Raw genomic sequence first — 91228 nt, forward strand, 5'->3', positions numbered from 1 at the left:
AGAACTGCGCCGCCCACATCTGGTGCTGGCCAACTTCGGTGGTGATGAAGGTCTCGCGCCCCTTCGATGCCTCGTAAAGACGCTGCAATGCATATTGCGGCATGATGACATCGTTGGAATTTTTGTAGGCAAAGGAGTTGCGGGCGCGCCAGCGCTCGATCTGCAGCCACCAGTCCGCGGTCTGCGCTTTTTCCGGCTTCTTAGGCAAAGCGCGCCACAGGCGAACCATATCTTCCAGAACATGGCTGACGTCGCCAATGATCGGAACGTCGACGCGCACGGTCTTGTTGATCGAAGACGGATCGATATCGACGTGAATCTTCTTGGAATTCGGCGAAAACGCATTCAGGCGCCCGGTAATACGGTCGTCGAAACGTGCGCCGATGCAGACCAGCACGTCGCAATCATGCATTGTCATATTGGCTTCGTATGAACCGTGCATGCCCAGCATGCCGAGCCAGTTCTTGCCGGAAGCCGGATAGGCGCCGAGACCCATCAGCGTCGAGGTGATCGGGAAACCGGTCAGCTCTACCAGTTCGCGCAGCAGCCGTGTCGCTTCCGGGCCGGAGTTGATGACGCCACCACCGGTGTAGAAAACCGGCTTCTTTGCCTTAGACATCAATTCGATGGCCGCGTGAATGGCGTTGAGATCGCCCTGAACCTTCGGCTTGTAGCTCTTCTGCTGAATGGCGGCGGAAGGCGGCGTATAGGTGCCGGTGGCGAACTGGATGTCCTTCGGAATATCGACGACGACGGGGCCGGGACGACCGGTCTGTGCGATGCGGAAGGCCTCATGGATGATGCCCGCCAGTTCGTTGACGTCCTTTACCAGCCAGTTGTGCTTGGTGCAGGGGCGCGTAATGCCGACGGTATCGCATTCCTGAAATGCGTCGGAGCCGATCAGCGATGTCGGAACCTGGCCAGAAAGGCAGACGAGCGGAATGGAATCCATCAGCGCATCCTGCAGCGGGGTGACCGCATTGGTGGCGCCGGGACCGGAGGTAACGAGCATGACACCGACCTTGCCGGTGGAGCGGGCATAACCTTCGGCAGCATGGCCGGCACCCTGCTCGTGACGTACGAGAATATGCTGAATGTCTTCCTGCTGGAAAATCTCGTCGTAGATCGGAAGCACGGCACCACCAGGATAACCGAAGATGTGCTCGACGCCGTTGTCCTTCAGCGCCTTCAGAACAATCTCCGCACCTGTCATGCTATTGCTGTTTTCCGTATTATCCTTATCCGTCATTGCCTGTTTCCATCCCGCTTTGGCTTTGGATATCGAGGAGCCCGAGGGCCTGTTTGAAGACATAAAAAAAGGCCCCTAGAGGAGCCTCGTTCAGCGCATGGGTGCTTTCGCCGGATGGTTACACCATCCTGCCCATGCGCCGTCCCACCACGATAAGTACGTTAAGATTTTTCATGGGCCGGAGTGTTAGCCAGAAAAGCGCCAGTCGTCAACGCATATTGCGGAAAAAATCGGCGTCGGCTTCTTTTATTACCCTTAAGGCGCCAGGGACGAAATTTTCGAACGCAACAGATACACAGGTTGTTAAATATAATCTTTTACAATCAAGGATGCAGATAATGCCCGAACCACCGCGATCATCCGCATGTACCGGGATAAGACGTGAATAGTGACGAGTTTCATAGAGCGTCCCGCATGGACGAAAACGAACGGCGATCCGGCCAGCAGCCGGCTAACCGCATGCTCGGCCGCGTCATCGCCTGTGATGGCGCCCATGCGACAATCGCCGCAGAAACGGAAATCGGCTCAACCGATGTCGCGCAGCTCTGGTCCGTCGGACGCCTGATCTCGATCGAAATGGGAACGAGCCGTGTCGCCGCACTGGTATATGCCATGCGCACGGGCGAAGAACACTGGTCGTCGGACAAGCCGAACCGGCTGCTGATCGACGTGGAACTCGTTGGCGAAGTCTACCGCACCGAAGATGGCAGCGAACGTTTTTCCACCGGCATTTCCCGTTACCCCTACCTGGGCGGGGTCGCGCATCGCATCCGCACGGGAGACCTTTCCAAGATCTATGACAGCGGCAAGCGAGACACATGCGTCATTGGTAAGCTGACGCAGGACGACACGATTGGCGCGGCCATCAACATCCAGCAGATGCTGGCGAAACATTTCGCCGTCGTCGGCTCGACGGGCGTGGGCAAAACCACCGCAGTCTCCCTTCTTCTGAACAAGGCGATCGAGACTGACCCGAAGCTGCGTGTCCTCATTCTCGATCCGCACAATGAATTTGCGGCCGCCTTTCCCGATCATTCTGTCGTCATCGACACCGACACGCTCGACCTTCCCTTCTGGCTGATGCGCCTCGAAGAATTCGCGGAAGTGATTTTCCGCGGACGCAAGCCCGTACCGGAAGAGATGGATGTCCTTCGCGACATCATTCCGGAAGCGAAAAAGGCATTTCGCGGCACAGATGGCTCCGCCGTTCGCCGCACGTCCGACAAGAGCGCGATCACGCCGGATACGCCGGTACCTTACCGCATGGCCGATATTCTCGCCCTCATCGACGAGCGCATCGGGCGGCTGGAAGGGCGCGGCGAAAAGCCGACCCTGCGATCCCTCAAGGGCCGCATCCTCTCGGCCATCAACGATACGCGCTATAACTTCATGTTCTCCAGCAATACGATCAGTGACACCATTCTGGAAACGGTGGCGCATATCTTCCGTATTCCAGGAGAAGGTAAGCCGATTTCGGTTTTCCAGCTGTCCGGTATCCCCTCGGAAGTGGTGAACTCGGTCGTCTCCGTCCTTTGCCGCATGTCCTTCGAACTCGCGGTGCTGGCGCGCGGCTCGCTGCATATGCTTGTCGTCTGCGAAGAAGCGCACCGTTATGTTCCGGCAGACCCTGAGCGCGGATTTTTCCCGACCCGGCAGGCGATCGCGCAGATCGCCAAGGAAGGCCGCAAATACGGTATTTCGCTTGGCGTCATCAGCCAGCGTCCGAGTGAGCTGGACCAGACCATCCTGTCGCAATGCTCGACCGTTTTTGCCATGCGGCTGACGAACGAGATCGACCAGAAGATCATTCTGTCCGCCGTACCGAACGCCTCAACCTCGACCACCAGTTTCCTCTCGTCCATCGGCAATGGCGAGGCAATCGCCTTTGGCGAGGCGGTGGGCGTACCGATGCGCATGCGCTTCGACCGCGTCTCCACGGCAAAATTGCCGAAGGCGAACGGCGCAGTCAGCCATACGCCCCACGAAACGCCTGATACAGTCGATCTGAACACCATCGTCAGCCGCATGCGCGCGGTAGCCAAGCCGGTCATCACCGGCTTCCAGCAAAGCGTCGAAGCGGCCTTCTCCGATATGCAGGAACCGATGTCCGCTCCCAGAGAGGCGGACGACGGCGATCGCTGGAAACGCGAACTGGGGACGGCGGCGACAGAGGGATACGAACCCTACCGCCCCGACATGCTGCCCGGACGCACAACCCTCGCGCCACAGTCGCCCGCAACGGCAACGGATACCAGCGCTGTCAACGAATTGCGCAAAGTCGGCTTCCAGATGCAGGCACAGAGTGGCCCGCCTCCATCAGAGACACGTCCTTCGCTGCGGGAGAGCCTGATGAAAAAGCCGCTAGGCAGCCTTTACCGCAAGGACTGAGCGCGGCCCCTACGGCTGGATACGTGCCCAGTCCGGCCCCATCTGGTTGCGGAACCAGGTCATCTGCCGCTTGGCATATTGGCGGGTCGCGGCCGCCGATTTTTCGATGACCTCTGCCTCACTCATACCGCCAGCCAGCATATCGGCGATCTGGGAAACGCCGATCGCCTTCATCGCTGTGGCATCAGGCGCAAGGTTCAGGGCGAGAAGAGCTTTCACCTCTTCCACAGCACCACTCTCCATCATGGTTTCGAACCGCCGATTGATGCGGTCGTGCAGCACGGGCCGTTCCGGCAGGACCACGAATTTCTCCGCTCGGTCCGGATCAACTATCATCGGACCACTGGCTTTTTGGAACTCCATGATCGACTTTCCGGTCGCCTCCATAACTTCCAGCGCCCGAACGATCCGCTGGCCGTCCCCCGGCTGAAGCCCCTGCGCCATCAAGGGATCGCACCGCGACAGTTCCGCGTGCAGGACCGTTGACCCCTCTTCGATCAGCCGGGCGCGCAGCCTCTCGCGTATGTCGTCAGGAATGGCGGGCATATCGGACAAGCCGCCCGTCAGTGCCTTGAAGTAAAGCCCCGTACCGCCAACGATGACCGGAAAACGCTGCTGCCTGCGCAAATCCACAAGCAGGGCGGAAATGTCCCGCAGCCATTCACCCGTTGAATAGGAACTGCTTGCCGGCACATGGCCGTATAGCAGATGTGGCACGCCTGCCATTTCTTCGTCGGATGGCCGGGCGGTCAGCACCCGCAGCGTGTCATAAACCTGCATGCTGTCGGCATTGATCACGACACCGTTCCGCTCCCGCGCCATACGAAGCGCAAGCGCGGACTTGCCGCTTGCCGTCGGGCCGGTTATCAGGATCGCATCAAAATTCTCATCAAGGTTTTTCATCATGGCTTTCGTTGCCACGCTTATCGCCAATCCGTCAAATCCTGTTCTGACACCGGCCCTCGGCGAAGCGGCCGCCAATGCCGTAAACGCATCCGGTCTCTACTGGCTGGCCGATGGCATCGCCTGCGATATTGCCCTGCCCTCTCGCACCGATGCCGAACAGGCACGTGACGCGATTGCCGGCGTGCTTTCGGGCCAGCCGATCGATATCGTCGTTCAGGAACAGGACAAGCGCCGCAAGAAGCTTCTGATCGCCGATATGGATTCGACCATGATCGGTCAGGAATGCATCGACGAGCTAGCCGCCGAAGTGGGATTGAAGGACAAGGTTTCCACGATTACCGCCCGCGCCATGAATGGCGAAATCGCTTTTGAGCCGGCGCTCCGCGAGCGCGTGGCGCTGCTGAAGGGCCTGCCGGTCTCCGTCATCGATGACGTCATCGAAAAGCGCATCACGCTGACATCAGGCGGCAAGGAGCTGATCGCCACCATGAAGGCGAAAGGCTACTATACCGCCCTCGTTTCCGGCGGTTTCACGGTCTTCACCGGCCGGGTGGCGGCGATGCTGGGGTTTGATGAGAACCGCGCCAATCTTCTCGGCGAGGCCGATGGCCAGTTGGATGGCACCGTTGCCGAACCGATCCTCGGCAAACAGGCCAAGGTGGATGCGCTGAACGATATCGCCGCAAAGCTCGGCATCTCGCCGGACGAGGCAATGGCGGTCGGCGATGGCGCCAACGATCTCGGCATGCTGCATCTGGCCGGCGCGGGCGTTGCCCTGCACGCCAAGCCCGCCGTCGCCGCCGAGGCGCAGATGCGCATCGACCATGGCGACCTGACCGCACTCCTTTACATTCAGGGTTACCGCAAGACGGATTTTGTCGTTCCATGATCATCCGCGAAACATCAAGGCTCATTCTGCGCGAGTGGAAGGAGAGCGACCGCAATCTGTTCCGCGAAATCAACGCCGACGAAAAGGTCATGGAATTTTTTCCCTTCCGCCGCAGCCATGCGGAAGCGGATGCGGTTCTCGAAACCATCAACGGCATGATCCGCGGCAGCGGTTACGGCTTCTACGCCATGGAACTGCGCGAAACCGGCGAGGTTATGGGATTTTGCGGCATATCGCCGGTCATGAACCTCGATCCGCCCTTTCCGCTCGGAACCATGGAAATCGGCTGGCGGCTCGCCACCCGTTTCTGGGGTCACGGCTATGTCACCGAGGCCGCGCAATCGCTGCTCGTCATGGCTTTTGACGAAAAGGAAACGCCGGAAATCGTCTCCTTTGCCGTCCATGACAACCAGCGTTCGACGCGGGTGATGGAACGTATCGGCCTCAAGCGTGACCCGTCACGAGACTTCGACCACCCGCGCGTCCCGGAAGACACCCATCCGCATCTGCGCCCGCATGTGACCTATGCGCTGACGCTTGCGGAGTGGCGGGAACGACGGGCACAGTAGCGCCCTCGCCCGCCAGTTCGGCAATTATTTCACAGCCGCATTTCCGCCGTCGGCAAACAGGGCCGATCCGGCAACGAAGCTCGACATCGGGCTGGAGAGGAAAAGGGCGGCCTGCGCCAGTTCCTCCGGTTCCGCAATGCGCTTCATCGCATGCAGCCCTGCAGCCCACTCCTTCTGGGCCGCATCTCCCGCCATCGGCGTATCGACTCCGCCGGGAAGCAGCGCATTGGCGCGAATTCCCTTGAAGGCGTAGTCGGCAGTAATGCCCTTCACCAGCCCCATCAGCGCCGCCTTGGCGGTGCCATAGGCTGCCATGCCGAGTATGCCGGCGCTGGTGCCGACGAAGCTGGAGATGAAGACGACCGAACCTCCTCCCCGCTTCAACATCGCAGGGATCTGGCTGCGCACGCCGAGAAATGCGGAAGTGAGGTTGGCGGTGATCACGTGATCCCATTCCTCTACCGAAATCTCCGCAAGCGGTTTTGTTGCCCCAACGGCACCGGCATTGTTGACGGCGATATCGAGACCGCCAAAGACGGTCGTGGCCGCATCCGTCAGACGGGCATGGGTTTCCGCAACTGTGACGTCACCCGCCACGGGGTGAACGCGACCGCCGGCCTGGCGAATGGCGGAAGCCACGTCCTCGAGTGCTTTGGCACCACGCGCGTTGATAATGACGGCCGCGCCCTGTTCGGCAAACAGCCTTGCCGTCGCCCGGCCGATGCCGGATGACGCGCCAGTGATGATCGCAACCTTGTTTTCCAATAATTTCATATCCTTGGCCTCCTTTGCCGGAGACCGAGGAATAGAGAGCAAGCCAAACTACAGCCACCCGATTCCTGCCGAACCGGGCGAAAGAAGCTTTACTCCAGCGGCAGCGCCACGACGCGTAGATTGCCCTGTGCATCGGCGACCATCATATGCGCATTCTTGCGACCCTCGGATTTCAGGCCGTTGACACGCACAAGCACGTCGCCCGGAACCTCCATGAAGTCCTGTCCGACCTCGACGATGACATCACCCGCCTTCATGCCCTTCTGTTCGGCCGGCGAACCCTGATCGACGCTGGCGACAAGCACGCCTTCGACGCTTTCGGCAATGCCCTTCTCCGTCCGCAACTCGTTGCTCAGCACTACGAGGTTCATGCCGAGCACGCGCTGCGGCGCTTCGCGCACCTCCGGCGTCTGGTCCTGCGCCTGATCGTCGGAACCGCCCTTGTCATCAGGCACGACCATGCCGCCGTCACCGTCCTCGGCCTGCGGATCGTCGGTTGCGGCCTTTTCATCGGGCGCATCCTGCAACTGGCCAAGCTTTACCTTGACGGTCTCTTCCTTTCCGTCACGGAAGACCACGACATCGACTTCCTTGCCGACCGGGCTTTCCGCCACGATCCTCAAGAGGTCACGCATCTCGTGAATATCCTTGCCGTCGAATTTCAGCACGATATCGCCGGCCTGGATCGGGCCGTTTTCCACCGGGCCACCCTTGGCCACGCCGGAAATCAAGGCACCCTTTGCCGCTTCCATGCCAAGGCTTGCGGCCACGTCGTCGGTAACCGGCTGGACGCGCACGCCGAGCCAGCCACGGCGGGTTTCGCCGAATTGGATGAGCTGCTCGACGATATTCTGGGCAAGTTCCGTCGGAACCGCGAAACCGATGCCGATCGAACCGCCACTCGGCGAAATGATCGCCGTATTGATGCCGATCACCTCACCCTTCATGTTGAAGAGCGGACCGCCGGAATTGCCCTTGTTGATTGCCGCATCCGTCTGGATGAAGTTGTCATAGGGGCCGGCATTGATGTTGCGCCCGCGCGCGGAAACGACACCGACAGTCAGCGATCCACCAAGGCCGAAGGGATTGCCAACGGCCATGACCCAGTCACCGATGCGCATGCTGCGCGAATCGCCGAACTTGACTGCCTTCAGCGGAGCCTTCGGCTCTACCTTCAAAACGGAAAGATCGGTCTTGGTATCAGTGCCGACCAGCGTTGCCTTCAGCTTCGAACCATTCGGGAAAATCACCTCGATGGCGTCTGCGCCCTCAATGACGTGATTGTTGGTGACGATGTAGCCAGCCGGATCGATAACGAAGCCGGATCCCAGCGAACTGACCTTGTCGCCGCCTTCCGGTTTCTGGTTGTCGAAATAATCCTTGAAGAACTCCTGGAAAGGCGAACCTTCCGGCAGTTTCGGCGGCACAGGCCCTTTGCCCTCGGTCTTGACGTTCTGCGACGTCGAAATATTCACCACCGCATCAAGAAGCGGTGCGGCAAGATCGGCGACCGATGCCGGCCCATGGCTCTGCGCCCATGCCGCAACCGGTGCCGAAAGGCTACCCGCCACAAGTGCGAAGCCCGCGACTGCGGCAATTCTGCTGCGAAAAGGCGAAAGAAGGGTCACGGCCATAAGCGTCCTCGCGTTTCAAATCGTCATTCCCTGCATATATCGTCAAAGCATAAGGCGGAATGATGAAGTGTAAAAATACCTTTTCGTGAACAGCACCGGCTGCCTTGCTCACTGCCTACAGCATCGGCGCGAAAACGGATATCCCTTTCCGGGCGCGAGACAACAGGATTTTGCCCCTTTCCGCTTTGCTGCCACCCAGCCATTCGCTCAAAAAGAAAGGGCCGGTTAAAACCGGCCCCTCCAAAATCATTCGATCCGTTATCAATTTGCCGGCGGTGCGGCAGGTGCGGCCGGAGCCGTGGATGGAGCACCGTTGATGTCGTTGAAATAACGGAAGAAGGTCGAGTCGGGAGACAGGACAAGCGTCGTGCCGGTTCCAGACAGCGCGCTGGAATAGGCCGCCATGGAACGATAGAACTCGAAGAAGCTCGGGTCGCGCTGGAAAGCTTCGCCGAAGACCCGGTTACGCTCCGCATCGCCTTCACCGCGCAGGACTTCGGACTGACGCTGGGCATCGGATTCGAATTCCACGACCTGACGGTCGGCAATAGCGCGACGACGCTGTGCCGCCTCGTTACCGCGGGCGCGGATCAGTTCGGCTTCGGCCAGACGTTCCGACTTCATACGCTCGAAGGTCTGCTGCGAGACTTCCTGCGTGAGATCGGTGCGGCGGATACGGACATCCACGATGCTGACGCCAAGCGATTCCGCATCGGGACGCAGATCGTCACGTACTTCCTGCATCATCGATGCGCGCGCATCCGAAAGCGCCGATTCGAAGCCGCGAAGACCGTAGACCCGGCGCAACGACGCGTCGAGACGAGTGCGTAGACGCGATTCCGCCGACATCTGGTCACCGGAGACCGTCTGCCGGAAGCGGCGGGCATCCGTGATGCGATAGACCACGAAGGCATCGACCTCGTAGAACTTGCCGCCGGAAACCTGAACACGGATGTTGTCGTGATCGAAGCGCAGCGCCCGGTTCTCGATATATTGCACCCGATCGGCATCCATGAAGGCGAAGGGCAGCTTGAAATAGAGGCCCGGCGCCGTTTTCACGTCCTGGATCTGACCGAAGCGCACAACGATGGCCTGCTGGCGCTCGGTGACGACGAAGATCGACGAATAGGCCAGGAAAAGCACGGCGGCGAGACCGACGAGAACGGCCGTAAGACGGTTGCTCATATCAGTTGCCTCCCTGCTGTGCCGCGCCCGGATTGCCGCGCATGATCTCGTTCAGAGGCAGATAAGGCACCACACCCTGTTTCTCGTCGATGATGACCTTGTTGGAACCCTTCAGGACCTGTTCCATCGTTTCCAGGAACATGCGCTGGCGGGTCACGTCAGGTGCCGTGCGATATTGATCGTAGATGGAAATGAAGCGCTGTGCCTCACCCTCTGCCTCGTTGACAACACGAGATTTGTAGGCGTTCGCCTCTTCGATGATCTGTGCTGCCTGACCACGTGCGGCACCCAGCTTCTGGTTGGCGTACTGGTTGGCTTCCTGCACGAAGCGGTCCTCGTCCTGCTCGGCACGCTGCACTTCGTCGAAGGCGTCGGCCACTTCGCGCGGCGGCGCCGCGTCTTCGATGGCGACAGCATTGATGGAGATGCCGGCCCCGTATCCGTCCATGGTGGACTGGATGATGGTGCGCACATCCGCCGCGATCGCCTGACGGTTATCACGGAAAATGTCCTGTGCGGGACGACGGCCGACGATTTCGCGCATCGCGCTTTCGGAAACCTGCTGCAAGGTCTCAGCCGGGCTGTCGACGTTGAAGAGGTAGGATTTCGGATCGGAAACCGTATAGAGCACCGAGAACTGCACGTTGACGATATTCTGGTCACCGGTCAGCATCACGCCGTTCGCGGAAGAAGACGAAGCGCGCGAACCGATATTCTGCTGCTGTTCGGTCACCTTGACGATTTCAACCGTCTCGATCGGCCACAGATGGAAATGCAGGCCGGGCATCGAAATCTCATCCTTCGGACGCCCGAAACGCAGCTCCACGCCGCGCTCGTCCGGCTGGACGGTGTAGATGGACTGAATGCCGAGGAAAACCAGAACGACGAGAGCGACGATCGCAATCGCGCCGCCATTAAACCCGCCCGGCAGGACATTCTTGAAGCGGTCCTGGCTGCGCCGGATGATCTCTTCCAGATCGGGCGGGCCGCCATTGCCGCCGCCACCGCCGCGAGGCCGGTTAGGTCCCTGCCCCCATGGGCCGCCACCGCCGCCCTGGTTGTTTCCGCCACCACCGCCGCCGCCCCAAGGGCCGCCGCCGCCATTCTGATTGCTCCAGGGCATCAATACCTCTTTATAAAAGCCTCTCCCGATCCCGTTCGAAAGCGATTGCTCGCGTGCGGCGGGAATATGGACCCGTTATAAGAAGGAGAAGCGTGCGTTTCAACGCAGAGGTGGTAACTAAATACCCAATCAGGGTAAATAGTTCACTTTGACGCGGCTCTGCGCAAATAAGTGGTGAACAGAACCGGATAATTGTCCTTTTCCCCGGCGGGAACGGCATTTTCCTCGATTTTTTCAAAGACGGCGGGATCGATTTCCGGAAAAAAAGTGTCGCCATCAAGCTTTACGGCCACATGGGTGACGGAAAGTTGATCGGCAAACGGCATGGCCTGACGGTAGATTTCCCCGCCACCGGCAACGAAAACCTCGTCCACACCCAGTTCCGCAGCCTTGCTTTTGCCAAGCGCGAGGGCGTCTTCAAGCGACGACACGACATCCACGCCATCAGGCCTGTAATCGGCATTGCGGCTGACGATGATGTGCGGCCGGCCCGGCAATGGACGCTCGCCCACCGAGAGAAATGTCTTCCTGCCCATGATGAGCGGTTTGCCCATCGTCATCGCCTTGAAGCGCTTTAGGTCAGTGGAAAGCTTCCAAGGCATATCGAGGTCGCGGCCGATAACGCCGTTTTCCGACACCGCGACGATGATGGTGATGCGCGGCTCGCTCATACCGCGATCGGTGCCTTGATGGTTGAATCCGCCTCGTAGTTCTCCAGCGTAAAGTCTTCGAACTTAAAGGAGAAGAGGTCTCGTACATCCGGGTTGAGGCGCATCGTCGGCAGGGCCTTGGGGGTCCGCGTCATCTGCAATTTCGCCTGCTCGAAATGGTTGGCGTAGATATGCGCGTCACCAAGCGTATGGACGAAATCGCCGGGCTTCAGCCCCGTGACCTGCGCCACCATCAGCGTCAGAAGTGCGTAGGAAGCAATATTGAAAGGCACGCCGAGGAAAATATCGGCCGAGCGCTGGTAAAGCTGGCAGGACAGCTTTCCATCCGAAACATAGAACTGGAACAGGCAATGGCAGGGCGGCAGCGCCATCTCGTCCACCAGCGCCGGGTTCCAGGCCGAAACGATGTGGCGGCGGGAATTGGGATTGGTTTTGAGGGCCTCGATCAAAAGCGCGATCTGGTCGATGTGGCGGCCGTCGGGCGCCGGCCAGGAGCGCCACTGTGCGCCATATACGGGACCCAGATCACCATTTTCATCGGCCCATTCGTCCCATATGGAAACGCCGTTTTCCTTGAGATAGGCGATATTGGTATCGCCCTTCAGGAACCACAGGAGTTCATGGATGATCGAGCGCAGATGCAGCTTCTTGGTAGTGAGAACCGGAAAACCTTCCGCAAGATCGAAACGCATCTGGTAACCGAAGACCGAACGCGTACCCGTGCCGGTGCGATCTCCGCGGTCGGAGCCGGTATCCATCACATGCCGGAGAAGATCGAGATATTGTTTCATGTGTTCTGCCGCCGATTCCCTGATATCAAGGGAATATAATAACACAGGGCGACAGAACCAATCACCAGCGGGTCGCTTATCCCCGCGAAAAAATCAGAGCGACTGGAGTTTGCCCAGTTCCTTGGCCACCAGATAATAAAACGTCACACGCGACTTGGAGCGGTCTGCGGCCATGGCCTTGGCGGTTGCATCGATCGCCTTGTCGGCGCTGTCATCGGTCACGCCAAGCTTCTTGCCGCACCAGTTCGCCTTCACACGTGCAAGCTCTTCCGGATCGGAAGCGGACACCAACGATGAATCCCGGTTGCGCAGGGCAATGCCGAGATGTTTGACGATCTTGCCGACAATCGCTTCGTCGGCTGCTGCGTCGTATTTCTTCACATCTGCGAGATAGTCAGTCATGTCCACTCCTTCGTGTGTCCCCGGCCCGGTGTTGCTTGTGGTGACCGGTTGTAGGGAGAATGTGTCAGCAATCCCTCGTCGTCAAGAATTGTCTAAATTGTGGGCGGCAAACACGAAATCTTTTCATGGAATTGTCATCGGCCCCTTTTCTCGGCCAAGGGAAACGCCTATATGAACCTTGCCGGGGCAACCCGGCTATGGCGATAAACGGTCGGTGTAATAAACCTATTGGACCCGGGGGCGGTACCCGGCGCCTCCACCAAAAACCGGCGGCTTTTGAAGATGAAGGCCGGCTTTTGATGGGGGCGAAATAGGATCGACAAGGGCGTAAAGATCGAACTTTTGCTCGGCATGATACCGCCGTTATCGGGTCACAAGTGTAGTTGCAAATGACAACAACGCTAAGGAATACGCTCTCGCTGCCTAATGGCGGTGCGGGAATTCCGCTCTAAAGTCCTCACGGTTAGCCCCGTGAGGCGGGGTTCGGAGGTACCTGGCAACAGAAACCTCCACCTTCTCCATTTTGCCTGAATTGGTTATATGATAGCTGACTTGCACACAGCATCGGCTTTTCCGTTGCTGCCGTTCAGGACATTGCGTATACTTGGGTAATGCGTAGCCGCCAGGATCGAAATTGATCCCGGCTTGCGGATTACGCAAAGATTCAAAGTGTTACAGCGTCCTTGGCGCACTTGGTGCGCAGCGCTTTAAAAGACGTTCGAATAAGGGAAAGACAGGACCGCATGGGGCAGGATCATATCCGTTACGACATTCTCGCACAGGATGCCCTTCGCGGCGTTATTCGCAAAGTTTTGGGTGAAGTGGCCGCAACCGGCCGCCTGCCCGGCGACCACCATTTCTTCATAACATTTCTGACCGGCGCGCCCGGTGTGCGGATTTCGCAGCACCTCAAGTCCAAATATGCCGAGCAGATGACCATCGTCATCCAGCATCAGTTCTGGGACCTGAAAGTGACGGAGATCGGCTTCGAAATCGGCCTGTCCTTCTCGGATACGCCGGAAAAGCTGGTTGTTCCCTATAACGCCATCAGAGGTTTCTACGATCCTTCGGTCAATTTCGAGCTTGAGTTCGATGTGCCCCTGGCAGACGAGGAAGAGCTGGAAGAGGCCGAAATCACCGCCTATCCCGTTTCCCATGAGGCAAAGCCGGCTACAACGTCCGAGACGCCCAAGTCCGGCGAGGAAAAGAAGGAAGGCTCTGTCGTTTCTCTGGATGCCTTCCGCAAGAAGCAATAACGGCTTTTTGCCCGACCGCGCGAAGCTCAAGGAGACATATCCGCATGGCCGCCGATATCGTCAATCTGCGTCAGTTCCGGAAGCAGAAAGCCCGTAGCGAAAAAGAAAAACAGGCGGATCAGAACCGCCTGTATTTCGGTCGCACCAAAGCGGAAAAAAACCTCACATCGGCCCTAAACGAAAAAGCCGAAAAGGCGCTCGATCAGGGGCGGCTTGAAAAGGACGACGACAGGACCGACAGGGATTGAAGAGCCGGCCTGCCCGGGCAAGCTTTCGGAAGACCGGAAAAAACACCGCTAAAAAGAGGCTTGCAGGCGCGACATGATTCAGATTCCCAACCGGACCAGCCGGAGAGATTGATCTGATGATCCGCAAGCACTCCACGACATTGCACGGCCACCGCACCAGCATTTCACTCGAGGATGCCTTTTGGGACGAGCTTAAAATCATCGCCGAAAAGCGCAAGATCAGTTTCGCCGCCCTGCTTGCGGAAATAGACGACAACCGGCCAGCCGACAGCAATCTGTCCTCATCCCTTCGGGTCCATGTACTGAATTGGCTGAAGAGCAGGTGAGCTTGCTGCAAGGTGGCATCGAAAGATGACACTGCAGCGGCGCGCATATGCGCCGGCTCATATCCAGCCATTCTCCGACTACAAACATTCTTGCCGAAAACTCATAATGTCGTGAAAGCATTCATTAAACATTAGCGCGCTAATTTGTACTGCAAGGCGCTTCAGTACTGCGTAGCCTTGCTTCCAGATTTTGTTTTTCAAGCTTTTCCTTTTCATCCGCACGCCACGAGGCGACCCATGGTTTCCGCCGCTTCGGGAACGAGCATCGCTGTTTCCGTCCTCTCCTCTTCATCCACCTCGTCTTCAAGCGTTGCCGAACTGAAATCGCAGATTGCCGAAAAGCAGTCAGAACTCGCCCAGACCTCCGAAGCGAAAGCACAGGAAGAACTGAAGAGTACTATTGTATCACTGCAAGCGCAGCTCGAGGCACTCGAAAACAGCTCCGACAAATCGGCTTCCTCAAGCAACAGCGCGGACAAGCCCAGCCTGTCGGGGGAAAGCAGCAGGATCGGTACCAAGAATTTTGATGCCGACACGCCCTTCGGCGAGCGTGAAGCCTGGATTTAACAGGCTAACGGATAATTTTGGCAAAGTGGTCGAAGCGGCAGCTGTCCGGACCGCGTCAAAATTCGCCCTGAGACACGGGCTCTAACCTCTCCCCAAAACGCGCCGTCGTCGCGGCAAACTTACGGATTGGCCGGAGCGTTTTCGGGCGCCAGTTGCCTGATCGCATCTTCAGTTGGAGGCACCGTCAGGGCCGGCGTTGATTGCCGCTCGGGAACAGGTTGCTGCTGCTGTTGCTGTTGCTGTTGCTGTTGCTGCTGCTGCTGCAACCGCTCCTGCTGTTCCTTTTCCTGCCGCAGACGCTCCTCTGCCGCCGCCTTAAGGCGCGCCTCCTCTTCGGCCTTGGCCTTGGCTTCCGCCTCCACCCGTTCCTTTTCAGCCTGACGTTCAGCCGCCTGAGAACGATAAAGCGCCGTTTCACGACGCAGGCGCTGCTTTTCAAGAACGCTGGCCTGCATGGCCTCGACGCGACGGCGTTCCTTTTCGAAAGCCCGGAGTGACAGATAATTGCCGAGCGCCGAAACGTCAGTCGTCAAAGCCGGTGCGGCGAGCGGACCGTTATAGTTGAGACGCAGCGACGGTTCGGCGCCGGCAACCACTTCGGTGCCGGGATTGAAGATAAGATCGAGATCGCCATTCACGGTCGATGCTGCAATATCGACCGTCGCATCTCCGGTAAGCGTCACTGGATCGATCCCGGCGCGCAAATTCTGGAAGTGCAGCGCGCCGCCATTCAGGGTGAATGGGAGGGCTACGTTGCCGAGCGGTATTTCGCCCTGCCACAGGCTCTGATCCACCAGCGGCCGAACCTTCGGCGCGTCGATCGGCTGCTGCAAGCCTTCCGCCGCCTGCAGGATCGGCGGAAAGGCACCAGGATTAAGCCCTTTGAGCACAAGCCCGCTGGCACGCACTTCCCCCGAGCCACCTGCCGATTTCAAAATTTCACCAACGCTTTTGCCCGTCGATTCGGCGGTCAGATCGATCGCCACCCGGCCCGTCGCGACCGGGCCGTTGGCGTTCGCCCACAATATCGACTCGGGATTGGCGTCGTTCACCGCAATCTTGGTGCGGAAAATGCCCGCTCCCTCGCCTGTGGACATGGCAAGCCGCCCGGTCAGCTTTCCGCCCATGAAGGTGCCGGCGATATCATCAAGCGCGAGATTGCCATCATCATGCGTGATCTTGGTCGACAAACCCGTGACCGTGCCGAAGGGACCGGTCTCGAAGCTCTCCGCTTTCAGCGACAGCGAGGCCTTGAGTTGCGGGAAAGCCGGCATGGCCAGGGGCTTGGCGTTGAGCGTGCCCGTCTCCGGGTCGATCACCGGTCCGTAGATCGCATCTCCGAGCCAGGCAAGATCGACGGTCCGAAGGGCAAGATCACCGGTGACGGAATGGGGGGCCGCGCGCTGGAACGCCAGACTGCCCGAGAAGGGGTTGCCGCCCGCCTGCCCGCCGAGGGCGGAAAACGCAATCTTCTGCGCATCCACCGCCATTTTTCCGTTCGCCTTCAGCGCCATGCCACCACCAAGCTGCGGCAGGCCAACGGCGTTCATGATGAGATAGGGCTCTATATCAGCGCTTTCGAGCGCCAGATCCGCACTACCCTCGCCGAAATTGGCGGCGGCAACGGCAAAGGATCCGATCATCGAGAAATGCGTGCGCTCCGTCGAGAAACGGATATCGGTCTGGACGGGAGAACCGAGCGTGCCGTTGAGCTTGACGGAAAGTAGCCCTTCCCCGTCGGCATCGAACGGCAGAGGATCAAGCCCTGCCTGCCCGAACAGGATCGCCGTCGACTGGTTTTTCAAAACCCCTTCCAGCGACATCGCCGTATCATCGGTGATGGACAGGAAATCCGGCATCTTGGCCACGGCCGACAGACGGCTGCCGTTGACTGTGCCGGAAACGGCGACATTGGCGCCGCCATTTTCGCTGTTGACCGAAACATCCATGGCAAGGTCGGAATTGGCGTACCACGGCGAACTCGCCGCCAGACGGCTGAGGAACGGATGACCAGGCAATTTCTGCTGCAGCATAGCGAAGAACGGCTGCATGTCCGTCGCATGCAGGTTCACCGTGCCCTTGCCCGCATATTTCAGCAACGACCCCTGCAACTGCCCTTTCGCCTTGACTTCGGCACCGGCGATATCGCCAGCCGTCATCTTTTCAAGCGAGAGAACGCCGCCCGCCATGGTGAAGGCGGTTTCCACATGATTTGCAGTCACACCGGCCATGTTGAACCGGTCGGCCTTGAACTTGGCGTCGATGCGATGGTCGAGAACAGAACTTCCGACCTGATCGCCGAGCGCCAGGCTGCCAAGCGCCTTCAGGGCGTCGAGATCGATCTCGTTACCGGCAAGATCGATCGAAAGATTGGAGGCCTTGCCGTCAGAGCGCCGTTCCAGCTTCCCCTTCAGAGAGGCATCGCCAATGGCAAGCTCGAGATTGTCGAAACGCTGGTTCAGCGTCGTCAACGAGACGTCGGCGGAAAAACCGGCGGCATTGAGCTGGCGGATCGCCGGATCGACAGAACCGGAAAGCCAGTTTGCCAGCCCGGATGGCTGGTTGGAGGCAACGAGCAGATTGCCGTTGAAAGCGGGACCATCCAGCAGCGTCAGGGAACCTTTGGCTTCCAGCTGCGTCCTGCCGGGCAGCGTTGCCACGGCGTTAACCACCTGCCAGCCGCTGCCATCAGGGCGCACGTCCAGCCGGATGTCACGAATGGTCGTGTCGTCGGAAACCAGCGCCGGTAGGCTGATGCTGGCCTTGCCCGGGACCGGCGGAACCGGAATGCGGGCGACCATGGCGGCAAATGCCTCGATGCGCTGGCGCACGGAGGCGGTGGGCTGGCGCGAGGTCTTGCCGGTCTGCACGACTGGCGGTGCGAAACGATTGACGTCGATCTGCTGGCCATCCGCCGTGAGCAGAAATTCCGGCTTGGCCCCGGTATCCAGCGTTGCCTCGCCGGTCACAACGTAAGGATTTTCGTTGCCGCCGAGCTCCATGCGGTAGCTCGGTATGCGCACGCTTTCATTCGTCAGTTCGAAGCTGCCGCGGGTGCGCGGCGACGAGAACAGCGATTGCCCGGCCTGCTGCTTCTGTTTTTGGTCTTCACGGAAACTGAAGGCGAAGGAACCGCTATAGGCGGGCTTTCCCGCAGTCGCGGCAATCGCACCGTCCAGATCGACCTCGACCGGATGTTCATCCGGCACCACGCGAATCCGCAGGCCCATGCGCCCATTGGCGTAATCCGGCTCGCTGCTCGACAGCGAGAACGAGCCTGGATGCCCGTCAACGGCGGCGCGCCCTTCCGCCTTCCATGGTCCGGCCAGCGAATTGGCGGACATGTCGGCGTTAAGACCCGTCACAACACGGTTGCGGCCGGATTGCTCATCGATGAATTCGATCTGCCCGCCTTCGATCTGCACACTTTCCAGAACCACGGTGCGGGCTGGAATTTCCGCCCGGCTGCCGCGCATCCAGTCCAGAGTGCCGTCCTTCAAAAGCCGGATCTTGGCCTTGGGTTCCTCGATGCGCATGTCGAAGATACGCGCTTCACCGGAAAGGAAAGGCGCCAGCTCGGCATCCATGGAAAAACGCGCCACCTGAATGAGCGGCGATCCGTCCGCATCCGTTCCGGCGCGCACGTCATGCAGCGTCACCGAAGGAAAAGGCAGAAGCCGGGCTTCGACGCGACCGTGCACCACCACCTTCTTGCCCAGAATGCGGCTTGCCTGATCTTCGAAATCGCGGCGGAAATCCGTCCAGTCAACGAAATAGGGAATGAGCAGCGCTGAAAACAGCACCACGGCCAGCAGTCCGCCCAGAAAAACCAGAATACGCCCGAGCACTGAACTGCTTCTCCCTTCGCGAACGCTGCAAACCTATTCTTATTTGCCTTAACGGCAAGCAGCCTTTTGTACCAATCAATTGTGAGAATGATCAGACAAGACGGAACAGTTTGCCTGGATTGAAGATGTTATCCGGGTCGAGCGACGTTTTGATGGCGCGCATCACATCCAGCGCATTTCCCGCTTCTTCGGCCAGAAAACTCATCTTGCCTTGGCCGATGCCGTGTTCTCCGGTGCAGGTGCCGTCCATGGCGATGGCCCGGCGATTGAGACGCGCAACGAAAGCTTCGGTTTTGGCGACACTTTCGGCGTCCTTGCCATCGAACAGGATGAGTACATGGAAATTGCCGTCGCCGGCATGACCGACGATCGGCGCCAGAAAGCCGTTTTCCTTGATATCCCGTTGCGTTTCCACCACGCAGTCCGCCAGCCGCGAAATCGGCACGCAGACATCGGTGGACAAACCGTCGAGATGCGGCGCGAGCGCCCGCGAGGCCCAATAAGCGTCATGCCGGGCCTTCCACAGCTTGTTGCGCTCGGCCGCATCGCTGGTCCAGCGGAAATCGACGCTGCCGCATTCCGCCGCGATCTCTGCAAATTGCTGCGATTGAAGGGCCGCCGTCTCTTCGGTGCCGTGGAACTCCACGAACAGCGTCGGTTTTTCCGCGTAGTTCAGGCCGGAATAGGCATTGCAGGCCCGCACCTGCACTTCATCAAGCAGTTCGATGCGCGCAACCGGAACACCCATCTGGATCGTCATGATAACGGCATCACAGGCCGCCTGAATACTGTCGAAGGTGCAGACGCCACCGGCGATCTTTTCCGGGATGCCCTGCAACCGCAGCGTAACCGAGGTCAGAACCCCAAGCGTGCCCTCGGCGCCGACGAAAAGCCGCGTCAGATCGTAACCGGCCGACGACTTGCGGGCACGGCGAGCAGTGCGGATTTCCTCACCATTGGCAACAACGGCGGTAACGGCCAGCACATTGTCCTTCATCGTGCCGTAACGCACGGCATTGGTGCCGGAGGCTCGCGTCGAGGCCATGCCGCCGATAGAGGCATTGGCACCCGGATCGATCGGAAAGAACAGGCCGGTATCACGCAGATAGACGTTAAGGTCCTCGCGCGTCACACCCGGCTCCACCGTCACGTCAAGATCTTCGGCGTTTACCTCAATGATGCGATTCATCCGGCTGAAATCGATGCATATTCCGCCATCAGGCGCATTGACCTGCCCTTCCAGCGACGACCCCGTACCGAAAGGAATGACCGGCACCTTATAGAGCGCGCAGGCTTTCACCACGGCCTTCACGTCATCGGCGCTCTCGGCAAAAACGACACCGTCGGGCGCCTGCAAGGTCAGATAGGTGGTGGTATGGCCGTGCTGCTCGCGAAACGCCTGCCCAGTCTGGAGCTTGTCACCCAGCTGCTGCTTCAGCGCCGCAAGCACCGACGCGATGCCTTCCTCGTTGCGTTTTCCCGCGACCACATCTTTCAGCGCCATCGTCCATCTCCACCGCAAGATACCGCCGTAACGGACTCGATCCGTTACGAAATTCCGGTGCGTGGTATGGGATAAGGTTGAGGCTTTGTCCAGCCGGTCAGCCGCCCGAACGGTAGGAACAACCTCCTCTCATACGGCCTTCCGCATGCACATACTGCCAGCCCTGAGCAAGCTCCAGCTCGTATACATCCTATACGTGAATTTCTTCATTAATGCTCATAAATGCATACAAATTACAACCGGAATGCGGAGCCGGGCTAGAAACGGGTCCGTATTCAAACATCAGGGTTTCAACATGACTACAATTATAAGTCAGCCCTTTGCAGGATCGAATTATTTTCGACTGCTGACCGAAAACATTCCCGAAAAAAACCGGGCAAGTAGCCCTTCCGGCGCCACGAATGGTGTTGACCCTCTGACCGCACTGCTTGCCTCCAGCGCGGACAACGAAACGGGCGACCTTACCTACGACATGAGAGGCAGGATCGACGGGAGGCCGGAGAAAGGTGCCGACGATGTTGACAAAGCAAAGAACAGCTCAGGCCCCGAGATGGCTATAGACTGGGCAGCAGAAGTTATTCGAACCACCAGCCTCAATGTTTCAGCGGCCTCCAGCACTCGGGATTTGTTGGGGGAGGAATTGCGGTTCGGCCGGGCCATGCATACCCTAGGTGTACGGCCTGAAGACATTGTTCGCAATTTCGTTCCCGAGGGCATGACGAAAGAAAGCGTGTATGACCTAACACCGGAGGCATATCAGGCTGAGCTAAGTAAAGCATACAACAACGCCTCACAGCGCGAACAGAAGGAGAGTTGGGCATACTTCGGCGTCGATTTCGATGCCTATATTGCCGCTGTGGACAACCAGGCCTATGCAGCCATGGGCGTTCCCGGAAGCATACAAACACTTCAAAATGCAATCGATTTTTATAACAGCACACACAAAGTGGAAACGAGTAGCATCGACCCGGAAACTTTAACGGAGAAACAGAAGGCGCTTCTGAAAATGCTCGAAGACACCAATAACTATTGGAAAAAGCGCGCTAAAGACCAACTCGACCAGACGATTTCCAGCCTGTTCAATAGTTATGGCAGAACAGGAAATCTGATCGAAACGGACACGACCGGCAGGGTAAGCGTCGGCACCTTTGAACTATCGTATAAAGGCGTCCAGATTTATCGCCCAAACAGGAGTTAATCAGCTGCCACAATCTGCTCAGCACGTCGCGCTCTCGGGCTTGCCCATAAATTTTTATTCCGCCGCAAGCAGCTGCTTGTCCTCCTCCAGCGCCTTCCGACGCGCAGCAAGTTCCAGTTCGCGGTGGAGGCGGATTTCCTCATCGGCTTGCGGTTTGGCGAAACGGGCAATCAGCAGGTAGGAGACCGGGGTGATGTAAAGCGTCACCAGCGTCGCAAAACCCAGACCGCCAACGATGACCCAGCCGAGCGCGATGCGTGCTTCCGCCCCTGCTCCCTGCGCCAGCACCAGCGGCACGCCGCCCAAAATGGTCGCGATCATTGTCATCATCACCGGGCGCAGGCGAATGCTGGTGGCTTTTTCGATGGCTTCGCGCACGGTGGCGCCCTGGTCACGCAGATGGTTGGCGAATTCCACGATGAGAATGCCGTTCTTCGCCATCACGCCGACCAGAAGCACAAGCCCGATCTGGCTATAGACATTGAGGCTCGATCCGGTGACGAGCAGCGCGATAACCGCGCAGGCAAGACCGAGCGGCACCGTCGACATGATGATGATCGAACTCAGGACACTTTCGAACTGCGCGGCCAGGACCAGGAAGATGATGGCGATGGCAAAACCGAAGGTCAGCAGCATGCCGCTCGAATTCTCCTCAAGCGTCGCCGCCTCGCCGAGCGGCAGAAGGCGGGCGCCGGGCGGCAGGAGGGATTGTGAGAGCTCGTTCACCTTTTCCAAAGCCTGACCGAGCGAAACGCCGTCCTTGAGATTGGCGGTAAAGCCGACGGAGGGAAGCTGCTGCTCGCGGTTCAGCTGCGGCGCCACCGCATTTTCCTTCAGGGTGGCAATGACCGACATCGGCACGATCTTGCCGTCACCTGTTTTCAGGAAGACGTTTTCGAGATCGGTCGGGTCGTTGATCGGCCGGGTGGAGGACAGCAGCCGGACCGGGATTGCATCCCCATCCACGAAGACGTCGACAACCGAACGTCCTTCCAGCAGCGATTGCATGGCGCGTGACAGGCCGGTGATATCAATGCCGAGATCGGAGGCGCGCTCACGGTCGATGGATACGGATAGCTGCGCCTGGTTGGGCTCGTTGTCCAAACGCGGCGTTTCGAACAGGCCGCTTTCCTCCATGGAAAGCAGTAGTTTCTGCGTTGCAGCTGTCAGTGCCTGATAATTGCTGCCGACCATTGCCATCTGCAGGCCGTTGCCCGCACCGCGAATGCGCAGGCTGTTCGGCTGCATGGCGTTGCCGCGCAGCGCCGGCACCTTGTTGGCCGCAGCGGTAACGTCGGCGGCAATCTGGTTCTGCGTGCGGTCGCGATCAGCCCACGGCGCCAGCGTCAGCACCAGAAAACCGGTGTTGGAGGAACCGTTCATGCCGGTGATGGAGTAAATATTGCGGATTTCGCCACTGTCGCGCAGCGGCTGGAGATTTTCCTCGATCCGCTGCAACTGGTCGCGCGTATAGTCGAGGCTGACACCCTGCGGCGCCGTCACACGCATCATCACCGAGGCGCGGTCCTCGCGCGGCGTCAGTTCGTTCTGGATCATGCCGAAGGCAATCCAAGACAGGCCCGAAAAGACGAGCGCAACGATGATGACGATGAGCGGGTTGTTGAGGCAGGCGGAAAGCGTCTTCTTGTAGGTGGAGGCAAAGACATTGCCGAACCACGCCAGCGGTCCCGTGGGTTCCTTCAATCCGTCTTTCAGCATCCGCGAAGCGAGCATCGGACAAAGCGTCAGGGCCACGATGGAGGAAAGACCGACAGCGAAGGCTAGAACGAAACCGAATTCACGGAAGAGGCCACCCAGCTGGCCCGGCAGGAAGGAGAGCGGAATGAACACTGCGGCAAGTGTCGCCGTCGTCGCAATCACCGCGAAGAACACTTCCTGCGTACCAAGAACAGCGGCAGCGCGCGGCCCCATGCCCTCCGCACGGCGGCGCACGATATTTTCCAGCACCACGATCGCATCATCGACCACCAGACCCGTCGCCAGAACGATGGCGAGCAGCGTAAGGATGTTGATCGAGAATCCGACCATGTAGATGGCGATGATCGTGCCGATCAAAGCCACCGGCATGGTGATCGCCGGAATGAGGGTTGCCCGCCAGTCACGCAGGAACAGGTAAAGCACCACAACCACGATGAGCGCGGAAAGACCAAGCGCCAGTTCCACCTCGTGCAACGCGCCTTCAATGAAGACGGCGTCGTCACTGGTCACCACGATGCGCGTACCCTGCGGCAGGTTGGCCGACATGGCATTGACGGCAGCCTTCACGCCGGTGGAGATATTGAGCGTATTGGACTGCGCCTGCCGGATGACGCCCAGACCCACGCCCTGCACACCATTGGACCGCAGCGAGGTGGATTCGTCATCCGCACCCAGCATCACGGTTGCCACATCGCGCAGGCGGATATTGTCCTTGATCAGAAGGTTGGAAAAATCCTCAGGCTTCGTGAGGCTCGCGGTCGCGCGCACGACGATGTCCTGCGTCGAACTTTTCAGCGATCCCGCCGGCACATCAAGCGCGGCACTGGCCAGCGCGGTGGAAATATCCGTCACCGTCAGACCACGGCTGGCAAGTGCGGCCTGATTGAGATCGACGCGGAAGACTTTTTCCTGATCGCCGTAAAGCTCCACATCCGCCACGCCATCGACGGCGGCAAGGCGGTCGATGACCTCGTCATCCACCAACTTGGTCAAATCTTCCATGCTGAGCGTGGACGAAGTGACGGCAAGACGCATGATCGGCTGGCTGTCGGAATCCGCCTTGATGATCTGCGGCTCGTCAGCATCATCAGGCAACTGGTTGGTTACGCGGCCAATGGCATCGCGCACATCGTTTGCGGCAACGGCCATATCGACATTGTCGCCGAATTCCATCGTTACGCGGCTGGTGCCGAATTGCGAATTGGAGGAGATGGTTTTGACGCCGCTGACGCGCGCAACAGCTCCCTCGATGGTCTGCGTCACTTCCTGATCGATGGTTTCGGGCGCCGCACCTTCATAAGTCGTCCTGACGCTGATGGACGGCCGGTCCACATCCGGCAACTCGCGCACCTCAACGCCAACCAGCGCGGCAAGGCCGGCAACCACAAGCAACGTATTGAGAACCGCTGCCAGAATGGGCCGGCGAACGAACAGTGCGGTGAAGGCGAGCTTGGAATCCTGACCCGAAGGCGGCTGAGTCGTCATTGGCTGGCAACCTCCTCGGGCTTCGGCTGGCTTGCGACACGGACGGCACCACCTTCCCGCACCCGCTGCAATCCTTCGGTCACGACCTGATCGCCTTCCGCCAGTTCCGCTTTCACGAGAACGGCGTCGGGGTTACGCTGCACAATCTGCACCCGCACCTTGGCCGATTTATTGTCGGTCACGCGCCAGACATAGGAACCTTCGGCATCCCACTGCACGGCAAGCGGATCGACGGATGCATAAGTCTCTCCGGCAAAACGCATGGTAACGCCGAAGGACATACCGGCCCGAAGCTCATCCTTGTCGTTAGCAAACCGTGCCCGGATGCGGATGGTACGGCTTGCGGCGTCGACACGGTTGTCGACGGCCTCGACCTCACCTTTGAACGTCTCGCCGGGGCGTGAAATCGAGGTGGCCTCTACAGGCATTCCGACGGTAATTGCAGTTACGAACCGTTCCGGCGCCCAGAAATTGACCAGAATTTGAGAACGGTCATCAATGCCGACGATCGTTGATTGCGTGGTGACATTGTCGCCGATATTTGCGGCCACGATCCCGACAACACCCTCAATCGGTGCGACGATGTCGCGGCGCCTGAGGTTCAGCTCAGCGGTGCTCAGTGCAAGCTTGGCGGCTTCCTCGGCAATCTGCGCATCCAGCACATCAAGGCGGGATACGGATTTCAGGTTACTGTAGGAACTCGATTTTTCGACGGCGCTGCGTAGCGCAACCTGCGCCTTGTCCCGCTCGATCACCTGCTCCTCGTCATCGAGCCGCGCGAGCACCTGCCCCTTTACGACGCGGGCGCCGGATGAAATGCGGATTTCCGAAAGCGTGCCTGATGTCTGCGGCATGACGACGACCGACTGGATGGCCTGGCCACTGCCGATGGCGTTCAGCCTGTCATTGACCGTGCCCTGCTTGACCGGGGCCATCGCCACCAGGGTCGCATTGCCATCGCGGCGTGCGGCGCCGGCATTCTGTCCGGATGACGAACCGGGTGTTCTGGCACCGGATGCGGCAACCTCGACCGCGCCAACAGGTGTTTTGCCGATGCCGATACCCGCGAGCAGATTCCGCGCTTCGGGTGAATAAAACCCCCAAAGACAGAGTCCTGCTCCCGCCACAGCAAGACAGACACCCACCTGTTTCCACACCCGCATACAATTCTCCGATTATCCGCACAGCATAAACCCGCCCCGAAAAGAGCTTTTCGGAACGGTAGAAGTATTCCCGCATGCCTTAACGAAGGCAACGCACAAATCCGTTCCTTACATAATTGTAATTTGTGATGAATTGTCGTCGAAAGCGCACTGACGGCCATTTCTGTCGCAAACATTCGCCAATACGGTAATCTGCAGCTGAAATAGCCATGACCGGAGGAATGCATGAGCACCGTAACGAAAGCCGAAAATCCTGAAGCCAACCCGCGCGTCAAGGCTGTGTTCGACGATATCCGCACAACGCGGAAATCGGATTTCATCAACAATATGTGGCTCTACCTCGCCTTCGACCCCGATCTTCTGGAAAACACCTGGGCCGAGGTCAAGGCGGTGATGGCCACACCTTCAGCGCTCGATCCGCTGGTGAAGGAAATGCTTTATATCGCCGTTTCCGTCACCAATGGCTGCTCCTACTGCGCCCACTCCCATACCGCGGCTGCAAAAGCCAAGGGCATGACGGGCGAACAGCATGCCGATCTCATGCGGGTCATCGCCCTTGCCGCCAAGACCAACCAACTGGCCGTGGCGCTGCAATTGCCGGTGGACGCGGCTTTTGATGCCGACAGGCGGGCCTGAGACGAAAAAACGTCTTGGAATAGGCGTTTTGACTGATGATACCGGAATAAAAGCAGAACACGGTTCTAGCCTTTATATCCCGAATCACTACATTGGGCCGCATGAGCAACAGTTTTGACGATATGCCGTTCTTCGACGAAGAACCTGAGGCGCCGCGCAAGGCGACGAACAATGCCGATGCAGGCAACGCCGGCGGGCTTGGCATTGCCGCGCGCGCCATGGCGGCACGCGATCAGGCCCGGCCCACGCCCGACTATCTGTCCGGTCTTAACCCGGAACAGCGCGAAGCCGTGGAGACACTGGACGGCGCGGTTCTGGTGCTTGCGGGCGCCGGCACCGGCAAGACCCGCGTTCTCACCACCCGCATCGCCCATATTCTGGCGACCGGACGCGCCTATCCCAGCCAGATTCTGGCCGTGACCTTCACCAACAAGGCCGCGCGCGAGATGAAGGAACGTATTGGCGTTCTGGTCGGCGGCGCGGTTGAGGGCATGCCCTGGCTCGGCACCTTCCACTCCATCGGTGTCAAGCTCTTGCGTCGCCATGCCGAACTCATCGGCCTGAAGTCTGATTTCACCATTCTCGACACCGATGATGTGGTGCGGCTGATCAAACAGCTTATCCAGGCCGAAGGTCTTGATGACAAGCGCTGGCCGGCCAAACAATTCGCCGGCATGATTGACGGCTGGAAGAACAAGGGGCTGACGCCGCCGGATATTCCCGAGGGCGATTCCCGTGCCTTTGCCAATGGCAAGGGCCGCGAACTTTACACGGCCTATCAGAACCGGCTGAAAACGCTGAACGCCTGCGATTTCGGCGATCTTCTGCTGCACCCCATCAGCATCTTCCGCCGCAATCCCGATATTCTGAAGGAGTACCACCAGAAATTCCGCTACATTCTGGTGGACGAGTATCAGGACACCAATACGGCGCAATATATGTGGCTCAGGCTTCTTGCCCAGCGCCCCAAGGGCGAGCCACAAAACGTCTGCTGCGTCGGCGACGATGACCAGTCGATCTATGGCTGGCGCGGCGCCGAAGTGGACAACATCCTGCGCTTCGACAAGGATTTTCCCGGTGCCAAGGTCATCAAGCTGGAGCGCAACTACCGCTCCACCGAGCATATTCTCGGCACCGCCGGCCATCTGATCGCCCATAATGAAGGGCGTCTCGGCAAGACCCTGTTCACCGAGCGCAGCAGCCCCGACGATGAGAAGGTCGTGGTGCATGCGGCCTGGGATTCCGAAGAGGAAGCCCGCGCCGTCGGTGAAGAAATCGAGCAGCTTCAGCGCAAGAACCACAAGCTGAACGACATGGCCATTCTCGTTCGCGCCTCCTTCCAGATGCGCGAGTTCGAAGACCGTTTCGTCACGCTAGGCCTCAATTACCGCGTCATCGGCGGTCCGCGCTTCTACGAGCGTCTCGAAATCCGCGATGCCATGGCCTATTTTCGCCTTGTCTGCCAGCCGGCCGACGATCTGGCCTTCGAGCGCATCGTCAACACCCCCAAGCGCGGCCTGGGCGACACGACCATCCGCAATCTGCATGATTACGCCCGCGCCCGCGACATTCCGATGCTGGCGGCAGCGACCGACATCATCGAGACCGACGAGCTGAAACCGAAAGCGCGCAAGGCGCTGTTCGACGTGGTGCAGGATTTCCGCCGCTGGCAGGGGCTTCTGGAAAACACCGAACACACCACGCTTGCCGAGCAGATCCTGGACGAAAGCGGCTATACTGCCATGTGGCAGGCCGACAAGACGGCGGAAGCGCCCGGCCGACTGGAAAACCTGAAGGAACTCATCCGCTCGATGGAGGCCTTCGAGAGCCTGCGCGGTTTCCTCGAGCATGTCGCGCTCGTCATGGATGCCGAGCAGAACGAAAATCTCGATGCCGTCTCCATCATGACGCTGCATTCCGCCAAGGGGCTGGAATTCGACACCGTCTTCCTTCCCGGTTGGGAAGAAGGTCTGTTCCCGCACCAGCGGGCGCTGGACGAAGGCGGCCGCTCCGGTCTGGAGGAAGAACGTCGTCTAGCCTATGTCGGCATCACCCGCGCCAAGAAGCTTTGCCATATCTGGTTCGTATCGAACCGGCGTATCCATGGTCTGTGGCAATCCACCCTGCCCTCGCGTTTTCTCGATGAACTGCCGCCAGCGCACGTGGATGTCGCGGCATCCGACAGCAATTACGGTGGTTACGCCGGACGCGGCGGTTATGGCCAGTCCCGTTTCGACAAGGCGGAACCCTTCGCCAACAACTACTCCACCCCCGGCTGGAAACGTGCCCAGGCCAACAAGTCCGACGCGACCCGCGATAACTGGGGCACACGCTCCGGCCATGCGGTCGAGAGGATTGGTTATGGCGAAAGCGGCCCCCGCGCCCGCACGATCGACGGCGAACTGGTGGCCAAATCGGTTGCCGACACACCGTCAAAATTCGTGGTAGGAGACCGCGTTTTCCATATCAAATTCGGCAATGGCAACATCTCCGCCATCGAGGGTAACAAACTGACCATCGATTTTGACCGCGCCGGACAAAAGCGTGTGCTGGATGGATTTGTGGAAAAGGTTTGATTCGGCAACTATGAGTGCACGAACGCAGCTTTTTCCGTAGCCCGCGTCACGCCGTTGCAATAAAGGAGTTGCAACAGGGTGCAGAAACCGGGCGAGGACTGCTTTGCATATTTTACCGAAAAGCGGGCGCAAGCTTGCCGTTTTCCTGATCAATATGGACAGCGCCACCAAGCGCCTCGAGGACATGAACGCACGCCTCGACGCCATCGGGCTGAAGGCAGAGCGGGTCCAGGGCGTCAATGGCCGCGAACTGAATTATCCTATCCCGGAATTCAGCGAGCTCTCCTACATGCTCATGCATGGCCGCCGCACCTCGCCGCCGGAAATCGGCTGCTATCTCAGCCATGTCGCTTGTGCAAACAGGTTCATGGGCAGCGATGCCGACATCGCGCTCATTCTTGAAGACGATGTCGTCTTCGAAAAGGATTTCCTGGAAGCAATCGACGAGGCGATAGTGAATGGAAGCGACTGGGATCTGCTTCGGCTGACCACGGTCAGCAACGGTCGCAAGTTTCCGTTCCGCAAGCTCGTTGGCGGACGCTCACTCGCAATTGCGTTGACGCGGGAAAAGGGTTCGGGCGCATATCTCGTCAACCGCCGCGCCGGCAAATGGATCTCGAAGCTGATCCCCATGCGGCTTGCCTACGATATTGCCTTCGACCTGGAATACCTCGCTGGCCTGAAGGCAGCCTTCATTTACCCGCTCTGCGCCACGCAGGATGCGGACGGGGAAAGCCAGATCCAGAACAATCTGCGGATATACCGTCTGCCCCGCTGGCGCTACTTCACAGTGTTGCCCTACCGCACTTTTCTGGAAACCAGCCGTTTCCTCATGCGCAGCCTCCGGTTTGCCGTTGCCAAGCTGACCGTTGCGCTGGAGCGCGGCAAGGGCAAGACCGTTCCCACCGGCAATTGACTGCGCTGGCCTACACTTCGCCGGGCGTGAACCCAACCAGATAGACCGCGGCGATCACAGCTGCGAGAGTGAAAATCGAAATGACGAAAATCGTCATCCGGTTCAAGGGTTTGCGCGTCGTTTTCTTCATGGTGGAATAATGCGAAGCGCGCGTACTGGTTCCCTACGGATTGCCAGCTTTTGTGTGCGGCAACCTGTGAGACAGGTAATCCCGCATCTGCTCCATTGCCTCCTCGCGCGTCAAACCACCGGACTGCAATCCTGAGCGCAACCAGAGGCCGTCGATAAGCGAAGTGATCCCAAGCGCGACAGTTGCGCAGTCTTGCCTCGGCACGAGATGCACCAAAGCCGACAAAAGATTGGAGCGCATCCGCGCATGGATCACCTTCTGGATCCTGGCGAGCTGCGGCTCGCGCGGAACCTCGGCGCAAAGCGACAGCCAGGCGTGGCAGATCGAGGGCTGAAAGAAGCTCTCGTCGAAATTCGCCTCGATAATCGCATCGAGCCGTTCACGCGGACTGACCGCCCGATTGAGGCGCGCCACCACGGCCTCCTTCAGCTTCACATTGGCTTCGCGCATCGCGTGCTCGAACAGTTCCTGCTTGTTGGCGAAATAATGCAGCACGATGCCTTTCGAGGCGCCTGCCTGCGCCGCCACCCTTTCAAGCGTGGCACCCGCCATTCCCTCACGCTGAAGGACTTCGAATGCAGCCCGCCTCAGCTCCGCCCGGCGAATATCGCTTATCTTGGTCAGTCGCATCTTTGTCTCCTTGCGTGAGCAATATTGACAAATTTTCCGTAAAGATCAATTATTGTCCCACCGGTCAATCTAATGACCCAATAGACAAAAAAGGTGGAACAATGAAAAAATGGGCAGGTGTTTTTTCGGCCGCGATGGTTTTGACGACCGTCGGCACTTCCGCGCTCGCATCGGATGCTGAAACTTGCAAGGTTGTGCGACTGGCCGAGCCGGGCTGGAACGATCTTGCTTTCACCACCGGCATCGCCATGTCGCTGTTGAAGTCACTGGGATATGAGCCGCAAAGCCAGCTTCTCGGGATCGACGTCATCTACACGAGCCTGAAGAGCAAGGATCTCGACGTCTTTCTGGGCTATTGGAACCCGGCAATGGTGAACTACTACAAGCCTTACAAGGAAGACGGATCGGTCGAAAAAGTCCGAACCAATCTTGTAGGCGCCAAATACACTTTCGCGGTTCCGACCTATGTTTGGGATGCCGGCGTCAGGGATTTCTCCGACCTGCAAAAATTCGCGGACAAGTTCGACAGCAAGCTCTACGGCATCGAACCTGGCTCCAACCAGTTGATGCTGGATGCCGTCAACGATCCGGCACTGGGACTGCACAATTGGGAAGTGGTCGAGTCCAGCGAACAGGGCATGCTTTCGCAGGTAACCCGTTTCGCCCGCAACAAGTCCTTCATTGTGTTCCAGGGGTGGGCGCCGCACCCGATGAACAGCAAATTCGACATCAAGTACCTGACGGGCGGCGATAAATTTTACGGGCCCGACTTCGGCGCTGCCACAGTCGATACGCAGGTACGCAAAGGCTACCTACAGGAATGCCCGAATGTGGCGAAGCTGCTCGATAATCTCGCATTCGACGTGGAGTACGAGAACAAGGGCATGGACTATATCATGAACGGTGGAATGTCCCCGGAAGACGCGGCAAAGCAGGCGATCAAGGATGAGCCGCAACGACTGGACGCTTGGCTGAAGGGCGTATCGACGTTCGACGGGCAGGATGGTCTCACTGCCGTAAAGGCGGGGATCGGCCTGTGACGGCAATATTGCAGGATGATTGGGAGAAGCGGAAGCAGTATGTAGAATTGCCCCGCGGTCGCCAGCTGGCTTTCATCGACACCGGCGGTCCGGGCCCAGTCCTGCTGATGCTGCATGGTTTTTCGGACACCAGCCGCAGCTTCTCCATGCTTGAGCCTTTTTTCAGCGAATACAGGCTCATCGTCCCTGACCTGCCCGGACACGGGGTTTCCTCGGCGGGACAGAGCCTGCATGTCGCTGATTTCGCCGAAACGGTCGATCGGTTTCTAACGCTCCTGGGTATTTCACGGCTGTTTCTGCTCGGCCACTCCATGGGTGCGATGACCACTATCGAACTTGCCGCCCGGCGAGGCGACACGATCCGGGCTCTTGCCCTCATCTCGGCAACGCTTGAGCCGGATTTTGGCGCGGAAAGCCAGTTGACCAGAGATATTCTCGCACTTCGGGACCCGATCGGACCCAATAGCGGCTTTCTGCGCGGCTGGTATTCGTGCAGTCAGCCAGTCGACGATGATTTTTTGTCGAAAATGAAACAGGATGCCGCCAACATGCCGGCTGCCATCTGGCATGGCGTCGTTGAGCGCTTTGCGGATACAAACCTGCATCACAGCGCGTCCAGAATAAAAAAACCGGTACTGTGCCTCGCCGGTTTCGAAGACCCCCTTTTCGGCGCGTCGCATCGTCGAAAATTGGCCGCCGCCTTTCCCGAGGCTCAAACCGTTACGCTCGATGGGCATGGCCACAATCCGCATTGGGAAAACCCGAAGGGCGTATCCACGCTGATCGCCGATTTTTTCGCGGATGTTATGTCAGACTGCGCTAAGTAAGAAGGTGGAGTGCGCTGGTTGCACATGTTTCTGGAAACAACTGACAAATCGATTTCGATTCAGGTGCCGATGTTGTAACGCTTCGCTGAATAATCATATTTTGGCTGGCCATGACAGAAACGACCCATCCCCGCCTGAACCCGTTGCACCTTGCCGCCGCCTTCGCAAGCGGCTGTCTTCTGACATTGATGGTGCATTTCAACGGCCAGCTTGCGCATTACGGAAACGCACTTTTCTCCTCCTGGACTGCACATGGCACCGGCACGGTGGCGGCGCTGATCTATCTCGCGATCATGCGCCCGAAGACGGAGGCGGGTGCGCTGGCCAAACCGAAGGCGCCGCTCTGGGCCTATTGCGGTGGGGTGATTGGTGCGGCCATCGTCATCCTCACCTCCACCGCCGTCAATTCGCCGCTTGCCCTCTCCGGCACCATCGCGCTCGGGTTGGGCGGACAGGTGATCTTCAGCCTTCTGGCCGATTTCTTCGGCCTGTTTGGCCTGCCCAAGCGGCGGCCGGATTTGCGTGACATGGCGGCGGTGGCACTGATTCTCTGTGGCAGCGCACTTATTATCCTTGTCGGGAGAACGGCATGATCGTCTGGATAGCCATGGCGTTTACCGGCGGCGTCTTTGTGGCACTGAGCCGTCAGGTCAACGGCCGCCTCAGCCTGTCGAACTCACCGCTGATCGCCTCGTTCTGGAACCATATCGTCGGTTTCGGGGTATTGACCGTCATCGGCCTCATCGTCGGCGGCCTCATTCCGCCGGGCGCGGCCGACGCGCCGTGGCTTGCCTTTATCGGTGGCCCCATCGGTGTTGTCTTCATCGCTTCGGGAAGCTGGCTCATCCCCCGCATCGGCGCGGTCAATACCGCACTTCTCGTCATCAGCGGCCAGATGGTCTCAAGCGTCGTGCTCGACTTTTTCAGCGATCAGCCGCCGAAACTCTGGGCGAGCGCACTCGGCATTCTGCTGATTCTCGCCGGCATGGTGCTGACCCAGCGACGCGGCCGCTAGGGCATTTCTCCGGTAAAAATGTGCAGCGGTTGTACGTCCGGGAAAGCGTAAATCAGGTATCGCTGTCGCGTGAGAACATGCTGAGCAGGGTCTTGCCGCCACTCTTGCCACCGCTGCTTGCGAGCGTCGGGCGACCACCATTCAGCTTCGGCACCACGACCATGCGTTTGACTTCGCCACGTTTGAAGGCCGCAAGGAACCGGGAGTAATCCCGGAACACAACGCAGCCATTCGATTCACCGCGTTTCGCCAGCATGTAGGTGTGGGCGAGAAGACCGTCGCGGCCATGCGGATTGACGCCATTTTCCGGCGTCAGACGGATTGCTTCGACGCCATGGAACCGCGCCTCGCGCATCGTCAGACGATAGCTGGAGGGCGGCGTCGAGCCGCGCATTCTCACATGAACATAGTCGGGGTTGTCGCGCATCTTGCCGATGCCCGAATGTGCCTCGAGCTTTTCGCCGTTCGGCATATGAACCAGGCCGGAGGAAATATCGTAGATCGCCGTGCCGTTGCCGCGATCCGGCCACGGAACCGCATCCATCTTGCTCGGCTCGCGCACCGGATTATCAGGTTTTGCAAAGGCGAGCATGCCGGCCGTGCCCTGCCGCGGCTGCTGGGGTGCACGCGCAGGCACCGGCGCATCGAAAGCAGGTGCGGAAGCAACGGCTGCCGGGTGTTCATCGGTCTTCGCTAGAACGGCGGGGCGGGGTGATGGCTCCACCGTTTCGGCAGCCGCAACCTCGGGCCGGAAGCTTGGCAAAGGGACGTCGTCCGGAAGCAGGCTGCTCGCCTCTTCCTCGATCTGCGGGCGCCCTAATGCCACTTCAAATGCCGGATGTTGCGATGCGGCGCTCTGATAGGCGACCTCTGTGGTGCGTCCAAGCGCTGAATCGACGATGGCGGAGGGCCGCAGCGCTGCAAGTTCCTTGACTGTCGCCTGCCCCTTCGCGTTCGCAGCCGCGCCAAAACGCTCGCGGAACTCCTTCTCGCCGATTTCGGGCATGATGCCGGCAAGGCGAACCGCCTTCTGCGGGCCATGGCTGTGGTCGCTCAGACGGGAAAATTTGCGGACGTGGATATCGCGTGCGGCCGCGCCGGAAATCGCAGCCTCGCCAGACTCCAGCCTCGCCACCAGCGTCTTCTCAAACTGCCCGACACCATGCGATGCGGCCGCCATCGTGTGAAGCGAGGCGAAGGCAGCGAAGGCGAACAGACCGGCAAAGGCACCACCGCCAAGCAGAGCGGACATTCGGCCAAGCGAAAAGGATTTGCCTCTCTTGAGGCAAGACGAACCGGCAAGACCGGCGCCATTATAAGCCGCAGCAGAATACGCCATGATACTCGTTACTCGAACCGTTCACGCACACCCGGGCAAAGCCGGAGGGATTTTGGGGCATCCGAACAGCGGGCGGACACCCGGCCGATTTCGGAACTGACTGGTTCGAAGCATGACGAATTATGGTAACCAAAGTGTTTACGAGTCCCTGCAAAAATAATTCGTTAAGGTCTGCGCATTATCGGGCGAAGGCAAAACAATGACTTGCGCGGGCTGGCCATGCATCTGCATCGCCTTTTCCCGGAAAATACCCCGCAGGGCGTCATCGGCCTTTAAAGTTTACGTCGCCGCATCGTCAGGTAAATTCCGACTTTGCCGGAAATTTGCTGTAAATGCGGCAGGACTGCGACGGAGCAAATCTATGCCATCAGCAGTCAGGCACATACAAAGCTGGTAAGGGCACTTGATCCGTTGCTGCCGGCTTGGCATCCTGCCGGAAATAAGGGAGGCAAATCATGAAGGCGCTGCTGCTCATCGATATCCAGAACGGCTTTTGTCCGGGCGGCAATCTGGCTGTCGCCGATGGCGACCGGATCGTGCCCGTCGCCAATGCCCTGATCGACAATGGCGGTTACGATCTGATCGTCGCCTCGCAGGATTGGCACCCGGAAAATCACGGCAGCTTTGCCTCGCAGCATGTCGGCAAGAAGCCGTTCGATATGGGTGAACTCTCCGGCAAACCGCAGATGATGTGGCCGGACCATTGCGTGCAGGGCACGCCGGATGCGGAATTCCATCCCGACCTCAAGACGGAGGCTTTCGACTATATCCAGCAGAAAGGCGAAAATCCCGCCGTCGACAGCTATTCCGCCTTTCGCGACAATGATCAGGGGGCAACGACAGGTCTTGCCGATTATCTGACGCGCCAAGGCGTAACCCAGCTCGACATATGCGGGCTCGCCACCGATTATTGCGTCAGTTTCTCGGTGCTCGATGCCCTCGACATGCTGCCTGGCGTCAAGGTTCGTTTCATCGAGGATGCCAGCCGCGGCATCGATCCCCAAGGTATACAGGCGTCGATTGCGGCCATGCGGGAAAAAGGCGCCACCATCCTCAAAAGCCGCGACATTTTGCGCGACTGAGGGCCGGTCATCGCAGCCTCGGCTTCTCCAGCACGTCGATATCGCCTGCCGCATCCTCCAGACGCCGCAGGATCGCGGCATGCGCATCCTTGAGCCCCTGATTGTAGAAGACATATCCGACTTCTTCGGCCAGAAAGTCGACGAAGATTTCCGCCTGCAGCAAGCCGATCTCGGTTTCGGTCTCCCGGGCCAGATACTCCCGAACACGCTCGGCCAGCACGGCCCTGTCCTGCTTCTCCAGCATTGATCCTCCATTATTCAATCGTTTGGGCGGGGAGCAAAACCGGGTGAGGCCTTCCGTCCGACGTCGCGTATCGGCGTTACCGTAACGGAAGCTTCAAGGGAATCAATCGATCCATTCATGCAATTTGTTTGCCAGCCGGCCGGGACGGCGATAGAGCGGCGGGCAAGGAGTTCCTGAACAATGTCCAATGCAGATTTCCGCGAAGGCCTCAAAAGCGGCTTTCCGATCGCCCTTTCCGCCGCTCCCTTTGGCGCGCTGTTCGGCGCGGTCGCGGTCGATAACGGGCTGAGCGTCGCCGAAGCGACGATCATGAGCGGCACCGTCTATGCCGGTGCCAGCCAGCTGGTCGGCATCGAATTATTCGGCCAGAAAGTAGCCCCCTGGCTGATCGTGCTATCGGTCTTTGCCGTCAATTTTCGCCATATTCTCTATTCGGCCGCCATTGCCAGAATGATCACCAACTGGACTTTCCTGCAAAAGGCCATGGGGTTCTTCGTGCTGGTGGATCCACAATTCGCCGAGTCGGTCAGGAAATACGAAAACACCGGCGTGGTCGGTTTTGCCTGGTACATGGGCTTCGCCACGCCGATCTATATTCTGTGGCTGGTGATGACCATTGTCGGCGCATCGCTCGGCAATCTCGTCGGCGACCCGAAAGCCATCGGCCTTGATGTGCTGTTGCCGATCTATTTCATGGGCATGGTTTTGAGCTTCCGCCAGCGGGAGAATTTTTACCCGGTGATGCTGGCAAGCGCTCTTGGCGCAACCGTTGCCTATCACATCGTCGGCTCGCCCTGGCATGTCAGCCTCGGCGCGCTTGCCGGCATTCTCGTCGCAGTCGTCTATCCGCCGAAACCAACCGGCGAGGCCAATTCTGAAAGCAAGGTGGAAACGCCATGAGCGATCTGCTGCACGCCGACACGCTGATCCTGATCGCGCTCGCCACTGTCGCCACCTATCTTACCCGCATCGGCGGTTATGTTCTGATGACGCGGATGAAATCCATCCCGCCGCGCATGGAGGCGGGATTGAACGCCGTTCCCGTGGCGGTTTTGACGACCCTTGTCGCACCCGCCTTTTTTGAAGGCGGATACGAGGTGAAGATCGCCATGGTGGCCGCACTTCTGGTCTGCCTGCGTTTCCCCGGCCTGACGATGCTGGCCATTGGCTGGGCCATCGTCGTCGCCATCAGGCACTTTTCTCTCCTTTAAGCGCTCCGCTCCAGAGGCTGCGTGGCCGCAACAAGCCACACCTTCACCTCTTCATCCGCGATCAAAGGCGAGAGCTTTTCCAGAACGCCGGCGTGATAGGCATTCAGCCAGTCCAGTTCGTCGTCGGTCAAAAGTGCCGTGACGACCAGCCTGCGATCGATAGGGCACCAGGTCAGGGTCTCGAAGGACAACATCGGCTGATCGCCGCCCGCGACTTCCGCCGCCTCGCGCACATAGATCAGGTTTTCGATGCGAATGCCAAAAGCGCCGGGGCGGTAATAACCGGGCTCATTCGACAGAATCATGCCCGGCAGAAGTTCCTGCGTCGAAAGCCGAGAAATACGCTGCGGCCCCTCATGCACCGAAAGATAGGAGCCGACGCCGTGGCCGGTGCCATGAGCATAATCCGCACCGGCCTTCCACAGCGCGATACGCGCCAGGGGATCGAGATCGCAACCGCGCGTTCCCTTGGGAAACCGTGCGTCGCTGATGGCGATCACGCCCTTCAGCACCAGCGTGAAGAAACGCCGCTGATCTTCCGGGACATTGCCGATTGCCACGGTGCGGGTGATGTCAGTGGTGCCGTTGACATATTGCGCGCCGGAATCGACGAGGAACATCTCACCATCGCCAAGTGTCCGGTCCGTATCGGTGGTGACGCGATAATGGATGATGGCGGCATGTTCGCCCGCGCCCGAAATCGTATCGAAAGACACGTCCTTTAGAGGATTCTGGAGAGACTGCCCCACTTTGGCGCGCGCAGCCTCCAGCGCCTTCACGGCCGCGATTTCGGTAACGCTGCCCGGTTGCTGACGATCCAGCCAGCACAGATATTCAACCATAGCCGCGCCGTCCTGCACATGTGCCGCTGCCGAGCCGGCAAGCTCCGCCGCGTTCTTGCACGCGCGCGGCAAGCGGACGGGATCGGCCTCCTCGATCAAGGTGCCACCCGCCGCCGTAATCGCCCCTGTCAGCGCCACAGGCGTCAGATCGGCGTCCACCATGACGCGGCCCTTGGCGCTGGCAATGGCGTGCAGACGATCGGCGATAGTCGATGGCGGCAATTGCGTCGCCAGCTGTGCCAGATAGGCCTCGGCCTCGATACCGGTCTTGCGTTTGTCGAGAAAAATATCGGCCTTGCCATCCGCATAGATGATGGCGCGGGCAAGCGGATGCGGCGTGTGCGGCACATCGTTGCCGCGAATATTGAAAATCCAGGCAATGGAAGACGGATCTGTCACCAGCAGTGCATCGGCTCCCTTGGCAGACACCGTCTCTGCCAGCGAGGCGATCTTTTCCTTCGCCAGCTTGCCGGTGAAGGCTTCCGGCTGGATGACGACAGGCTCCAGCGGTTCTGACGGGCGGTCGTGCCACAGCGCATCGAGCGGGTTGTTTTCGAGCAGGACGACGGAACCGCCCTTCCCCGCAAGCGCCTTTTCCAGCCGCTTCAATTCAGCGCCGGTATGCAGCCATGGATCGATCCCGAGCCGAAAGCCCGCAGCCCCGTGCTCCGACAACCAGACGGAAGGCGGGGCACCGACCAAATCACCACCGCTGAACACCGATTGATCGACCTGCGACTTCAACTGCGTGGTATACCGGCCATCGACAAACACCACCGCCTCTGCGCGCGTTACCAGCGCAATGCCGGCAGAGCCGGTAAATCCGGTCAGCCATGACAGACGCTCAGATGATTCAGGTACATATTCGCCCTGATATTCATCGGCACGCGGCACCAGGAAACCATCGATACCAAGGGCGTCGAAACTGGCACGCAGCGCCTCGACGCGGGCCTTGCCGAATTGCGGCGCGGATTTGTTTTCGAAGGTCTGGAACATGGGCATCTTTCGGGAACTGTCATGAGGAAAGCGGTCGGTCACGCCGTCAAATCATTGGCGCGCAACGACAATGCCATGCCGACAAACCCGGTTTCAAGCCATATGTGCCATCAACCATTACGACAGGCACGCGCGCTGCCGTTTACCGCAAAGGCTGAGAAAGGACGCCACTAAATTGAGCAATTTTCCCTAAATAAGTAATATTGAAAAGCCGCAGACATGCGAAAAACGCATACATACCTTGAAGCAAGACCCCTAACCAAACAAAAACACATCGCTTATCTTCAAGCCAACACAGCGAGAGACACACTCTCCTGGCAAACAAGGATTTGAAGCAATGGCAAAATCTTTCCTCCGCACCGCTTTCGATCGCGTCATTGAAGCACGCGAGCGTCAGGTCAGCCGTCATGTCAACGCAGCCCTGCTCAACCTCGACGACAAGTCGCTCGAAGCGCTCGGCATGAACCGCGCCGAACTTCGCCGCACCGCAAAGTCCAGCTACGTATTCTGATCACTTCGGGCGCGGCGATCCTCCCTCCACCGCGCAGGAACAGGAATACGTCGACCCGCTTGAGCGATTCTCCTCCAATATGCTCGCGGGTTTTCAGGCGGCGCGAAAGCGCCGCCTTTTCTTTGTCCGGAAACGGATGCTGCTAAAGTGTCAGTCCTTGCGCAGATGCAGCGTGACCCAGCCATTGCGCCAGATGGTGCGGACGTGGGAGAGTCGCGCGCCATTATAGGCCGCAAGCACCTTCCAGCGCTGCGATGCGAGAATTCCCGACAGGATGACAGTGCCGCCGGGCGCCAGATGCGTGACAAGCTGCGGCGCCATCTTGATGAGCGGCCGCGCCAGAATATTGGCGATGATGAGATCGAACGGGCCGTATTTGCGGAAAGCGTCGGAGTGGAAACCCGGAGCGGTTTCAAGCGCCAGCCCGGAGACGATGCCGTTCAGCCGCACATTCTCCCTGGCCACGCGTACCGCGATGGGATCAATGTCCGTTGCGAGTACCGGAATATGGCGCATCTTGCGCACGGCAATTGCCAATACACCGCTGCCGGTGCCGAGATCGAGCGCATTGCGCACGGTCCGCGCCCGCAGAACATCCTCGATCATCTCAAGGCAGCCCGCTGTCGTGCCATGATGGCCGGTGCCGAAAGCCTGACCGGCCTCGATCTCGATGGCCAGATCGTTGGGCTTGATCTTATCGCGATCATGCGCGCCGTGAACGATGAAGCGCCCTGCCCGTACCGGTTTCAGCCCCTCGAGCGACTTGGCGATCCAGTCGATGTCGGGAACGATCTCCTTTTCGATGGCGAGGCCGGGAAAGGCCGGTGCCAGCAAGGTGTCGATGCGCTCGCGGAATTCGTCTTCCTGCTCGGCCATCAGGTAAACCGAAGCTTCCCAGATGTCGCGTTTCTCATCCACCTCGGTGGTGGCGATCGCGACATCCTCCTCGCCGAAATAGTCCGACATGAGATCGAGGATTTCACCGGCCTTGATTTCGGTCGTGGTGACGTAAAGTCGGATTTCGCTCACGGCAGGCTGCTTTCTCTAGCTAAGGTTCTTAAGGCTTGCATTTGCCACAAAACCTCCGCCAGTCCAATAAGCCAGGCACAATTATGCCGTCTCGTTCAACCCTTCAGCAGATTCTGGAGCTTCTGCTCGGCAACATCGGGGTTCTCGCCATAGGCGATGGTGCCGGAAAAACGACCATTGGCGTCAAGCAGGATGACGGAAGCCGTGTGATCCATGGTGTAGTCACCATTCGGATCCTTGTCATCGACCGGCACCTTCTTGGCATAGATGCGATAGCCTTTCAGCGTTTCGGCAATCTTGTCGGCCGGACCGGTGATGCCAGTGATCCGCTTCGAGACGTTGGAGACATATTGCTGCATGAGCTCAGGCGTATCGCGCTCGGGGTCTACGGATACGAAATAGGCCTGCAGCTTGTCGCCGGCTGGGTCTACCTTCTCCATCCAGCCGTTCAGCTCGAACAACGTCGTTGGGCAGACTTCCGGGCAATGGGTGAAACCGAAAAAGAGCGCTGTGGGCTTGCCCTGAAACGCCTTTTCGGTGATCGGCTGACCGTTCTGCGCCGTGAGTTCGAACGGCACGCCATAGGCCGTTTCCACCATTTCCTCACGGGTCTTCGTCATTTCGAGCGTCAACCAGCTGACGACACCGACAAGAACGACCACCACGGCCCACAATACGATGCGAATATTTCTCATTGTCCTAATCCTACCCCCGAAGGCCGGCCGCATGACGTGGGCCTCCACCGTCTGATAACGAACAGCGGTGGCGACGGCAAATCAACTGGGCGTATTTGCGTAAACCGCGCTGATTTGTCACAAAGCCGGGACGGGACGGCAGATCACAGACACCAGGCGATGCCGCTTTGCACGGCGGAGAGGAAAATATCCGTGCCGTGTCGCACCCAGCCATCGAAGGCAAGAAGCACGACGGCAAGCGAAGCCGCTACCGCAAGGCTTGCAAGAATAAACTTCAGCGGATTGGCAACGAGTGTATTCATGCGTCTGTTATAACCTGTTTGCACCAGCACGAAAACCGCCAAAATACTGGGTTTTGCGAGCGCGGCACCGCCAATTGTTAGGGAAAGTTTAAAATCTTGCTGTGCAATATGGCCATAGCGGTTTTTAAGTTCCGACATGATGTCTCCCGGTCCACTCCGGCCACCGCATAAAGCTCAATCATGCATGGGCCTGCCTAAGAGCCGCCAGAGGAAACCTGCCGTCATGTCCAACGCCATCAAGCAATCCGGCGCATATCTCGAAATCGTTTCCTTCCATCTCGGCGGTCAGGAATTCTGCATCGACATCATGGCGATCCGCGAAATCCGCGGCTGGGCACCGGTTACCCCGATGCCGCACACGCCGCCTTATGTTCTCGGCCTCATCAACCTGCGCGGCGCCGTCATCCCCGTCATCGACATGGCAGGCCGCCTCGGCATGAAAATGACCGAACCCTCCGAGCGCTCCGCCATCATCGTCACCGATATCGGCGGCAAGCTGGTAGGACTTCTGGTGGAACAGGTCTCCGACATGATGACCATCCGCTCCGAAGACCTGCAGCCGGCGCCCGACATCATTCCCGAAGAACAGCGCAACTTCTGCCGCGGCATCGTGGCGCTGGAAAAGAGCATGGTGTGCTTCCTCAACCTCGACACCGTGATTGCCGACGAGCTGGCGCGCGAAGCGGCCTGATAGAGCCGGTGAGGTTTTGATAATATAACGCGCAGGTTCCATAGCTTGCCCTGAGGGGCACGGCAGGGTCGGAAACCTCTCCTCCGTCATGCTCGGGCCTGTCCCGAGCATCTACAACCTATCGATTTTACGATACGTGACTGGATCCTCGGGACGGCCCAAGGATGACGTCGCGGGTCAATTATGGTGTCAGCAGTACCAAGGGCAAAGCCTCAAGGCTTGCCCTTTTCCCACGTCACCTGCTGGTTATAGAGAGGCACCGTCGAAATCGCCATCTTGGCCGAGCCATCCTTCAGCTCGCGCGCATGGACCAGATAGATCAGCGTGTCATTCGCCTTGTCGTAAACGCGACTGACGACCAGCTTCTTCCACACCAGCGACATGCCCTGCCGGAACACCTCTTCGCCGCCCTTCGACAGATCGATATCACCGATTTCGACCGGACCCGTCTGGCTGCACGAAATGGCGTTGTTGGAAGGGTCCTCAAACCAATTGCCATTCTTCAGCCGGTCGATGACGCCACGATCGAAATAGGTGACATGGCAGGTCACGCCCTTGATCTTGGGATCGGCAATAGCCTCGATGACGATATCGTTGCCGATCCAATCGACACCGACCTTACCGACGACCTCCGAATGCGCAACCGTCACCGGAAACAACACCAGAAAGCCTGCAAACAAACCCGAGAGCGTTTTCATCGTCATCGCATGTTCTCCGTTATGCTACTTCAAACATAAGTGCCGGGAACGGTTACGCAACCCGCGAGACAACACGTTTTTTCATGCTGCAAGGCTGATAGCCCGTGGAAGTGAGACGGCCGGCAACCATGCCGATCTTTTCCGGCAGGTCGCGGATATGGTCAACGCGCAACGCCCTGGCCGCCGCAATCGACGCTGCCGCGCAGACGACAGCATCTTCGGCGGCGTTATGGTGCACGAAACGCAACTGGAGGTGATGGGCAATCACATTCAGCTTGTGCGACGCCAGCTGCGGCCAGACATGGCGTGCAATCTTGACGCTGCAAAGATAGGAAAGATCAGGATAGGACTGCCGGTATTTGTCGAAGGATGCCCGCATGACGCTGAAATCGAAGGCGGCATTGTGGGCAATCATCGTGGCGCCGTGGAAATCGTCGATGAATTCTTCCATCACATCAGGGAATTCCGGCGCATCCTCTACATCGGCAGGGCGAATACCGTGCACGGCAATATTGAAGGGCGAGAACCGCATGTCCTTCGGCCGGATGAGCCGTTCCTCGACGCGAACGATCTCACCGTCTTCTATCCACGCAAGCCCGATGGAGCAGGCGCTACCCCGTTCCTCATTGGCGGTCTCGAAATCGATGGCGATGGTTTTCAAGAGTGATTCCCGTTGTTTCATTCCGGCATAGACCGGATTGGCGTCAAAGAGAACCGGCTTCGGTAGACCCCGCTTCCACAAGCATCCAGTCAAGCAACCTCACAAGATCGGGATTATCAAGCATGCGCCGCGGATAAACCAGGAAATAGGCAAGCGTGCTGGCAATGTCCGTGCCGAAGGGAGCTATCAGCGCTCCCTCGGCAAGTTCGCGGGAAACAAGCGATCGCCGCGTCAGCGCAACACCATGCCCGGCCTTGGCCGCGTCCAGCGCGCCGTTGCTGTCGATGAACACGGTACCCCCGGAAGCATCGACCTCTGTAGCCCCCGCCGTTTCCAGCCAGCGCCGCCACTCGTTGCGGTTTTCATCGTGCAAAAGCGGCACGCATTTCAGATCACCGGCCACCCGAAGCGGGCCATATTTTTCAAAAAGGTGCGGCGAGCAGACCGGCAAGGTGCTGTCGTCTATGAATCGGATGCTTTCCAGCCCTTCATAGCGACCGAAACCGTGACGCACGGCCAGATCGACATCGTCCCTTGAGAAATCCACCAGCCGGTTCGTCACACTGATACGAACATCCACTTCCGGATGTTGTTGCTGAAAGCCGGGCAATCTCGGCATCAGCCATTGCACCGCAAAAGTTGGCGTGCAGCTTAACGTCAAGACCGTAATCTCTGATCGCGCCGTCAGTTCCGCCGTCGCCTCGCGCATCATCCGGAATGCGGTGCGAAGGGAACCGTAATACCGCTCGCCCTCACGCGTCAGCTGGATGCTGCGCGGCTTGCGGACAAACAGCTGCACGCCAAGGCGGGCTTCCAGCTCCCGGATTTGCAGGCTGACCGCGCCGGGGGTGACGTTCAACTCGTTGGAGGCAAGCGTGACACTGCGGTAGCGCGCCGCAGCCTCAAAGGCCTGCAATCCTTTCAAGGAAGGGAGTTCTGCAACCATGGTTTAGCTGAGCTCAATTATCCGACGAGAAACTATCGTTTGAAAACAGCATAATATGAGGAGTAAATAGATGCAACGGGCGCGGACGGAACCAAGATTGCCAGACGACTGATTGAGGTAAACTCAACCGATATCGGGTGGCTGAACGTGGCGTTCTCTGTGACTATTTCAATTTTCCAGCGGTGGGAGAGACGAAGGTGGCAATACAAAAACAGATGGATGCCAGCGAATGGGGGATGCTTGTGGCGCTCTCGCTGCTGTGGGGCGGATCGTTCTTTTTCATCGGCATTGCCGTCAAGGAACTGCCACCCGTCACCATCGTCACGCTGCGTGTCAGCCTCGCTGCCACGGCACTGCTGATCGTCTGCCGCATCATGGGCCTTCATCTGCCACGGCAATGGGCCGTATGGCGCGCCTTTTTCGGCATGGGCCTGCTCAACAACATCATTCCCTTCTGCCTGATCGTCTGGGGCCAGACCCATATTGCCAGCGGGTTAGCCTCGATCCTCAATGCGACGACGCCGCTCTTTACCGTCATCGTCGCCCATTTCCTCACAGCCGACGAGAAGATGACGGGCAACAAGCTGGCGGGTGTTCTCATCGGTTTTGCCGGCGTGGCGACGATGATCGGCCCGGCAGCCTTTGGCGGTGCGATCTCCGGCCTCTGGGGTCAGATTGCCATTCTCGGCGCAGCTATCTCCTATTCTTTCGCGGGCATATTCGGCCGCCGCTTCAAGGCCATGGGCGTGCCGCCACTGATGACCGCCACCGGCCAGATATCGTCTTCGACACTGATGCTGATCCCCGCCGCGCTCCTCATTGACAAGCCTTGGACGCTTGCCATGCCGAGCCTCGGCACCTGGGGCGCACTCATTGGTATCGCGCTCTTGTCCACGGCCCTGGCCTACCTCATCTTCTTTCGCATCCTTGCAACTGCCGGCGCCACCAATCTCGCGCTCGTCACCTTCCTCATTCCCGTCAGCGCCATCCTTCTCGGTTCGCTCATTCTCGGAGAACAGCTGGAAATTAAGCACTTCGCTGGAATGGCGATGATTGCCGCCGGCCTTGCCGCGATTGACGGCAGGCTGCCGGCAAAACTAAGAGATTTCCTGCGCAAGGCACCCGCTTGACAGTGACAGTTCGTAAAAGCATTCTCGCCATCATGATCGCTATCAAGACGACGACCACCCGCCATATGACGATGACCGGTCAACCGGCAGGGAAAGGCATGTCCGCGCACTGAGCGATCAACATCCACCCCTGCCGATAAGAGCAGGGGTGTCACGCCTGCTCCGAACGCGCCACAAGGAGACAGGCATGAACATGAAACCAGCGGATATTACAAACAAGCCATTTGATCTGAAGGACGTTGTCCTGCGCGCGACCCGGCTTGAAGACGTCGAAGCTTTGACGGAAATGCTCAACCTTCCCGGCGTCCGGCACGGCACCCTTCGGCAGCCTTTCCAGACGATTGAAAAGACGAGAAAATCGATAGAAAACAGAGCCCCTACCGACATCGTCATCGTCGCGGAGTGGCACGGAAAACTCGTTGGTAACGCCGGATTATACCGCAGAGCGGGCAGACAGTACCATGTCGCCGATCTTGCGATGTCCGTTCACGACGATTTCGCCGGAAAGGGCGTCGGTTCAAGGCTTCTGACGGCACTCATCGACGCGGCCGATAACTGGCATGATATCCGTCGCATCGAACTGAATGTCTTCACCGACAACCTCGCCGCCCTCCGGCTCTATGAGAAACTCGGTTTCGAACGCGAGGGCACCTTGCGCAACGATGCCTATCGCGACGGCAAATATGTCGACGCCTACGTCATGGCACGTCTGCGCTGATGTTTCAGGCGGACAAATGATCGGCAATCACTTCCCGAATGGTCCGACGTGACCATTCGGCCAGTTTCTCATCACGTCCACGTTGAGCCTCAAGCGTGATCAACGCCTTCCACAGCGCCCAGCCGCGCCCGCGCTGCCATGTGGCATTGTCGAGATCCATCGCTAGGCGAAAGACGTTCCGGCTTTCGGCGTCGAGCACGTTCCATGCCAGAATGAGATCGGAAGATGGGTCTCCGACGCCGGAACTGCCGAAGTCTATGACGGCTGAGAGGCGGCCATCTCTCACCAGCAGATTGCCTTCGGCAACATCGCCATGCACCCAAACGCCCTGGCCATGCCAGCTGCTCGAAAGAGCAAGCTGCCATATTTCCGTGGCCAGCCTCTGATCGACCTCATCGGCAAGGCGCAACGCCGCCGCCCTCGCCTCGCCGTCATAGACCGCAAGCGACCCACCGCGGTGGAAATTGTGCTCGCCCGCAAGCGGACCATCCGTCGCATCGATGCCCTGCAGGGATTTCAAAAACGCTGCTACGTCGACGGCTATTGTTGCGAGATTTATATGCCCAAGATGCCGGGCGAGAGCCTCGCCATCAAGCCAGCCATAAACGGACCATGGAAACGGATAATCTTGTCCCGGCTCACCAATCGCCAATGGCTTTGGGATCGGAAGAGGCAAAAGAGGCGCAAGCTTCGGCAGCCAGCGATGCTCCTTCTCCACCTGTGCCACATAGCGGCCAGCGCTCGGCAGGCGAACGAGCATATCATCACCAAGGCGGAAGCTGCGATTATCCCAGCCGCTCAGTTCCACCGGCCTGACATCAAGCCCCGCCCATTGCGGAAACTGGCTTGCGATCAGCGCTCGAACCTGCTGCCTAGAGATGACGATGCGGTCATCCATGTCCCGTTCCCCGTTTCAGGATGAGACCCATAGCGGCGCAAAACAACGAGGCGATGACGGTGCTTCAGCCACCGATCAGCGCCAGCCACTCGTCCTCGTCCATGGTCTGAACGCCCAGCTCCGCCGCCTTGGCAAGCTTGGAACCTGCCCCCGGCCCGGCCACCAGAATATCCGTCTTCTTCGATACGGAGCCGGCCACCTTGGCGCCCAGACTTTCCGCACGGGCCTTGGCCTCGTCGCGCGTGAATTTTTCCAGAGACCCGGTAAAGACCACCGTCTTGCCCGCCACCGGGCTGCCTTCGGTCGAGGGCTTCTCGGCCTCCTTCGGCCGCAGCTCCCGTATCAGCCGGTCGATGACATCGAGATTGCGCGGTTCCTTGTAGAATTCGATGATGGCGCGCGCCACGACCTCGCCGATGCCATCGATACTGTTGAGTTCGGCCCAGGCATCGCTCGCCGGGTCGGCTGCCGCCTTCATGGCTTCCTCGAAATGCTCATAGGTGCCATAGGAACGCGCCAGAAGCTTCGCCGTGGTTTCACCGACATGACGAATGCCGAGAGCGAAGATAAGCCGATGCAGATCGATCTCGCGGCGGGCATCGATGGCATCGAACAGTTTCTTGACGCTGACCTTGCCGAAGCCATCTATGTTTTCGAGCTTGGTAAGATGCGATGCCTCCTGACGCGCCTTCAGCGTGAAAATATCAGGCGCGGTCTTGATGGAGAGGGCCGGATCCTCGCTTTCGAAGAAGAAATCGATCTGCTTGGTACCCAACCCCTCGATATCGAAGGCATTGCGCGAAACGAAATGTTTCAGATGCTCGACCGCCTGCGCCCTGCAGACGAAACCGCCGGTGCAGCGCGTGACCGAATCGAGCTTACCGGTCTTTTCGTTGCGCTCCCGCACCGCATGGCTGCCGCACACAGGACATTTCTCCGGAAACGCATATTTCACCGCCTCAGCCGGGCGCTTCTCCAGAAGCACATCCAGCACCTGCGGAATGACATCGCCTGCACGCTGCACGATGACAGTATCGCCAATGCGGATATCATGATCCTCGGGCCGAATGCGCTCGCCGCTATTGCCGATACCCTCGATGTAATCGGCATTGTGTAGCGTCGCATTGGTGACGACGACGCCGCCGACGGTAATCGGGGTGAGACGCGCAACCGGTGTCAGCGCGCCGGTGCGCCCTACCTGGATTTCAATGTTCTCGACCGTGGTGAAGGCCTGTTCTGCCGGAAACTTGTGTGCGGTGGCCCAGCGCGGGCTGCGCGAACGGAAACCCAGCCGTTCCTGAAGGTCAAGCCGGTCGACCTTGTAGACCACGCCGTCGATATCATAATCGAGATCGGGTCGCGCGACTCCGATTTCATTATAATGTTCAAGCAATTGTTCGGCAGAGGTGAATCGCTTCATCAGCGGATTGACCGGGAAACCCCATTCCCGGAATTTCTCGACGATACCATATTGCGTGTCGGCAATCCGCGTCGGCTGGCCGCCATTGGAGACCTCGCCAAGCGCATAGGCAAAGAACCGCAGCTTGCGTTTCGCCGTCACATTGGCGTCAAGCTGGCGCAGCGAACCGGAGGCCGTGTTGCGCGGGTTCACATAGGTCTGCTTGCCATCGGCCTCCATCTGGGCATTGAGCGCCATGAAGTCGCTCTTGGCCATATAAACTTCGCCGCGCACCTCTACCACATCGGGTACATCGGCAGGCAGCTCGTTCGGAATTTCCTTGATGGTCTTGATATTGGCGGTGACGTTCTCGCCCGTCGTGCCGTCGCCACGTGTTGCCGCCGTCTTCAGCTTGCCGTTCTCGTAGCGGATGGACATGGAAAGTCCGTCGATCTTCGGCTCAGCGGTAAAGGCAATCGAATCATCCGGCAGGTGCCCAAGGAAGCGGTAAACCGAACTGACGAAATCGCGCAGATCACCTTCAGAAAACGTATTGTCGAGTGACAGCATCGGCCGCGCATGCACGATGGGCGCGAAGGTGGGAAGCGGCGTGAAGCCGACTTTCTTCGAAGGGCTGTCGGCCCGCACCAGCGCCGGGAAAGCCGCCTCTATGGCATCGTTGCGCCGCTTCAGCGCATCGTAGTCCGCGTCCGAAATTTCCGGCGCGTCCTTGCCATGATAAAGCGCATCGTGGCGGGAAAGCTCGGCTGCCAGAAATGCCAGCTCGGAAGAGGCCTCAAGCTCGGTCAGGTTTTCGACGGGAATCTGGTCTTTCGACATGGAAGAAGCCTCACGGATGAATCTGCAATGCTTTTAGCGAATTATTGGCAAACGCAAAACCATCCTCGCTTTTCAACAGGCGGGAATCCGCTATTCTGAGCATCCGGATGAAACGGAAGCCGGAACCCACATGGAACTCACCACCCTCATTGCCTTTGCAGCAGCCTTCTTCGTGTTCGCGGCCAGCCCCGGCCCGGACAATATGACGATCGTCGCCCGCACCATCACCCATGGTGCCGCCTCCGGCCTCGCCTATGGGGCCGGAACCGTGGCAGGAATATTGATATTCCTCACGCTTGCAGCCTTCGGCCTGTCGATCCTCGCCGCCGAAATGGGAACGGTGATGGCGGTGCTGCGCTATGGCGGCGCGGCCTATCTCATCTGGATGGGCTTCAAACTCTGGACAGCGGAACCTGTGGTTCCCGATCTGCAACCCGTGAATGGCCACCGTAGCCTTCTTTCGATATTCGCCACGGGAACCGCGCTCAATCTCGGAAATCCGAAAATGCCGCTCTTTTACGTGGCATTGTTACCGAACGTTGTCGGCGCCTCGCTGACGGCCGATCACCTTCTGGCGCTGGCATCCGTCATCGTCGTGGTGGAGGCGGTTGTGATCGGCGCTCATGTGGTTCTGGCTGTGCGGGCAAGAAAGCTGCTGCGTGAGCCAAGAATCGTCCGCAGGGTGAACCGGGCGACGGGCGGCGTCATGATCGGCTCCGGCGTGGCGGTGGCCGTCAGCCGTTAATCCTTGGCGGCAAGCAGGCGGGCGGCAGCAGCCCTCGCCTCATCTGTCACCGAGGCACCGGCAAGCATGCGGGCGATTTCTTCGGTGCGATGTTTCGGCTCCATGGTAGCGACACGCGTGGCGATGCGCTCGGTGCCGTCGCCGGAGGGGCCTTTGGAAATGAGAAGATGTGTGGCCGCCCGCGCGGCCACCTGGGGCGCGTGGGTGACGGACAGAACCTGCACGGTTTTCGACAGACGACGCAGCCTTTGGCCAATGGCATCTGCCACAGCGCCGCCAACGCCCGTGTCGATTTCGTCGAACACCAGTGTCGGTGCCGAACCACGATCCGCCAGCGCGACTTTAAGCGCCAGCAGGAAACGGGACAATTCGCCGCCAGAAGCGACTTTCATGATCGGGCCGGGCCGCGTTCCAGGATTGGTCTGAACGTGGAATTCCACGATGTCGATACCGTCAGCCGTCGCTTGCTCCGGGTCGGAGCTGACTTCGACGGTAAAACGTGCCCGCTCCAGCTTGAGCGCCGGAAGCTCCGCCATGACAGCTTCGGAAAGCGCGTTCGCCGCATTGTGGCGTTTTTCGGAAAGCGATTTGGCCGCGTGGTCGAAATTGGCTTTCACAACGCCGAGATTGGCTTCAAGTTTGCCGAGCTTTTCTTCGCCCGCATCGAGGTCGGCAAGATCCGCGACCATTTTTTCCGCAATCGCCGGCAGATCAGGCACCGCGACATTATATTTGCGTCCGGCGGCGCGTAGCGCAAACAGCCGTTCCTCCACCCGCTCCAGCTCGCGTGGATCGAACTCGGTGCGGCGAAGTGCGGCCTCCACTTCCATCTGCGCGTTGGAAAGGCTGTCGAGCGCGGCATCCAACAATTGCACGGTGTCTTCCAGCAATCCCGGCGCCTCGTGGCTCTTGCGTTCCAGGCGCCGCATCATGGATGCGATCATGGGCACTGGCGAGGCGTTGCCGTTCAGGAACTCGCTCGCTTCGGCGATATCACCGGCAATACGTTCGGATTTCTGCATCACCGCCCGACGTTCGGCAAGCTCCTCCTCCTCGCCGTCGCGCGGCGAGAGCACCTCAAGCTCCTCGACGGAGGAACGCAGATAGTCCGCCTCTCGGGCAGCAGCCTCAACCTTGGCACGATGAGTTTTCAATGCCCGCTCGGCGTCCTTCCATGTGCGGTAGAAACCCTGAACGGCACGGGCATCGTCGCTCAGCCCGGCGAAAGCATCCAGCAGCGTGCGGTGGGCATCGGTATCGACAAGAGCGCGGTCGTCGTGCTGGCCGTGAATTTCGACCAATAGCTGCCCCAGCTGACGCATCATCTGCACGCTGATGGCCTGATCGTTGATATAGGCCTTGGTGCGTCCGTCTGCGGATTGCACGCGGCGGAAAATCAGGTCGCCATCGTCATCGAGGCCGTTTTCGCGCAGGAGATGCCGTGTGGGGTGGCTGTTCGGAACTTCGAAAGTGGCAGTGACCTGTCCCTTCTCTTCACCGTGGCGCACCAGACCGCCATCGCCGCGGCCCCCGAGGGCCAGCGACAGGCTGTCAAGCAGAATGGATTTGCCCGCGCCCGTCTCACCCGTCAACACGGAAAGGCCCGCCTCAAAGCCGAGGTCGAGCCTTTCAATCAGAACGATGTCACGAATCGAGAGCTGGACCAGCATGGCCTATGCCCTGTCTCAGGCGCCGATAAGCTTCTTGCCGGCGCGCGAAATCCAGGACCCCTTGTTTTCACGCGGCTCCAACCCACCGCCCTTCAGCAGCTTGTAGGAATCCGCATACCATTGGCTGTCGGGATAGTTGTTGCCGAGAACGGCGGCAGCAGTCTGCGCCTCGTCGGAAAGACCCATCGCATAATAGGATTCCGTCAGACGGGCCAGCGCTTCCTCGATCTGGTTGGTGTTCTGGTATTGCTCGACGACAATACGGAAACGCGAAACGGCGGCGAGATATTCCTTGCGCTCAAGGTAATAACGGCCGACCTGCATTTCGCGGCCAGCGAGCTGGTCGCGGGCGAAACGGATCTTGGCCTGCGCGTCAGCGACATATTCCGAATCAGGGTAGTCGTTGACCACCTTGCTCATCGCCTCGACCGTGCGCTGCGCGGCGCGCTGGTCCTGCGTCACGTCGGAAATCTGCTTCGAATAGGCAAGACCGATCATGTACTGAACGTAAGCGGCATCCTTGGAGCGCGGATACTGGCGCAGGAAGCGGCTGCCGGACGCGATGGCCACGTCGTTCTTGTTGGTGCGCGTGGCGATGAAGGTCTGCATCACAAGCGCCTTCTGGCCCCATTCGGTGAAGGGATATTGCTTGTCGATCGCCTCGAACTTGCGTGAGGCTTCCGTCATGTTGCCGGCGTTCATGTTTGCAAGCCCCTGCTTGTACAGAACGTCTGGCGGATCGGTCTCGACGCCGAGCTTGGTAATGTCGATATCCGGATCGGACTGGCAGGCCGTGACGGCAACACTCGCACCGACCAACATCAACGAAACGGCGATCCCCCGCATCGTACCCTTCATTGCACCAGACCCTACATGCTTCATTCGACAGTTCCCACTTCCCGCGCAAATACATAAGCATCGGCTTTGCACTGGCGTTTCTAGCCATAAAAGCATCTGCAGGGCAACGCAATGATGATGCATTAACGCATTTTTATGGCATCGGCCCATGCAATCGCATGAATATCAGGCGGTATGACAAAACATCCCGCCCCTCATCGTGAAAAAGCCGCCCCGAAACGGAGCGGCTTTTCCTGTCAATCAATAGCCTGCAACAAACTCAAGCGGACCAGGGTGCAAATTCCGGCATGTTGACCGGAACGAATTCGCGGGCACGTACCTGGTTGCGGGCGGCCGGAGCCTCCACGATCTCATAGGCCGAGCGGTCGCTCAGCAAAGCCTTCAGCGCGTTGGCATTGACCTTGTGGCCGCCGCGATAGGAGCGATAGCAACCGATGAACTGCGCACCGGCAAGTGCCAGGTCGCCCACGGCGTCCAGCGTCTTATGGCGAACGAATTCGTCCTTGGCATAACGCAGGCCCTCCATGTTGATGACGCTGTTGTCATCGGAGATGACAACAGAGTTTTCAAGCGAGGAGCCGAGTGCGTAACCAGCAGCCCACAGGCGCTCCACGTCACGCATGAAGCCGAAGGTGCGGGCGCGCGAAAGCTCGTTCTTGAACGTATCCGCCGTCAGGTCGCCCTTCCAGGACTGCTTGCCGATTAGCGGCGTGTCGAAGTCGATATCGACCTCGAACCGCGTGCCGTCGTAAGGGCGGAACTCCGCCCAGGACGCACCCGAATCGATGCGCACCGGCTTGATGACGCGGATATAGCGGCGCTTCACACCAAGGTTCTTGATGCCAGCCGATTCGATCGCATCGATAAATGGCGCAGAGCTGCCGTCCATGATCGGCACTTCCGGACCGTCGACCTCAACGACGAGGTTATCGAGGCCCATGGCGTAGATGGCAGCCATGACGTGCTCGACCGTTGCCACTGACTGGGATAGCGAGCGGCCGAGCACGGTGCACAGATCGGTATTGCCGACATTGGAAGACACCGCCTTCAACTCGGTTACGCTGCCATTTTCATGAAGGCGCTGAAACACGATGCCCGTTCCTGCTTCTGCGGGCTGGAACGTCATCGAAGCCGGATTGCCGGAATGCACGCCAATGCCCTTGAGCTGAACAGCATTTGCGATAGTCGTCTGAAATCCGAGCAGTCCGATAGTCATGCGTATATGCCTTGTTTTGAAAACCGCGCCGTATATTCAGCGCCGTTCAAGTTTTTCAAGCCGGTTTCAACAACCGGCGAGGTCAATGTTTTCCCTTACCCAGCCTCATACATACGCACATGAAAGTGCCAGGACAAATCACTGTTCGTTTCGGATTGTTACACGCACAAGCCATTGAAAAGATGAATTAATTTACTGCTAATAACGCACAATAAAACAAAACGCCCGGGTCGTGTGACCCGGGCGTTTGGAGAGGCGAACGGAATCGCTGTTAGTTGGACTGGCGACGCAGGAACGCCGGAATTTCCAGCTGGTCGTCGTCATGGTGGCTTGCCGAAGAAGGCGTCGCACGACCGTGATCGTCAAGCTGGCCACGACGCGGAGCGTAGAGGCTGGCTTCCGGCGAAAGTGCGCGGCGCTGCTGCGGCGCCATGCTCGGCGCATCCATCATTTCGGAAGGAACTTCTTCCTCTTCGCGTCGACCAAGCGAGTTGGTGATGCGCTTCAGAAGACCCATCGGGCCACGCTCTTCCTGGGCTGCAGGAGCTGCGTGGGCACGGTGATCCATCTCGGCCTTCACGACCGGCGGAAAGTCCTCGACCTTCGGCATGCGGACAGGCTCGGGCTGGCGGGCAACAGGAGCCTGCTCCTGATAGACCGGAGCCTGAGGCTGCTGCAGACGCGGAGCGGCAACCTGTTCCGGCGCGTGATAGACCGGTGCCGGGGCAACAGGTGCCGGAGCAGCCTGCTGAACCGGCTGTGCCGGACGGAGAGCTGCCGGTGCTTCAGCCGGAGCGGATGCAAACAGCTTGCTCTGCGGACGGAAATCCTGAGAGGGCTGCTGGTGTGCTGCGAAACCAAGTTCACGTTCCATTTCGGCTTCCGCCGAACGGATGGTCTGGGCGATCTGGTCTACGGTCTTTGGTGCCTGCGATACTGCTTGTGCAGGCTGAACTGCGGCCGGAGCGGGAGCAACGGCCGCGGAAGGACGGATAAGCGGCTTGGCGGCTGCGGCGCGCATATCGGCAACGTTCTGTTCGCCAACGCCCGCAACGCGGTCGATGCCGGTCGCGACGACGGAGACGCGGATGAGACCTTCAAGTGCCTCGTCGAAGGTTGCGCCGAGGATGATGTTCGCATCCGGATCGACTTCTTCGCGAATACGGGTAGCCGCTTCGTCGACTTCGAACAGGGTAAGATCGCGACCGCCGGTGATGGAGATCAGGAGGCCCTGTGCGCCCTTCATCGAGGTTTCGTCGAGCAGCGGGTTGGCGATTGCCGCTTCCGCAGCCTGCATCGCACGGCCCGGACCGGAAGCTTCGCCAGTACCCATCATTGCGCGGCCCATTTCACGCATGACCGAGCGAACGTCAGCGAAGTCGAGGTTGATGAGACCTTCCTTCACCATCAGATCGGTAATGCAGGCAACGCCGGAATAGAGAACCTGGTCAGCCATGGCGAAGGCATCGGCAAAGGTCGTCTTGTCGTTGGCAATGCGGAAGAGGTTCTGGTTCGGAATGACGATCAGCGTATCGACGGACTTCTGCAGTTCCTCGATGCCCTGTTCGGCAAGACGCATGCGGCGACCGCCTTCGAAATGGAAAGGCTTGGTAACGACGCCGACCGTCAGGATGCCCTTGTTGCGGGCAGCCTGTGCAACGACAGGTGCAGCACCGGTGCCCGTACCACCACCCATGCCGGCAGTGACGAAGCACATGTGGGTGCCGTTCAGGTGATCGATGATCTCATCGATGCATTCTTCAGCGGCGGCGCGTCCGACTTCCGGCTGGGAACCGGCACCGAGACCCTCGGTGACGTTGACGCCGAGCTGGATGACCCGGTCTGCCTTCGTCATGGTCAGAGCCTGTGCATCCGTGTTGGCGACGACGAAATCGACACCCTGGAGGCCAGCCGTGATCATGTTGTTGACAGCGTTACCGCCACCGCCGCCGACACCGAAAACAGTGATGCGTGGCTTCAGCTCGGTGATATCAGGCTTTTGCAGCTGTATCGTCATTTTACCATTCCTTCTTTCTCTGGCCGCATCGCCCCGCTGGCCGATTCTTGAAAACTCAACTTGGAAACCTCAGGCTCACGCCACGAGGCTACTCAGAAACTCTCTTTCAGCCATTGCCCTACCCGGGCTATCCGGCCGCTACCCGTACCAAACGGCGAGAACATTCCGCCTTGCGCCGCATGAATTTCGATGTCCGCTACCTGCGGATAGATCATCAGTCCGCATGCGGTTGAAAATGCCGGTCCCTTTGCCGCAACCGGAAGACCCGCAACCCCCATGGGGCGGCCGATACGAACGTTGCGGGCAAGAATGCGCCGTGCCGTTTCCGGCAGCCCCGTCAGCTGGCTCGCGCCGCCCGTCAGGACAACACGTTTGCCGACGATGGGGCTGAAGCCGGACTTCTGGATACGATCACGGATCAATTCCAGCGTCTCTTCGATACGCGCCCGCACGATGCGGGTAACAAGTGCCCTTGAAACTTGCGATGGTTGATCGCGATCATCTTCGCCAATCGGCGGGATCGAAATCATGTCGCGCTCATCCGCGCCATTCAGCAAAGCCGAACCATGCACCACCTTCAGTCTCTCCGCATCTTCGATTCGTGTCGAGAGGCCTCGTGCAAGATCTGTCGTAACGTGATGACCGCCAAGGCCGATCGCGTCGGTATGAATGAGACGGCCTTCGGCGAAAACCGAGATCGTCGTGGTGCCGCCGCCCATGTCGATGGCCGCACAGCCAAGCTCGACCTCGTCATCGACCAATGCCGCAAGACCGCTGGCATAGGGCGTCGCCACCATGCCCTCGACCGAGAGATGCGCGCGATTGACGCAAAGCTCGAGGTTCTTCAGCGCCGTGCGTTCGACAGTCACCACATGCATGTCGACACCGAGAAGATCGCCATACATCGACAGCGGATCACGAATGCCTCGCTCGCCATCCAGCGAATAGCCTGTTGGCAGCGAATGCAGGATCGCCCGGTCCTGACGCATGGACTGCTGGCTCGCCGCCACCAGAACCTTGCGCAGGTCGCTTGCTTCGACTTCCTGTCCGCCGAGATCGATGCTCGCGGTATAGATGTCGCTTGCCAGCCGGCCGGCGGAAACATTGACGATCAGGCTGTCGACGGTCAGGCCTGCCATGCGCTCGGCCGCATCCACCGAAAGACGGATCACGCCTTCGAGCGCGTCAAGATCGGCGATCACGCCGGATTTCACACCGCGCGAGCGCTGGTGACCAATGCCGATGATTTCCACCTTGTGGGTGCGACCCGGCAGGATTTCGCTTTCCTGGCGCGGCGTCAGCCGTCCGATCATGCAAACGACCTTGGTCGAGCCGATGTCGAGCACCGAGACGATGTGGCTGCGCTTGGAAGACAGCGGCTTCAGACGAGGCAGGCCGAAATGGGAAGAACCAAAAAAGCTCATGTGTTCTTCTCCGCTTTCTTGAGTGCCTTCGTGCGTGCATCTACCGCCGTCTGGCGGCGCTCTGCTGCACCTTCGGTCAACTGGATCGTTGTGCGGTCCGTCAGACGCAGATCGACGGCAGCGACATCACGCGACAGAACCTTTTCCTCGAGATCGAGCCGTGCCAGCAATTGCAGTGCCTGCGGCAGGTTCTCTTCCGGCAGCTTGACGACGATGCCGTTGTCGAGATGCAGATCCCAGCGGCGGCCGGCAATGCGAACATAGGCGCGAACGCGGTTGCGAATTTCCGGCCAATCGGCCAGTTGCGCGACGAAACCGGCAGCACCCGTTTCCGCGTCACGTCCGACGAAAAGCGGCAGGGCGGCAAATTTATTGTCACGCAGCGGCGCGATCACGCTGCCGCTTTTTTCGATCAGCGACAGTTCCGTGCCATGCTGCCAGATGCCGAAAGCTTCACGCTCCTTCAGGCGAACCTCAACCGTCTTCGGATAGACCTTGCGGATATCGACATCTTCGACCCAGGGAAGCTGGACGAGCTTGCGGCGTGCCGCATCGATATCAAGCGCAATCAGGGAGGTGCTGCCGTCAAGGCCGAGAAGCTGGAAGACTTCGATTTCCGATGTCTGCAAATTGCCGGATACCTTGACGTCCTCAACCGCAAAACCGGCGGCCGAGGTCGTGGTCTGGGTGACGATATTCGTATGTCCGCCAAGCGACATGCCGTAAAGCCCGATCACCGCGTAAAAGGCAACAGCCGAAATCGTGCCGGTATGGGCGGGAATGTGGATGCGTCCGGTCGCAAGGCTGACACCGAAACGCACGAAACGACGCAGCGGACGCGGCAGCACCCTGCGATCGTCGGCATTTGCCGTCGCCACGAATTGCTCGCGCTTTTTTGCCGTCGACTTTTTGCCGGTCACCGCAAACACGAAGCGTCCTCCACCATCCAGCTGACAAGGTTACCAAAGGAGCGGCCAGCATGGGCCGCCATTTCCGGCACCAGGGAGGTCGGCGTCATGCCCGGCTGCGTATTCACTTCAAGCCAGATAACTTCGCCATCTTCTGAGAAGCGGTCGTCGTAACGAAAGTCTGAACGGCTTACGCCACGGCACCCGATCGCCCGATGCGCCATAACCGCCAGTGTTTGAATTTTTTGGTAAATTTTTGGTGAAATTTCTGCCGGAATGACATGCTTTGAGCCACCGGCTGCGTATTTAGCGTCATAATCATAGAAATTGTGACCCAGCGGCACCACTTCCGTCACACCTAGCGCCTCGCCGTTGAGCACGCCGCAGGTCAGTTCGCGACCATGGATGTAACGCTCGACCATGACTTGGTCGCCGTAACGCCATTCGGACGAGGTAAGGATTTGCGGCGGATGCGACTGGTCTTCCTTGACGATCACCACACCGAAGCTCGAGCCTTCGCGCACCGGCTTGACGACGTAGGGCGGCGCAAGCGGATGTTCGCTGGTGAATTCGAACCGGTTCATGACGCGTTCGTCAGCCACCGGAATGCCAGCAGCCGCAGCCACTTTCTTGGCCTGCGCCTTGTCCATGGCAAGTGCAGAAGCGAGCACGCCGGAATGGGTATAGGGAATGGCGAGATATTCGAGAATGCCCTGAATGGTGCCGTCTTCACCGAAGGGGCCATGCAGCGCATTGAAGGCGACATCCGGGCGCAGCTCGCCGAGTACGGCGGCGATATCGCGCCCCACATCGACCCGGGTGACCTTGTACCCCTCGCCCTCAAGGGCGAGCGCGCAAGCGTTCCCGGACGAGAGGCTGACCGGCCGCTCCGACGAAAACCCACCCAAAAGAACAGCTACGTGCTTGCCGCCCATCGATACCTCTGACACCAAATCTCCGCTACGATCCACACCGGAACCAACCGAATTTGACGAACGGTGATTCTGGCACATGATCCTTGAGATCAGTTAAACGCCATTAAGGTTAATGAATCGTTTACTTTCGTTAACCGCCGCGCCCAACATGCCAGTTCCATTAAAGAATCAGCATCGATCCGAATTACCTCCTTGGAATCAGAGAGTTGGACGGATTGCAACATGCAGGTTTTCAATGATCGGAAATACAACGAGGGTGCCGCACACTTCTATCCATGATAAACACAAGGCGAAAACGTTAACGGATGACGCTTTTCCCCAGCGAAAATTATCTGACGTTTCAGCATTTTAAATCCGTCGCCTGAATCAGTCTCTCAATCTTGAGACTGCGTCCTCGCACACGCTGCGGTCCCTGTCGCACCAGCCGATCACATTGTCCGCATTATTTCTTTTTTAGCATTCCAAAAGAACAAAAATTGCGTTAACGCAGTCAATGCCTCCCAAGGCATGACATGCAATCATCCAAAAATGGGACCAAAACCATGACTGACGCGATATCTCCGGTATCGCCGACAGCTGGCAATTCGAACGTTGTAAAGACAAATTCGCCTGCACGAGTTCTCACTGCCAGCCTGGTCGGCACGACCATCGAGTTTTTCGATTTTTACGTTTACGCCACGGCCGCAGTGCTCGTGTTTCCGACATTGTTCTTCCCGAACAATGATCCGATGACGGCACTTCTGGCATCCTTCGCCACCTTCTCCATCGCCTTTTTCGCCCGCCCGCTCGGCGCCGTCGTTTTCGGCCATTATGGTGACCGCGTCGGCCGTAAAGCTACGCTTGTCGCCGCTCTGCTGACCATGGGCGTATCGACGGTCGTGATCGGCCTTCTGCCGTCCTATGAGACAGCCGGTGTTCTGGCACCTCTGTTGCTGGCGCTTTGCCGCTTCGGTCAGGGCTTCGGTCTTGGCGGAGAATGGGGCGGCGCGGTCCTGCTGGCCACGGAAAACGCTCCTCCCGGCAAGCGCAGCTGGTACGGGATGTTTCCGCAGCTCGGCGCGCCCGTCGGTCTGTTCCTCTCCTCCGGCGTCTTCTGGATCCTGCTGCACTTCATGTCGCAGGAAGCGCTTCTGAGCTGGGGCTGGCGCATTCCCTTCGTCGCTTCGATCATCCTGATCGCGGTTGGCATGTGGGTTCGTCTGTCGATCACCGAAACGCCTGCCTTCCAGAAGGCAATCGAAAAGGAAGAACGTGTTGCCGTGCCGGTCGTGGAACTGTTCCGCAACCACAAGCGCAGCCTCGCGCTCGGCACTTTCGTGGCGCTGGCTACCTTCGTGCTGTTCTATATCGGTACCGCCTATCTGCTGTCCTACAACGTCAAGGTTCTGAAAATCCCGTTCCTCGACGCACTCGAAGTGCAGATCATGGGCTCCATCGTTTTCGGCATCTTCATCCCGATCGCCGGCAAGCTCGCTGAGCGCTTCGGCCGTCGCGAAATCCTGATCCTGACGACGGTGCTGATCGGCCTGTTCTCGTTCCTGCTGCCTACCCTGATGACAGGCGGCGAAGGTTCGATCTTCATCTTCGCGGCTCTTGCGATGACGCTGATGGGCATGACCTACGGCCTGATTGGAACGGCGCTTGCCGCCCCCTTCCCGACAAGGGTGCGCTACACCGGCTCGTCCATCACCTTCAACATGGCCGGCATCTTCGGCGCATCGCTGGCACCCTACATCGCCACATGGCTGCAGGTGAATTACGGCATGGGATATGTCGGATATTACCTCTGCGTATCCGCCCTCATCACGCTCGCCTGCATTCTTTTGTCCCGCAAGGATGAAGTCTGAGCGACAGGCCACTAAAAGATCGAGGCCGCGGAATCACCTTTCGCGGCCTTTTTTCGTCTGTGATGATCCTCAAGCGATAATTTGACGGCCACCTTTCGCGCCCGACGAACAGATGCGATTACGCCCGCTACGTTTCGCCTCGTAGAGCGCCATATCCGCATTGTGCATGACCTTCTCAAAAATCTCCCTGTTCCCGCGCAAGGCCACACCTATCGAGATGGTGGTACTGATCTGCAAATCCTGAAAATGAACCGTTGTCGTCGCGATCTTCTCACGGATGCCTTCGCACTGTTCCAGGAACCGATCCGGGGCAAGGGTGTGGACAACGACAAACTCTTCACCGCCCATCCGCGCCACATGAGCGGCTTCATCGAAACCTTCCCGAATTGTCTTAGCGACACTGGAGATAACCATGTCACCAGCCAAATGGCCGTAGCTGTCATTCACGGACTTAAAATGATCAATGTCGATAAATGCGACGCAATATGGCGTACTCAGATGAACGCAATTCGAATAAAGACCTAGCCGGTTGTGAAGACCTGTCAGAGCATCAGTCTGGCTGAGCTGCGCAAAACGCTCGTGTGACTGGATCAGTAACTGCATCTGCCTCGCATTGAGCCAGCAAATTAAAAAACCGACGGTGAAAGAGATTGTCGTACTAAGGACCAGGCCGATCGTGAGCCCATTGCTCAAGTCCGAGACCAGGTCCAACTGCGCCATCGTCAGGATCGCAACGACACAGATAACGGCGGCTATGGAAGCGATCAGGCAAGCCAATCGAAATGATGACTGTACCGGGTCAAGCCGACGCCATCCATCCGGTGTCGCCACGGTGAAAGTCGTTATCGCGACGAGTTCGCTTATAAAACGTGACAGCTGTCCGCTTACGCGATCGGCAATGAAAATGCTCATAAATATCACCCAAGCAGTAGAGTGGCGCAACGCTGCCTCTCCCGTAATCTAAATACTGCTTATAGATAAAAACTATTGATCGACCGTTACCCGTCGCCAAGGGTGATATGAAACAAAAACTCCTGGCCGCTTGGTGCTGCCAGGAGAGATATGAAACGGCTAACGCAGTTGCTCATGGCAATCGCGAGGCATCGCAATTTTCAGGCGCCGAGGAAGGGCTCCACTTCACGACCCGGCATGAAAAGCCCAAGCCGTTTGATTTCCCACTCCAGCCGAATGCCCGACTTCTCGAACACGCGCTTGCGAATGGTCTCGCCCAGATATTCCAGATCGTAACCGGTCGCATGGCCGGTATTGATCATGAAATTGCAATGCAGCGATGACATCTGCGCACCGCCGATGACCAGACCGCGACCGCCCGCTTCGTCGATCAGTTCCCAGGCGGAATGACCTTCGGGGTTCTTGAAGGTCGATCCACCGGTCTGTTCACGGATCGGCTGCACGGTTTCGCGGTGGTGACGCACGGCGTCCATATCGGCGCGGATCTTCGCGCGGTCTTCCGGATAACCCTCAAACAGGGCGCCGGTGAAGATCAGACCAGCATCGGCGCCGGAGTGGCGATAGCTGTAATCCATATCCGCATTGGAGAGCACATGCTGGTTGCCCTGACGGTCCACCGCATAAACCTCCACGACACGCTCACGCGTTTCACCGCCGTTGGCGCCCGCATTCATGCGTAGCGCGCCGCCGATGGAGCCGGGAATACCGTAATAGAAATGGAAACCGCCAATGCCATTATCCATGGCCATCGCGGCAATATGCTTGTCCGGGCAGATCGCGCCTGCCTTGATGCGGTTTTCACCCGAAAGCTCCACCGAGCCGAAACCTTTGGCGGAAAGACGGACGACGACACCTGGAATGCCGCCATCGCGCACCAGAAGGTTCGAGCCGACACCGACCACGGTCAACGGCACGTCCTCCGGCAGGATTTTCAGGAATGTAACCAGATCGTCGGTATCGTGCGGCTGGAACATGACTTCCGCAAGACCGCCGGCTCTGAACCACGTCACGCGGTCCATGGGCGCATCCGGTGTCAGACGTCCCCGCAATTCCTTTACCCCGTCGCCGAGCCTCCCCAGCAATTTAACCCCATCGACCTGTCTCATTCAGACTTTCCTGATATGCTCTTCAATTCCGAAGGCAGCGCTGCCGCCCATTGCGTGATATTTCCGGCCCCCAAGAGAACCACGAAATCGCCCGGATTCGCAATGCCTGCAACCACTGACGCGAGATCTTCCCGTTTTTCGAGAAAACGGGCATCGCGATGGCCGGCAGCCTTGATTGCGGAGACCAGCGCTTCCGAGCTTGCGCCCTCGATCGGATCTTCGCCCGCTGCATAGACCGGAGCAAGAATAATCGTATCGGCATCGTTAAAACAATGCGCGAAATCATCGAACAGGCTGGAAAGGCGGCTGTAGCGGTGCGGCTGGTGCACGGCGATGATGCGGCCCTTGCAGGCTTCGCGCGCAGCCGCGAGCACAGCCTTGATCTCAACCGGATGGTGGCCGTAATCGTCGAAGACCTGCACGCCATTGGCTTCGCCCGTCAGCGTGAAACGACGCTTGACGCCGGCAAAGGAGGCAAGGCCCTTCTTGATGTCCGCTTCCGAAATACCGAGACGATTGGCGACGGCAATCGCAGCCGTTGCGTTCGAAACATTGTGGCGACCGGGCATCGGCAGGACGAGGTCCGTGAAGGAGAATATCTTGCCGGTGCGGCGCCGGCGAATTTCCACATCGAAGATAGACCGTGTGCCATCGATGCGCACATTCGAAAAACGCACGTCGGCCTGTGGGTTCTCACCATAGGTGATGACCTTACGGTCTTCGATACGCCCAACCAGAGCCTGCACCTCGGGATGATCGAGACACATGACGCCAAAGCCGTAAAACGGAACATTCTCCACGAATTGCCGGAAAGCAGCGCGCACGGCGTCGAAATTGCCGTAGTGGTCAAGATGTTCCGGGTCGATATTGGTGATCACGGCCACATCGGCCGGAAGCTTCAGGAATGTGCCATCGGATTCATCGGCCTCCACCACCATCCACTCGCCCTCGCCCATGCGGGCGTTGGTGCCATAGGCGTTGATGATACCGCCGTTGATCACGGTCGGGTCGAGATTGCCGGCTTCAAGCAGGGTCGCGACCATCGAGGTCGTCGTGGTCTTGCCGTGCGTGCCACCGATGGCAATGGCGTTACGGAAACGCATGAGTTCGGCCAGCATTTCGGCACGGCGGACGATCGGCAGGTGTTTTTCCCGCGCGGCGATCAGCTCCGGATTGTTCTTCTTGATCGCGGTGGAAACGACCACGACCTCGGCATCACCGAGATTATCCGCCGTGTGGCCGACGAAGACCTCGATGCCCTTGTCGCGCAGGCGCTGCACATTGGCGCTGTCGGCCTGGTCGGAGCCCTGTACGCGATGACCGAGATTGTGAAGCACTTCGGCAATGCCGCTCATGCCGATCCCGCCTATGCCGATGAAATGGACAAGGCCTATGGCTTTCGGCATCTTCATGCCTCAACTCCTTCAATGTTCTTCTTGAATTCCTGTACGGACTTTCCGCTCGCAATCGCCTCGACCAGATCGGCCAACACATCCGCCGCATGCGGTTTTCCTGTCGCCTTGGCCGCCGCCGCCGTTGCGGACAAGCGATCCGGCTCGGACAGCGCCGAGGACAGAAGGCCGGAGAGCTTCTGCGGCGACAGTTCCGACTGCTTGATAACGCTTGCACCGCCGGCTGCCGAAAGCGCTGCCGCATTGGCCGCCTGATCGTGATCCAGCGCATGCGGATAAGGCACGAGGATCGCGGGTCGGCCGATCACCGAAAGCTCCGATACCGTCGACGCACCCGAACGGCTGATGACCAGATCGGCCTCACCGATGCGCGAGGCCATGTCGCCGAAGAAAGGCGAGACATCCGCCTTCACGCCCAGCTTCTGATACGAGGAGATCACGCTGTCCTTGTCTTCGGGGCGCGCCTGCTGGGTCACGACGATGCGCTTGCGCTGCTCGTCTTTCAACAGGCAGATCGCCGCCGGAACCGCGCTGGAAAAGAACTGCGCTCCCTGGCTGCCGCCGAAAACCACGAGCTGGAACGTCTCGCCGGTCTGCGAAGGCGTATAGGGTATCTCTGACGCCGCCAGCACCGCCGGGCGCACGGGATTGCCGGTCGCAACCGTCTTGTCGGAATATTGGCCGTTGGCGGGCGGCAGAAAACCGCCGGCAATCGCCTTCACACGGGCCGCCAGCGCCTTGTTGGCACGACCCATCACCGCATTCTGCTCGTGAATGATCGATGGCACACCAAGCCCGGTCGAGGCAAGCAGCGGCGGCACGGTGGGATAACCGCCAAAGCCAACGACCGCAACCGGCTTCAGCTTCGTGATCAGCCGGCGCGCTGAACGCAGCCCCGTCCACAGCTTCCACAGCGAACGCGCCACGGAAATCGGGTTTTTCGAACCAATGGTGGCGGATGGAACGACGTGAATTTCTTCCGCCGGAAACTTGCCCGCATAACGCTCGGCACGGCTGTCGGTGACCAGATGCACCTGATAACCGCGCGCTTTCAGCGTGTGCGCCAAGGCCTCGGCTGGAAAGACATGGCCGCCGGTACCCCCGGCGGCGAGCAGAACAATACCCTTGCTCATGATCATTTACTCCGCAGGAACGCCGGAACCGACGCGGAAGAAGCTGCGCTCCTGCGCCCTCTTTTCCGGCCTGTGGCGTGTCAGCGCCAGAAGGAAGCCTGCCGTGACGCAGATCGCCATCATCGACGAACCACCATAGGAAATCAGCGGCAGCGTCATGCCCTTGGCGGGCATCAGCTCCAGATTAACGCCGATATTGATCATCGACTGCATGCCGATCTGCAGGACCAGACCGGCCACGGCAAAGCGGCAGAAATCGTCTTTTTCCCTGAAGGCGTGCGAGAGGCCGCGCAACACGATGAAGGCGAAGATCGCCACAAGGAACATGCAGAAAACAATGCCGAATTCTTCCGCCGCCACCGAGAAGATGAAGTCGGTATGGCTGTCGGGAATGATACGCTTGACGATGCCCTCACCCGGGCCGCGACCGAACCAGTCGCCACGAATGATCGCCTCGCGCGCCGTATCCACCTGGAAGGTATCACCCTCACCGGTCCAGAAACGGTCGATACGGCCGGCGACGTGCGGCAGGAGCAGATAGGCGGAGACGATGCCGAGAACGCCGAGGCCGCCGAGCACGATGATCCAGAACCACGGAACACCGGCCATGAAGAACATGCCGCCCCACACCACCGATGTCAGGATGGTCTGGCCAAAGTCGGGCTGGGCAATCAGAAGTGCCGCCACGATACCGAAGGTGATGATAGCAAAGAGGTTACCGGGAATTTCGGGGTGGCGCGCGCGTTCGGCAAACAGCCAGGCGCAGACAATGACGAAGGCGGGTTTCATGAATTCCGATGGCTGGATCGAAAAGCTGCCGATGGAAATCCAGCGCCGTGCGCCCTTGACCTCGATACCGAAGAACAGCGCGAAAATCATCATCAGCAGCGACGCGATCAGCATCATCACCGCCACGCGCCGGACCTGACGCGGCGACAGGAAGGAAAGACCGATCATGATCGCCAGCGAAGGCACCATGAACATCGCTTGACGTTCCACGAAGAAGAAGCTGTTGAGACCGATGCGTTCGGCAACCGCCGGCGATGCCGCAAATGACAGCATCAGGCCGATGCCCATCAGCGCGATGAACGCCGCCAGAAAGAAACGGTCGATGGTCCAGAACCATTCCGCGACCGGACCGCGATCAACTCGGCTTACCATGGCCTCAGCCCCCTTTTCCAGAGTGAACGAGCATCGTCACGCCATCGAGCGCCGCAACCTGCGCGACGAACGAATCACCTCTGATTTCAAAGTTCTTATATTGGTCGAAGCTTGCGCAAGCCGGGGATAACATCACGATATTGCCGGCCGTCGCATCTTTTTCCGCATCCGCCGCCGCATGCTGCACCGCCTTGTCCAGCGTGCCGGATATTTCATAAGGCACGGCTTCGCCGAGCGTCGCTGCAAATTCCGCCGCGGCCTCGCCGATCAGATAAGCCTTGGCGATGCGCGGAAACAGGGGCGCAAGGCTGGCAATGCCGCCGGCCTTCGGCAGACCGCCCGCGATCCAATAGATGCGCTCATAGCTCGACAAGGCCGGTGCTGCTGCATCGGCATTGGTTGCCTTGCTGTCATTGACGAAAGTGACATTGCCGCGCCGACCGACCGGCTGCATGCGATGTTTTAGGCCGGGGAAGGACTTGAGACCTGCGCGAACGTCCTCTTCGGAAACGCCGACGGCAAGGCATGCGGCAATTGCAGCCGCTGCATTCTGGGCATTGTGGCTGCCGCGAAGCGTCTGGATGCCGTCGAGATCGACCAGCAGCGAGGACTTGCCCCCATGCGCCCGCAGGATGCGGCTGCCTTCGGCATAAAGACCTTCGGAAACGACATTGCGCTTGGAAATGCGCTCCACCTTCACGCCGGCACGCTCGATGCGGTCGGCGATCAGCGTGGAATAGCTGTCATCAACGCCGACAATTGCCGTGCCACTGCCCGCCACAAGCCGTTCCTTGACATCGGCATAATGCTGCATGGTGCCGTGCCGGTCGAGATGGTCGGGCGTCAGATTGAGCAGAATGCCGGCCGTCGGATTGATCGTCGGCGCCAGATCGATCTGGTAGGACGAGCATTCAACGACATAGAAACGTTGCGCTTTCGGCGGATCGAGGCTCAGCACGGCAGTGCCGATATTGCCGCCGAGTTGTGTATCGCGGCCCGAAGCCTTGAGGATATGGGCAATCAGTGCGGTCGTCGTGGATTTGCCGTTCGTGCCGGTGATGGCGATGAAGGGGCAATCCGGCGCATGCGCCCGGCGCTCGCGAATGAAAAGCTCGATATCGCCGATAATCTCGACACCCGCCGCCCGGGCAAGATCGACCGACCAGTGCGGCTTCGGATGCGTTAGCGGCACGCCGGGTGCGAGCACGAAAGACGAAAAGGAATGCCAGTCTATCGTTCGAAGATCAGCCGTCGTTATCCCTTCGGCCTCAGCCTTGGCGACGCTGTCGGGATTATCGTCGAAAGCAACAACATCCGCCCCGCCGGCAACCAGCGCCCGGGCCGTGACAAGGCCCGAACCGCCAAGCCCGAAAAGCGCGACCTTCTTACCTCTGAACGACGAGACCGGGATCATCGCTCACCTCAGCTTCAGCGTAGCAAGGCCGAGCAGCGCCAGACCGACGGAAATGATCCAGAAACGGATGACCACCTGGCTTTCCGTCCAGCCTTTTTTCTCGAAATGATGGTGGATGGGCGCCATCAGGAAAACGCGCCTGCCGGTGCGCTTGAACCAGAAAACCTGGATGATGACCGAGAGTGTTTCCATCACGAACAGGCCGCCGACGATGACCATGACGATCTCGTGCTTGGTGGCGACAGCGATGGAGCCGATGAGGCCGCCGAGCGCCAGCGAACCCGTATCACCCATGAAGATGGCGGCGGGCGGCGCGTTGAACCACAGGAAGCCGAGGCCAGCCCCGACCACCGCGCCGACGATGACAGCGAGCTCACCCGTTCCGGGCACGAAGTTGATCTGCAGGTAATTGGCGAAAACCGCGTTACCGGCGAGATAAGCAATCACGCCGAAGGTGGCGGCTGCAATCATGACAGGCACGATGGCGAGACCATCGAGACCGTCGGTCAGGTTAACCGCATTGCCGGCGCCGACAATCACGAAAGCACCGAACAGCACGAAGAAATAGCCGAGATTGATCACGAGTTCCTTGAAGAACGGAAAGGCGATGGAGCTTCCGAGCGTGCCGCCATGCGGTGCGGAAGCAAGCGCCACCTTCATCATGAAGAACACGGCAATCGCGGCAATCAGGAATTCGATGCCGAGACGGGCTTTGCCGGAAAAGCCCTTGTCGCTCTGCTTCGTCACCTTGAGATAGTCGTCATAAAAGCCGATAGCCCCGAAGCCGAGCGTCACCATCAGTACGGCGACGACGTAGACGTTCGACAGGTCACCCCAGAGCAGCGAACCGCCGAGAATACCGGCAAGGATCATCAGCCCGCCCATGGTCGGCGTGCCAGCCTTCTTGAAATGCGTCTGCGGCCCGTCGGCACGGATTGGCTGGCCCTTGCCCTGGCGCACGCGCAGCGAATTGATGATCGCCGGTCCGAAAAGGAAGACGATCAACGCAGAGGTGAACATCGCCGCACCCGCCCGGAAGGTGATGTACCGGAAGAGGTTGAAGACTTGAATTTTATCCGACAGTTCGACGAGCCAGATCAGCATAATTGCCCTTTCAAAAGGCTATTTCAGACTTGGCGTTCCGTCTCGGGGAATGCCGGATACTTGTCAAGCAGTGCCGCGACAATCTTGCCGAAACCCAGCCCAAGTGACGATTTTACCATCAGCGCATCGCCCGGTTGCACCCATTGCAGGGCAAAATCGGCAAGTTCAGCTGTCGTCGGGAACCAGATGACAGTTACACTGTCCGGAAGCGCATCGCGAAGGGCGGCCATCGCCTCCCCCGCCAGCCAGACATGTTCGATACCACCGGCTAGCAGCGGCCCCGCCAGTTCCTCGTGTAGCTGGGCTGAGAATTCACCCATCTCCAGCATGTCGCCGAGAACGGCAACGCGACGGCCATAACCCTGCGTTTCTGTTTCCGCAAGCACGGCAATCGCCGCCCGCATGGAGGCGGGGTTGGCGTTGTAGCTCTCATCGATCAGCAGGAAGGAACCGCTTTCAATCGTCAGGCGATGGCGCTGTCCGCGCCCCTTGACTGCCTCGAGCGTTCCGAGCACCTCGAAGGCGCGGTCGAGATTGGCGCCGGTAACGGCAACAGCGCCAAGCACCGCCATGGCGTTGTCGGCAATATGCCTGCCGGGAATGTTCAGGTGCAATTCGCTCGTTTCGCCGTTCAGGATCGCCCAGATGGTCGAGCCTGTGGACGTGCTTTCGAAATCGGCCAGCCGGAAATCGGCCTTGGCATGCTGCCCGAAGGTCAGGATATGCTCGATACCCTGGTCCTGCGCCGCTTCTTCAAGTTGCTCGAACTGGGCGTTGTCACGGTTGAGGATGACGAAGCCGCCCTCCTCCAACCCTTCGAATATCTCCGCCTTGGCGCTCGCGATCTCTTCTATGTTCTTGAAATTGCCCAAATGAGCTGGCGCGATGGTGGTAATGATCGCGACATGCGGACGTACCATCTTGACCAGCGGACGGATCTCGCCGGAGTGGTTCATACCGATTTCGAAAACGCCGAATTCGGTATCGGCGGGCATGCGCGCCAACGTCAGCGGCACACCCCAGTGATTGTTGAAGGACGCCACCGCCGCATGAACCCGGCCCGAAGGCGCCAGAGCCTGCCGCAACATTTCCTTCGTCGTCGTCTTGCCGACAGAACCGGTCACCGCGATGATCCGCGCCGTGGTCCTTTCACGCGCCGCAATGGCGAGCTTGCCAAGCGCCGCGAGGACATCCTCCACGACGATCATGGGCACGGTCAGGCGGCCGAGGGCCGGCAGCTTGCCTTCGGCGACTACCAGCAGGCCCGCACCATTGGCGACAGCAAAACTCGTATAGTCATGGCCGTCGACCCTATCGCCCTTGATGGCGAAAAATGCTTCACCAGCCTTCACAGTCCGGCTGTCGATGGAAATGCCGGTGATACCGGTCGGCAGGTTCCCGACGGGACGCCCTGCCGTGATGGCGATCATGTCGGCGACTGTCCATAACCAATTCAAATCTTCAATCCTTCCAGCGCGGTACGCACCTGTTCATGATCGGAAAACGGCAGCGTCACGGAACCGACGATCTGCCCCTCTTCATGCCCCTTGCCCGCGACGATCAGCGTATCGCCGTTCGAAAGCAGCGACACCGCATGACGGATCGCCTCTGCCCTGTCGCCAATTTCCAACGCACCCGGCGCAGCCGCCATGACTTCGGAACGGATCGTTGCAGCGTCTTCCGAGCGCGGATTGTCGTCGGTAACGATAACGATGTCGGAAAGACGTGTCGCCACTTCGCCCATGATCGGGCGCTTGCCCTTGTCACGGTCGCCGCCGCAGCCGAAGACGGTGATGATGCGGCCGGAGGTGAAGGGCCTGACCGAGGTCAGAACATTTTCAAGCGCATCCGGCTTGTGGGCATAGTCCACATAGGCAAGCGCGCCGTTCTTCGTCTGGCCCACAAGTTCCAGGCGACCGGCAGCACCGATCAGCTTTTCAAGCGCCTTCATGGCCGTTGGGGCGGAAACGCCGGTGGACATGGCAAGACCGGCGGCGACGAGAGCATTGGCTACCTGAAAATCGCCGGCCAGCGGAATGTCGACTTCGTGGATCACGCCGTCATGGTGCACTTCGATCAGCTGCTTGTGACGGAAATGCTCTACACGCTTCAGCGTTAGATAATCGCCCTTCCGGCCAACGGTGCGCACATTGAGGCCTGCATCCGCGGCGGCGCGAATGGCCTTATCCGACCAAGGGTCGTCGGCAAAAATGACGGCTGGCGCGCCCTTTTCCATCAGCGTGTCAAACAGCCGCATCTTCGCGGCCATATAGTCCTCGATTGTCGGGTGATAATCCATGTGATCACGGCCGAGATTGGTGAAACCGGCCGCAGCGAGCTTCACGCCATCAAGGCGACGCTGGTCGAGGCCGTGGCTCGAAGCTTCCATGGCCGCATGGGTCACGCCTTCGGCAGCAAGCTCGGCGAGAAGCGCATGCAGCGTCACCGGATCCGGTGTGGTAAGCGCGCCATAATCTTCGCGGCCGGGAGCGATGACACCCGTCGTACCGATCTGGGCGGCGGCATGGCCAGCGAAAGCCCAGATTTGCCGCACGAAGGAGGCAACGGAGGTCTTTCCCGCGGTGCCGGTAACGGCGACCATGGTTTCCGGCTGTTTTCCATAAAAACGGGAAGCGGCGAGCGAAAGGTAGAGGCGCGGGTCAGTGACAGCGAGGACCGGCACATCGGCATCCACCGCATGCCCGGAAACGACGGCGACCGCACCCTTGGCGACCGCGTCCTTCACATAGGCCGCGCCATCCGCCTTGGTTCCCGCAACCGCCACGAACAGGCTGCCGGGCGCAGCCTTGCGGCTGTCTGCGGTAATTCCCCCGATTTCGATTGCCCCTATCTCAGACAGGAGCAATTCATTCAATTCCGGAAACGCCGTCCCGGATATATCTCGCAAATTCATCGACTGTGTCCGTCTTGTCCCCCCGGCGCGATTCGCCGGAACACCATAAGCTCTAACAATCAATAAGACACGAGCAAGGCCGAGCCATCCTTGCCGAACTTCGGCTTCACGCCCAGCACTGCCGCCGTGCGGCTGATGATATCGTGCACCATCGGCGCAGCCGAGGTGCCTGCAAGTGCCGCGCCATTGCCCTTGTCCGTCTTCGGTTCGTCGATGAAGGAGAGCACCACATATTGCGGGTCGTCCATCGGGAATGCCGAAAGGAAGGCATTGAAGTTCTTGTCATGCACATAACGGCCATTGACGACCTTGTCAGCCGTACCGGTCTTGCCGCCGACATTGAAACCGTCGACGCGCGCATTACGGCCGGAACCGTTGACACCGTTCCATTCGAACAGGAAGCGCATATCCTTGCTGGCGCCGGGCTTCAGCACCTGTTTTGCGACCTGATCCGCCTGTTCGCGCGTGCGCGGCAGGAATGTCGGCTCGATCAACTTCCCACCATTGACGAGCGCGGCACCGGCAACTGCTGTCTGCAACGGCGTTGTTGAAACGCCGTGGCCGAATGAAATGGTGATCGAGTTGATCTTCTTCCATTCGCGGGGCTGCGAAGGCAGCGCCACTTCAGGCAGTTCGGTCTGCATGCGCGTCAGAAGGCCAAGCCGCGTCAGGAATTCCTTGTGTCCTTCGGTCCCCACGGTGTCGGCGATTTTTGCCGTACCGATGTTCGACGAATACTGGAAAATTTCCGGCACCGAGAGCATGCGGCCCTTGCCGTGGAAATCCTTGATGGTGAAGCCACCGATGCGGATCGGATAACGCGCGTCGAACATATCGCCCAGGCGGACGCGACCCGAATCGAGACCCATGGCAATGGTGAAGGATTTAAAGGTGGAACCCATTTCGAACGTGCCGTTCGACATGCGGTTGAGCCATCCTTCCTTGGCACCTTCTGCCGGGTTGTTCGGATCATAATCCGGCACGGAGGCCATAGCGAGCACTTCGCCGGTATGCACATCCAGAACCACAGCCCCCGCGCCGATCGCCTGGAACTTGGTAATGGCCGAGGTCACGACTTCACGCACGATGGACTGGACGCGTAGATCGATGGAAAGCTTCACCGGCTCCAGCGGCTGATCGCTGGTCATGCCGAGCGCCGTCAGATCGGCCAGTCCCTGGCTGTCGACGTAACGTTCCATTCCGGCAACACCGCGATTGTCGATATTGACGTGACCGACAACATGGGCAGCTGTTGGCCCGCCAGGGTAGAAGCGGCGCTTTTCCGGGCGGAAACCGACACCGGGGATGCCGAGCGCCAGGATCTGGCTCTGCTGTTTCGGCGTCAACTGACGGCGCAGCCACTGAAAGCGCGAATTGGAGGAAAGCTTCTGATAGGTGCCGCGCTGGTCGAGATCTGGCAATACAGTGCGCAGCTTCTCGATGGCTTCGTCGATATCGACGATGCGATGCGGCTCCGCAAACAGCGACACGGTGCGGATATCGGTCGCCAGAACCTCGCCGTTACGATCAAGAAGATCGGGACGCGACGCCATCAGCCGGTCGGCAGGGGCAATGCTCGAAACCGTCTCCTGCTCGGCAAGGCCATATTGCACCAGACGGCCGCCCACGACGCCGTAAAAGGCGATGAAGCCGAAAATGATGAGACCGACGCGGCTTTTCGCCTGGGCCGCCCTCTTCTTGCGAGCGCCCTCGAAAGCAGCATGGTCAGTGTGAATGCCGGTGGTGCTGGCGGAAAAGTGAGCCTTGCTCTTCAGAACCATGACGCGGGAGAGAAAAGACATCAGCGGTCCACCGATCCAGTTATGGTTTCATCCATTTCGCCATCTTCATCGCCTGCGACAGCGGCGACGGCAGGAGCCGGAGCCGCCGTGGGGCGGGAAACACGCGCCCGCGGTGTTGGAACAGGAGCGCCATTGGCGGCAATCTGGCCGGCGGGCGGTGATTTCTTCTTGGCAGCTCCGCCAAGCGTAGCGCCCGGCTTGGAGCCGTTGACGGCAGCGGCGATGACATCCGCAACGCTCATGCCTTCCGGCTCGGGCGGCTGCGGCAATTGCGAGCGCAGCATCGGCAATTCGCGCGGCTGCGCCAATTGTGTCGGCAGCGTCGGCGAAAGGCCAAGCTCGTCCTGATAGGCATTCACGAGACGATGAAGGCGGTTCGGCTGCGTCAGCAGTGCCCAGTCGGCCCGCAAAAGATCGATCGTGTCTTTTTCGAGCTTGATTTCGGTCTCGAGCTTGCGGACCTGTTCCAGCTTGAGATCGGTCTTGTGCTTGATCGAATAGGTCACCACCGCCGCAGCGACCATGACCCCCATCAACACGACATCGAATGTGCGCAGCATATCAGCCTCCCATCTTTTCAAGGCTGGCGAGATCGGGAAGTTCGAAAATCGAAAAATCTGCCGCCCGGGCAGGTGCCGCCGTGCGCAGGCCGGCGCGCAGCTTGGCCGAACGGGCCCGCGGATTGATCTCCGCCTCCTCGTCGCTTGCAGCGACCATCGGCTTGCCGATATTTTCGAAAATGGCGGGCTTGTCCTCCACCATCGGCAGATGGCGGGAACCCGCCGCCTTTCCGGAACGTTCGGAGAAGAATTTCTTGACGATGCGGTCTTCGAGCGAATGGAACGTGACGACAACCAGCCGGCCGCCGGGCTTCAAAGCCCGCTCGGCAGCAAACAGGGCCTGCGCCAATTCGCCGAGTTCGTCGTTGACGAAAACGCGCAGCGCCTGAAACACCCGTGTTGCGGGATGGATCTTGTCTTTAGCCTTGCGCGGCGTAACGATTTCAATGAGGCCCGCCAGATCGCGCGTGGTGCGGAAGGGCTCTTCCGCCCTCCTCTTTTCAATGGCGCGGGCGATGCGGCCCGGCTGCTTTTCCTCGCCGAGAAAACCGAAGATGCGGATGAGATCGCCGACCTTGGCGCGATTGACGACATCCGCCGCCGAAACGCCGGAGCTGGACATGCGCATGTCGAGAGGACCGTTCTTCTGGAAGGAAAAACCGCGCTCTGCCTCGTCTATCTGCATGGAGGAAACGCCGATATCGAGAACCACGCCGTCAAGACCGCCTTCCGGCGCGTGCCTTGCCAGATCGGAAAATTGCGATTGAATGAGGGTAAGCCTGCCGCCATTTGCAGCAACCATGGCCTGGCCGCCGGCGATCGCGTTCGGATCGCGGTCAAGCGCGATGACATTGGCACCTTGATCGAGAATTGCCTGGGTGTAGCCGCCGGCGCCGAAAGTGCCGTCGAGGATGACCTTGCCAGATGCGGGTTCGAGCGCAGCGATCACTTCGCGAAGCAGGACCGGGATGTGACGCTGAGGTCCCTCACCGGCATCAGAAGATCGCCCGCCAGAATTCGCCGCCATTCCGTGTCCCCGTCCTATGCGGGGCGTGCAGCCGAAAAACCGCGCCCCGCTCTTGCTGCCGCCTGCGCCGCCAAAAACGCCTGCGGTTGCCAAAGCTGAAAATGATCCGCTCGTCCAACGAAGGTGACATCCGTGGATATGCCGGTAAATTCCCGGACGAAATCCGTCACCATCAACCGACCTTCCTGATCGAGCTTCATGAAAACGCCGCCGCCGTGTACCAGCAGCGACATTGCGTTCGCCTCCGGCGAGAAGGCATCCATGGACGCGATCTGCCGCTCGTAGCGCTCCAGCAAATCCGGACCGCCGACACTGATTGCCGGAAACGCGAAATCCTGAAGGCAATAAAGCTCCTGAATCCCACGCTGTGCCAGCACCGAACGAAACGGAGACGGAACCGAAACGCGCCCCTTGGCGTCGATCCTGTTCGTTACGTTCGATAAAAAGCGGTCCATTACTCAACTCGCCAAAACCGCATTCCGCAAAGCGAATCATCCGCCCCACAGACAACACCGGTACGCACGACACATCGCCAAGCGTCAGGGCGACATGCCCTGCAGCAGCCCGTTGCAGGCTCCTCACTCGTTTCAGCGATTGCGGGTCAAAAACACGACCCAGTGTGGTGTGCATTTGGGATACCATGGGACACTATGGGCGTCAATGGGAGAAGCCGGCACGATACCGACTCCGCATCGGAAATTCATAAGCCGTTAAGTTTAACGAATGGTTTACTTCGCGAACTCATGTGCCAGCGGAAACAAATAAAACTTGGGTCGATATGCCCATTTTTTGTTTGCGAAACAGACACTTGGCGACCTTCTCCGAACACGCGCCACTTAAATCGCAAAAGGCGCTCTGATGCTGCCGCGGGAATGCCAGCTTGGTTGGCGTTACGGCTATCTGTGTGATTTAGCGATAGACCAGTTGCAGAGGTTCGATTTGACGCCGAAGCAATGCGCATGTTGCGCTCAGCCAGAACCGTCACTCTCAACAAACAACAACGCCGCGACGCTTGACTTTTTAAACTTTCAATTGATTTTGATTTCTGAAGTTGTGTTTTTCATTGTGAGACAATAATGCCGAATTACGTGGCAGGCTTACCTGCCTTCTTAAGTTATTTTCTGATCGGCCTGCTCTGCCTGGCAACCTTTTCCGCTATTTACACCCGCCTTACTCCCCACCGCGAGGGGGAGTTGATCAAGGCCGGCAACCTTGCCGCCGTCGTCGCTTTTTTGGGGGCACTGATCGGCTTCAGCCTGCCGCTCGCCTCGGCGGCGGCTAATTCCGTCAGCCTCCCCGACTATATCGTCTGGGCAGTGATCGGCCTGCTGGTACAGGTTCTCGCATTCTACATCGCCAAACTCTCCATGACCGACCTGCACCTGAAAATCACCGAGGATAACGTTGCGGCCGGGCTCTGGAGCGGCGGCATCGCTGTGGTCATCGGGATTTTAAACGCCGCCTGTATGGCCTATTGAGGAACAGACATGTATTTGGACGTGACAGAACACCCGCGTCTCGCCCTCGGTACGATTGCCGCAATAGGCCTTTTTATGGCTTTTTCATCGGAGGAAGAGGTTCTTTATACCTCAGTTGAAAAATGCGTTGCCTCCGGTGTCTATCCCAAGGCTTGCCAAGCGGCATCCGAAGACGCCGGCCAACATCATCTCGCCACTGCACCTAAATTTCTCAATATGGTCGCATGTGAAATGGAATACGGCGCGGGAAACTGCTTTGAGCTGAAACAAAATCTCAATTCCACTAACCCCACCGGCATAGGTGTCTTCACACCCTCACCCGCCGGTTTTGTTATGCCTCGGTCCATCGAGAACTTTGCCGACTACAGCAACTATCGCCGCAGGCAGAAAAACAGCGAGTCGGGTTCCAACGGTGCGATGTCGGCCTATCGAAAACGCAACGGCGACCTCGTCATACCGGATGTGACGGCCAGTGAACAGGACCAAGGCGGCGGCGGAATCACGTCAGGAGGAGGCGCGCTGGCGAATGACGTGAAGACGTCCAACGCCAAAACGAACGTCAAGGGCCGTGGTGGATTCGGCGGCCACTCCTTTTCAGGAAGCTGACATGCGCCGCATCACAGTCCCGCCGCGCCCGGATTGGCGCGAGAAAGCCAATGCTGTCGGTTTCTCCTTCCATGAAATGCATGGCGAGCCTTACTGGGTGGACGATGCAGCCTATTGCTTTGGACTGGCTGAAATCGAGCGCGACATCGAAGAACCGAGCCAGATCCTGCACGACATGTGCATGGATCTCGTCGCCGACATCGTACACAGTGAGGAGGCTTTAACCCGTCTTGCCATCCCCCGCGATCACCATGATGTCATTCGAAATTCTTGGCGGCGGTGCGACCGCCACCTGTATGGCCGCTTCGATCTTGCCTATGACGGGCATGGCCCTGCAAAGCTGCTGGAATACAACGCCGACACGCCCACTTCCGTATTCGAAACGGCATATTTCCAATATAACTGGCTGACCGATCAGGTCGCCCTTGGAACGCTCCCGCCGCAAACCGACCAGTTCAACTCGGTTCAGGAAGCCTTGATTGAGGCCTTCGGGCAATTCTCGCGAGACAGGATTTTCCATTTCGCGGCGGTGAGCGACAACGCCGAGGATTGCGGTACGACGATTTATCTCATGGACTGCGCCATTCAGGCGGGCCACCGTGCCCAATTCCTCGATATCAGAGACATCGGCATCGATGCGTGCGGGCGTTATGCTGACCTTCAAAGTCGCGTCATCGAACGCTGCTTCAAGCTTTATCCCTGGGAATACATGTTACGAGAATCCTTTGCCACGCATCTGCCTGCACAAGGCGATATTTTCATCGAGCCGGCCTGGAAAGCCGTGCTGTCGAACAAAGGCCTGCTGCCTTTGCTCTGGCAGCGGCATCCCAATCACCCGAATCTGCTCCCGAGTTTCTTCCCGGACGATCCTGAAATATATGAATTGCAGGATTACGTGGTGAAGCCGCTTCTTTCGCGTGAAGGCGAAAATGTCAGCCTTTATCGAAACCGACGCGAAATTTTATCGGCCCCCGGCAATTATGGCCAAGAGGGGTACGTTTTTCAGGCCTACGCACCATTGTTCAAGAGCGATTTCGGATACGCCGTGTTAGGAAGCTGGATCGTCGCCGATCGGCCCTGCGGGCTCGGGATTCGCGAGGACGCGTCACCTATCACCGCAAATCTCTCCCGCTACGTGCCCCATATCATCGAGGGCTGATCGCCACCGAAAAAAGCGGCAGGAAAATCGCCAGTTGGCCTGTAAGCCGGGTTCTGTATGGCCCCGGTTTGACCCGGAACGTGGCAGCCATTCATCTGGGACGGCATTTGCATGCCGCCTCTCGCAACCCACCCGGATGACGGGCCCGGAAACCGGCTGTAGACGAAGGCTTTCGCCCGCGCCCCGTGTCATCCCTATTCGGTCTTGCTCCCGGTGGGGTTTACCTTGCCACCACTGTCACCAGCGGCGCGGTGGGCTCTTACCCCACCCTTTCACCCTTACCATGCCAAGGCATGGCGGTTTGCTCTCTGTGGCACTTTCCCTGGGGTCGCCCCCGCCGGACGTTATCCGGCACCGTATTTCCGTGGAGCCCGGACTTTCCTCACCTTACCGTCTTTCGACATTGGTAAAGCGCGGCTGCCCAGCCAACTGGCATGGCGTCAATACCCATGTTCTTTGGCGAAAGCCACCGAAAAGCGTAACGGAAGATCAAAGAAATGCAGGCTTGAAATCCGTTGCATAGGCGTCGTTGCCAATTTTTCCATCCCGCAGCAACAGGGCGCCTAACCGCCCGATCTCGTCGGAACTCTTGGCCGCCGTACCGTTGCCGCCAGTCAGAACCGCAATGCGCGGTGACGTCGTAAAGCCGATGGCCGGATAACCGCCCGGCGTTTTGGACACCACGCAGGCGGCCATGGAAATGCGCGACCGGTCGATGGATGGCACCAAGGTCCCGACGATGGCAGAGAGATGGTCGCGAACGCTTTCGCGCCCGCCGGAACGGAACCATGCGCGGATTTCGGGATCGCTATCGAGCTTCTTATCATCGGGATCGCCGCCTATTTTCAGATAGAACTTGCCATCGGGATAACGGACGGGCGGCAGGAGATAGATATGTTTCGTCGTGTCGCGCGGCTCGTAAATCAGCGACGGCATGCCCGCATATTGTCCCAGCTCCGCTTCGTCTACCTCGAAGAAGGCGACGGTGCGCGCATAGACATTGAGAGCGACGGGCTGCGGCAACAAATCCTTCGTGATCGTGAAGCCACCCGCAGCGACCAGCACCCGGTCTGCCGTATAAACCGAACCCGAGGCCGTCTCGACGCGTGCACGGCCAGCCTCTTCCCGCGTCGAGACGACTATATCGTCGATGAGCGTAACGCCGGCTTTGTCTGCCAGAACGCTCTGCGCCTTCACCAGCGCGCGCGGATTGACGTAACCGGCATTGTCCTTTTCGAACACGCCCTCGCAGCCCGGCTCGAAGGAGAAATAGGGAAAGGCGCTTTTCAGACCTGCGTCGTCAAGCATTTCCGTGGAAACCCGCAGACGCGCCGCTGCCTCACAGACGTTGTCGACAAAGGGATTGTCGCCACCGCGTTCAGGCCCAACCATCAGACAGCCGACGGGAGCGTAAAATTCCACGCCGCTCCTTGCCGCGATGTCGGTGTAGCGCGCGATCGAGCGGTTGGCGAGTAGCGCCCAGTCCGCATCACCATCAATGGTGCGGGTAATGCGCGCCTCATCGTAATGGCTGGCGAAAACACCCGGATGTGACTTGATGTCGGCAGGTTCACCGGGGCCGATCAGGGCCACACCTTCGGTGTTTTCCGCCAGATGGCGGGCGGCGGCAGCACCCATCATGCCACGACCGACAACGATATATTTGAAATGTCCCGACATGCCGCCCTCTTCGCCTCAACCCGCTCTAATACAGCCGCGATTTTGTAGCCGCTTCGCTGCTGAATGTCAGATAAAAACGGGCGACATTTCGGCAGCAAAATCACTCTCGGTCAGCTGGCCATCCAGAAGCAGCACCGCGCCTAGCCGCCCGATTTCGTCGGAAGACTTGGCGGAAACGAAATTGCCACCGGTCAGAACCGCAATATTGGAAGATTGCGTATAGCCTATATATGGATAACCGCTACGGGTAATGGATGCGACGCAGGAACCAGAGGTCACGGGGCAGCCCGCAAGTTCCGGCATGAGCGATAGCGCCCGCTTCGTCAGGAATTCCACTTCGCCCGGCGTGCCGTTGGAATGGAACCAGTCGACTGCTTCGGCCAGCGTTTCCAGCCTGCCCTTTTCGCTCTCACCGCCGATCTTCAGATAGACCTTGCCGTCGGGGTAACGCACAGGCGGCAGAATATAGACGATATCGTCCTCGGTCTCTGCCAGCACGATGGTCGAGGGCATGGAGCCGAAGAGGGCCTGCCTTGCTTCGTCGAGTTCGAAAAACACGATGGTGCGGCCCGTTGCCGCCATATCGACCGGGGAAGGCAGAAGATCAGCCATGTTGGTGAAACCGCCAGCGGCCACTATGACCTTTTCCGCCGTGTGTACGACCCCTTCCCTGGTGCAAACTTCCACACCTTGGGAGGTATCGTGAACATGCGCCGCCGTCTCGCGGATCAGTCGCGCGCCCTGCGCAGCAGCAATAGTGGATTGCGCCCTCACAAGCGCACGCGGATTGACGTGGCCGGCATTCTGCGCCTCGAAGTAACCGGCGTGATCCGACGGCAGGGAAAACATCGGGAACCGGCCAGCCAGCGCATCGCGGCCAATCGTTTCCACGCCAAGACCGAGAAGGTCGGTCGAGACCAAGGCTCGCGAAACGTAGTCTCCGGCAAGCCCCTTGCCGTTTCCGGTAAACAGACAGCCCGCTTCGGTGAAGAAACGGATGCCGCTTTTTGCTTCGATCTCGGCATAGCGCCGGATGGAGCGTTGCGCCAGCTCCGCCCATACGGGATCGCCATCGAAACCACGGGTGATGCGCGCCTCGTCATAGTGACTTGAAAACACACCGGTATGGGTCTTGCGATCGGCGGGTTCATCCGGCCCGATCAGCGCCACGCCATCCGTTTGCGCTGAAAGGTGTCTCGCTGCCGCCGCACCCATCATTCCGGCACCGACCACGATATATTTGAAATCCGGCATGTCATGCTCCGCATCAGGTTTGCTCCTGACTACAGCATGCACGCATAAACCGGAATCGATTTTCGTGACGTCCGAAACATGCCGCGCAAGAGCGTGCAGCGGTTTTGCAATAACGAGATGCGATAAAACAAGAACTTAAAGCTTATCGCCAATCTGAAACATCACGACACGCTTCAGCAAAAGACCTCAGCTGGCCAGAAGCGCCTGGACCTTGCCGCAATAACGCTTGGACACCGGGTTCATGCGGGTGGCGCCGTGGCCGGCATTGTAACGCAGGATCGTGCTGCAAACCTCACCGCCGCCAAGCTGGTGGGCGGTTGCCAGATATTGCATGCCCCAGCGAATATTGGTCTCGGGGTCGAAAAGGGCTTTGGTCGTGCCGCGAAAGCCCATCATGCGCGCCGTTGCCGGCTTGATCTGCATCAGCCCGACCTCGCCTGCGCTGCCGCGAGCCCTAGGGTTGAACTTGCTTTCGACAGAAACGACGGCATGGGCCAGATTGGTGGGGACGCCGTAACGCTTGGCATATTTGACGATCAGATCGGAATAGTCGTTCTTGAGCGACGAAGGCAGGCTCTTTTCGGGAACGGGATAACCGGGCGTACGGAAGAAGGTCCCCAGCGTCACGGTTTTGGTCTTGACGTCCTCGTCTTTGGCAAAAGCAATCCCCGCCTGCGAAACGAGCATAGCAACGCCCGCTGCGACAGCAACAAAAACTCTGTTCATCTGTTGAAATAGTCTCCAGATCGGATAACCGGAACAATGAAACGATAAAAACGTCCAGCGCGCGGAAAGTCGATTACGACCTTCTACCGTCCAGTCTCCTTGATTGATATTGACGGCAAGCTCCCCTGAAGAACAGCACCGCGTCCACTGCGGCTCTTAGACTTCCTCAATGCGGATTAACTGTGGCACAACAAAAAAATCGACTTGCGTGACAGGGAAACGGGGAAGGCTTTTCCAGAAACGGCGTTCAAACGGCCGAAAATTTCGGAAGGCTGGCAATCAGCCGATGCAGCGTGTCGATCGTGGAAAAATCCGCGATACCATCCACCAGCGCCGGGCGGAAATGCCGCTGAAAGGCGGCCACGGCACCTTCGGTTTTTTCGCAATATGCGCCTGTTATTTCAACGCCATATCCGTAAATGGATAGCATGGACTGGAGCGCTTCCACCGGCTGGCCGTGATCGCCGCGCTGAAAAAAACGTCCGCCGCGGATCGGCGCAGGCTCCACCCAATGACCGACACCGTGCCGCGACAGGATGTCCCATGGGAATTTTTCACCCGGATCAACCTTGCGGATCGGCGCCACATCGGAATGCGCAAGCACCCTTTCAGGGGCGATAGACCACCGCTGGCCGCAATCGCGACACAATTCGATGACGGCAGCTACCTGTTTTTCCGGAAATTCCGGCAGGCCGCCCGGATGGCCCTGATTGGCGATTTCAATCCCGATGGAGCGGGAATTGATGTCCGCCTCCCCCGCCCAGCTGCTTTTGCCCGCATGCCAGGCGCGGCGAGTTTCCGCAACAAGCTGCATGACACGCCCGTCTTCAAAAACGAAATAGTGGCTGGAGACCTGGCTTTCGGGATTGCAGAGCCACGAAAGGGCGCCATCGGCGGTCGTCATGCCGGTATAGTGCAGGAGAATGATATCCGGGCCTGCCACACCCTGTCTTTCGCCATGGTTGGGAGAAGGCGCAATGGTTGCGCCCCCGAAATCCGGGTTGAAATCCGGCAGAAATTCACTCATGCGACGCGGCGTTCTTTCTCGATGGCCTCATAGGCGGCATTGAGAGCCGCCATACGCTCGTTCGCGGCAGCGTGCAATTCCATAGGCACACCGCGCGCGATGAGCTTGTCCGGGTGGTGCTCGGCAACCAGTGAACGGTAACGCTTGCGGATATCCAGAAAGTCGTCCGAGGGCGAAACGCCAAGCACACGATAGGGATCGCGCCCATCCATATGAACGTGCCGCGCCATGATCGTTTCGAAATGATCTTCGGTAATATGGAAGATTTCCGCGATACGGCCGAGAAACGCCAGTTCCCGCTCGTGGATCAAGCCGTCTGCCTTGGCGATGTGGAACAGGCCATCGATGACGCTTTCCAGCATCTCGCAATTGTCATGGCCTGAGCCGCAAAGACCGGCAAGACGCTCGGCATAGGCCTCGTATCCCGCAACGTCCTGGCGTGCGAGATTGTAAAGGCGGGCAACGTTTCTGGCTTCTTCTTCAGGAAAATCGAAAATCTGCCGGAAGGCGCGCACTTCGGCATCGTTCACGACACCGTCTGCCTTGGCCATCTTTGCCGACAGCGCGATAATGGCCACGGAAAAAGAAACCTTGCGGCGGGTCTCCGGATCTCCCTCGAAAAGGGTCCGGATCGCCTCTACCACGCGACCGAGCGTGCTGCCTGCCGCGTCACCGATCGCGCCGAGCAGCCGTTCCCACAGGGATGAAATATGCAAACAGGCGAAATCGAACATCATGACGCCAAGCATGACGGCATATCGCCGTGAATGCAATATGCGCGGCGCCGCTGCGGCATTAACTTTTATTCATTTTTGCGACAGTTTTTCTTCAGGAGCAAGGGGGCGGCAAACGGGAGAGCAACGGTTTTCCACAGACGGCGAAGCCTGGTGCAAGGTTGGAGGCGATTGAAACGATTATATTCGGCTTCTTTGCCCAAGCTGCTGAAAAACCGCGAGAAATCGGCATTTTTCGTGATAAATTCACTTTACACCTACACGTGGCTGTCGCATCCATTTGCCAGACATATCTTTCTATCCAAGCAAAGGAGAGCCACAATGGCCAAACAGAAAGTCGCAATGCTGACCGCGGGTGGCCTTGCTCCCTGTCTCTCTTCAGCCGTTGGCGGCCTGATCGAGCGTTATAGCGACGTCGCGCCTGATATTGACATTGTGGCCTATCGTTCCGGCTATCAGGGCGTGCTTCTGGGCGACCGGATCGAGATCAACAAGGACATGCGCGAAAAGGCGCATCTGCTGCACCGTTATGGCGGATCGCCGATCGGCAACAGCCGCGTAAAGCTCACCAACGCTGCCGATTGCGCCAAGCGCGGGCTGGTGAAAGAGGGTGAAAATCCGCTGCGCGTTGCCGCCGAACGGCTGGCTGCCGACGGCATCACCATTCTCCACACCATCGGCGGCGACGACACCAACACGACGGCCGCCGACCTTGCCGCCTATCTCGGCGCCAACGGTTACGATCTGACCGTCGTCGGGCTGCCGAAGACCGTGGATAACGACGTGGTTCCGATCAGGCAGTCGCTCGGCGCATGGACCGCGGCCGAAGTGGGCGCTTCCTTCTTCGACAATGTCAGCAACGAGCAGAGTGCTGCGCCGAAGACCTTTGTCATCCACGAAGTCATGGGCCGCCATTGCGGCTGGCTGACGGCTGCAACCGCCCGCGCCTACATCCAGAAGACCAACGGCAATGAATATGTCGAAGGCCTGATGATGAACACGCAGATGAAGAACATAGACGGCATCTACCTGCCGGAAATGGCGTTTGACATCGAAGCGGAAGCCGAACGGCTGAAGGCGATCATGGACAAACACGGCTACGTCACGTTGTTCGTTTCCGAAGGTGCGGGGCTCGATTCCATCGTTGCCGAACGCGAAGCCGCCGGTGAGGCCGTCAAGCGCGATGCCTTCGGCCATGTGAAGATCGACACCATCAATGTCGGCGGCTGGTTCCAGAAGCAATTCGCCGGCCTCATCGGCGCCGAACGCTCCATGGTCCAGAAATCCGGTTACTTCGCCCGCTCCGCTCCCGCCAATGGCGATGATCTGCGCCTCATCCAGGGCATGGTCGATCTTGCCGTCGAAAGCGCGCTGAACAAGGTCTCGGGCGTCACCGGCCACGACGAAGACCAAAAGGGTAAATTGCGGACCATCGAGTTTCCGCGTATCAAGGGCGGAAAGCATTTCGACCTGTCTGCAAAATGGTTCACCGAAGTGATGGAACACGTCGGTCAACCGTTCACAGCGGCCTAATTTTACGATAGGCTGGATAAAGCGGCGACAGGGAGGGCAAGGAGGAAGAGAATGTCTGGACAGGCGTGGCTGGTTTTTTGTGCAGCATGTGCCGTTGTGTTCGCACTTCCCTCTCCCCTTGTATTCTCTGTCGCCTCCTATGCCGCTATCCGCGGCAGAAAAACGGTGTTTGCCTCCGTCACTGGCGGCGCGCTTGGCATCGTCACAGCCATGACGATATCCGCGATTCCAGCGGCTGGCCTTGCCTATCTGCCGCATGCCTTTGTGGAAATCGTTCAGTGGACGGGTATCGGCTGGCTGATTCTTTTCCTGTTATGGACCTTTGCCACCCCCGCCGCCCAGGCAGCCAATGCAGACAATGACAATCTGCCCGGCAAATCATCCAGCGGCATTTTTCGTGATTGCTACGCCATTGCAGCGTTGCGCCCGCGCTATTTCATGTTCTTTCTGGCACTGTTGCCGCAATTCGTTTCCACCTCCGGCAATGCGGTCGAAACGCTGGCCGTAGCGCAGGCCGCAATCCTGTTGCTGGCACTTGGCATTCTGGCAGCGCAGGCACTCTTCGCCGGCTCCACGCTGGCACTGGTGCGCCGCATGTCCGGCAACAAAAAAATCCGGCCGAAATACCGCACTCACTTCATTTCTGGCCGTGCCGTCAGCGCCGGATACCGCCGCATCGCCGCCTGAAAAACCGCGACGCCACGTCCCGGCTTGCCGCTATCCTTACAATAGGTTAATGAAGGCTCGACGGGACACTGCCTGCTTCGCTCGACGCGGGGGTATCGACAGACAGGCATAACGAAGGCGGCAACATGCGAAATTCGGCAAAATTCCGCGGAAGAAGCGCACTTCTTCTGTCTTCCACGGTGGGCCTTGCACTGGCTTTGGCCGGATGCACCAGCGTCGAATATGCCGCAAAGGAAGGGCCGAACGGCCCGAAAATAGCCGCAGTCAACCAAACCGCACCGGCACAAGCCTCCGCACAGTCGGAAACGGCTGGTACCCCGGCTGATGCCGCCGCACCGGCAGCACATGCCACTGACGTGGCAGCCTCTTCCCAGCCCGAATCGCTTCCAACCGTCGCCGCCGTCAAGGGTGGCCGCGTGGCGCTGCCGCCGGCAGCGGAAATTGCAGCGGCAGTGGCGAGCCCAACCCAGATGCAGCCGCAGCAACAACAGACAGAGGTCGCGCAGGCAACGGTAACGACAGCCGCGCCGACAACGGCTGCGGCTCTTGCACCGCACGCTGCAACGCCGGCAGCCGCAGCGATCGAAACCGCAAGTGCCGCCGCGAAACCGGCGGCCCACAACTCTGCCGCCGACCTGCCGCAGGTGGTTGCCGTCAAGGGCAGCTTCCCGCCCGCACCGCCGCCTCCCGGAACGCCGTCGATCGGTACCGAACTGACCGCGGAGCGGAAAGTCATTCCCCTGCCGAAGCCGGACAGCACGGTTCTGGCCTATGCGGCCGGTCCGACCAACGCCGCCCTTGCCGCTATCCGGCAGAACGAAACGATGACGGCGCCGTACAAATCCGCGCCGGCCGGACGTGAAAAGCTGAGCGGGCTTATTTCGAAATACGCTGTCATGTATAATGTGCCGGAAGATCTGGTGCATCGCGTGGTGCAGCGTGAAAGCAGATACAATCCCGGCGCCTATAATGGCGGCCACTTCGGCCTGATGCAGATCAAGCACGCCACGGCCCGCTCCATGGGCTTTGATGGCCCCGCCTCTGGCCTGTTCGATGCCGAAACCAACCTCAAATATGCCGTCAAATATCTGAGCGGCGCCTGGCTTGTTGCCGACAACAACCGGGACAATGCTGTCAGGCTTTATGCACGCGGTTATTATTACGACGCCAAGCGCAAGGGCATGCTGCACGTTCTGCGCAAGTAAGCCTTTGAGCAGCGCCGGGAATGCAATGCGGTAAAGCGGCTTTTCTTAAAAACGTCGAGCACGTCACTTTTGCCATCCTCGGGCTTGTCCCTGGGATCTGCAAGCTTTTGATTTTACGATATGTGGCTGGATCTTTGGTACAAGCCCGAGGATGACGTCGCATCCAAATCAAAGCTTGAGACCCGAGTGGTTTCACATCGCCTTTTCGATTCGTTACGTCGGCCCACAACCCCTGTCATCAAACTGTAGCGTCGTGACTGTAGACGCCTCTCAATCTATTGAGAGGTGAACATATGACGAGTGCGGCACCCAAGACCGGCTTCAGCAAAAATACGAAACTGAAGTCCGCATTGCTCCAGCACAAGGCGCTCTCGAAAAGCGGTTTTTCCGAACGGTTCTTCGGGGTTCTCTTTTCCGGTCTGGTTTATCCGCAAATCTGGGAAGACCCGGAAATCGATATGGAAGCGATGGAGCTTGCTGAAGGCCACCGCATCGTCACCATCGGCTCGGGCGGCTGCAACATGCTGGCCTACCTCTCCCGCAACCCTGCCAGCATCGATGTGGTGGATCTCAACCCGCATCACATCGCTCTCAACAAGCTGAAGCTTGCCGCCTTCCGCCATCTCCCGGCCCATCAGGATGTGGTTCGCCAGTTCGGCCGCGCCAATACGCGCAGCAATATTCACGGCTACGACCGATTCATCGCCGACCATCTCGACGACACGACCAAGGCCTACTGGTCGAAACGCACCCTGTCCGGCCGTCGCCGCATCTCGGTATTCGACAGGAACATATACCGCACCGGTCTGCTCGGCCGTTTCATCGGCGCCGGCCACCTTATGGCGCGCCTGCACGGCGTCAAGCTGACCGAAATGGCCAATAGCCGCACGCTGGATGAACAGCGTCGGTTCTTCGACAGCAAGGTCGCACCGCTGTTCGACAAGCCGGTGGTGCGCTGGCTGACGAAGCGAAAAAGTTCGCTGTTCGGCCTTGGCATTCCGCCCCGCCAATATGACGAGCTGGCAAGCCTTTCCAACGACGGCACAGTCGCCTCCGTCCTCAAGGAGCGGCTTGAAAAGCTTGCCTGCAACTTTCCGCTCAGCGACAATTATTTCGCCTGGCAGGCCTTCGCGCGCCGTTATCCCGAGCCGCATGAGGGTGCTCTTCCCGCTTATCTCAAGCGGGAATATTACGAGACGATCCGCGACAACACCGCCCGCGTTGCCGTGCACCACGCCACCTATACCGAGCTGCTTTCCAAAAAGCCGGCAAACGGCGTCGATCGCTACATTCTGCTCGATGCGCAGGACTGGATGACGGATGTGCAGCTCAACGAATTGTGGTCGCAGATCAGCCGCACCGCCGCTCCCGGCGCCCGCGTCATCTTCCGCACCGCTGCCGAAAAGAGCGTGATCGAAGGCCGTCTCTCGGCCGATATCCGCAACCAGTGGATCTATCTCGAGGAACGCTCCAATGAGCTCAACGCCATGGACCGTTCGGCCATCTATGGCGGCTTCCATATCTATCAGAGGGCTCTGGCATGAAAACCATTGGCGAGAATGTCGGCCTTGCGGATGAGGCGCATGCGAGCCTGATGGACCGCATGTATCGCCACCAGCGGCATATCTACGATATTACCCGCAAATATTACCTTCTGGGCCGCGACAGGACCATTTCCGGCCTCGACGTGCCCAAGGGTGGCACGCTGCTTGAAGTCGGCTGCGGTACCGGCCGCAACCTGCTGCTGGCCAGCCGCAAGTTTCCGGAAGCAAGACTGTTCGGTCTCGATATCTCCGCCGAAATGCTGCTGACCGCATCCGAGAATTTTACAGGAAAGACGGAACGCCCCGTTCTGCGCGTGGCCGACGCCACCGCTTTCCGCGCCGCAGAATTCGGTCAGCCGGACGGTTTCGACCGAGTCATGATCCCCTATGCGCTTTCGATGATACCAGACTGGGAAAAGGCGATCGAACAGGCGCTGACAGCTCTCAAGCCCGGCGGCTCGCTGCACATCGTCGATTTCGGCCAGCAGGAACAATTGCCCAAGTGGTTCCGCGCACTTTTGCAGGCATGGCTCACCCGCTTCCACGTCACGCCCCGCGCCAATCTCCGTTACGTTCTGGCCAACATGGCAGGCCGTTTTGACGGTAATCTCGAATTCGAGGAGATTGCCCGGGGTTACGCTTGGCGGGCCATCATCACGCTTCCGGTCGCCGAAGTGCAGCCAAAAGTCAGCCGCATTCTGGCAGACGCCTGATCTTCAAGGGTTACGGCGCCTCGCCTCTGCAAATGCGGGCGAGACGCTGCCAGCCGACGGTCCTACAAGTATACGCGACTGGGACTGAAAGACCGCAAATCTCTTGGAATCCAGCGACTTGCGAGCCGAAAAAAGGCCACTGCCCCTTGCCATAACGGCTTGTTTACCATGTTATGGGTAAATCGGGAGACGCGGCGCGCCATTTTGCGGCTGCGGATGGGCAACAATAATTCATCAGGGTTCCAATGCGGCTGCGTCTATCGGCACTTTTGTCGGCTATGTTGTTGATCGGCGGCTGTACGTCCACGAGCTATGACCTGCTTGAAACGGCTTCTGTTTCCAAGCCGAAATTCTCCGATACCGACCCACAGGATTTTGGCACGAACAACCCGCATCGCCACGAGGTGCATGGCATCGACGTGTCCAAATGGAATGGCGACGTCGACTGGCGGACCGTTCGCAAATCCGGCGTTTCCTTCGTCTTCATCAAGGCCACCGAAGGCTCAGACCGCATCGATCCGAAATTCGGCGACCATTGGCGCAGTGCGGCGGCGGCAGATATCCTGCACGCGCCGTACCATTTCTACTACTTCTGCTCTACGGCGGACGCTCAGGCCGACTGGTTCATCAGCAACGTGCCAAAGGAAGCCGTCACCCTACCGCCGGTTCTCGATGTGGAATGGAACCCCTCCTCCCCCACCTGCAAGACGCGCCCGGCTCCTGGCATCGTCCGTGCCGAGATGCAGCGTTTCCTCGACCG

Annotated in this window: 83 protein-coding genes and 2 other RNA genes; 34 read left to right on the forward strand and 51 right to left on the reverse strand. The window is 59.0% G+C overall.

What is annotated here, in order from left to right; all coding sequences use genetic code 11:
- Positions 1 to 1249, reverse strand: a 1249-nt coding sequence (gene ilvB / locus T18_RS16185; RefSeq protein ID WP_323455234.1) for a biosynthetic-type acetolactate synthase large subunit, incomplete at its 3' end; no start/stop codon positions are given.
- A gap of 381 nt (positions 1250 to 1630) precedes the next feature.
- Here ilvB and T18_RS16190 point away from each other — a divergent pair.
- Positions 1631 to 3637, forward strand: a complete 2007-nt coding sequence (locus T18_RS16190) for an ATP-binding protein (protein WP_075807732.1) — start codon at positions 1631 to 1633, stop codon at positions 3635 to 3637.
- A gap of 9 nt (positions 3638 to 3646) precedes the next feature.
- Here T18_RS16190 and miaA read toward each other — a convergent pair whose 3' ends face one another.
- Positions 3647 to 4543, reverse strand: a complete 897-nt coding sequence (miaA, locus tag T18_RS16195) for a tRNA (adenosine(37)-N6)-dimethylallyltransferase MiaA (RefSeq protein ID WP_038491535.1) — start codon at positions 4541 to 4543, stop codon at positions 3647 to 3649.
- Here miaA and serB point away from each other — a divergent pair.
- Both serB and T18_RS16205 read left to right on the forward strand, forming a co-directional pair.
- A complete protein-coding gene (gene serB, locus T18_RS16200; RefSeq protein WP_038491538.1) occupies positions 4542 to 5432 on the forward strand; it encodes a phosphoserine phosphatase SerB in 891 nt (296 codons plus the stop codon). The two genes, miaA and serB, sit on opposite strands and share 2 nt — an antisense overlap.
- Positions 5429 to 6001 carry a GNAT family N-acetyltransferase gene (locus T18_RS16205; RefSeq protein ID WP_003513109.1) on the forward strand — a complete coding sequence of 191 codons (573 nt, stop codon included), beginning with the start codon at positions 5429 to 5431 and terminating at the stop codon, positions 5999 to 6001. Before serB ends, T18_RS16205 begins: the two co-directional genes overlap by 4 nt.
- Positions 6002 to 6025: 24 nt before the next feature.
- Here the strand turns inward: T18_RS16205 and T18_RS16210 are convergent, their stop codons facing one another.
- From T18_RS16210 to T18_RS16240, 7 genes are all read right to left on the reverse strand, one after another.
- Positions 6026 to 6775: an SDR family oxidoreductase gene (locus tag T18_RS16210; RefSeq protein WP_038491541.1), complete on the reverse strand. Its 750-nt coding sequence runs from the start codon at positions 6773 to 6775 to the stop codon at positions 6026 to 6028.
- A gap of 89 nt (positions 6776 to 6864) precedes the next feature.
- On the reverse strand, positions 6865 to 8409 hold the full coding sequence (locus T18_RS16215; protein WP_038491544.1) for a Do family serine endopeptidase: 1545 nt from the start codon (positions 8407 to 8409) through the stop codon (positions 6865 to 6867).
- 261 nt (positions 8410 to 8670) lie between these two features.
- A complete protein-coding gene (hflC, locus tag T18_RS16220) occupies positions 8671 to 9594 on the reverse strand; it encodes a protease modulator HflC (protein ID WP_003513118.1) in 924 nt (307 codons plus the stop codon).
- Position 9595: 1 nt separating this feature from the next.
- Entirely contained in the window at positions 9596 to 10717 is a 1122-nt protein-coding gene (hflK, locus tag T18_RS16225; protein WP_003513120.1) for an FtsH protease activity modulator HflK, read from the reverse strand.
- 143 nt (positions 10718 to 10860) lie between these two features.
- Entirely contained in the window at positions 10861 to 11388 is a 528-nt protein-coding gene (locus T18_RS16230; RefSeq protein ID WP_019565314.1) for a dihydrofolate reductase, read from the reverse strand.
- Positions 11385 to 12179, reverse strand: coding sequence for a thymidylate synthase (locus tag T18_RS16235; protein ID WP_013636479.1), 795 nt, complete (start codon positions 12177 to 12179; stop codon positions 11385 to 11387). Before T18_RS16235 ends, T18_RS16230 begins: the two co-directional genes overlap by 4 nt.
- 93 nt (positions 12180 to 12272) lie before the next feature.
- Positions 12273 to 12581 carry a DUF2853 family protein gene (locus T18_RS16240; protein WP_003513125.1) on the reverse strand — a complete coding sequence of 103 codons (309 nt, stop codon included), beginning with the start codon at positions 12579 to 12581 and terminating at the stop codon, positions 12273 to 12275.
- A 141-nt stretch (positions 12582 to 12722) separates the two neighbouring features.
- Here T18_RS16240 and ssrA point away from each other — a divergent pair.
- The 5 genes from ssrA (at position 12723) to T18_RS16265 (ending at position 14978) form a co-directional block, all read left to right on the forward strand.
- Positions 12723 to 13095, forward strand: a transfer-messenger RNA (tmRNA) gene (gene ssrA / locus T18_RS16245).
- A 229-nt stretch (positions 13096 to 13324) separates the two neighbouring features.
- Positions 13325 to 13837, forward strand: a complete 513-nt coding sequence (locus T18_RS16250; RefSeq protein ID WP_003513127.1) for an SspB family protein — start codon at positions 13325 to 13327, stop codon at positions 13835 to 13837.
- A gap of 44 nt (positions 13838 to 13881) precedes the next feature.
- Positions 13882 to 14085, forward strand: a complete 204-nt coding sequence (locus T18_RS16255) for a DUF4169 family protein (protein WP_038491548.1) — start codon at positions 13882 to 13884, stop codon at positions 14083 to 14085.
- 116 nt (positions 14086 to 14201) lie between these two features.
- The gene (locus T18_RS16260; protein ID WP_003513131.1) at positions 14202 to 14411 is read left to right on the forward strand and encodes a ribbon-helix-helix domain-containing protein; all 210 of its coding nucleotides are present in this window, start codon (positions 14202 to 14204) and stop codon (positions 14409 to 14411) included.
- A 237-nt stretch (positions 14412 to 14648) separates the two neighbouring features.
- Positions 14649 to 14978, forward strand: coding sequence for a hypothetical protein (locus T18_RS16265; RefSeq protein ID WP_038491552.1), 330 nt, complete (start codon positions 14649 to 14651; stop codon positions 14976 to 14978).
- Between the two features lie 119 nt (positions 14979 to 15097).
- On the opposite strand, the gene T18_RS16270 is transcribed toward T18_RS16265, so the two are convergent.
- A complete protein-coding gene (locus T18_RS16270) occupies positions 15098 to 18826 on the reverse strand; it encodes an AsmA-like C-terminal region-containing protein (protein ID WP_038491555.1) in 3729 nt (1242 codons plus the stop codon).
- A 91-nt stretch (positions 18827 to 18917) separates the two neighbouring features.
- A complete protein-coding gene (locus T18_RS16275) occupies positions 18918 to 20330 on the reverse strand; it encodes an FAD-binding oxidoreductase (RefSeq protein WP_038491558.1) in 1413 nt (470 codons plus the stop codon).
- Positions 20331 to 20625: 295 nt separating this feature from the next.
- Between T18_RS16275 and T18_RS16280 the strand changes: the two genes are divergently transcribed.
- Entirely contained in the window at positions 20626 to 21528 is a 903-nt protein-coding gene (locus T18_RS16280; RefSeq protein WP_139104325.1) for a hypothetical protein, read from the forward strand.
- Between the two features lie 54 nt (positions 21529 to 21582).
- On the opposite strand, the gene T18_RS16285 is transcribed toward T18_RS16280, so the two are convergent.
- Together T18_RS16285 and T18_RS16290 are read right to left on the reverse strand one after the other, a co-directional pair.
- Positions 21583 to 24732 (reverse strand): efflux RND transporter permease subunit, encoded by a 3150-nt coding sequence (locus T18_RS16285; RefSeq protein WP_038491563.1) that lies wholly within the window; start codon positions 24730 to 24732, stop codon positions 21583 to 21585.
- Positions 24729 to 25895 carry an efflux RND transporter periplasmic adaptor subunit gene (locus T18_RS16290; protein WP_038491565.1) on the reverse strand — a complete coding sequence of 389 codons (1167 nt, stop codon included), beginning with the start codon at positions 25893 to 25895 and terminating at the stop codon, positions 24729 to 24731. The genes T18_RS16285 and T18_RS16290 overlap by 4 nt, the downstream gene beginning before the upstream one ends.
- Positions 25896 to 26120: 225 nt before the next feature.
- On the opposite strand from T18_RS16290, the gene T18_RS16295 reads away from it, so the two are divergent.
- From T18_RS16295 to T18_RS16305, 3 genes are all read left to right on the forward strand, one after another.
- Positions 26121 to 26531 (forward strand): carboxymuconolactone decarboxylase family protein, encoded by a 411-nt coding sequence (locus T18_RS16295; RefSeq protein ID WP_038491570.1) that lies wholly within the window; start codon positions 26121 to 26123, stop codon positions 26529 to 26531.
- Positions 26532 to 26632: 101 nt separating this feature from the next.
- Positions 26633 to 29107, forward strand: coding sequence for an ATP-dependent helicase (locus tag T18_RS16300; RefSeq protein WP_038492880.1), 2475 nt, complete (start codon positions 26633 to 26635; stop codon positions 29105 to 29107).
- Between the two features lie 103 nt (positions 29108 to 29210).
- On the forward strand, positions 29211 to 30023 hold the full coding sequence (locus tag T18_RS16305; RefSeq protein ID WP_038491573.1) for a glycosyltransferase family 25 protein: 813 nt from the start codon (positions 29211 to 29213) through the stop codon (positions 30021 to 30023).
- A gap of 163 nt (positions 30024 to 30186) precedes the next feature.
- Here the strand turns inward: T18_RS16305 and betI are convergent, their stop codons facing one another.
- Positions 30187 to 30783 carry a choline-responsive transcriptional repressor BetI gene (gene betI, locus T18_RS16310; RefSeq protein WP_038491576.1) on the reverse strand — a complete coding sequence of 199 codons (597 nt, stop codon included), beginning with the start codon at positions 30781 to 30783 and terminating at the stop codon, positions 30187 to 30189.
- A 101-nt stretch (positions 30784 to 30884) separates the two neighbouring features.
- On the opposite strand from betI, the gene choX reads away from it, so the two are divergent.
- From choX to T18_RS16330, 4 genes are all read left to right on the forward strand, one after another.
- Positions 30885 to 31823, forward strand: coding sequence for a choline ABC transporter substrate-binding protein (gene choX / locus T18_RS16315; protein WP_038491579.1), 939 nt, complete (start codon positions 30885 to 30887; stop codon positions 31821 to 31823).
- On the forward strand, positions 31820 to 32650 hold the full coding sequence (locus tag T18_RS16320) for an alpha/beta fold hydrolase (protein WP_038491582.1): 831 nt from the start codon (positions 31820 to 31822) through the stop codon (positions 32648 to 32650). The genes choX and T18_RS16320 overlap by 4 nt, the downstream gene beginning before the upstream one ends.
- 110 nt (positions 32651 to 32760) lie before the next feature.
- A complete protein-coding gene (locus T18_RS16325) occupies positions 32761 to 33243 on the forward strand; it encodes a DMT family transporter (RefSeq protein WP_003513161.1) in 483 nt (160 codons plus the stop codon).
- On the forward strand, positions 33240 to 33665 hold the full coding sequence (locus tag T18_RS16330; RefSeq protein WP_003513163.1) for a DMT family transporter: 426 nt from the start codon (positions 33240 to 33242) through the stop codon (positions 33663 to 33665). The genes T18_RS16325 and T18_RS16330 overlap by 4 nt, the downstream gene beginning before the upstream one ends.
- Positions 33666 to 33717: 52 nt before the next feature.
- On the opposite strand, the gene T18_RS16335 is transcribed toward T18_RS16330, so the two are convergent.
- A complete protein-coding gene (locus T18_RS16335) occupies positions 33718 to 35004 on the reverse strand; it encodes a DUF2778 domain-containing protein (protein WP_013636492.1) in 1287 nt (428 codons plus the stop codon).
- 455 nt (positions 35005 to 35459) lie between these two features.
- On the opposite strand from T18_RS16335, the gene pncA reads away from it, so the two are divergent.
- Positions 35460 to 36086, forward strand: a complete 627-nt coding sequence (pncA, locus tag T18_RS16340; protein WP_013636493.1) for a bifunctional nicotinamidase/pyrazinamidase — start codon at positions 35460 to 35462, stop codon at positions 36084 to 36086.
- A 7-nt stretch (positions 36087 to 36093) separates the two neighbouring features.
- Here pncA and T18_RS16345 read toward each other — a convergent pair whose 3' ends face one another.
- Positions 36094 to 36330 carry a DUF2164 domain-containing protein gene (locus T18_RS16345; RefSeq protein ID WP_038491588.1) on the reverse strand — a complete coding sequence of 79 codons (237 nt, stop codon included), beginning with the start codon at positions 36328 to 36330 and terminating at the stop codon, positions 36094 to 36096.
- 180 nt (positions 36331 to 36510) lie between these two features.
- On the opposite strand from T18_RS16345, the gene T18_RS16350 reads away from it, so the two are divergent.
- Both T18_RS16350 and T18_RS16355 read left to right on the forward strand, forming a co-directional pair.
- Positions 36511 to 37230: an AzlC family ABC transporter permease gene (locus tag T18_RS16350; protein ID WP_019565299.1), complete on the forward strand. Its 720-nt coding sequence runs from the start codon at positions 36511 to 36513 to the stop codon at positions 37228 to 37230.
- Positions 37227 to 37541, forward strand: coding sequence for an AzlD family protein (locus tag T18_RS16355; RefSeq protein WP_019565298.1), 315 nt, complete (start codon positions 37227 to 37229; stop codon positions 37539 to 37541). Before T18_RS16350 ends, T18_RS16355 begins: the two co-directional genes overlap by 4 nt.
- Here the strand turns inward: T18_RS16355 and T18_RS16360 are convergent.
- A complete protein-coding gene (locus tag T18_RS16360; RefSeq protein ID WP_038491591.1) occupies positions 37538 to 39379 on the reverse strand; it encodes an aminopeptidase P family protein in 1842 nt (613 codons plus the stop codon). The genes T18_RS16355 and T18_RS16360 overlap by 4 nt on opposite strands.
- Positions 39380 to 39716: 337 nt before the next feature.
- Here T18_RS16360 and T18_RS27180 point away from each other — a divergent pair, with 337 nt between their 5' ends.
- Positions 39717 to 39890 carry a hypothetical protein gene (locus T18_RS27180; protein WP_003513176.1) on the forward strand — a complete coding sequence of 58 codons (174 nt, stop codon included), beginning with the start codon at positions 39717 to 39719 and terminating at the stop codon, positions 39888 to 39890.
- A gap of 150 nt (positions 39891 to 40040) precedes the next feature.
- Here the strand turns inward: T18_RS27180 and T18_RS16365 are convergent, their stop codons facing one another.
- The 3 genes from T18_RS16365 to T18_RS16375 form a co-directional block, all read right to left on the reverse strand.
- A complete protein-coding gene (locus tag T18_RS16365; protein WP_003513177.1) occupies positions 40041 to 40919 on the reverse strand; it encodes a 50S ribosomal protein L11 methyltransferase in 879 nt (292 codons plus the stop codon).
- A 95-nt stretch (positions 40920 to 41014) separates the two neighbouring features.
- Positions 41015 to 41614 carry a cytochrome oxidase assembly protein Sco gene (sco, locus tag T18_RS16370; RefSeq protein WP_003513179.1) on the reverse strand — a complete coding sequence of 200 codons (600 nt, stop codon included), beginning with the start codon at positions 41612 to 41614 and terminating at the stop codon, positions 41015 to 41017.
- 143 nt (positions 41615 to 41757) lie between these two features.
- Positions 41758 to 42054, reverse strand: coding sequence for a hypothetical protein (locus T18_RS16375; protein ID WP_075807733.1), 297 nt, complete (start codon positions 42052 to 42054; stop codon positions 41758 to 41760).
- A gap of 85 nt (positions 42055 to 42139) precedes the next feature.
- Between T18_RS16375 and T18_RS16380 the strand changes: the two genes are divergently transcribed.
- Complete coding sequence (locus tag T18_RS16380; RefSeq protein ID WP_003513183.1) at positions 42140 to 42607, forward strand: chemotaxis protein CheW; 468 nt, start codon at positions 42140 to 42142, stop codon at positions 42605 to 42607.
- Between the two features lie 212 nt (positions 42608 to 42819).
- On the opposite strand, the gene T18_RS16385 is transcribed toward T18_RS16380, so the two are convergent.
- The 3 genes from T18_RS16385 to gcvA are packed head-to-tail and all read right to left on the reverse strand — an operon-like array spanning position 42820 to position 44912.
- A complete protein-coding gene (locus tag T18_RS16385) occupies positions 42820 to 43311 on the reverse strand; it encodes a CreA family protein (protein WP_003513184.1) in 492 nt (163 codons plus the stop codon).
- A 46-nt stretch (positions 43312 to 43357) separates the two neighbouring features.
- Entirely contained in the window at positions 43358 to 43966 is a 609-nt protein-coding gene (locus T18_RS16390) for a 3'-5' exonuclease (RefSeq protein WP_013636498.1), read from the reverse strand.
- A gap of 43 nt (positions 43967 to 44009) precedes the next feature.
- Positions 44010 to 44912: a transcriptional regulator GcvA gene (gene gcvA / locus T18_RS16395; protein ID WP_038491596.1), complete on the reverse strand. Its 903-nt coding sequence runs from the start codon at positions 44910 to 44912 to the stop codon at positions 44010 to 44012.
- Between the two features lie 197 nt (positions 44913 to 45109).
- On the opposite strand from gcvA, the gene T18_RS16400 reads away from it, so the two are divergent.
- Positions 45110 to 46042, forward strand: a complete 933-nt coding sequence (locus T18_RS16400; RefSeq protein ID WP_025594031.1) for a DMT family transporter — start codon at positions 45110 to 45112, stop codon at positions 46040 to 46042.
- 187 nt (positions 46043 to 46229) lie between these two features.
- Positions 46230 to 46760 carry a GNAT family N-acetyltransferase gene (locus tag T18_RS16405; RefSeq protein WP_013636501.1) on the forward strand — a complete coding sequence of 177 codons (531 nt, stop codon included), beginning with the start codon at positions 46230 to 46232 and terminating at the stop codon, positions 46758 to 46760.
- A gap of 4 nt (positions 46761 to 46764) precedes the next feature.
- Here T18_RS16405 and T18_RS16410 read toward each other — a convergent pair whose 3' ends face one another.
- Together T18_RS16410 and ligA are read right to left on the reverse strand one after the other, a co-directional pair.
- Positions 46765 to 47658, reverse strand: a complete 894-nt coding sequence (locus T18_RS16410; RefSeq protein WP_038491599.1) for an aminoglycoside phosphotransferase family protein — start codon at positions 47656 to 47658, stop codon at positions 46765 to 46767.
- Positions 47659 to 47722: 64 nt separating this feature from the next.
- Complete coding sequence (gene ligA / locus T18_RS16415; RefSeq protein ID WP_038491602.1) at positions 47723 to 49897, reverse strand: NAD-dependent DNA ligase LigA; 2175 nt, start codon at positions 49895 to 49897, stop codon at positions 47723 to 47725.
- Positions 49898 to 50027: 130 nt separating this feature from the next.
- Here ligA and T18_RS16420 point away from each other — a divergent pair, with 130 nt between their 5' ends.
- The gene (locus T18_RS16420) at positions 50028 to 50642 is read left to right on the forward strand and encodes a LysE family translocator (protein WP_038491604.1); all 615 of its coding nucleotides are present in this window, start codon (positions 50028 to 50030) and stop codon (positions 50640 to 50642) included.
- Here the strand turns inward: T18_RS16420 and recN are convergent.
- The 7 genes from recN to T18_RS16455 form a co-directional block, all read right to left on the reverse strand.
- Complete coding sequence (recN, locus tag T18_RS16425; protein ID WP_038491607.1) at positions 50639 to 52312, reverse strand: DNA repair protein RecN; 1674 nt, start codon at positions 52310 to 52312, stop codon at positions 50639 to 50641. The two genes, T18_RS16420 and recN, sit on opposite strands and share 4 nt — an antisense overlap.
- Before the next feature lie 15 nt (positions 52313 to 52327).
- The gene (locus tag T18_RS16430; protein WP_003513201.1) at positions 52328 to 53194 is read right to left on the reverse strand and encodes an outer membrane protein assembly factor BamD; all 867 of its coding nucleotides are present in this window, start codon (positions 53192 to 53194) and stop codon (positions 52328 to 52330) included.
- Between the two features lie 235 nt (positions 53195 to 53429).
- The gene (gene lpxC, locus T18_RS16435; protein WP_003513204.1) at positions 53430 to 54386 is read right to left on the reverse strand and encodes a UDP-3-O-acyl-N-acetylglucosamine deacetylase; all 957 of its coding nucleotides are present in this window, start codon (positions 54384 to 54386) and stop codon (positions 53430 to 53432) included.
- Between the two features lie 271 nt (positions 54387 to 54657).
- Positions 54658 to 56403 carry a cell division protein FtsZ gene (gene ftsZ, locus T18_RS16440; RefSeq protein WP_003513206.1) on the reverse strand — a complete coding sequence of 582 codons (1746 nt, stop codon included), beginning with the start codon at positions 56401 to 56403 and terminating at the stop codon, positions 54658 to 54660.
- A 92-nt stretch (positions 56404 to 56495) separates the two neighbouring features.
- A complete protein-coding gene (ftsA, locus tag T18_RS16445) occupies positions 56496 to 57827 on the reverse strand; it encodes a cell division protein FtsA (protein ID WP_003513208.1) in 1332 nt (443 codons plus the stop codon).
- Entirely contained in the window at positions 57824 to 58756 is a 933-nt protein-coding gene (locus tag T18_RS16450) for a cell division protein FtsQ/DivIB (protein ID WP_003513210.1), read from the reverse strand. Before T18_RS16450 ends, ftsA begins: the two co-directional genes overlap by 4 nt.
- Positions 58744 to 59670, reverse strand: a complete 927-nt coding sequence (locus T18_RS16455) for a D-alanine--D-alanine ligase (RefSeq protein WP_038491609.1) — start codon at positions 59668 to 59670, stop codon at positions 58744 to 58746. Before T18_RS16455 ends, T18_RS16450 begins: the two co-directional genes overlap by 13 nt.
- A 542-nt stretch (positions 59671 to 60212) precedes the next feature.
- Here T18_RS16455 and T18_RS16460 point away from each other — a divergent pair.
- A complete protein-coding gene (locus T18_RS16460; protein ID WP_003513212.1) occupies positions 60213 to 61517 on the forward strand; it encodes an MFS transporter in 1305 nt (434 codons plus the stop codon).
- A gap of 69 nt (positions 61518 to 61586) precedes the next feature.
- On the opposite strand, the gene T18_RS16465 is transcribed toward T18_RS16460, so the two are convergent.
- The 13 genes from T18_RS16465 to mraZ all read right to left on the reverse strand — a co-directional run bounded on the left by T18_RS16465 (position 61587) and on the right by mraZ (position 76577).
- On the reverse strand, positions 61587 to 62429 hold the full coding sequence (locus T18_RS16465; protein WP_233284922.1) for a GGDEF domain-containing protein: 843 nt from the start codon (positions 62427 to 62429) through the stop codon (positions 61587 to 61589).
- A gap of 200 nt (positions 62430 to 62629) precedes the next feature.
- Entirely contained in the window at positions 62630 to 63595 is a 966-nt protein-coding gene (gene murB / locus T18_RS16470; RefSeq protein WP_003513214.1) for a UDP-N-acetylmuramate dehydrogenase, read from the reverse strand.
- Positions 63592 to 65007, reverse strand: coding sequence for a UDP-N-acetylmuramate--L-alanine ligase (gene murC / locus T18_RS16475; protein ID WP_038491615.1), 1416 nt, complete (start codon positions 65005 to 65007; stop codon positions 63592 to 63594). Before murC ends, murB begins: the two co-directional genes overlap by 4 nt.
- Positions 65004 to 66140, reverse strand: a complete 1137-nt coding sequence (gene murG, locus T18_RS16480; protein ID WP_038492885.1) for an undecaprenyldiphospho-muramoylpentapeptide beta-N-acetylglucosaminyltransferase — start codon at positions 66138 to 66140, stop codon at positions 65004 to 65006. Before murG ends, murC begins: the two co-directional genes overlap by 4 nt.
- 6 nt (positions 66141 to 66146) lie before the next feature.
- Entirely contained in the window at positions 66147 to 67301 is a 1155-nt protein-coding gene (ftsW, locus tag T18_RS16485) for a putative lipid II flippase FtsW (RefSeq protein WP_003513223.1), read from the reverse strand.
- A gap of 4 nt (positions 67302 to 67305) precedes the next feature.
- A complete protein-coding gene (murD, locus tag T18_RS16490) occupies positions 67306 to 68715 on the reverse strand; it encodes a UDP-N-acetylmuramoyl-L-alanine--D-glutamate ligase (protein WP_038491619.1) in 1410 nt (469 codons plus the stop codon).
- Positions 68716 to 68718: 3 nt separating this feature from the next.
- Positions 68719 to 69819, reverse strand: a complete 1101-nt coding sequence (mraY, locus tag T18_RS16495; protein WP_003513226.1) for a phospho-N-acetylmuramoyl-pentapeptide-transferase — start codon at positions 69817 to 69819, stop codon at positions 68719 to 68721.
- 23 nt (positions 69820 to 69842) lie between these two features.
- Positions 69843 to 71276: a UDP-N-acetylmuramoylalanyl-D-glutamyl-2,6-diaminopimelate--D-alanyl-D-alanine ligase gene (locus T18_RS16500; protein ID WP_026330779.1), complete on the reverse strand. Its 1434-nt coding sequence runs from the start codon at positions 71274 to 71276 to the stop codon at positions 69843 to 69845.
- Entirely contained in the window at positions 71273 to 72733 is a 1461-nt protein-coding gene (locus T18_RS16505; protein WP_003513228.1) for a UDP-N-acetylmuramoyl-L-alanyl-D-glutamate--2,6-diaminopimelate ligase, read from the reverse strand. The genes T18_RS16500 and T18_RS16505 overlap by 4 nt, the downstream gene beginning before the upstream one ends.
- 59 nt (positions 72734 to 72792) lie before the next feature.
- On the reverse strand, positions 72793 to 74535 hold the full coding sequence (locus tag T18_RS16510; RefSeq protein WP_003513230.1) for a peptidoglycan D,D-transpeptidase FtsI family protein: 1743 nt from the start codon (positions 74533 to 74535) through the stop codon (positions 72793 to 72795).
- Complete coding sequence (locus T18_RS16515; protein ID WP_003513232.1) at positions 74535 to 75095, reverse strand: hypothetical protein; 561 nt, start codon at positions 75093 to 75095, stop codon at positions 74535 to 74537. The genes T18_RS16510 and T18_RS16515 overlap by 1 nt, the downstream gene beginning before the upstream one ends.
- 1 nt (position 75096) lies before the next feature.
- Positions 75097 to 76122 carry a 16S rRNA (cytosine(1402)-N(4))-methyltransferase RsmH gene (gene rsmH / locus T18_RS16520; RefSeq protein WP_013636514.1) on the reverse strand — a complete coding sequence of 342 codons (1026 nt, stop codon included), beginning with the start codon at positions 76120 to 76122 and terminating at the stop codon, positions 75097 to 75099.
- 14 nt (positions 76123 to 76136) lie between these two features.
- Positions 76137 to 76577: a division/cell wall cluster transcriptional repressor MraZ gene (gene mraZ, locus T18_RS16525; protein WP_003513235.1), complete on the reverse strand. Its 441-nt coding sequence runs from the start codon at positions 76575 to 76577 to the stop codon at positions 76137 to 76139.
- A 621-nt stretch (positions 76578 to 77198) separates the two neighbouring features.
- On the opposite strand from mraZ, the gene T18_RS16535 reads away from it, so the two are divergent.
- Genes T18_RS16535 through T18_RS16545 form a run of 3 tightly spaced genes read left to right on the forward strand, consistent with a single transcriptional unit; the run spans position 77199 to position 79365 of the window.
- Positions 77199 to 77600 carry a DUF350 domain-containing protein gene (locus T18_RS16535; RefSeq protein WP_038491625.1) on the forward strand — a complete coding sequence of 134 codons (402 nt, stop codon included), beginning with the start codon at positions 77199 to 77201 and terminating at the stop codon, positions 77598 to 77600.
- 9 nt (positions 77601 to 77609) lie between these two features.
- Positions 77610 to 78206, forward strand: a complete 597-nt coding sequence (locus tag T18_RS16540; protein ID WP_003513247.1) for a DUF1190 domain-containing protein — start codon at positions 77610 to 77612, stop codon at positions 78204 to 78206.
- Between the two features lies 1 nt (position 78207).
- A complete protein-coding gene (locus tag T18_RS16545) occupies positions 78208 to 79365 on the forward strand; it encodes a glutathionylspermidine synthase family protein (RefSeq protein WP_038491630.1) in 1158 nt (385 codons plus the stop codon).
- A gap of 26 nt (positions 79366 to 79391) precedes the next feature.
- Here the strand turns inward: T18_RS16545 and rnpB are convergent.
- The 6 genes from rnpB to T18_RS16575 all read right to left on the reverse strand — a co-directional run bounded on the left by rnpB (position 79392) and on the right by T18_RS16575 (position 84789).
- An RNA gene (gene rnpB / locus T18_RS16550) (RNase P RNA component class A) lies at positions 79392 to 79798 on the reverse strand.
- 56 nt (positions 79799 to 79854) lie between these two features.
- On the reverse strand, positions 79855 to 81045 hold the full coding sequence (locus T18_RS16555) for an FAD-dependent oxidoreductase (protein ID WP_038491633.1): 1191 nt from the start codon (positions 81043 to 81045) through the stop codon (positions 79855 to 79857).
- A 66-nt stretch (positions 81046 to 81111) separates the two neighbouring features.
- On the reverse strand, positions 81112 to 82299 hold the full coding sequence (locus tag T18_RS16560) for an FAD-dependent oxidoreductase (protein WP_038491636.1): 1188 nt from the start codon (positions 82297 to 82299) through the stop codon (positions 81112 to 81114).
- 186 nt (positions 82300 to 82485) lie between these two features.
- Entirely contained in the window at positions 82486 to 83025 is a 540-nt protein-coding gene (locus T18_RS16565) for a lytic transglycosylase domain-containing protein (RefSeq protein WP_003513258.1), read from the reverse strand.
- Between the two features lie 247 nt (positions 83026 to 83272).
- Entirely contained in the window at positions 83273 to 84052 is a 780-nt protein-coding gene (locus T18_RS16570) for an N-acetylmuramoyl-L-alanine amidase (RefSeq protein WP_038491639.1), read from the reverse strand.
- The gene (locus T18_RS16575; protein WP_013636520.1) at positions 84049 to 84789 is read right to left on the reverse strand and encodes a J domain-containing protein; all 741 of its coding nucleotides are present in this window, start codon (positions 84787 to 84789) and stop codon (positions 84049 to 84051) included. Before T18_RS16575 ends, T18_RS16570 begins: the two co-directional genes overlap by 4 nt.
- Before the next feature lie 318 nt (positions 84790 to 85107).
- Between T18_RS16575 and T18_RS16580 the strand changes: the two genes are divergently transcribed.
- The 6 genes from T18_RS16580 to T18_RS16605 form a co-directional block, all read left to right on the forward strand.
- Positions 85108 to 86319, forward strand: a complete 1212-nt coding sequence (locus T18_RS16580; RefSeq protein ID WP_003513264.1) for a pyrophosphate--fructose-6-phosphate 1-phosphotransferase — start codon at positions 85108 to 85110, stop codon at positions 86317 to 86319.
- 51 nt (positions 86320 to 86370) lie between these two features.
- Positions 86371 to 87006: a LysE family translocator gene (locus T18_RS16585; RefSeq protein WP_025594056.1), complete on the forward strand. Its 636-nt coding sequence runs from the start codon at positions 86371 to 86373 to the stop codon at positions 87004 to 87006.
- Positions 87007 to 87131: 125 nt separating this feature from the next.
- Entirely contained in the window at positions 87132 to 88211 is a 1080-nt protein-coding gene (locus tag T18_RS16590) for a lytic transglycosylase domain-containing protein (RefSeq protein ID WP_038491642.1), read from the forward strand.
- Positions 88212 to 88504: 293 nt separating this feature from the next.
- Positions 88505 to 89755, forward strand: coding sequence for a DUF3419 family protein (locus T18_RS16595; protein WP_038491645.1), 1251 nt, complete (start codon positions 88505 to 88507; stop codon positions 89753 to 89755).
- Positions 89752 to 90468, forward strand: a complete 717-nt coding sequence (locus tag T18_RS16600) for a class I SAM-dependent methyltransferase (protein ID WP_013636524.1) — start codon at positions 89752 to 89754, stop codon at positions 90466 to 90468. Before T18_RS16595 ends, T18_RS16600 begins: the two co-directional genes overlap by 4 nt.
- Before the next feature lie 245 nt (positions 90469 to 90713).
- On the forward strand, positions 90714 to 91228 hold a 515-nt coding region (locus T18_RS16605; RefSeq protein WP_323455235.1), incomplete at its 3' end, for a GH25 family lysozyme.

The sequence above is a fragment of the Rhizobium sp. TBD182 genome (assembly GCF_001950375.1).
Taxonomy (GTDB): Bacteria; Pseudomonadota; Alphaproteobacteria; order Rhizobiales; family Rhizobiaceae; genus Agrobacterium; species Agrobacterium tumefaciens.

What these genes read in the sequence shown, in the direction of transcription:
- T18_RS16235 (WP_013636479.1), bottom strand. Translation starts at nt 12,179, where the DNA reads ATGAAACAATATCTCGATCTTCTCCGGCATGTGATGGATACCGGCTCC.
- T18_RS16590 (WP_038491642.1), top strand. Translation starts at nt 87,132, where the DNA reads ATGCGAAATTCGGCAAAATTCCGCGGAAGAAGCGCACTTCTTCTGTCT.
- T18_RS16565 (WP_003513258.1), bottom strand. Translation starts at nt 83,025, where the DNA reads ATGAACAGAGTTTTTGTTGCTGTCGCAGCGGGCGTTGCTATGCTCGTT.
- murD (WP_038491619.1), bottom strand. Translation starts at nt 68,715, where the DNA reads ATGATCCCGGTCTCGTCGTTCAGAGGTAAGAAGGTCGCGCTTTTCGGG.
- T18_RS16210 (WP_038491541.1), bottom strand. Translation starts at nt 6,775, where the DNA reads ATGAAATTATTGGAAAACAAGGTTGCGATCATCACTGGCGCGTCATCC.
- T18_RS16600 (WP_013636524.1), top strand. Translation starts at nt 89,752, where the DNA reads ATGAAAACCATTGGCGAGAATGTCGGCCTTGCGGATGAGGCGCATGCG.
- T18_RS16595 (WP_038491645.1), top strand. Translation starts at nt 88,505, where the DNA reads ATGACGAGTGCGGCACCCAAGACCGGCTTCAGCAAAAATACGAAACTG.
- T18_RS16275 (WP_038491558.1), bottom strand. Translation starts at nt 20,330, where the DNA reads ATGGCGCTGAAAGATGTGGTCGCGGGAAAACGCAACGAGGAAGGCATC.
- T18_RS16455 (WP_038491609.1), bottom strand. Translation starts at nt 59,670, where the DNA reads ATGGGCGGCAAGCACGTAGCTGTTCTTTTGGGTGGGTTTTCGTCGGAG.
- T18_RS16255 (WP_038491548.1), top strand. Translation starts at nt 13,882, where the DNA reads ATGGCCGCCGATATCGTCAATCTGCGTCAGTTCCGGAAGCAGAAAGCC.
- T18_RS16380 (WP_003513183.1), top strand. Translation starts at nt 42,140, where the DNA reads ATGTCCAACGCCATCAAGCAATCCGGCGCATATCTCGAAATCGTTTCC.
- T18_RS16265 (WP_038491552.1), top strand. Translation starts at nt 14,649, where the DNA reads ATGGTTTCCGCCGCTTCGGGAACGAGCATCGCTGTTTCCGTCCTCTCC.
- T18_RS16325 (WP_003513161.1), top strand. Translation starts at nt 32,761, where the DNA reads ATGACAGAAACGACCCATCCCCGCCTGAACCCGTTGCACCTTGCCGCC.
- gcvA (WP_038491596.1), bottom strand. Translation starts at nt 44,912, where the DNA reads ATGGTTGCAGAACTCCCTTCCTTGAAAGGATTGCAGGCCTTTGAGGCT.
- betI (WP_038491576.1), bottom strand. Translation starts at nt 30,783, where the DNA reads ATGCGACTGACCAAGATAAGCGATATTCGCCGGGCGGAGCTGAGGCGG.
- miaA (WP_038491535.1), bottom strand. Translation starts at nt 4,543, where the DNA reads ATGATGAAAAACCTTGATGAGAATTTTGATGCGATCCTGATAACCGGC.
- T18_RS16540 (WP_003513247.1), top strand. Translation starts at nt 77,610, where the DNA reads ATGTATTTGGACGTGACAGAACACCCGCGTCTCGCCCTCGGTACGATT.
- T18_RS16460 (WP_003513212.1), top strand. Translation starts at nt 60,213, where the DNA reads ATGACTGACGCGATATCTCCGGTATCGCCGACAGCTGGCAATTCGAAC.
- T18_RS16385 (WP_003513184.1), bottom strand. Translation starts at nt 43,311, where the DNA reads ATGACGATGAAAACGCTCTCGGGTTTGTTTGCAGGCTTTCTGGTGTTG.
- T18_RS16555 (WP_038491633.1), bottom strand. Translation starts at nt 81,045, where the DNA reads ATGTCGGGACATTTCAAATATATCGTTGTCGGTCGTGGCATGATGGGT.
- ligA (WP_038491602.1), bottom strand. Translation starts at nt 49,897, where the DNA reads ATGTCGAAAGACCAGATTCCCGTCGAAAACCTGACCGAGCTTGAGGCC.
- murG (WP_038492885.1), bottom strand. Translation starts at nt 66,140, where the DNA reads ATGAGCAAGGGTATTGTTCTGCTCGCCGCCGGGGGTACCGGCGGCCAT.
- T18_RS16280 (WP_139104325.1), top strand. Translation starts at nt 20,626, where the DNA reads ATGACTACAATTATAAGTCAGCCCTTTGCAGGATCGAATTATTTTCGA.
- T18_RS16295 (WP_038491570.1), top strand. Translation starts at nt 26,121, where the DNA reads ATGAGCACCGTAACGAAAGCCGAAAATCCTGAAGCCAACCCGCGCGTC.
- T18_RS16335 (WP_013636492.1), bottom strand. Translation starts at nt 35,004, where the DNA reads ATGGCGTATTCTGCTGCGGCTTATAATGGCGCCGGTCTTGCCGGTTCG.
- rsmH (WP_013636514.1), bottom strand. Translation starts at nt 76,122, where the DNA reads ATGGCGGCGAATTCTGGCGGGCGATCTTCTGATGCCGGTGAGGGACCT.
- T18_RS16575 (WP_013636520.1), bottom strand. Translation starts at nt 84,789, where the DNA reads ATGATGTTCGATTTCGCCTGTTTGCATATTTCATCCCTGTGGGAACGG.
- T18_RS16345 (WP_038491588.1), bottom strand. Translation starts at nt 36,330, where the DNA reads ATGCTGGAGAAGCAGGACAGGGCCGTGCTGGCCGAGCGTGTTCGGGAG.
- lpxC (WP_003513204.1), bottom strand. Translation starts at nt 54,386, where the DNA reads ATGACTATCGGACTGCTCGGATTTCAGACGACTATCGCAAATGCTGTT.
- ftsZ (WP_003513206.1), bottom strand. Translation starts at nt 56,403, where the DNA reads ATGACGATACAGCTGCAAAAGCCTGATATCACCGAGCTGAAGCCACGC.
- T18_RS16250 (WP_003513127.1), top strand. Translation starts at nt 13,325, where the DNA reads ATGGGGCAGGATCATATCCGTTACGACATTCTCGCACAGGATGCCCTT.
- ftsA (WP_003513208.1), bottom strand. Translation starts at nt 57,827, where the DNA reads ATGAGCTTTTTTGGTTCTTCCCATTTCGGCCTGCCTCGTCTGAAGCCG.
- T18_RS16215 (WP_038491544.1), bottom strand. Translation starts at nt 8,409, where the DNA reads ATGGCCGTGACCCTTCTTTCGCCTTTTCGCAGCAGAATTGCCGCAGTC.
- T18_RS16360 (WP_038491591.1), bottom strand. Translation starts at nt 39,379, where the DNA reads ATGTTCCAGACCTTCGAAAACAAATCCGCGCCGCAATTCGGCAAGGCC.
- T18_RS16430 (WP_003513201.1), bottom strand. Translation starts at nt 53,194, where the DNA reads ATGAAGCATGTAGGGTCTGGTGCAATGAAGGGTACGATGCGGGGGATC.
- pncA (WP_013636493.1), top strand. Translation starts at nt 35,460, where the DNA reads ATGAAGGCGCTGCTGCTCATCGATATCCAGAACGGCTTTTGTCCGGGC.
- T18_RS16375 (WP_075807733.1), bottom strand. Translation starts at nt 42,054, where the DNA reads ATGTCGGAACTTAAAAACCGCTATGGCCATATTGCACAGCAAGATTTT.
- hflK (WP_003513120.1), bottom strand. Translation starts at nt 10,717, where the DNA reads ATGCCCTGGAGCAATCAGAATGGCGGCGGCGGCCCTTGGGGCGGCGGC.
- T18_RS16515 (WP_003513232.1), bottom strand. Translation starts at nt 75,095, where the DNA reads ATGCTGCGCACATTCGATGTCGTGTTGATGGGGGTCATGGTCGCTGCG.
- serB (WP_038491538.1), top strand. Translation starts at nt 4,542, where the DNA reads ATGGCTTTCGTTGCCACGCTTATCGCCAATCCGTCAAATCCTGTTCTG.
- sco (WP_003513179.1), bottom strand. Translation starts at nt 41,614, where the DNA reads ATGAGAAATATTCGCATCGTATTGTGGGCCGTGGTGGTCGTTCTTGTC.
- T18_RS16545 (WP_038491630.1), top strand. Translation starts at nt 78,208, where the DNA reads ATGCGCCGCATCACAGTCCCGCCGCGCCCGGATTGGCGCGAGAAAGCC.
- T18_RS16285 (WP_038491563.1), bottom strand. Translation starts at nt 24,732, where the DNA reads ATGACGACTCAGCCGCCTTCGGGTCAGGATTCCAAGCTCGCCTTCACC.
- T18_RS16405 (WP_013636501.1), top strand. Translation starts at nt 46,230, where the DNA reads ATGAACATGAAACCAGCGGATATTACAAACAAGCCATTTGATCTGAAG.
- T18_RS16585 (WP_025594056.1), top strand. Translation starts at nt 86,371, where the DNA reads ATGTCTGGACAGGCGTGGCTGGTTTTTTGTGCAGCATGTGCCGTTGTG.
- T18_RS16410 (WP_038491599.1), bottom strand. Translation starts at nt 47,658, where the DNA reads ATGGATGACCGCATCGTCATCTCTAGGCAGCAGGTTCGAGCGCTGATC.
- T18_RS16505 (WP_003513228.1), bottom strand. Translation starts at nt 72,733, where the DNA reads ATGAATTTGCGAGATATATCCGGGACGGCGTTTCCGGAATTGAATGAA.
- ftsW (WP_003513223.1), bottom strand. Translation starts at nt 67,301, where the DNA reads ATGGTAAGCCGAGTTGATCGCGGTCCGGTCGCGGAATGGTTCTGGACC.
- T18_RS16560 (WP_038491636.1), bottom strand. Translation starts at nt 82,299, where the DNA reads ATGCCGGATTTCAAATATATCGTGGTCGGTGCCGGAATGATGGGTGCG.
- T18_RS16465 (WP_233284922.1), bottom strand. Translation starts at nt 62,429, where the DNA reads ATGAGCATTTTCATTGCCGATCGCGTAAGCGGACAGCTGTCACGTTTT.
- T18_RS16350 (WP_019565299.1), top strand. Translation starts at nt 36,511, where the DNA reads ATGTCCAATGCAGATTTCCGCGAAGGCCTCAAAAGCGGCTTTCCGATC.
- T18_RS16355 (WP_019565298.1), top strand. Translation starts at nt 37,227, where the DNA reads ATGAGCGATCTGCTGCACGCCGACACGCTGATCCTGATCGCGCTCGCC.
- mraZ (WP_003513235.1), bottom strand. Translation starts at nt 76,577, where the DNA reads ATGGACCGCTTTTTATCGAACGTAACGAACAGGATCGACGCCAAGGGG.
- hflC (WP_003513118.1), bottom strand. Translation starts at nt 9,594, where the DNA reads ATGAGCAACCGTCTTACGGCCGTTCTCGTCGGTCTCGCCGCCGTGCTT.
- T18_RS16420 (WP_038491604.1), top strand. Translation starts at nt 50,028, where the DNA reads ATGGAACTCACCACCCTCATTGCCTTTGCAGCAGCCTTCTTCGTGTTC.
- T18_RS16240 (WP_003513125.1), bottom strand. Translation starts at nt 12,581, where the DNA reads ATGACTGACTATCTCGCAGATGTGAAGAAATACGACGCAGCAGCCGAC.
- T18_RS16230 (WP_019565314.1), bottom strand. Translation starts at nt 11,388, where the DNA reads ATGAGCGAGCCGCGCATCACCATCATCGTCGCGGTGTCGGAAAACGGC.
- murC (WP_038491615.1), bottom strand. Translation starts at nt 65,007, where the DNA reads ATGAAGATGCCGAAAGCCATAGGCCTTGTCCATTTCATCGGCATAGGC.
- choX (WP_038491579.1), top strand. Translation starts at nt 30,885, where the DNA reads ATGAAAAAATGGGCAGGTGTTTTTTCGGCCGCGATGGTTTTGACGACC.
- T18_RS16300 (WP_038492880.1), top strand. Translation starts at nt 26,633, where the DNA reads ATGAGCAACAGTTTTGACGATATGCCGTTCTTCGACGAAGAACCTGAG.
- T18_RS16535 (WP_038491625.1), top strand. Translation starts at nt 77,199, where the DNA reads ATGCCGAATTACGTGGCAGGCTTACCTGCCTTCTTAAGTTATTTTCTG.
- mraY (WP_003513226.1), bottom strand. Translation starts at nt 69,819, where the DNA reads ATGCTGATCTGGCTCGTCGAACTGTCGGATAAAATTCAAGTCTTCAAC.
- T18_RS27180 (WP_003513176.1), top strand. Translation starts at nt 39,717, where the DNA reads ATGGCAAAATCTTTCCTCCGCACCGCTTTCGATCGCGTCATTGAAGCA.
- T18_RS16510 (WP_003513230.1), bottom strand. Translation starts at nt 74,535, where the DNA reads ATGTCTTTTCTCTCCCGCGTCATGGTTCTGAAGAGCAAGGCTCACTTT.
- T18_RS16290 (WP_038491565.1), bottom strand. Translation starts at nt 25,895, where the DNA reads ATGCGGGTGTGGAAACAGGTGGGTGTCTGTCTTGCTGTGGCGGGAGCA.
- T18_RS16330 (WP_003513163.1), top strand. Translation starts at nt 33,240, where the DNA reads ATGATCGTCTGGATAGCCATGGCGTTTACCGGCGGCGTCTTTGTGGCA.
- T18_RS16580 (WP_003513264.1), top strand. Translation starts at nt 85,108, where the DNA reads ATGGCCAAACAGAAAGTCGCAATGCTGACCGCGGGTGGCCTTGCTCCC.
- murB (WP_003513214.1), bottom strand. Translation starts at nt 63,595, where the DNA reads ATGAGACAGGTCGATGGGGTTAAATTGCTGGGGAGGCTCGGCGACGGG.
- T18_RS16570 (WP_038491639.1), bottom strand. Translation starts at nt 84,052, where the DNA reads ATGAGTGAATTTCTGCCGGATTTCAACCCGGATTTCGGGGGCGCAACC.
- recN (WP_038491607.1), bottom strand. Translation starts at nt 52,312, where the DNA reads ATGCTGGTCCAGCTCTCGATTCGTGACATCGTTCTGATTGAAAGGCTC.
- T18_RS16205 (WP_003513109.1), top strand. Translation starts at nt 5,429, where the DNA reads ATGATCATCCGCGAAACATCAAGGCTCATTCTGCGCGAGTGGAAGGAG.
- T18_RS16260 (WP_003513131.1), top strand. Translation starts at nt 14,202, where the DNA reads ATGATCCGCAAGCACTCCACGACATTGCACGGCCACCGCACCAGCATT.